The sequence below is a fragment of the Natrialba sp. SSL1 genome (assembly GCF_001861355.1).
Taxonomy (GTDB): domain Archaea; phylum Halobacteriota; class Halobacteria; order Halobacteriales; family Natrialbaceae; genus Natrialba.
This window is the reverse complement of the sequence record NZ_MASN01000030.1, coordinates 282076-393279: the sequence shown is the minus strand read 5'-3', so window position 1 is coordinate 393279 and position 111204 is coordinate 282076. Positions and strand designations below refer to the sequence as shown.

Annotated in this window: 110 protein-coding genes, 5 tRNA genes and 1 pseudogene (2 of these 116 cut by a window edge); 61 read left to right on the top strand and 55 right to left on the bottom strand. The window is 62.2% G+C overall.

Annotated features, from left to right (window positions below):
- From BBD46_RS09970 to BBD46_RS09960, 3 genes are all read right to left on the bottom strand, one after another.
- On the bottom strand, window positions 1-1301 hold the 5' portion of the coding sequence (locus tag BBD46_RS09970) for a Mur ligase family protein (RefSeq protein ID WP_071401544.1). The gene continues 43 nt to the left of window position 1, outside the view; only the first 1301 of its 1344 coding nucleotides appear in the window; the start codon lies at window positions 1299-1301; its stop codon lies off the left edge, out of view.
- A 117-nt stretch (window positions 1302-1418) separates the two neighbouring features.
- A complete protein-coding gene (locus BBD46_RS09965) occupies window positions 1419-2591 on the bottom strand; it encodes a poly-gamma-glutamate biosynthesis protein PgsC/CapC (protein WP_071401543.1) in 1173 nt (390 codons plus the stop codon).
- A 404-nt stretch (window positions 2592-2995) separates the two neighbouring features.
- Window positions 2996-3406, bottom strand: a complete 411-nt coding sequence (locus tag BBD46_RS09960) for a CopG family ribbon-helix-helix protein (protein ID WP_071401542.1) — start codon at window positions 3404-3406, stop codon at window positions 2996-2998.
- 110 nt (window positions 3407-3516) lie between these two features.
- Between BBD46_RS09960 and BBD46_RS09955 the strand changes: the two genes are divergently transcribed.
- Together BBD46_RS09955 and BBD46_RS09950 are read left to right on the top strand one after the other, a co-directional pair.
- Window positions 3517-4719 (top strand): GTP-binding protein, encoded by a 1203-nt coding sequence (locus tag BBD46_RS09955; RefSeq protein WP_071401541.1) that lies wholly within the window; start codon window positions 3517-3519, stop codon window positions 4717-4719.
- Between the two features lie 5 nt (window positions 4720-4724).
- Window positions 4725-6020: a CobW family GTP-binding protein gene (locus BBD46_RS09950; protein WP_071401540.1), complete on the top strand. Its 1296-nt coding sequence runs from the start codon at window positions 4725-4727 to the stop codon at window positions 6018-6020.
- Between the two features lie 65 nt (window positions 6021-6085).
- On the opposite strand, the gene BBD46_RS09945 is transcribed toward BBD46_RS09950, so the two are convergent.
- A complete protein-coding gene (locus BBD46_RS09945) occupies window positions 6086-7672 on the bottom strand; it encodes a DUF6498-containing protein (protein WP_071401539.1) in 1587 nt (528 codons plus the stop codon).
- A gap of 197 nt (window positions 7673-7869) precedes the next feature.
- Between BBD46_RS09945 and BBD46_RS09940 the strand changes: the two genes are divergently transcribed.
- The 6 genes from BBD46_RS09940 (at window position 7870) to BBD46_RS09915 (ending at window position 12184) form a co-directional block, all read left to right on the top strand.
- The gene (locus BBD46_RS09940; RefSeq protein ID WP_071401538.1) at window positions 7870-8442 is read left to right on the top strand and encodes a MogA/MoaB family molybdenum cofactor biosynthesis protein; all 573 of its coding nucleotides are present in this window, start codon (window positions 7870-7872) and stop codon (window positions 8440-8442) included.
- A 97-nt stretch (window positions 8443-8539) separates the two neighbouring features.
- A complete protein-coding gene (locus tag BBD46_RS09935) occupies window positions 8540-9178 on the top strand; it encodes a hypothetical protein (protein WP_071401537.1) in 639 nt (212 codons plus the stop codon).
- A gap of 132 nt (window positions 9179-9310) precedes the next feature.
- Window positions 9311-10240, top strand: coding sequence for a replication factor A (locus BBD46_RS09930; RefSeq protein ID WP_071401536.1), 930 nt, complete (start codon window positions 9311-9313; stop codon window positions 10238-10240).
- Window positions 10241-10242: 2 nt separating this feature from the next.
- Window positions 10243-10875: an RPA family protein gene (locus BBD46_RS09925; RefSeq protein WP_071401535.1), complete on the top strand. Its 633-nt coding sequence runs from the start codon at window positions 10243-10245 to the stop codon at window positions 10873-10875.
- Window positions 10876-11074: 199 nt separating this feature from the next.
- Window positions 11075-11593, top strand: a complete 519-nt coding sequence (locus BBD46_RS09920) for a VOC family protein (protein ID WP_071401534.1) — start codon at window positions 11075-11077, stop codon at window positions 11591-11593.
- Window positions 11594-11731: 138 nt separating this feature from the next.
- On the top strand, window positions 11732-12184 hold the full coding sequence (locus tag BBD46_RS09915) for a CopG family transcriptional regulator (protein ID WP_071401533.1): 453 nt from the start codon (window positions 11732-11734) through the stop codon (window positions 12182-12184).
- A 64-nt stretch (window positions 12185-12248) separates the two neighbouring features.
- Here BBD46_RS09915 and BBD46_RS09910 read toward each other — a convergent pair whose 3' ends face one another.
- Together BBD46_RS09910 and BBD46_RS09905 are read right to left on the bottom strand one after the other, a co-directional pair.
- Window positions 12249-13214, bottom strand: coding sequence for a TIGR03885 family FMN-dependent LLM class oxidoreductase (locus BBD46_RS09910; protein ID WP_071401532.1), 966 nt, complete (start codon window positions 13212-13214; stop codon window positions 12249-12251).
- Between the two features lie 262 nt (window positions 13215-13476).
- On the bottom strand, window positions 13477-13932 hold the full coding sequence (locus BBD46_RS09905) for a DUF5814 domain-containing protein (protein WP_071401531.1): 456 nt from the start codon (window positions 13930-13932) through the stop codon (window positions 13477-13479).
- A 171-nt stretch (window positions 13933-14103) separates the two neighbouring features.
- Between BBD46_RS09905 and BBD46_RS09900 the strand changes: the two genes are divergently transcribed.
- The 4 genes from BBD46_RS09900 (at window position 14104) to BBD46_RS09885 (ending at window position 16911) form a co-directional block, all read left to right on the top strand.
- Window positions 14104-14175 (top strand) — tRNA-His (locus tag BBD46_RS09900).
- A gap of 351 nt (window positions 14176-14526) precedes the next feature.
- Window positions 14527-15108: a carboxymuconolactone decarboxylase family protein gene (locus BBD46_RS09895; RefSeq protein WP_071401530.1), complete on the top strand. Its 582-nt coding sequence runs from the start codon at window positions 14527-14529 to the stop codon at window positions 15106-15108.
- A gap of 131 nt (window positions 15109-15239) precedes the next feature.
- A complete protein-coding gene (locus tag BBD46_RS09890; protein WP_071401529.1) occupies window positions 15240-16499 on the top strand; it encodes an ABC transporter substrate-binding protein in 1260 nt (419 codons plus the stop codon).
- Window position 16500: 1 nt separating this feature from the next.
- On the top strand, window positions 16501-16911 hold the full coding sequence (locus BBD46_RS09885) for a hypothetical protein (protein WP_071401528.1): 411 nt from the start codon (window positions 16501-16503) through the stop codon (window positions 16909-16911).
- Window positions 16912-17040: 129 nt separating this feature from the next.
- Here BBD46_RS09885 and BBD46_RS09880 read toward each other — a convergent pair whose 3' ends face one another.
- From BBD46_RS09880 to BBD46_RS09855, 6 genes are all read right to left on the bottom strand, one after another.
- On the bottom strand, window positions 17041-18027 hold the full coding sequence (locus BBD46_RS09880; RefSeq protein WP_071401527.1) for a carbohydrate ABC transporter permease: 987 nt from the start codon (window positions 18025-18027) through the stop codon (window positions 17041-17043).
- 5 nt (window positions 18028-18032) lie between these two features.
- Window positions 18033-18992, bottom strand: a complete 960-nt coding sequence (locus BBD46_RS09875) for a carbohydrate ABC transporter permease (RefSeq protein ID WP_071401526.1) — start codon at window positions 18990-18992, stop codon at window positions 18033-18035.
- 21 nt (window positions 18993-19013) lie between these two features.
- Window positions 19014-20147, bottom strand: a complete 1134-nt coding sequence (locus tag BBD46_RS09870) for an ABC transporter ATP-binding protein (protein ID WP_071401525.1) — start codon at window positions 20145-20147, stop codon at window positions 19014-19016.
- Between the two features lie 204 nt (window positions 20148-20351).
- Window positions 20352-20543, bottom strand: a complete 192-nt coding sequence (locus BBD46_RS09865; protein WP_071401524.1) for a hypothetical protein — start codon at window positions 20541-20543, stop codon at window positions 20352-20354.
- Window positions 20544-20618: 75 nt separating this feature from the next.
- A complete protein-coding gene (locus BBD46_RS09860) occupies window positions 20619-21362 on the bottom strand; it encodes a hypothetical protein (protein ID WP_253184539.1) in 744 nt (247 codons plus the stop codon).
- A 339-nt stretch (window positions 21363-21701) separates the two neighbouring features.
- Window positions 21702-21775 (bottom strand) — tRNA-Phe (locus BBD46_RS09855).
- 224 nt (window positions 21776-21999) lie between these two features.
- Here BBD46_RS09855 and BBD46_RS09850 point away from each other — a divergent pair.
- Complete coding sequence (locus tag BBD46_RS09850; RefSeq protein ID WP_071401523.1) at window positions 22000-22446, top strand: DUF7344 domain-containing protein; 447 nt, start codon at window positions 22000-22002, stop codon at window positions 22444-22446.
- Between the two features lie 297 nt (window positions 22447-22743).
- On the opposite strand, the gene BBD46_RS09845 is transcribed toward BBD46_RS09850, so the two are convergent.
- A tRNA-Val gene (locus BBD46_RS09845) sits at window positions 22744-22817 on the bottom strand.
- A 60-nt stretch (window positions 22818-22877) separates the two neighbouring features.
- On the opposite strand from BBD46_RS09845, the gene BBD46_RS09840 reads away from it, so the two are divergent.
- A complete protein-coding gene (locus BBD46_RS09840) occupies window positions 22878-23369 on the top strand; it encodes a DUF192 domain-containing protein (protein WP_071401522.1) in 492 nt (163 codons plus the stop codon).
- 75 nt (window positions 23370-23444) lie between these two features.
- Window positions 23445-25457, top strand: coding sequence for an ABC transporter ATP-binding protein (locus BBD46_RS09835; RefSeq protein WP_071401521.1), 2013 nt, complete (start codon window positions 23445-23447; stop codon window positions 25455-25457).
- Window positions 25458-25507: 50 nt separating this feature from the next.
- Here the strand turns inward: BBD46_RS09835 and BBD46_RS09830 are convergent, their stop codons facing one another.
- Window positions 25508-25852: a DUF5789 family protein gene (locus BBD46_RS09830; RefSeq protein WP_071401520.1), complete on the bottom strand. Its 345-nt coding sequence runs from the start codon at window positions 25850-25852 to the stop codon at window positions 25508-25510.
- 159 nt (window positions 25853-26011) lie between these two features.
- Here BBD46_RS09830 and BBD46_RS09825 point away from each other — a divergent pair, with 159 nt between their 5' ends.
- Window positions 26012-26749: a creatininase family protein gene (locus tag BBD46_RS09825; RefSeq protein ID WP_071401519.1), complete on the top strand. Its 738-nt coding sequence runs from the start codon at window positions 26012-26014 to the stop codon at window positions 26747-26749.
- Between the two features lie 83 nt (window positions 26750-26832).
- Here BBD46_RS09825 and BBD46_RS09820 read toward each other — a convergent pair whose 3' ends face one another.
- Both BBD46_RS09820 and BBD46_RS09815 read right to left on the bottom strand, forming a co-directional pair.
- Window positions 26833-27309, bottom strand: a complete 477-nt coding sequence (locus BBD46_RS09820; RefSeq protein WP_071401518.1) for a DUF5790 family protein — start codon at window positions 27307-27309, stop codon at window positions 26833-26835.
- Between the two features lie 254 nt (window positions 27310-27563).
- Entirely contained in the window at window positions 27564-27992 is a 429-nt protein-coding gene (locus BBD46_RS09815) for a dihydroneopterin aldolase family protein (protein WP_071401517.1), read from the bottom strand.
- Window positions 27993-28127: 135 nt separating this feature from the next.
- Between BBD46_RS09815 and azf the strand changes: the two genes are divergently transcribed.
- Entirely contained in the window at window positions 28128-28871 is a 744-nt protein-coding gene (azf, locus tag BBD46_RS09810) for an NAD-dependent glucose-6-phosphate dehydrogenase Azf (protein ID WP_071401516.1), read from the top strand.
- Between the two features lie 81 nt (window positions 28872-28952).
- Here azf and BBD46_RS09805 read toward each other — a convergent pair whose 3' ends face one another.
- The 3 genes from BBD46_RS09805 to BBD46_RS09795 form a co-directional block, all read right to left on the bottom strand.
- The gene (locus BBD46_RS09805) at window positions 28953-29567 is read right to left on the bottom strand and encodes a DUF309 domain-containing protein (RefSeq protein ID WP_071401515.1); all 615 of its coding nucleotides are present in this window, start codon (window positions 29565-29567) and stop codon (window positions 28953-28955) included.
- A gap of 410 nt (window positions 29568-29977) precedes the next feature.
- Window positions 29978-31072, bottom strand: coding sequence for an aminopeptidase (locus tag BBD46_RS09800; RefSeq protein WP_071401618.1), 1095 nt, complete (start codon window positions 31070-31072; stop codon window positions 29978-29980).
- A gap of 92 nt (window positions 31073-31164) precedes the next feature.
- On the bottom strand, window positions 31165-31950 hold the full coding sequence (locus BBD46_RS09795) for a queuosine precursor transporter (protein ID WP_071401514.1): 786 nt from the start codon (window positions 31948-31950) through the stop codon (window positions 31165-31167).
- 489 nt (window positions 31951-32439) lie between these two features.
- Between BBD46_RS09795 and BBD46_RS09790 the strand changes: the two genes are divergently transcribed.
- From BBD46_RS09790 to BBD46_RS09780, 3 genes are all read left to right on the top strand, one after another.
- On the top strand, window positions 32440-32715 hold the full coding sequence (locus BBD46_RS09790; RefSeq protein ID WP_006653673.1) for a PadR family transcriptional regulator: 276 nt from the start codon (window positions 32440-32442) through the stop codon (window positions 32713-32715).
- A 713-nt stretch (window positions 32716-33428) separates the two neighbouring features.
- A complete protein-coding gene (locus tag BBD46_RS09785; protein WP_071401513.1) occupies window positions 33429-34142 on the top strand; it encodes a potassium channel family protein in 714 nt (237 codons plus the stop codon).
- Window positions 34142-34372: an Lrp/AsnC family transcriptional regulator gene (locus tag BBD46_RS09780; protein WP_071401512.1), complete on the top strand. Its 231-nt coding sequence runs from the start codon at window positions 34142-34144 to the stop codon at window positions 34370-34372. The genes BBD46_RS09785 and BBD46_RS09780 overlap by 1 nt, the downstream gene beginning before the upstream one ends.
- A 117-nt stretch (window positions 34373-34489) precedes the next feature.
- Here BBD46_RS09780 and BBD46_RS09775 read toward each other — a convergent pair whose 3' ends face one another.
- On the bottom strand, window positions 34490-35098 hold the full coding sequence (locus tag BBD46_RS09775) for a DUF5813 family protein (protein ID WP_071401511.1): 609 nt from the start codon (window positions 35096-35098) through the stop codon (window positions 34490-34492).
- Window positions 35099-35404: 306 nt separating this feature from the next.
- On the opposite strand from BBD46_RS09775, the gene BBD46_RS09770 reads away from it, so the two are divergent.
- A complete protein-coding gene (locus BBD46_RS09770) occupies window positions 35405-35596 on the top strand; it encodes a hypothetical protein (RefSeq protein WP_071401510.1) in 192 nt (63 codons plus the stop codon).
- 117 nt (window positions 35597-35713) lie between these two features.
- On the opposite strand, the gene BBD46_RS09765 is transcribed toward BBD46_RS09770, so the two are convergent.
- Together BBD46_RS09765 and BBD46_RS09760 are read right to left on the bottom strand one after the other, a co-directional pair.
- Window positions 35714-36106, bottom strand: a complete 393-nt coding sequence (locus BBD46_RS09765) for a DUF7522 family protein (RefSeq protein WP_071401509.1) — start codon at window positions 36104-36106, stop codon at window positions 35714-35716.
- A 99-nt stretch (window positions 36107-36205) separates the two neighbouring features.
- Window positions 36206-37492: an O-acetylhomoserine aminocarboxypropyltransferase/cysteine synthase family protein gene (locus BBD46_RS09760; protein WP_071401508.1), complete on the bottom strand. Its 1287-nt coding sequence runs from the start codon at window positions 37490-37492 to the stop codon at window positions 36206-36208.
- A gap of 206 nt (window positions 37493-37698) precedes the next feature.
- Between BBD46_RS09760 and BBD46_RS09755 the strand changes: the two genes are divergently transcribed.
- Window positions 37699-38469: an amphi-Trp domain-containing protein gene (locus BBD46_RS09755; protein ID WP_253184538.1), complete on the top strand. Its 771-nt coding sequence runs from the start codon at window positions 37699-37701 to the stop codon at window positions 38467-38469.
- A 37-nt stretch (window positions 38470-38506) separates the two neighbouring features.
- On the opposite strand, the gene gpmI is transcribed toward BBD46_RS09755, so the two are convergent.
- Window positions 38507-40030, bottom strand: a complete 1524-nt coding sequence (gpmI, locus tag BBD46_RS09750; RefSeq protein ID WP_071401506.1) for a 2,3-bisphosphoglycerate-independent phosphoglycerate mutase — start codon at window positions 40028-40030, stop codon at window positions 38507-38509.
- 117 nt (window positions 40031-40147) lie between these two features.
- A complete protein-coding gene (locus BBD46_RS09745) occupies window positions 40148-40396 on the bottom strand; it encodes a hypothetical protein (protein ID WP_171908187.1) in 249 nt (82 codons plus the stop codon).
- 188 nt (window positions 40397-40584) lie between these two features.
- Here BBD46_RS09745 and BBD46_RS09740 point away from each other — a divergent pair, with 188 nt between their 5' ends.
- On the top strand, window positions 40585-41859 hold the full coding sequence (locus BBD46_RS09740) for a DNA double-strand break repair nuclease NurA (RefSeq protein ID WP_071401504.1): 1275 nt from the start codon (window positions 40585-40587) through the stop codon (window positions 41857-41859).
- 53 nt (window positions 41860-41912) lie between these two features.
- Window positions 41913-42458 (top strand): hypothetical protein, encoded by a 546-nt coding sequence (locus BBD46_RS09735; RefSeq protein ID WP_253184537.1) that lies wholly within the window; start codon window positions 41913-41915, stop codon window positions 42456-42458.
- Window positions 42459-42556: 98 nt separating this feature from the next.
- Here BBD46_RS09735 and BBD46_RS09730 read toward each other — a convergent pair whose 3' ends face one another.
- Window positions 42557-43204 (bottom strand): hypothetical protein, encoded by a 648-nt coding sequence (locus BBD46_RS09730; protein ID WP_071401503.1) that lies wholly within the window; start codon window positions 43202-43204, stop codon window positions 42557-42559.
- On the bottom strand, window positions 43201-44052 hold the full coding sequence (locus BBD46_RS09725) for an NAD-dependent epimerase/dehydratase family protein (protein WP_071401502.1): 852 nt from the start codon (window positions 44050-44052) through the stop codon (window positions 43201-43203). Before BBD46_RS09725 ends, BBD46_RS09730 begins: the two co-directional genes overlap by 4 nt.
- A 279-nt stretch (window positions 44053-44331) precedes the next feature.
- Here BBD46_RS09725 and BBD46_RS09720 point away from each other — a divergent pair, with 279 nt between their 5' ends.
- Both BBD46_RS09720 and BBD46_RS09715 read left to right on the top strand, forming a co-directional pair.
- A complete protein-coding gene (locus BBD46_RS09720) occupies window positions 44332-46593 on the top strand; it encodes a bifunctional metallophosphatase/5'-nucleotidase (RefSeq protein WP_071401501.1) in 2262 nt (753 codons plus the stop codon).
- Between the two features lie 102 nt (window positions 46594-46695).
- Complete coding sequence (locus BBD46_RS09715) at window positions 46696-47616, top strand: hypothetical protein (RefSeq protein ID WP_071401500.1); 921 nt, start codon at window positions 46696-46698, stop codon at window positions 47614-47616.
- 141 nt (window positions 47617-47757) lie between these two features.
- Here the strand turns inward: BBD46_RS09715 and BBD46_RS09710 are convergent, their stop codons facing one another.
- The gene (locus BBD46_RS09710; RefSeq protein ID WP_071401499.1) at window positions 47758-48102 is read right to left on the bottom strand and encodes a DUF7113 family protein; all 345 of its coding nucleotides are present in this window, start codon (window positions 48100-48102) and stop codon (window positions 47758-47760) included.
- A 523-nt stretch (window positions 48103-48625) separates the two neighbouring features.
- Between BBD46_RS09710 and BBD46_RS09705 the strand changes: the two genes are divergently transcribed.
- From BBD46_RS09705 to BBD46_RS09695, 3 genes are all read left to right on the top strand, one after another.
- A complete protein-coding gene (locus BBD46_RS09705) occupies window positions 48626-49285 on the top strand; it encodes a DUF7344 domain-containing protein (protein WP_071401498.1) in 660 nt (219 codons plus the stop codon).
- A 260-nt stretch (window positions 49286-49545) separates the two neighbouring features.
- Window positions 49546-50382 (top strand): hypothetical protein, encoded by an 837-nt coding sequence (locus BBD46_RS09700; RefSeq protein ID WP_253184536.1) that lies wholly within the window; start codon window positions 49546-49548, stop codon window positions 50380-50382.
- A gap of 61 nt (window positions 50383-50443) precedes the next feature.
- Window positions 50444-52384, top strand: a complete 1941-nt coding sequence (locus tag BBD46_RS09695; RefSeq protein WP_071401497.1) for an ATP-binding protein — start codon at window positions 50444-50446, stop codon at window positions 52382-52384.
- Window position 52385: 1 nt separating this feature from the next.
- Here BBD46_RS09695 and BBD46_RS09690 read toward each other — a convergent pair whose 3' ends face one another.
- Window positions 52386-53069, bottom strand: a complete 684-nt coding sequence (locus tag BBD46_RS09690) for an alpha/beta hydrolase (protein ID WP_071401496.1) — start codon at window positions 53067-53069, stop codon at window positions 52386-52388.
- Between the two features lie 119 nt (window positions 53070-53188).
- Here BBD46_RS09690 and BBD46_RS09685 point away from each other — a divergent pair, with 119 nt between their 5' ends.
- Window positions 53189-54082, top strand: a complete 894-nt coding sequence (locus tag BBD46_RS09685) for a PspA/IM30 family protein (protein ID WP_071401495.1) — start codon at window positions 53189-53191, stop codon at window positions 54080-54082.
- A 33-nt stretch (window positions 54083-54115) separates the two neighbouring features.
- Here BBD46_RS09685 and BBD46_RS09680 read toward each other — a convergent pair whose 3' ends face one another.
- On the bottom strand, window positions 54116-54679 hold the full coding sequence (locus BBD46_RS09680) for an FxLYD domain-containing protein (protein ID WP_216094823.1): 564 nt from the start codon (window positions 54677-54679) through the stop codon (window positions 54116-54118).
- A gap of 354 nt (window positions 54680-55033) precedes the next feature.
- Between BBD46_RS09680 and BBD46_RS09675 the strand changes: the two genes are divergently transcribed.
- The 4 genes from BBD46_RS09675 to BBD46_RS09660 all read left to right on the top strand — a co-directional run bounded on the left by BBD46_RS09675 (window position 55034) and on the right by BBD46_RS09660 (window position 58838).
- On the top strand, window positions 55034-56089 hold the full coding sequence (locus tag BBD46_RS09675) for a hypothetical protein (protein ID WP_071401494.1): 1056 nt from the start codon (window positions 55034-55036) through the stop codon (window positions 56087-56089).
- Window positions 56090-56197: 108 nt separating this feature from the next.
- Window positions 56198-56764, top strand: coding sequence for an HPP family protein (locus BBD46_RS09670; protein WP_071401493.1), 567 nt, complete (start codon window positions 56198-56200; stop codon window positions 56762-56764).
- Between the two features lie 101 nt (window positions 56765-56865).
- A complete protein-coding gene (locus BBD46_RS09665) occupies window positions 56866-57921 on the top strand; it encodes a hypothetical protein (protein WP_071401492.1) in 1056 nt (351 codons plus the stop codon).
- A gap of 137 nt (window positions 57922-58058) precedes the next feature.
- A complete protein-coding gene (locus BBD46_RS09660) occupies window positions 58059-58838 on the top strand; it encodes an SDR family NAD(P)-dependent oxidoreductase (protein WP_071401491.1) in 780 nt (259 codons plus the stop codon).
- A 53-nt stretch (window positions 58839-58891) separates the two neighbouring features.
- Here the strand turns inward: BBD46_RS09660 and BBD46_RS09655 are convergent, their stop codons facing one another.
- From BBD46_RS09655 to BBD46_RS09645, 3 genes are all read right to left on the bottom strand, one after another.
- On the bottom strand, window positions 58892-59371 hold the full coding sequence (locus tag BBD46_RS09655) for a hypothetical protein (RefSeq protein WP_071401490.1): 480 nt from the start codon (window positions 59369-59371) through the stop codon (window positions 58892-58894).
- 136 nt (window positions 59372-59507) lie between these two features.
- The gene (locus tag BBD46_RS09650; protein ID WP_253184535.1) at window positions 59508-60005 is read right to left on the bottom strand and encodes a hypothetical protein; all 498 of its coding nucleotides are present in this window, start codon (window positions 60003-60005) and stop codon (window positions 59508-59510) included.
- 264 nt (window positions 60006-60269) lie between these two features.
- The gene (locus BBD46_RS09645) at window positions 60270-60614 is read right to left on the bottom strand and encodes a cupin domain-containing protein (protein ID WP_071401489.1); all 345 of its coding nucleotides are present in this window, start codon (window positions 60612-60614) and stop codon (window positions 60270-60272) included.
- 351 nt (window positions 60615-60965) lie between these two features.
- On the opposite strand from BBD46_RS09645, the gene BBD46_RS09640 reads away from it, so the two are divergent.
- On the top strand, window positions 60966-61427 hold the full coding sequence (locus BBD46_RS09640) for an AAA family ATPase (RefSeq protein ID WP_071401488.1): 462 nt from the start codon (window positions 60966-60968) through the stop codon (window positions 61425-61427).
- 51 nt (window positions 61428-61478) lie between these two features.
- Here BBD46_RS09640 and BBD46_RS09635 read toward each other — a convergent pair whose 3' ends face one another.
- From BBD46_RS09635 to BBD46_RS09615, 5 genes are all read right to left on the bottom strand, one after another.
- Entirely contained in the window at window positions 61479-62546 is a 1068-nt protein-coding gene (locus BBD46_RS09635) for a hypothetical protein (protein WP_071401487.1), read from the bottom strand.
- Window positions 62547-62671: 125 nt separating this feature from the next.
- Window positions 62672-63712 carry a dipeptide epimerase gene (locus BBD46_RS09630; protein WP_071401486.1) on the bottom strand — a complete coding sequence of 347 codons (1041 nt, stop codon included), beginning with the start codon at window positions 63710-63712 and terminating at the stop codon, window positions 62672-62674.
- Complete coding sequence (locus tag BBD46_RS09625; protein ID WP_071401485.1) at window positions 63709-64734, bottom strand: DUF1611 domain-containing protein; 1026 nt, start codon at window positions 64732-64734, stop codon at window positions 63709-63711. Before BBD46_RS09625 ends, BBD46_RS09630 begins: the two co-directional genes overlap by 4 nt.
- 108 nt (window positions 64735-64842) lie before the next feature.
- Entirely contained in the window at window positions 64843-65904 is a 1062-nt protein-coding gene (locus BBD46_RS09620; RefSeq protein ID WP_071401484.1) for a Vms1/Ankzf1 family peptidyl-tRNA hydrolase, read from the bottom strand.
- A gap of 35 nt (window positions 65905-65939) precedes the next feature.
- Window positions 65940-66356: a DUF5802 family protein gene (locus BBD46_RS09615; RefSeq protein ID WP_071401483.1), complete on the bottom strand. Its 417-nt coding sequence runs from the start codon at window positions 66354-66356 to the stop codon at window positions 65940-65942.
- Window positions 66357-66651: 295 nt separating this feature from the next.
- Here BBD46_RS09615 and BBD46_RS09610 point away from each other — a divergent pair, with 295 nt between their 5' ends.
- Both BBD46_RS09610 and BBD46_RS09605 read left to right on the top strand, forming a co-directional pair.
- Window positions 66652-67779 (top strand): hypothetical protein, encoded by a 1128-nt coding sequence (locus BBD46_RS09610; RefSeq protein ID WP_071401482.1) that lies wholly within the window; start codon window positions 66652-66654, stop codon window positions 67777-67779.
- A gap of 296 nt (window positions 67780-68075) precedes the next feature.
- Window positions 68076-68735, top strand: a complete 660-nt coding sequence (locus tag BBD46_RS09605) for an ArsR/SmtB family transcription factor (protein WP_071401481.1) — start codon at window positions 68076-68078, stop codon at window positions 68733-68735.
- Between the two features lie 32 nt (window positions 68736-68767).
- Here BBD46_RS09605 and BBD46_RS09600 read toward each other — a convergent pair whose 3' ends face one another.
- Both BBD46_RS09600 and BBD46_RS09595 read right to left on the bottom strand, forming a co-directional pair.
- Window positions 68768-69082, bottom strand: coding sequence for a nucleoside triphosphate pyrophosphohydrolase (locus BBD46_RS09600; protein ID WP_071401480.1), 315 nt, complete (start codon window positions 69080-69082; stop codon window positions 68768-68770).
- A gap of 44 nt (window positions 69083-69126) precedes the next feature.
- Window positions 69127-69792: a hypothetical protein gene (locus BBD46_RS09595; protein WP_071401613.1), complete on the bottom strand. Its 666-nt coding sequence runs from the start codon at window positions 69790-69792 to the stop codon at window positions 69127-69129.
- 169 nt (window positions 69793-69961) lie between these two features.
- On the opposite strand from BBD46_RS09595, the gene BBD46_RS09590 reads away from it, so the two are divergent.
- The 3 genes from BBD46_RS09590 (at window position 69962) to BBD46_RS09580 (ending at window position 72508) form a co-directional block, all read left to right on the top strand.
- Window positions 69962-70186 carry a hypothetical protein gene (locus BBD46_RS09590; RefSeq protein WP_071401479.1) on the top strand — a complete coding sequence of 75 codons (225 nt, stop codon included), beginning with the start codon at window positions 69962-69964 and terminating at the stop codon, window positions 70184-70186.
- Between the two features lie 73 nt (window positions 70187-70259).
- Complete coding sequence (gatD, locus tag BBD46_RS09585) at window positions 70260-71540, top strand: Glu-tRNA(Gln) amidotransferase subunit GatD (RefSeq protein WP_071401478.1); 1281 nt, start codon at window positions 70260-70262, stop codon at window positions 71538-71540.
- 5 nt (window positions 71541-71545) lie between these two features.
- Window positions 71546-72508, top strand: coding sequence for a GNAT family N-acetyltransferase (locus BBD46_RS09580; protein WP_071401612.1), 963 nt, complete (start codon window positions 71546-71548; stop codon window positions 72506-72508).
- Here the strand turns inward: BBD46_RS09580 and BBD46_RS09575 are convergent, their stop codons facing one another.
- The gene (locus tag BBD46_RS09575; protein ID WP_071401477.1) at window positions 72509-72793 is read right to left on the bottom strand and encodes a ubiquitin-like small modifier protein 1; all 285 of its coding nucleotides are present in this window, start codon (window positions 72791-72793) and stop codon (window positions 72509-72511) included.
- 175 nt (window positions 72794-72968) lie between these two features.
- On the opposite strand from BBD46_RS09575, the gene BBD46_RS09570 reads away from it, so the two are divergent.
- From BBD46_RS09570 to BBD46_RS09560, 3 genes are all read left to right on the top strand, one after another.
- On the top strand, window positions 72969-74150 hold the full coding sequence (locus tag BBD46_RS09570) for an NAD-binding protein (RefSeq protein ID WP_071401476.1): 1182 nt from the start codon (window positions 72969-72971) through the stop codon (window positions 74148-74150).
- A 109-nt stretch (window positions 74151-74259) separates the two neighbouring features.
- The gene (locus BBD46_RS09565) at window positions 74260-75303 is read left to right on the top strand and encodes an ABC transporter ATP-binding protein (RefSeq protein WP_071401475.1); all 1044 of its coding nucleotides are present in this window, start codon (window positions 74260-74262) and stop codon (window positions 75301-75303) included.
- On the top strand, window positions 75300-76139 hold the full coding sequence (locus BBD46_RS09560; RefSeq protein WP_071401474.1) for an ABC transporter permease subunit: 840 nt from the start codon (window positions 75300-75302) through the stop codon (window positions 76137-76139). Before BBD46_RS09565 ends, BBD46_RS09560 begins: the two co-directional genes overlap by 4 nt.
- Before the next feature lie 49 nt (window positions 76140-76188).
- Here BBD46_RS09560 and deoC read toward each other — a convergent pair whose 3' ends face one another.
- Window positions 76189-76890, bottom strand: a complete 702-nt coding sequence (gene deoC, locus BBD46_RS09555) for a deoxyribose-phosphate aldolase (protein ID WP_084777719.1) — start codon at window positions 76888-76890, stop codon at window positions 76189-76191.
- Between the two features lie 71 nt (window positions 76891-76961).
- Here deoC and BBD46_RS09550 point away from each other — a divergent pair, with 71 nt between their 5' ends.
- The 5 genes from BBD46_RS09550 (at window position 76962) to BBD46_RS09530 (ending at window position 81253) form a co-directional block, all read left to right on the top strand.
- The gene (locus BBD46_RS09550; RefSeq protein ID WP_071401473.1) at window positions 76962-78011 is read left to right on the top strand and encodes a ribose 1,5-bisphosphate isomerase; all 1050 of its coding nucleotides are present in this window, start codon (window positions 76962-76964) and stop codon (window positions 78009-78011) included.
- Between the two features lie 67 nt (window positions 78012-78078).
- Complete coding sequence (locus tag BBD46_RS09545; RefSeq protein ID WP_006653721.1) at window positions 78079-78900, top strand: DUF63 family protein; 822 nt, start codon at window positions 78079-78081, stop codon at window positions 78898-78900.
- Window positions 78901-78932: 32 nt separating this feature from the next.
- Window positions 78933-79895 carry a carbohydrate kinase family protein gene (locus BBD46_RS09540; RefSeq protein ID WP_071401472.1) on the top strand — a complete coding sequence of 321 codons (963 nt, stop codon included), beginning with the start codon at window positions 78933-78935 and terminating at the stop codon, window positions 79893-79895.
- 140 nt (window positions 79896-80035) lie between these two features.
- Window positions 80036-80335, top strand: a complete 300-nt coding sequence (locus tag BBD46_RS09535; RefSeq protein WP_071401471.1) for a HalOD1 output domain-containing protein — start codon at window positions 80036-80038, stop codon at window positions 80333-80335.
- Between the two features lie 189 nt (window positions 80336-80524).
- Window positions 80525-81253, top strand: a complete 729-nt coding sequence (locus BBD46_RS09530; RefSeq protein WP_071401470.1) for a nucleoside phosphorylase — start codon at window positions 80525-80527, stop codon at window positions 81251-81253.
- 26 nt (window positions 81254-81279) lie between these two features.
- Here BBD46_RS09530 and BBD46_RS09525 read toward each other — a convergent pair whose 3' ends face one another.
- Window positions 81280-82404, bottom strand: a complete 1125-nt coding sequence (locus tag BBD46_RS09525; RefSeq protein ID WP_253184534.1) for a hypothetical protein — start codon at window positions 82402-82404, stop codon at window positions 81280-81282.
- A 131-nt stretch (window positions 82405-82535) separates the two neighbouring features.
- On the opposite strand from BBD46_RS09525, the gene BBD46_RS09520 reads away from it, so the two are divergent.
- Window positions 82536-83357, top strand: a complete 822-nt coding sequence (locus BBD46_RS09520; RefSeq protein WP_071401468.1) for an amphi-Trp domain-containing protein — start codon at window positions 82536-82538, stop codon at window positions 83355-83357.
- 119 nt (window positions 83358-83476) lie between these two features.
- On the opposite strand, the gene BBD46_RS09515 is transcribed toward BBD46_RS09520, so the two are convergent.
- Window positions 83477-84403 (bottom strand): DUF5518 domain-containing protein, encoded by a 927-nt coding sequence (locus tag BBD46_RS09515; RefSeq protein ID WP_071401467.1) that lies wholly within the window; start codon window positions 84401-84403, stop codon window positions 83477-83479.
- A 273-nt stretch (window positions 84404-84676) separates the two neighbouring features.
- Here BBD46_RS09515 and BBD46_RS09510 point away from each other — a divergent pair, with 273 nt between their 5' ends.
- Complete coding sequence (locus BBD46_RS09510) at window positions 84677-85696, top strand: AI-2E family transporter (RefSeq protein ID WP_071401466.1); 1020 nt, start codon at window positions 84677-84679, stop codon at window positions 85694-85696.
- Window positions 85697-85794: 98 nt separating this feature from the next.
- Entirely contained in the window at window positions 85795-86817 is a 1023-nt protein-coding gene (locus BBD46_RS09505; protein WP_071401465.1) for an AAA family ATPase, read from the top strand.
- On the opposite strand, the gene BBD46_RS09500 is transcribed toward BBD46_RS09505, so the two are convergent.
- From BBD46_RS09500 to BBD46_RS09480, 5 genes are read right to left on the bottom strand one after another with little or no spacing between them, the layout of a single operon-like run.
- Window positions 86806-88209 carry a hypothetical protein gene (locus BBD46_RS09500; RefSeq protein ID WP_071401464.1) on the bottom strand — a complete coding sequence of 468 codons (1404 nt, stop codon included), beginning with the start codon at window positions 88207-88209 and terminating at the stop codon, window positions 86806-86808. The genes BBD46_RS09505 and BBD46_RS09500 overlap by 12 nt on opposite strands.
- Window positions 88206-89768, bottom strand: a complete 1563-nt coding sequence (locus BBD46_RS09495) for a DUF58 domain-containing protein (RefSeq protein ID WP_071401463.1) — start codon at window positions 89766-89768, stop codon at window positions 88206-88208. Before BBD46_RS09495 ends, BBD46_RS09500 begins: the two co-directional genes overlap by 4 nt.
- Window positions 89765-90496, bottom strand: a complete 732-nt coding sequence (locus tag BBD46_RS09490) for a DUF7269 family protein (RefSeq protein WP_071401462.1) — start codon at window positions 90494-90496, stop codon at window positions 89765-89767. Before BBD46_RS09490 ends, BBD46_RS09495 begins: the two co-directional genes overlap by 4 nt.
- On the bottom strand, window positions 90493-92274 hold the full coding sequence (locus BBD46_RS09485; RefSeq protein ID WP_071401610.1) for a DUF4129 domain-containing protein: 1782 nt from the start codon (window positions 92272-92274) through the stop codon (window positions 90493-90495). The genes BBD46_RS09490 and BBD46_RS09485 overlap by 4 nt, the downstream gene beginning before the upstream one ends.
- Window positions 92271-93404, bottom strand: coding sequence for a M48 family metallopeptidase (locus BBD46_RS09480; protein ID WP_071401461.1), 1134 nt, complete (start codon window positions 93402-93404; stop codon window positions 92271-92273). Before BBD46_RS09480 ends, BBD46_RS09485 begins: the two co-directional genes overlap by 4 nt.
- A gap of 138 nt (window positions 93405-93542) precedes the next feature.
- Between BBD46_RS09480 and BBD46_RS09475 the strand changes: the two genes are divergently transcribed.
- Both BBD46_RS09475 and BBD46_RS09470 read left to right on the top strand, forming a co-directional pair.
- Window positions 93543-94796 carry a tRNA (N(6)-L-threonylcarbamoyladenosine(37)-C(2))-methylthiotransferase gene (locus BBD46_RS09475; RefSeq protein ID WP_071401460.1) on the top strand — a complete coding sequence of 418 codons (1254 nt, stop codon included), beginning with the start codon at window positions 93543-93545 and terminating at the stop codon, window positions 94794-94796.
- A gap of 353 nt (window positions 94797-95149) precedes the next feature.
- On the top strand, window positions 95150-96118 hold the full coding sequence (locus tag BBD46_RS09470) for a tyrosine-type recombinase/integrase (protein WP_071401459.1): 969 nt from the start codon (window positions 95150-95152) through the stop codon (window positions 96116-96118).
- A gap of 486 nt (window positions 96119-96604) precedes the next feature.
- Here the strand turns inward: BBD46_RS09470 and BBD46_RS23520 are convergent.
- Together BBD46_RS23520 and BBD46_RS22630 are read right to left on the bottom strand one after the other, a co-directional pair.
- Window positions 96605-96999, bottom strand: a pseudogene (locus BBD46_RS23520) (PIN domain-containing protein); the annotation flags it as partial.
- Window positions 97000-97068: 69 nt separating this feature from the next.
- Window positions 97069-97239, bottom strand: a complete 171-nt coding sequence (locus tag BBD46_RS22630; RefSeq protein ID WP_171908182.1) for a hypothetical protein — start codon at window positions 97237-97239, stop codon at window positions 97069-97071.
- 277 nt (window positions 97240-97516) lie between these two features.
- Here BBD46_RS22630 and BBD46_RS09460 point away from each other — a divergent pair, with 277 nt between their 5' ends.
- The 5 genes from BBD46_RS09460 to BBD46_RS09440 all read left to right on the top strand — a co-directional run bounded on the left by BBD46_RS09460 (window position 97517) and on the right by BBD46_RS09440 (window position 103011).
- Window positions 97517-98224, top strand: a complete 708-nt coding sequence (locus BBD46_RS09460; RefSeq protein WP_071401609.1) for a DUF305 domain-containing protein — start codon at window positions 97517-97519, stop codon at window positions 98222-98224.
- A gap of 195 nt (window positions 98225-98419) precedes the next feature.
- Window positions 98420-100687 carry a heavy metal translocating P-type ATPase gene (locus BBD46_RS09455; RefSeq protein ID WP_071401458.1) on the top strand — a complete coding sequence of 756 codons (2268 nt, stop codon included), beginning with the start codon at window positions 98420-98422 and terminating at the stop codon, window positions 100685-100687.
- A 99-nt stretch (window positions 100688-100786) separates the two neighbouring features.
- Window positions 100787-101272 carry a hypothetical protein gene (locus tag BBD46_RS09450; protein ID WP_071401457.1) on the top strand — a complete coding sequence of 162 codons (486 nt, stop codon included), beginning with the start codon at window positions 100787-100789 and terminating at the stop codon, window positions 101270-101272.
- 59 nt (window positions 101273-101331) lie between these two features.
- Complete coding sequence (locus BBD46_RS09445; RefSeq protein ID WP_071401456.1) at window positions 101332-101598, top strand: hypothetical protein; 267 nt, start codon at window positions 101332-101334, stop codon at window positions 101596-101598.
- A gap of 69 nt (window positions 101599-101667) precedes the next feature.
- On the top strand, window positions 101668-103011 hold the full coding sequence (locus BBD46_RS09440; RefSeq protein ID WP_171908181.1) for a potassium channel family protein: 1344 nt from the start codon (window positions 101668-101670) through the stop codon (window positions 103009-103011).
- A 135-nt stretch (window positions 103012-103146) separates the two neighbouring features.
- On the opposite strand, the gene BBD46_RS09435 is transcribed toward BBD46_RS09440, so the two are convergent.
- A complete protein-coding gene (locus tag BBD46_RS09435) occupies window positions 103147-104514 on the bottom strand; it encodes a permease (RefSeq protein WP_071401454.1) in 1368 nt (455 codons plus the stop codon).
- A gap of 211 nt (window positions 104515-104725) precedes the next feature.
- Here BBD46_RS09435 and BBD46_RS09430 point away from each other — a divergent pair, with 211 nt between their 5' ends.
- Complete coding sequence (locus BBD46_RS09430; RefSeq protein WP_071401453.1) at window positions 104726-105082, top strand: SHOCT domain-containing protein; 357 nt, start codon at window positions 104726-104728, stop codon at window positions 105080-105082.
- Between the two features lie 221 nt (window positions 105083-105303).
- Here BBD46_RS09430 and BBD46_RS09425 read toward each other — a convergent pair.
- Window positions 105304-105409: transfer RNA gene (locus tag BBD46_RS09425), tRNA-Ile, on the bottom strand.
- Window positions 105410-105604: 195 nt separating this feature from the next.
- Between BBD46_RS09425 and BBD46_RS09420 the strand changes: the two genes are divergently transcribed.
- Window positions 105605-105916 carry a DUF7091 family protein gene (locus BBD46_RS09420; protein WP_006653737.1) on the top strand — a complete coding sequence of 104 codons (312 nt, stop codon included), beginning with the start codon at window positions 105605-105607 and terminating at the stop codon, window positions 105914-105916.
- Window positions 105917-105950: 34 nt separating this feature from the next.
- Here BBD46_RS09420 and BBD46_RS09415 read toward each other — a convergent pair whose 3' ends face one another.
- Window positions 105951-107027, bottom strand: a complete 1077-nt coding sequence (locus tag BBD46_RS09415) for a glutamate-cysteine ligase family protein (RefSeq protein ID WP_071401452.1) — start codon at window positions 107025-107027, stop codon at window positions 105951-105953.
- A 201-nt stretch (window positions 107028-107228) separates the two neighbouring features.
- On the opposite strand from BBD46_RS09415, the gene BBD46_RS09410 reads away from it, so the two are divergent.
- Window positions 107229-108728 carry an amidase family protein gene (locus tag BBD46_RS09410; protein ID WP_071401451.1) on the top strand — a complete coding sequence of 500 codons (1500 nt, stop codon included), beginning with the start codon at window positions 107229-107231 and terminating at the stop codon, window positions 108726-108728.
- A 1151-nt stretch (window positions 108729-109879) separates the two neighbouring features.
- Here the strand turns inward: BBD46_RS09410 and BBD46_RS09405 are convergent.
- Window positions 109880-109951: transfer RNA gene (locus tag BBD46_RS09405), tRNA-Thr, on the bottom strand.
- A gap of 334 nt (window positions 109952-110285) precedes the next feature.
- Window positions 110286-111204 carry the 3' portion of a DUF7114 family protein gene (locus tag BBD46_RS09400; RefSeq protein WP_071401450.1) on the bottom strand. The gene runs 17 nt beyond the window's last position, so the window shows 919 of its 936 coding nt (coding positions 18-936); the start codon falls outside the window, past its right edge; its stop codon occupies window positions 110286-110288.

Here is a 111204-nt window from a genome sequence, read left to right as displayed (position 1 = left end):
GACTGTGTGTCTTCCCGACCGTCGGCGGTCATCGCGGCGTCTGCTGGCGCGTTCGACTGTTGATCGCGTTCGCGCTCGCACCTGGCAGTGCCGTCGCTCGCAGCCTCACGTTCGGACTCGGACTCGAGTTCGCGCTCGCACACGGCCGCCGGATCGGTTGCGTGGCGCTCAATCTCGTCGTCGAGATCGCGCATGAACTCGGCGACGGTATTCCCCATCACCAGCACCGGCCAGTCCTCTTCGAGCATCTCGTTGAGGACATCGATCGCAGCCTCAGTCTGCTCGTCGTGACAGATTACGGGAAACGACGCCTTTGCTGCGAACAGGTCCGTGTGGCTGCCCGCAACACGGGCCTGCTCGAGTGCATCCTGCTGGAATAGTTCCTCGAGATACTCGTGGAACGACGCCGTCCGGGCGCGACGGTCGCGGCGCAGGTAGACGAACGGCTGAATCTGTTCGCCGTCCTCGACCAGCGACTGTCGGACCATTTCGGTACTCTCGACGTCGTTGACGTCGGCCGCGTTGTAGATGCGGCCGCCGAGGGCGTGCACCCAGTCGACGGCGAGGGCGTCGAGCATCGACGCTCGACGCTCGTCGGACATGGTCGGTTCGCCGATCGTCTCGAGGACGCAGTCGATGGCGTAGACGCACTCGGCTCCCGGGACGTGCTGGTGGCAGTCGGGAACGTCGACGTGCGTCACGGTCGCGCCGATCTCCTGTAGTTCACGCTCTAGGTACGAGCGAAGCTCCGGGTCTTGCTCACCGTTTACCACGTGGGTGCCGGGTGGCGCAGCCCGCGCGAACGCTCGGGCGATCGTCTCGCGACTCTTGCCGAGCGTGTCGCGGTGATCCTGCCGGATGTTCGTGATGACGAGGACATCGGGTTGGCCGAACGCCTCGTTCATCATTCGCGTCGTGTAGTCCGTGATCCCCTGATTCTCGAGGACCAACGCCTCGGCGTCGGCGTACTTGCGAAGCTCGCGGACGTTCTCGTAGAGCGTGACGCGCTCGCCGCGATCGATAGCGTTTTCGTCCCCGTCGTACAGCGACAGGGGATGGTTACCCGTGACTTTCGCGTAGGCGTCGTACTCGCGGGCCCGAAGGACGTCGTACAGTCGCTCGGTGGTACCCGATTTGCCGCGGGTTCCCGAGACGACGATCTTGACGTCGATGTCCGCGAGTCTGCGACGGTGTTCGAGACCGCGGGTGAACGGCGACAGGAGGTGCCGTCCAGCCCGCATAAGCGGTCCAGAGAGGGTCGTGATCGATTGCCGGAGTGCTGTGAGGGGTGGGTTTGACATAGTCTGGTTGAGACGACGTGTCAGAGTGGGAACGCTGTCGGTGTGTCACCATACAACGTGTTAGGCGGTGGTGCGTGGGGTGCCATTCGTGTTTAGAGGGGACTCTCAATCGCGTGCTCAGGTGTGTCTACTCCGGAACATCGACTGCTGGACTCGGTCCGGTGAACGGAGCCACTCGAGACGGAGCGCCGTGAGGCCACCAGCAACGATGGCAACGACGAGCACGCTCATCTGGAGCGGAACGTGTGTCACGAGCAGCCCGTTCGGGCCAGGAGCGACCGTTGTCCGGAGGGCGATGGCGAAGATCGCGAACGCGCCTGCGGAGAGCCGGATCGATGTCCATCGGTGTTTCTGGGGCATTCGATGCAGGTTGTATGCACCGATGCCGATCAGGATCGCTGTGAAGAACACGTGCATCGCGGAGTCGACCGGGGCCACCATCGCCACGGGGACTGCACCCAGAAGCGAGATGACGAGTCCGGTTGAGAGCAACACGCGTCCGTACAGCAACGTTGTCCGGTGGACGAGCGTCAGCAGGGCGTAGACGATGGCGATGCCGCCGATGTACAGCGGAACGATCGCAGCCGACTGGAGCGCGAACAGTGCGAGTAACGGGAGTGCAATGATCCCGTTGAGCCTGATTCCCCAGCGGCCGTATGCACCCTCCGAAACGAGCATCCCACAGAGCAACACGGCCAGGATGAGGCCGAACGACGCGTCGATGAAGAGGTTGGGATCGGTGGTGATCTCAGCCCCTCGTGCGACGGCGATGTCAGATTCCGATGCGTAGAGCAACGGTGGTGTGAGTTCTCGAACGGTAGGTGTCAGCGTGATATTCACGAGACTGACACCGAGTGCGACGAGCCCGATGAGTGCGCCACCGCTTACCAGCACGTCCTCGCGTCGTCGCTCGGAATCGAGCTGGTGGTAGTTGTACGCGGCGACACCCGGAAGGATACTCCCGACGAAGGTAAACGACGAGAGCGCCAGCCCGGGAACGCCGACAGCGGCGAGCCCTCCGAAGACGGCGAGCGGCACGGCCATACTGATCGCCACGCTCGCGAGGAGCAACTGACGACCGAACAGCAGTGTCCGCTGTTGGAGCACCGTGAGTCCGACGTACGCAGCAGCAGTACCGAGTACGAACACTGGGAGTGCGAGGAAGTCATACAGTACGTACACTGCGAACAGCGGTACGACGAGGACGCCGGACAACCGGAGTCCGTACGACTGTACGAGGCCGATACCCAGGAGCAATCCGAGCACGGTAAGGGTGACAGCAATGATCATTGTGTCCTCGTTCTGGCACGGGCCGTTCGGAGGTGATCGCTGTCACCATCACGGTGCACGGATAACTGCTGGACCGACGAAAACGACTGGCGTCGGTCTCCTCGACTCGGTTCACCTGCAGCCGCAGCTATCGGACCGCTGCACGGTGCTGGAGGGCTCATATTTCCACCTACAACGAGGATGGTTGATAAAGATTTTTTACTAGTATTTAACTATTCTGGCCGTTGTTTGAGATATTCTTCTTATCAGTCTTCCAGTGGTACAAAGAGAATGTTTCTATTGGAAATCGCTAGAGAGTATCCTCATAAAAATGGGATTCTAGTGGACAAATAGTCAACGTCACGGTTTTTAGTTGGCCTTCTAATAGCAATTCTGGGAGAGCATTGCCGGTCTGGCACACTTGGTCATACTCCAGTCGTCTCTAGCGGTACCAGCGAATATTCCACCGCCTGAACGCCATCGATCGCTCGGAGTTTCCCAACGACTGTGGCTAGTTCGTCGCAGTCGGTCTCGAGTACCAGTACGTCGAGACAGGAGTCGCCAACGTAGCTGTGGGTGATCGAAGCGATACTGCCCTCGTATTCGTGACGAAGCGCCGTTAGCTGTCGCTCGATAGGCTGGGTTTCGAAATCGGAGAAGACGCTGACGGTTCCCGCGAGTTGCTGGTTCGCCAGACGGTCGTCTTCAAATTCGGTGAGCAGGACTCGCGATCCCTCGCGGACGACTTCGCTTCGACCCGTATATCCGTGGCGCTCGGCGAGGGTATCGAGTCGATCGATCAGTTCTGCGGGCATGGAAACGCTGATAACGGGCATTCGTGGTTGTGAATGTCACCACAGCAGATATTAGGATTTGTCATCCAATAAGCTAGCAGTACGTAATAACTAGAATTAACAACACTGGGGATCTTATTCACAATCGACGCATGACCGACGACCCTATTCCCGTGACCGTCCTCAGTGGCAGCCTCGGTGCGGGAAAAACGACCGTCTTGAATCACGTACTGACCGCAGATCACGGCCTCGATGTTGCCGTCGTCGTCAACGACATGGGAGAGGTAAACGTCGACGCCGAGCACGTCACCCAGCAGTCCGACCTCGGCGGCGAAGAGGAGGTCATCGAGTTGTCCAACGGCTGCATCTGCTGTCGCCTGCGAGGTGACATGCTGGATGAAGTCGGCCGACTCGCTGAGCGGCGCGAATTCGACTACCTGCTGGTCGAATCGTCCGGTATCTCCGAGCCGGTTCCGATCGCCCAGACGTTCGCGATGGGCTTCGAGGATGCCGAATTCGATCCGACCGGCACCTACGAACTGGACACGATGGTGACGGTGGTCAACGCCCACAGCTTCTGGGAGTCGTTCGACTCCGGCACTGCTCTCACGGATCAAGAACTCGAGGGCCAGTCCGGTCGCGTCCCCGAGGAAGTCCTACTCGACCAGATCGAATTCTGTGACGTGCTGTTAGTGAACAAGTGCGACCTCGTCCCCGACGACGCGCTTGCAGAGATCGAGTCAGTCCTCGAGCGGCTCCAACCGCGTGCGGAGATCATCCGCACGGAGTTCGGGAACATCGAGCCGGACGAAATTCTGGGAACCGGTACATTCGATTTCCAGCGCGCCCAGAACTCGGCGGGCTGGAAACACGAGCTCCAACACGATCACCACCACGACCCACAGGAGGAACACGGGGTCACCTCCTTCGTCTACGAGCGCCGACGGCCGTTCCACCCCGAACGCATCGCCGCATTGTTGTCGGACATGCCGGACGAAATCATCCGCGCCAAGGGGTTCCTCTGGAGTGCGGGCCGCGAAGACGTCTCGATGGGCGTCGACAAAGCCGGCACCTCCGTCCGTGCCGGCCCCGCTGGCACGTGGCTCGCAAACCTTCCTCAGGCCGAACGCGAGCAGTACTTCGCCGCCCGCCCCGGGCTGAAAGACGACTGGCACGAGGAGTACGGCGACCGAATGACTCGACTGGTCTTCATCGCACGCGAGTTCGACGAAGACGGGCTGATCGACCGACTCGACGACTGCGTGCTCACCGATGCGGAGATGGACGACAACTGGTCGCGCTATTCCGATCCGTTCAAACCGGAAGACCGACGTGAGCTTGCGCTCTCCCGGTAACCAGCATGTCTGTTCCGGTCACCGTCCTCAGCGGCGAACTCGGCGCGGGAAAGACGACGTTGCTTTCGGGGCTACTCGAGTCGGCCGAGCGCGATGTCGCAGTGTTGGTCAACGACGTCGGCGCGGTCAACGTCGACGCCGATCTCGTGGAGGCTCGCACCGATCTCGCGACCGGCGAGGAAGTCGTCGCACTCGAGAACGGCTGTATCTGCTGTAGCCTCGGCGGCGAACTCTCGCGGGCGGTGATCCAGCTCTGGAAGGAACACGAGTTCGACCATCTCGTCGTCGAGGCCTCTGGCGTCGGCGAACCCGAGCCAATCGCGCGCCAGTTCGTCCGCGGCCCTGCTGGGGGGCCGTACGACCTCTTTGCTGTCGTCACCGTTGTCGACGCGCGGCGATTTCACGATCGATTCGCCGACGCCGATTCCGACGATGTTCCCGTCGTTCAGGGACCGGATGACTCCGGAACGCGTCCGCTCGCAGATCTCGTTCTGGCGCAGGTCGAGTTCTGTGACCTGCTGGTCGTCAACAAGTGCGACCTCGTTTCCGACGCCGAACGCGAGCGCGTCGTCGCCGTTCTCGAGACGCTTCAGCCGCGCGCCGAGGTCGTGACGACCGAACACGGGGTAATCGATCCCGCCGAGATACTGGCTGTCGAGCGATTCGACCTCGAGGCGGTGACCGACGCGGCGGGCTGGAAGCGGGTGATCGAAGCGGATGAGCGCGGTGACGATCACGCCCACGGCGAGGCGGACCACGATCACCCCGAACACAACGAGTACAACGAGCACCACGAGCACTCTGAACGCAACGGGCACCACGAGCACGACCACGCCCACACCCACCCGCCCGAACGCTACGGCATCACCGTCGACACCTACCACCGCCGCCGGCCGCTCCATCCCGAACGGTTCGCCGCCTTCCTCGCTGATCTCCCCGACGGCCTCGTGCGCGCGAAGGGACTGTGCTGGATCGCCGGACGTGACAAACAGGCCATCACGATGAGCTACGCCGGCAGCGAGACCGCACTCGAGGTAACGGGTCGCTGGATCGCCAGCTTCTCCGCGGATCGCCAGGAGACGTACCGTCAGGGCCAGCCCGACCTCCCGTGGGACGAGGAGTGGGGCGACCGCGAGACACGACTCGCGCTGATCGGTCGCAACGTCGACCTGGACGCCCTCGAGGAACGCCTCGACGAGTGCCTGCTCACCGACGCGGAGCTGGACGATGACTGGCTCGAGTACGAGAACGACACGCCGACAGGCATGGGCGAGACCACGGTGATTTCGATCGAGCCGTAGGATCGAGTGTAGGGTTCGGTCCGAGCGCTCTCCGAACACGAGACTCTCAGTGGTCAACGTGAGTGCTACTCTGGACCCGGACCTGGATCTGGATCCGGATCTGGGTACGCCTGCCGCCAGAGTCCGTGCAGAACGAGCGCAATAAACGGCAGCCCGAAGATGACGTACGGGAGCGCGGCAAGCAACGGCCAGGGACCAACGACGACCGCGACAGCACCGACGAGGAGTCCACCGAGCGGGGCAACCGCAATCGCTGCAATCCGTCGATCGATCGGTTGTAACTCGAGTCCCGCCCCGCGAATCGGGAGGTCGAGCGCCTCGGCGAACGCGTCGGCGTCCACGACCGGACCGATCTCTCGTGTCGCCTCGTCGTCGCCCCATCCCATCTGCGCCTCGAGTGTTCGGGTGTCGTACACGCGATCTGGATACCGGTCGGTGACGAGACTCACGTCGCGGATCTCGTGCAATGGAATTTCCCACTGAGGTTCTTCGACCCACGTATCGTACGCGACGAGGTGGTCGTCGTACCGATGGTACTCGAGTGGCGCGTGCGAGAGGATGTGCTCGAGCGTTTTGACGGTCAGATAGCCGGCGAGCGCAGCGAGCGCGAGGAAACTGATGCCGATCGTTAGCGCGACTGCGAAGCCGCCGCTGGCGGTGCCGCCCAGCACGGCGAGGGTGATGAACCACGCGACGATGACGATGCCGGTGTAGAACGGTGCCGGCTTCACCAGCGTGTGGAGGATGCCGGTGAGAACCACTGTGGGCGTATGTGTTGAAACGCGAGTATCCGGTTCGCCGTCGGGTACAGAAAGGGGTTCGAGTCTCGCTCCGTTCTCACCGATTTCATTGGCGGTGGTTTCGCCTGTCTCGACTGCCCCGCCTGTCTCGCCGGTCTCGCCAGTTTCGTCGGACTCGTCCTCGCCGTCCGGACCGGATAGCCAGCCCGTGAGTCGGCCACCACCGCCGTTGGTCGCGCGAAACGCCGACCAGTCGACGAGCAACTTGACGGCGACGAACGCGGCGAGGACAATCGCACCGCTGGCCTCCGCCACGATGAAGAGGACGAAAATCAGGAAGAACGCCTGCCGTGCAGGGGTTTCGATGACGGCGTACGGCGAGGTCTCCTCGTAGCGTCCGCCGCGGAGATAGTCGCGCCAGGTTTCGATGAGTTGCCCGCTGATCAGCGCGACGACGCTGAGCCAGACCTCGGGCCGCGCGAGGGCCTCGTCGATGGCGACCTCAGACAGCAGCGCCACGATGAAGAGGGTCGACCAGACGGTCGCGAACAGCACCCCTCCAATGAACGGCACGTTCCGCGGATACACCGGCGGCAGCCAGGACACCAGTCGCACGCTCCCGCGCTTTCGTGCCAGATCCGTGTTGCCGATATTGACGACACTCGAGTCCCCGCTACTCTCGTTCTCGTCGTCCGTCTCTAGCTCCTCGATGTTCGGTGGCTTCCCCGCGAACAGCGCTTTCCCCGCGGCGAGTGGAAACGCGAGCAGCACCTCGAGCGCATAGATGACGACCAGCGTCGCGGGATCCCAGCCGAACTCGAGAACGCCGACGAGCGGCACCAGATTCGCGAGCAGGATTGGGGCGAAGGCTGCAGCGGGTGGGTGCCTACCCGTGGCGTCTCGGGGAGCCATTCACGTGACAGGTTGCTCGAGTGGTAGTAAAACGTTCCGGACGGGCGTACTGACCTGTGTACTCGCAGAGATCGACGAGTCTCGCGGTGCTTGATTCGGTTTGATGGCGTCGGCAATCACTCACAGCGGGCATCACTTGCGCCGACTGCCACTCGGGCTGACCATCGCTTATGCCGATGCAGTGTAGAGGGATACGTATGGCAACCGACCGAGACGATCGGCGCAGCACCGACGACCACGGACACGACGTTATCGATCCTCTCTACGTCGGGATCGTAACGGTCTCGAGTTCGCGCGCGCAGGCCGACGACGCTGGGTCCGAACCCGACGACCCCGGCGGTGACACCATCCAGGAGTGCTTCGAAGCCGAGGGTCACGAGGTACAAGAACGGCTGCTCGTCCGAGACGACTATTCGTCGATCCGGACCGCTGTTCGCGGCCTCGTTGCGCGACGCGATATCGACGTCGTCGTCACGACCGGCGGGACGGGCGTCACCACCGACGATGTGTCACCCGAGGCGACATCCTCGCTGTTCGAGCGGGACCTCCCGGGATTTGGCGAGCGCTTTCGCGCGCTTTCGTGGGAGGAGATCGGCACGCGGACGATTGCCTCGCGTGCGACCGCTGGCATCGCCGTCGACACACCGGTGTTCTGCATTCCGGGAAGCACCGGCGCGTGTCAGACTGCGTGCGAACAGCTGATCGTCCCCGAGTCGCCCCACCTTGCGGGGCTGGCGACACGTCACCAGGCCGCCGGCGAAACTCAGTAGTGCACCATCTCGCTCGTGAGTGGGCGCTGTAAGACCGCCCTCGTGCTCGTGCGACCGACACCGTTGAGTACTCCCTCTCGCTAGTGCGAGCCAACCGATGCCCGACTGTGACTACTGCGACGCATCGTTCGACGACGAGGAGTCCTACCTGGCCCACCTCAGTCGCGACCATGTCGACGAACTCGGGCGCATCGACCGTCGGCGCGTCGCCACAGCAGGTGAACTTGAGTCCCCCTCGCAGTCACAGTCGGGACCGGGTGGCAGAGATCCGATCATCGTCTACGGACTTGCGCTCTCGTTCGTCCTGCTCGTAATCGGCTCGGCCGGCTACATCGTCGCCTCTGGGCTGAGCGAGAGCGGCGAGGTCCACGAACACGGTGAGATCACCGTCAGCGTCGACGGCGAGGCGATCGATTTCGAACAGTCCCAGTACTACTACGAGGAACTCGGCGGGACGTTCCACTTCCACCCGAACGACGGCAACGTCTGGCATATGCACCCCGAACGGGTCACGTTCGGCGAGGCGATGTCAGACATCGAGATGCCGATCACCGACTCTACGATCAGCATCCACGGCACGACCTACGACGACAGCGATGACGGGACGAGCGTCGAACTGACGATCAACCGCGCTCCCGCAGCTTCCGACCAGGAACTTACCGAGGGCGATCACATCCGTGTCGTCGTCGAAACCGACGAGAGCGACGGGTTGCCGGATGCTGCAACCGAGTCCTAGCCCGCATTCACGCAGCGTTCTCTGCGCGCAGTCAACGACTGTTCACTTTCACTCCGGTAACCGCACTTTAAATATGATCGGGCGCGAATGGGCGTATGCCTCCCAGTGAAACCTAAGAGGAGGCGTGACACCATGAGCGACGTACGACAGCACGCGGACGACATCCACGACCAGTTTTCGGACCACCTCGACGTGAGCGTCGAGGACGTCGAAGAGCGCCTGGCCACGCTCGTCGACGAATACAAAGTACCAATGGACGAGGCGCGCCGGAGCGTCACCAACCACTACCTAGAGGAGGCCGGCCTCGACCGCGAGGACCTCTCGAGTGGCTCGAGCGAGGCGGTGAACGTCGAAGACGTCGACGAACCCGAGGAGTGGGTCGACCTCACGGCGAAAGTTATCGAACTCTGGGACCCACGAAGCGACGCCGTCGCCCAGGTCGGCCTGCTCGGCGACCCGACGGGAACGATCAAGTTCACCAAGTGGGCTAAATCAGAGCTTCCCGCACTCGAGGAGGGCGGCGTTTACTCCCTCGAGAACGTCGTGACCGACGAGTACCAGGGTCGGTACTCGGTCAAACTCAACAGCACGACGATCATCGAGGAACTCGACGAGGAACTCGAGGTCGGCGACGACACGAGCGAGATCGAAGGTGCGCTCGTCGATATGCAAAGCGGCAGCGGCCTCATCAAGCGCTGCCCGAAGGAGGACTGCACCAGAGTACTCCAGAACGGGCGCTGTAACGAACACGGCGAGGTCGAAGGCGAATTCGACCTCCGAATCAAGGCCGTCGTCGACGACGGGCTGGACGCCCACGAAGTAATCTTCGACAAGGAGGCGACGGAGGAGCTGACCGGGCTCTCACTCGAGGAGGCCAAGGACATGGCGATGGACGCACTCGACACGACCGTCGTCGCCGACGAAATCGCGGACGACATCGTCGGCACCTACTACCGCATCGAGGGGCCGACGTTCGGCCGCTACGTGCTCGCAGACGATGTCTCCGAACTCGACGGACCCGCCGATGCTGAACAGCTGCTGATCAAAGCGAGGTCGATGTAACCATGAGCCAGGCAGAACTCACCCGCGAAGTCGCCCGCCGCGTCTTCGCCTCGGAATTCAACGATTCGACGTACACGTTCAAAGAAAGCGACGACGAGCGCGCGCCGAACTTCGCCCTGCTCCCGACGGGTGACCGCGCGAACCGCGCGTTCATCGTCGGCACGCTGACTGAGACCGAGGATGTCGGCGAGGACAGCGAGTACTGGCGCGGCCGCGTCGTCGACCCGACGGGGACGTTCTTCGTCTACGCCGGGCAGTACCAGCCCGAAGCGGCCTCGATCCTGCGCGAGACCGAGCCGCCAGCGTACGTCTCGGTCGTCGGCAAGCCCCGGACCTACGAGACCGAAGATGGTTCCGTCAACGTCTCCGTTCGACCCGAATCGATCGCAGTTGTCGACGCCGCGACCCGCGACCGCTGGGTCGTCGAAACCGCAGAACGCACGCTCGACCGCATCGAGGCCTTCGAGGAGTGGGAAGCCGAACAGGAGGCCCCCGAGAGCGCGTCGACTGCGCCGACGAACGAGTACGCCCAGATGGCCCGCGAGCAGTACGACTCGCCGGTCGTCAACTACCGCAACGACGTGATCCAGGCACTCGAGCAACTCGAGGAGCAAGAGGCTGACGCGACGGCGTAACCGTCGGCACCGATTCGATTTTTGTCTGTCCGATGCCGACAGTGATAGCGTACCTGCACCGATACCCGTAGTCGCGTCGCTGCGACGCCACACCGCCGCGCCGCTGCACGGCCGCCCCGCCACCGCTCGTCGGACCCTTTCTTTCCCACTGCCCGCCGCCAGCCCCATTATTACCCGTTCGGGCGGCGTACACGAACCCATGCCCGAGCCGAACGAGTCCACGTCCGAGTCGAGCGACACCAGAACCGAACCGAACACAGACCGCACCGACGACCGTCCGCAACTCGTCGGCATCAACCACGTCGCTCTCGAGGTCGGCGACATCGAGAATGCACTCGAGTTCTACGAGTCGCTGTTCGCGTTCGAACTCCGGGGGCGGTCGGAGACCGCAGCGTTTCTCGACATGGGCGATCAGTTCATCGCGCTATCGGAGACCGCCAACGCGGCGGCGACCGGGGACGAGAAACGCCACTTCGGCCTCGTCGTCGACGACCTCGACGCTGCCGAACGCCGACTCGACGACCAGGGCGTTGACCGTCTGGACGTGCCGGGGCTCGAGTTCCGAGATCCGTGGGGGAACCGCGTCCAGTTGGTCGAGTACGGCGAGATCCAGTTCACGAAAGCCGAGCACGTACGGGAGGGGATGGGACTCGAACTCGAGAAGTCGGCGGACGCGATCGCCGAACTGGCCGAGAAGGGGCTGGCACCGGAGTCGTAAGCGCCCGAGCATCCGAGCGTGCGACGCCGGGCGACACCGGGCGACGCCAGGCGATGAGCTGGACGTTCGAACCGAATTCGATCTTCTCGTCTGACGAACCGTTAAGTGGAATGCCCGGTGAGTAACTGACGAGTACGAATGGGCAACAAGAACAAGACGATCTCGTTTCGCGTCAACGAGGACGCGTTCGACGCGCTTCAGGACATCGCCGAGGAGCGCGACATCTCGCTGTCCGCGGTGTTTCGCGACTACGTCGACCAGCTCGTCGAGCACGACGGGCAGGTCGCGGTCGTTCCCGAGCGCGAACTCGAGATCAGATCGGCCGAGGGTGCTGGTAGCAGCGATGGCGACGACGCGGACCTCTCGTTCCCGCCGACCGTCGAGGTCCCGAAGAGTTTCATCCGCGAACACGAGCGACTCGAACTCGAGACGGACCATCTTCGCGAGCAACTCGACGAGTACAAAGCCTACGTCACGCAGCTCCAGGATCGACTCGAGGACGAGGAAGACGAGGTGCTGTTGCTCGACGATCTCGACGATTTTGACGAGATCGACGGCGCTGATGTGGACGACTCCTACCAGTTGCGGTAGACAGTCAACGGATGCGGGTTTGAGAGCCAGGGGCCATCAACTAGCCGTCAGCCGCTATTACATCCTAGTCGAACGCCGGCAGCACGTCCTCGCCGAACGCTTCGATGAACTCCTCCTGATTCGTGTTGACGTTGTGGAGGTAGACCCGATCGACGTCGAGTTCGAGGTCCTGTTCGATCCACTCGCGATGCTCCTCTAGGTCCGCAGAGACACGGACGTTCGCTTCCACCTCTTCTTCACCAATCTGCGCCCCGAGTTCGTCGTAGTCCTCTGGCGTCCGAAGCTCCTGTGTGACCGTCCCCGGAATACACTGATTTCGCCACTGCTCGACCGCGCCCTCGAGTGCAGCCTCCTCGTCGCTCGCGTAGGAGTGTTGAGCCTTGAGGTACACTGGCTTCTCCGGAGCGTGCTCGCGGAAGGCCTCGACGCGAGCCGCGTCGTCTTCGTGATTCGGCGTCGCGATGGTGATCATGCCGTCGGCCCACTCGGCCAGCCACTCGGCGGTCTCCTCGGACAGCGCCGCTCCGATCAGCGGCGGCGGCGTCTCCGGGCGGGAGTAGAGCGTCGCCCGCTCGACATCGACGCGCCCGTGGTGGGTCACCTCCTCGCCGTCCCAGAGTCGCCGCATGACTGTCGCACACTCCTCGAGACGCGCGTTTCGTTCTTCCTTGATTGGCCAGTCTGCGCCCGTAATGCCCTCGTTGAGCAGCTGCCCGCTGCCGACCGCGAGCCAGAACCGCTCGGGGTACATCTCGCGCAGTGTCGCCGCTCCCTGCGCGATGATCGCCGGATGGTAGCGGTAGCCGGGCGCGTTGACCGTCCCGAACGTCAGGTCTGTCGCCTCCAGCGCCGACCCGAGCCACGACCAGACAAGCCCCGACTCGCCCTGCTGCTCGCTCCAGGGATGGAAGTGATCCGAGGCGAGCGCGTGCTCGAAGCCCTGCTCGTCTGCGAGTTGGGCGTACTCGAGTACCTCGCTCGGGGCGAACTGTTCGTGGGAGGCGTGGTAGCCGAGGACGTTGGCTGTCATTGCTGGTCACCTTTGGGTGGGGTGGGTCGTGTTCGGTTGTTCTGTGGAACGCGACGGCTGGTATGGGTGGACCAGCGCCGGCGCGATGGCTGCCGGGAGAGCCGTCCTCGGAGTGAAAGCTGTGGCGACAACACGGTGGTGTCGTCTACGGATGGCTACTTAGTTTCTCGACGCGCAGGTGCATGAAGAGCGGGTGCGCAGTTGTGTGCGCGGTTATATCGATAGACGCTCGCTCCCCCAGACGGATCGCTGTGCGAGCGAGCTACCGTGCGAGATCCTGCTTTGACTGCCGAATCTCGTCGCGCTTCTCGTCTGCGCCCTCGACTCGCGCCAGACTCTCAGCAGCCTCGAGCGTCCGCACGCCGCTGTCGAGAAAGGAGAGTACGTCGCCCGAGTAGGCATACACCATGTAGTCGTCACTCATCACGTCAACGATCGCATCGGGGCCGAGCCCCTGCGCTCGTAACTCGAGTAGGTACTCGGTGAACTTCCGCTCGGGACAGCCACAGTAGGGGTTGTTGTCGCAGTCGCAGTCGAGGAAGTCCTCCGTGAAGTCGAGCACCCGATCCCGAGTTGCGTCGTCGAGCTTCTCGAGTCCCGCGCCCTGAAAGAGCATGTCGAGGGTGGCACCCTTGAACGCGCCTTTGGGGATGTTCGTCTCGAGCTGGGAGCTCAGTTGCCGGTGGTTCTTGACGTAGATCTTGTCGGTGATGGCCACGCGTTGGCGGACGTACGATAGCGTGGCCGAAAAACGTCTCGGTCGGCGATTCAGGTTCCGATCGGAACGTGACTGCGAGCGGCCGACAATCGCGGTATCTGCTACCACGATCACGTACGCGAGTCGTAACGTATTTCAGGTTAACCGGACCTACATACGTCTGCAAGCGTGTCCGGGTTGGGGTAGTGGTTATCCTTCAGCCTTGTGGAGGCTGAGACGCGGGTTCGATTCTCGCACCCGGACTTTCTGACGACGACTTCATGGAGGAGTCGAAAGTCCGACCGAGATCGAACCAGACGAGTCGCGCGCAGCGCCAGCGAGCACGTCTCGGCGTGGTTCGATTCTCGCACCCGGTCGTTCTTCGGCGTTGTCGCGAACGGAGTGAGCAACTACTCGGCGCAGCAAGCTGATCCGATGAACAAACTCGTGAGCCGACGGCATCCTCGGAGACTCGAACAACGGAAGACGTGGCCCACAAATGTAGCGAGTGGGACCGTCTTCAGGTAGCTTGATTCTCGCACCCAATCGTTTTCACAGTGAACACGTCACAGCAGCATCACTGACCTATTTTTACTCACCGACGAACGTGCGCATATGCCACGGATTCCACCCGTCGACCCCGAGGAGTTCCCGGCCGACAAACGCGACCTGCTCGACACGCTGTCCGATAAAGACGTTCCACCCGAAGAGCGCGGCCACTCACTCGAGGGCGGCACGCTCAACGTCTACCGAACTATGGGTCAGGACCCCGCCCTACTGGAGCAGTTCCGCGCCTACGGCTCCGCGGTCTGGCGCGAAAGCGGCCTCTCACCCCACGAACGCGAGTTCGTGATTCTCGCGACGGCCTACTACGCCGACTCGGCCTACGAGTGGCACCAGCACGTCCGCGTCGCACTCGACGAGGGGATGGACCCCGAGCAGATTCTCGCCGTGTCCCGCGAGGAGCAGGATCGACTCGAGTACAACCACGCAGCAATCGTCGACTACGTCGCGGCGTTCGTCACGGGTGCGGTCGACGACGCGACGCACGATCGACTGGCCGAGTGCTACGACGACGAGACAATTTTGGGAATCGGGATGCTCTCGGGGTGCTATCTCGGCCTCGCGCGATTGCTGGATGCGCTTTCGGTCGAGTGCGAAGCGCCGTTCGTCGGGTGGGATCTCGAGAACTGCTGAGGAAGGTTTGGTTCGTTTCGAATCTTGTTGCAATGCGACCGGATCAGTCTCCCTGCCAGACTGGTCGCCTTCCTGTACTTACACCAACATGTGGAAAACCATTATGATACCGATCGGTCATAGGACACTCCATGGGAGACGATACCATGAACGTCGACCGTCGCGGTGTACTCCGTGGCGTCGGCGGCGGGGCGATCGCACTGGCGGGACTGGGCGGCGCTGGCGGCGTCAGCGCGCAGGAGGCGGTGACGGTCACGGCCGTCTGGACTGACGACGAGGAGGAAGACTTCCTCGCCGTGGTCGACTACGTGGAGGGAGAGACCGGCGTCGATATCTCGTACGCGCCGCGAGACACCGAAACGCTCCTGACGGAGACGCTGATGGACTACGAGGCCGGCATCGCGACCGCCGACATCGTCGTGTTGCCGACCGAGGGGCGAGTGAGACGGGACGGCCAGGCGGGCCACCTCGAACCGGTGGGTGACCTGTGGGACGAAGACGAGTACTCGACCGAGCACGCGGTTGTCGAGGCGAACGGTGAGGTCTACGCCGCTCCGTTCGGAATGGACCTCAAGCCGGGCTTCTGGTACCGCCAGTCGTTCTTCGAGGAACACGGACTCGAGGAGCCCGAGGATTACGACGCCTTCCTCGACCTCCTCGACGAAATCGACGGCATTGAGGGCGTCGAGGCACCGCTCGCGTCCGGGAACGGCGATGGCTGGCCGCTCAGCGATGTCACGGAGGCGTTCATCCTTCGGCAGGACGACGGTGCCCAGCTCCAGCAGGATCTTATCGAGGGCGACGCCGAGTTCACCGATGATCGCGTCGTGACGGCCTTCGAGGAACTGCAGGAACTCTTGCAGGCTGGCTACTTCAGCGAAGTGCGAGACTTCGGTATCCAGTACGAGTTCTTCTGGGAGAACGAGACGCCCCTGTACTTCATGGGGTCGTGGACGCCGACGTTCGGCCCGATCGAGGATCCAGAAGACCTCGAGTACTTCATGCTTCCCGGCACCGACGCGATGGTGACCAGCATCAACTGGTTCACCATCCCTGCGTATACGGACGCGACCGACGCGGCCAGAACCGCCGTCGAGGGTATCATCTCCCCCGACGGACAGGAGGTCTGGACCGAACGCGGTGGCTTCGTTCCGTCCTCGCTCGAGGTGCCGGCGGACGCCTTCGATGTCGGCATCATGCAGGAGCTGTCCGAACACGCGGACGAAGTCGATCTCGTCCCCGACCTCGACGACGCGGTCGGCGATCCGTTCCAGGCCGAGTTCTGGTCGCAGCTCCTCGGCCTCTGGGCCGAACCGGACCAAGACGTCACCGGCATCGTCGAGTCGCTTGACGGGTCCCTGCAAGAAACCGTGCAGGAGGACGGCCCATAGCGTGTCGAGACTCGAGACCGACGGCGGTACCGACACTGATACGACCACCACAGGCACCGACGCCGAGGGGAACACCAGCAGCGGGACCTCCCTCGGTCTCGAAAGCGGACCGAACAGCAAGGCCGGACGCGACACTCGCAACGGCGGGGTACTCGAGTCCCTCCGAATCGTCGGCCAGGAGGTCCGGCGCAGTAGTGCCAACGCCGTTGCGGTCGACCTGCTGTACGTGTTCACGATTGGCTTTTTTGCGAGTCTCGCGATTCGCGGGTTCTGGCCGGCGCTGATTGCGGCCTTCCCGATCGCGGTGTTGCTCGGGTTCGCCTGGCTCTCCTCGCGGCTGTTTTTCCTGACGAACGTGCTTGCAATCATCGCGGCAATCGCAGCGACGAGGATGGGATTGTTGCCGCTGTGAGGTGCTGAACGGACTTTTTGTGGAGTTGTGAAGTGGCAGAGTGAGTTCTGCGCCGGTTGGCGAAGTGTGGATTAGTCCTGTGTCGGTTGGTAAGATATGAATTAGTTCTGCGCCGGAGAGGTGTGAGGGTCAGTCAGCAACCGCAGCAACCATTCCTCGCTTGTAGTACCGCTCCAGCAGCAAGAACAGGATCACCGGCACGGCCATCGTCATGATCGAGCCGGCGGCGATCATCCCCCACTCGACCTGCACGCGTCCGGTCATCAGCGGGAGCACCTGCGGCGCGAGGTAGAGTTCCGGCGAGCGCATGAACACCAGCGGGAAGAAGAAGGCGTTCCAGACCCAAGTGAACTGAATCACCGCTACCGAAACGAGCGCGGGCGTCGACAGTGGCAGGATGATCGTCCGGAAAATTTGGTACCGCGAGGCTCCGTCGATCCGCGCGGCCTCCTCGAGTTCCTCCGGAATCCCGAGCAAATAGTTTCGCAAGAAGAGGACGACCCAGCCCAGTCCCCAGCCGATGTGGATCAGGATCAGCCCCATGTAGGTGTCGAACAGCCCGAACTCGTGCAGTGCATTGTAGTTCCCCATCGCGACGAGTTCCGGCGGCGCGGCCATCACGAGCAGTATCAGGAAGAAGAGCGTCGTCTTCAAGGGGAACTCGAATCTGGCGAACGGGTAGGCCGCCATCACGCCGAGGAGCATCACGATGAGCACTGCCGGAATCGTGACGATGAACGTGTTTCGCAGCGCCCGGCCCATCGGCGCGGTGCTGTAGTCCCACGCCTGGTAGTAGTTCTCGAGCGTGAACGTCATCCCCTCGACGTGCCACCAGCCGCCGATGATCTCCGAGAGGGGCCGGAACGAGGCCATGAACAGGCCGATGAACGGCACGATCCAGAGGACTGCGATGGTGATCGAGACGAGATACGTGAGCGCGCGCCTACTTGTGGGGATCGTCTCGCTGAGCCGAGTCCGCCAGTCGAGATCGGCCTCCGGAGCCGTCTCGGGTATCTCTTCGGTTCGCAGGTATTGGCCGCGCTCGCGCTTGCGGTCGCTCGTCGTGTCTGCTCCCGCATCGATGCCGGTCGGATTGAGTGGGTCGTCGTCTGTCATTGGGATCACCGCATGCGAGCGATATAGAGCGCGAGTGGGGCGACGATGAACAGCTGGAGCAGTGCGACGACCATCGCCATCCCGTAGTCGATCTGTGGCCGGAACGCGGCTCGATACACCTCGATACCCAGCACGGAGTAGGCGTGGTTGGGACCGCCCGCAGCGCCGCCAGCCGCGTAGACGATGTCGAACATTCGCATCACCCAGATGATGCCCATGATGACGACGACGGCGGTCACCGGCTTGACCAGCGGCCAGATGATGTCCCAGAACCGTCGCCACGCGCCGGCACCGTCGACCTTGGCCGATTCGATCAGCGATGGGTCGATAGCGGACAGCGCCGAGCTGTACAGGAGCATACTGAAACCGGTGTGGACCCAGATGCCGCCTGCGATAAGCGCGTAGATCGCCACCTGCGGCGACTGGGTCCAGTTGCGGACCAGGTGTCCCTGGCCGATCACCCGCAGGAACTCGTTGAAGATGCCGGCCTGCGGGTCGTAGACGAACATGAGCACCAGACCGATGACGATCGGTGGAACGGTGAAGCCCGCAAAGACCATCGACCGCAGGATACGCCGCCCCTTCAGATCGGCGAACAACAGCGCGAGCGCCAGCCCGAGGAACGTACTCGCCGGGACGTGCAGGACCACCCAGAGGAGGTTGTGCGTGAGCGCCCCCATTGGATACTGGAACTCCCGCATGTTCGACCAGTTGACGATAAGCGGGTCGGTGAGCGACCGAACCCAGTTGTCGATGCCGACGAAGTGCTCCATCGTGAAGGTGTCCCAGGAGTAGAAGCTCCCGATCGCCGAGTAGACGATCGGCCCGACGGAGAAGATCGTAAAGAGCGTCAGCCCGGGAATCAGAAAGACTGCGATGGCGATCGCTTTGTCTCGGTCGACGGCCAGTCCGTCTGCCCGATCGGTGTCTGCGGTGACCGCGTCGAAGTGGTCTCGGAGGCTCATAGCTCGGGTTCCTGTGTTCCGTTAGCCGACCAGCTCGCCGTTCTCGTCGTACAGGTAGGCGTCCTCGTCGTCGAACGTGAGGTAGACGCGCTCGTCGCGCGAGACGGTTCCGTCGGCCAGTTTCGCGTTCACGAGTTGGTCGTTGACTGTGACGTTGACGAGGACGTACTCGCCGAGCGGTTCGACGGTGTCGACCCGTCCTTCGATCACGTTGCCGGCTGTCGGCCGCGAGGTCGTGATGGTCAGGTCCTCCGGACGAACCCCCAGTGCGACCTCGCCCTGGACGTCGCCCGTCACCACGCTGGCAGTGTCACCGTTTCCCGGCGATGCCGGCCGCGCGACCTCGTCGTCGACTGTCTCGCCGCCCCGCAGTACATCGCCCAACTCGACGGCTCCCGCTTCGCCGAAATCGATCGACCCGTTCCGCCGCGTGCCCTCGAACAGGTTCATCGGCGGCGAGCCGATAAACCGGGCTACCCACGCCGTCCGCGGGCGCTCGTAGAGTTCCTGTGGCGGCGCAACCTGTTGAATCGTCCCACGGTTCATCACCACGACCCGATCGGCCATGCTCATCGCCTCCTCCTGATTGTGGGTCACGTAGACGGTCGTGATGTCCAGCTCGTTCTGGAGCCGTTTCAGTTCGACGCGCATCTCCTGGCGGAGTTTCGCATCGAGATTCGAGAGTGGTTCGTCGAGCAGAAACACCGATGGCTCCCTGATGATCGCCCGCGCGAGCGCCACCCGCTGGCGCTGTCCACCCGACAGCGCTGCCGGTTTCTTCCCGACCTGATCTTCGATGTGCAACAACGTGGTGACTTCCTCGACCTTTCGGTCGCGCTCGTCGGGCGGGACGCCCCGAACCCGCAGCGGGTACCCGATGTTCTCCGCGACCGTCATATGCGGATACAGCGCGTAGTTCTGAAACACCATCGCCACGTTGCGACTGCTCGGCGAACGCCCGTCAACCCGCTCGTCGTCGAAGTAGATCGCCCCCTCAGACGGCTGCTCGAGCCCCGCAATCAGCCGCAGCGCGGTCGTCTTCCCACAACCTGACGGGCCGAGAAACACCAGAAACTCGCCGTCGACTACCTCGAGCGTTAGCCGGTAGTTCGCGATGGTCTGCCCACCGTCGAAATACTTGCTAACATCATCCATGACAATTGATGTCATTAGGAGATACGTACGCGCGAGTCATCCATTAATCCCGAACCTACCAGCACGGGTGCTGATACGTCCGAAAATCGGAGTTTCACTGCGAGGTTAGCATGTGTGGATTGGTATCGGAGCTCCTGGTCTCCAAGATTGTGGCTTTATTCGCCCCACTTGCTGGCTCGAGCAGCCATCACCTCGGACCGGTCGCTACTCGAGACACGCGGTTCCGTCATGCCGCGTCAGAATCGATGGCACCTCGTCAGGCCCGACCCACACCTGCACGCTGATACATCCGTCACCGTGTTTATCTGCAATATTGCTCTCGCGGGCCGTCTCGCCGATCGCAGTTCGGACGACAAACTTGCCAGGCTCCGTCGGCAGGTCCACGTCTACTTCCATGCCACCCGTCAGACCCCCCTCCGCCGCATCGATTTCGTGTATCGCCTCCCGAATTTGAACCTCTTGTGCCCTGGTTCATTGGGTCACGGTCACCGTTCCAATCGAATTAGTGTCACCCCCCTTCGAGGAACTGTCGACGGTGATTCTGCTAGCCAGTTCGTGCTCACCCGGTTCCTCGAAGGTGTAACTGAACTCGTACTCCGGTCCGCTGGCATGTTGACAGTCTGGTCTGCCGTCAACCACTCCGTTACGAGTTTCTACCGCTTCGCCGTTGACCAGGAGTGCGGCAGTGAATGACGTCTCAGCACCGTACGTCGCAATGCTGAATTCCACCGTGACGTCCTCGCCGACTGATACTGTCTCAGGCTCGAACTCAGGCCCCCAAATAGCCAGGTTTGGTGAGTCCAGATAGTGCGAAACGGTAAGTTGCTCCGAGGCAAGAATCTCCTCACCCGGGCCACGAATCCGTACACGTTTGTCGCCTTGACTGGGAACCGTCCGTACTTGTTCTGGTCCCTCGCCGAAACCGACCGACCACCCACCCTTGTTGGTCTCGACGGTAACTTCCTCGATGATTTCGTCCTCGTCGACGATTTCGAGGAGTAGTTCCGTGTTGCAGTCCCCTGCTTGGCCCTCTACACTCCCTGTCCTCGTTGTGGCGCCACCACACAGGGGTTCCACGGATACAGACGCTCGGGTAATCTCAACAGCATCGCACGCCTGAGATTGTGACGAGTTCGATGACGTGTTTGAGAGACAGCCAGCAGAAAGCAGTGGGGCCGAACCTGCAAACGCCGTTATGAAGGCGCGCCTTTTCATTAAAAAATGAAAATGTGGGTGGGAAATAAGCTTTTTGCTAATACCGTTCAGGGGCGTCAGCGCATCACGGCGGACGAAGTGAGCCGCGGTTTCACTCAACGCGACTGACGGGAGCGTCGAGGTAGTTGCAGTTGGTTTTTGTGACTAAGAAGTTCCCGCAGCGCGTGTAGTGAGCGAGAAAACCCGAAGAGTCAAAAGAGGTATGCGCCTCCCGGATTTGAACCTCGCCGAGACGGTCCTGCTCACTCACTCCGCTCGTTGCGCGGGCTGCGACTCGTCTGGCTCAAATCCGCTCGGATTGCATACTTGCGGCTCGCGGTGTTGCTCGCCGCAAAAGTATGCCGCCTCCCGGATTTGAACCGGGGACAGCTCGATCTTCAGTCGAGTGCTCTCCCAGTCTGAGCTAAGGCGGCTCGCACTCGTAGTTCAGGCCATGGTATAAAAAAGGATTTCGAATTGCATCCGGCCGTTACGTGCTTTTCCTGACAGTGTTCCTCTCACACAACAACCAACTGTAGGACACATAACCACCCGTAATGGCCAGGCTACGCCTCGAGAAATCTCAGTGTAACGGCCGTCTGTTGGATATACAGATATTCAAGACACGTTTTTCCGCACTCGACGGTAATATCGTGTTATGGGGGCACTTACCTCGAGCCAATCAGACTACGAACTCTCGGCGGATACTATCCTCGAGTTACTGGCCAACCGTCGGCGTCGGTACCTCCTGTATGCCCTTCGGGGACAGGACGGTCCGATCGAACTCTCGACACTCGCAGAGCAAGTCGCTGGCTGGGAACACGACGTCCCGCCCGAGGAGGTCGCAAAGAACGAATACAAGAGCGTCTACGTCTCGTCCGTCCAGTGTCACGTCCCGAAACTGGCGGACGCTGGCGTCGTCGACCACGACGAGGACAACCACACCGTCGTCCTCGCAGACAACTTCGAGCAACTCGAGCCATACCTTCGCATCGTCGTTAAAGACGAACCGGAGAACTCGACGCTCCACACGGCGCTCGAACGGGACGCCGGCGAGGGCTTCTTCAGGCAGATCAGAGAGAACGTCGCGCGGCTCAAGCAGTGACTACTCGCGATTGATCAGCGTCCTGGACCCTACCAGCCCCCGTTGACCTCCCGTGACGTACCGTTTTCTCGTCGTTCGTGGCGTGTGTACTCGAGTAACTACTGGCTGCAATTTCGTTTCTTTCTGTTACCCAGCGTGCTGTGAGCTATTGCTGGGTGAGTCTCAATGGAGTAGAGTTCGGGTGGGTTCGAACCACGCCCGAGAACCTGCGCCGAGGGCGCAGAACCTCGGTCTACTTCGAACCCGCCACTCGCGTCACAGTGCTGGCGCTCACGAATGTGTTCGCGCCAGCAATAGTGGGCTCGGGCGGGTTCGAACCACCGACCTCGGCCTTGTAAAGGCCGCGTCATAACCAGCTAGACCACGAGCCCGCATCCGGAACAAGACTCCCCGTCCGAATAACCTTTACTTTCTCGCGTCGCATCGTCGGTATGGTTCTTGAGCGGGTGTGGAAAAGCCTGCTTGCCGTCGCTGCACTCCTGCTCATCGCCGCGCTAGCCCTCCAGACCGGACTCGTCGCTGCCCCGTGGGCGGACGACACCAACACCCTCCACGTGCTCGACGAGAGCGGCGACCCCAAAGCGACCATCGAGGTCGAACTCGCGGACACGCCCATGGAGCGCTACACCGGTCTGAGCGATCACGACACCCTCGAGGACGGCGAGGGAATGCTGTTCATCCATGCAAGCGAAGGCGAACGAACCTACGTCATGCGCGACATGGACTTCGACATCGACATCATCTTCATCGATGCTGATCGCGAAATCACGTCGATCGAACACGCCCGCGCCCCCGAACCGGGCGAGGATGGCGAGGCACTCGAGTACACCGGCCATGGTGAGTGGGTGCTCGAAGTACCACGGGGCTACGCGAACCAGACTGGGATGGAACCGGGTGACGACGTCGAACTCGCCGAAGAGTGACCGTGAACCGATGTGGGCTGATGTGTTTCGATTCGTAGCAAACTCTTATTGCCAGTCGGCTCACAGGTGGGTGTAATGGCCGGCGTCGACTGGGACGAAGACGATCCGTTCGAGGAGCAACGCGAGCAGGCAGAGAGTCCGATGCGGCGGCTCATATTCGACTTTGGCCGTCCGTACTGGTTTTCGATGACCGTCGGACTCATTTCGAGCGTGTTTGCGCGTGCGCTGGATCTGTTACCAGCGCTGTTGCTCGCGGTTGCGATCGACTCGATCTTTGGCGAACAGGCGTTTCACGAGCAGGTCCCGTTATCCGTCCTGCCGGAGGCGTGGCTTCCGGCGAGCGAGACGGAACAGTTCGTGTTCGTCGTCGTCGTGGTCGCGGGGTCGTTCGTCCTCGGAGCGGTGTTTCACTGGCTGCGAAACTGGGGCTTTAACTCCTTCTCACAGGACGTCCAGCACGACGTTCGAACGGCGACGTACGACAAGATGCAGCGTCTCGATATGGAGTTCTTCTCGAACAAACAGACCGGTGAGATGATGTCGGTGCTCTCGAACGACGTCAACCAGCTCGAGCGGTTCCTCAACGAGGGGATGAACTCGGCGACCCGGCTAATCGTGATGGTGTTCGGGATCACCTTCCTGCTGTTCTGGCTCAACCCGCAACTGGCGCTCGTCTCGCTCGCACCCGTTCCGTTGATCGCCATCTTCACGTACATCTTCGTCCAGAAGATTCAACCGAAGTACGCCGCCGTCCGCTCCTCGGTCGGGAAGGTCAACTCCCGGCTCGAGAACAACCTCGGTGGTATCAACGTGATCAAGTCCTCGAACACCGAGGAGTACGAGTCCGATCGCGTCAACGACGTATCGCGCAAGTACTACAACACCAACTGGGACGCTATTTGGCTACGAATCAAGTTCTTCCCCGGCTTGCAGGTAATTTCGGGAATCGGCTTCGTCTTGACGTTCCTGGTCGGTGGCTACTGGGTACTTATGGGCACTGCACCGGGGCCGTTCACGGGTACCCTCGAGACCGGTGTCTTCGTCGCGTTCATCATGTACACCCAGCAACTCGTCTGGCCGATGGCCCAGTTCGGACAGGTCATCAACATGTACCAGCGCGCGGAGGCCTCGAGCGAACGAATCTTCGGCCTGATGGACGAACAGGGCCGTATCGAGCGTGACGAGGACGCCAACGAGATCGAGGTCCGAGACGGTCGAGTCGAGTACGACCACGTCAGTTTCAGTTACGAGGACGAACTGCAGGATTCCGGTGACGATGACGTCGACGTTGACGGTGTCGGTGACGGTGACGGCGACGACCAAACCCCATACGAGGACCTGATCATCGACGACGTAAGCTTCGACGTCGACGGCGGGGAGACGGTCGCACTCGTCGGGCCGACGGGGGCCGGCAAGTCGACCGTCCTCAAACTCCTCCTCCGGCTCTACGACGTCAACGAGGGGGCGATCCGCATCGACGGACAGGACGTCCGCGACGTTTCCCTGGCCAGCCTCCGCCAGTCGATGGGTTACGTCGGCCAGGACTCGTTCCTCTTCTACGGCACCGTCGAGGAGAACATCACATACGGCACCTTCGGCGCGGACCGCGAGGAGATCGTCGAGGCCGCCAAGGCCGCCGAGGCCCACGAGTTCATCCAGAACCTCCCCGAGGGGTACGACACGATGGTTGGCGAGCGTGGCGTCAAACTCTCCGGCGGCCAGCGCCAGCGCGTCGCCATCGCCCGCGCGGTCCTCAAGGATCCGGACATCCTCATCCTGGACGAGGCAACCAGCGACGTCGACACGGAGACCGAGATGCTCATCCAGCGTTCGATCGACGACCTGACCGAGGATCGAACCACCTTCGCTATCGCCCACCGCCTCTCGACGATCAAGGACGCCGATCAGATCCTCGTCCTCGAGGACGGCCGAATCGTCGAACGTGGTACACACGCCGAACTCCTGCAGAACGAAGGCCTCTATTCGCACCTCTGGGGCGTTCAGGCCGGCGAGATCGACGAACTCCCACAGGAGTTTATCGAACGCGCCCAGCGTCGCCACGCGCGCACAGAAATTAGCGACGACTAATTCGGCGATAACTAACTCCGCGACTAACTCAGCGACAACTCATTTCGCCCTCAGAACGACTCCTGCTCGCGCTGGCCTTCTTGATCCGGCGCACCCTCATCCTGCCGGTCCTCGCCCGCCGCGGGCGGCGTTCGGTCGCTGTAGTTCTTCCGCCCGATCGCCTCGTCGCCAACCATATTCATAATCGCCTGTTCGACCTCTCCGTAGTCCCGGTACTCATCCTCGTTCAGCGGCCCGATGATCTCCTCGAGTGTCGCTGTTTCCTCGCCCATCTCGAGTTCCGTGTCCCCATACTTCTCGAGTAGCTCGTCCTGGCTGATCGGGTACGACACCGACTCGAGTTCGTCGCCGAGGTCGCCCAGTTCGACGCCGAGTTCGCGGCTATCGTCGGTCATAGTGGCCTTTCGCCGATTGGTCGGAAACCGGTTGACCTTGCGTTCGCCACGGTGGCGTATACGTGATCTTTCCGGTCCTCGAACGGCGTGTCACGCGTCACGCACCACAGGTCACGAGTCACCGACGGTTTCATGTCCGAACGCCGAGCCTATGCTGCTATGGATCTCGCCAGCGCCACCTGGACCGATGTGGGGGAACTCGAGGCCGACCTCGCGGTCGTCCCGGTCGGCAGCACGGAACAGCACGGCCCGCACGCGCCGCTTGGTACCGACGTGCTCACGGCCAAAGCGGTCGCCGACGCCGGCCTCGAGCGCACCGACCGCAACGTGCTCCGAACGCCAGCGATTCCGATCGGTGTTGCCGAAGAACACCGCCAGTTCCCCGGCACGATGTGGGTCTCGCCGGACACGTTCCGCAGCTACGTCCGCGAATCAGTTCAGAGTCTAGCCCACCACGGCGTCGAGCGCGTCGTCCTCGTCAACGGCCACGGCGGCAACGTCAACGCCCTCCGGGAGGTCGGCGCGCGACTCACCCGCGACGGCGACGCCTACACGGTTCCGTTCACCTGGTTCAACGCAGTCGGTGAGCACTCCGCCGATATGGGTCACGGCGGGCCACTCGAGACGGCCCTCCTTCGACACATCGAACCCGAACTGGTCCGCGACGACCGCATCGAAGAAGCGCGCGACGGCGCTGCCGATAGCTGGGGTGAGTGGACGAGTTACGTGAATCTGGCCTACGATTCCGCACAATTTAGCGAAAACGGTGTCGTCGGGGATCCAGCCGAGGGCGACGAGGAACGAGGCGAGGAGCTACTCGAGTTGGCGGCCGAGTCGTTGGCGCGGTTGCTGGATGCGGTTGCGGAGCGGGATGTGTCGGTGCCCGATAGCCGGTAGTTGTCGTCTGTAGCGTGTAGCGTGCAGCTGGTAGCAGGTAGCGAGTAGCTGTAGCCGGTGTCGCGAACGGACCTGAAACGACGTTATTCTTCGTCGTCTTCGTCTTCGCCTTCGTCGCCGTCATCAGCCGCCTCCGCTTCTTCGGCCTCGTCTTCGTCAGCTGCATCTGGACCGGCGTCCTCGAGTGCCCCGCGTAGCGCCGGAATCGTCGCGGTGAGATCGCCGACCTGCTCGCCGGCCTCGCTGATATCGGTGATGGTCTCCTCAAGGTCGGCAATCTCTGCTTCGAGGTCGTCAGCGTCGTCGAAGGCGTCGGCGCGCTGGCCCATGGTGAACCACTTCTTCGCGTCGCGAAGGTGGTCCTCGGCGTCGCCGGCGTCGAGCGCGGAGTTGAGTGCGTTGAGCACGCCGAGGACGTTATCTGCGTCGGCCTCCCAGACGTCGTCCGAGTCGGGGAGGGCGTCCCAGGCGTCCGCGAGCGAGGATTCGACGTCCTCGCGCATTTCGTTGGCCGCTTCGCCGAAGAGTTCCTCGTCGTCGCCGAGTGTCGCTTGGCTCATGTCACCACGTTCACGGTCACCGAGGTTAAAAGGTCGCCCGAAAGTGAAAGTGAAAATGGCCGGGAGCGAATCGGTACTGTCCGAACGGCGCGTGGGTTTCGAAAGGAAGGTCGTTTGTGCGCTGTGCGGTCCGTTTGTCTCTTCCCTTGCACCGTCTCTCCCCGTCTGCTGCCTCTCCACTCTCGTTGTCTCTTCCCGTCTCACTGCCTCTCCATCTCTCCGTCCCTCACGCCCCCTCCCGTCTCACCACCCCCTCAGTCGCCCGCGTCGCGGCCACTCACGGAAACCACCTTCATCAGCGGATAGCCGTCCTCCATCGCCATCTGTGTGACGACCTCGTGGCCCTCGTAGTCGACGACGATCTCGACTTCGAGGAACCGTCCGGTCAGCTCGGTGTAGTCGGCCGCCGACCCAGCGAGTTCGGAGTCGAGTGCGTCGGTACGCACGTCGACAGTCACGTCGACGCAGTGGGGCTGGTTCTCGATGGAGTCTTCCATCGCGCGGGCGAGACTCGGCGCGCTGTCGGGTGAGACGGGTGTGCCGGCGAACTGGTGGTAGAGCGTGCCGAACTTGATGCCGGCTTCGAAGCAGGCGGTTTCGGCGGTTGTCGGGGCTGTCGTAGCTGTCGATGCTGTTGCCGTTTCCGAGTCGGCTGACTCGGGCTCGTCGTCGCTCTCGCTCATAGTCACAGGTTCGCGGGCGCGATGGAAGGCCGTTCCGCTCCGGCGTTCCACCCATCTGGTCGCGGTGTGACACTGACGTGCGCCCCGGTCCAGAACCGCATGGTTCTTATCGACGCTTTCCCTCACACCGAACGAATGGCACAGTCGGTCCTGCTTACCGGGGCTGCGGGGCGCGTCGGAACGGCGATCCTCGCCGACCTCGCGGACGAACACGAGTGGCGGCTGATGGATCGCGACCCGATGACGGAGGACCATCCGGGCGAGTTCGTCGTCGCGGATATCACCGACGAGGAAACCGTCCGCGACGCGATGGAAGGGATCGACGTGGTGATCCACCTCGCGGGCGACCCGCGTCCGGAAGCGCCCTGGGATAGCGTCCTGACGAACAACATCGACGGCACGCAGACGATTTTCGAGGCCGCAGTCGACGCCGACGTTGAGAAGGTCGTCTTCGCCTCCTCAAATCACGCCGTCGGCGCGTACGAAACCGACGAACGCACCCCCGAGATGTACCGCGCGCACGACGACTACCTGCTCGACGGGACGGAACTCCCGCGACCGGGGAACCTTTACGGCGTCTCCAAGGCCGCCGGCGAGTCCCTCGGGCGGTACTACCACGACGAATACGGCCTCTCCGTCGCCTGCGTTCGGATCGGCAACCTCACGAAGGACCATCCGCCGATCGACTACGAGCGCGGCCAGGCGATGTGGCTCTCCTACCGCGACTGCGCACACCTGTTCGACCGCTGCATCCGCGCGGAGTACGAGTTCGAAATCGTCTACGGTATCTCCGACAACGACCGCAAGTACTACTCGATCGACCGCGCGAAAGCGTCGCTCGGCTACGAACCGCAGGACAACTCCGCACAGCACGACTGATCAGAGTCGCGTTCGTTGTGTCTCCGGAGTTCTCCATTTGCTCCGCTCTTCTCTCAACTCTTCCCCGCTCTTCGCGCACCCTCAGAACAGCCCCTCCACATCCGACTCCTTCGCTTGTCGACGCTCGACGTGTCCAGCCAACCGCTGAGCGACGATTCCGCGGTGAGCATCTTCGCGGACGAAATCGAACAGTAGCGAGATGAACACGCTATCGTCCTCGCCCGCCGCCAGATCGCGCTCGGCGTACTCGAGTGCCTGCTCGATTGGACCCACCTCGTAGCCGAGTTCGTCGGCAAGCACGAGCGCGGCGATCGCCGTCGCGTCGAAGCCGAGATCCTCGCGTGTCGGCACGTCGCCTTCGTGTTCGATGCGGGCGGGTGGACGCCGTTCGACGAGTTCGGGGTCAGCGGCGAGCGCGGCGAGGAACGAGCGCAGCGGTGGGAGCCGAACGTCGCGATAGCTGTCCGGGAGATCGGCGAGGTACTCGAGTGCACTGTCAGCTAGCCCAATCGCGCCCTCCCAGTTTCGGGTGTGGGCGTGGTGAACGGCGGCGGTGGCCTGGATGAGGCCGTGGAGGAGGTGTTCGTCGTCGGTGCTGGATTCGAGGTCGAGCCAGTGGTCTTCCCAGGCGTCGTGGGCGGCGTGGTAGAAGCCGTCGTTGTAGATGGCGATGCCGGCCCGGAGGTGGTCGCGCATAGGTGGGTGTCTGCTGGTCAGTATTCGGGGGAGAGTGGAGAGGGTGTCGGTGGCTGGTTCTCACGAGGGCGGTATGGTGCTGTCTAGTCGAACGCACTGGTGGCGTCAGGAACTGAAAGTGCCGGATATCTACCGCCTCCGGCGGGGCGGGCAGACAACTGTCGAAACGGAGAGTGCGGCCAAACCATGACGGAAACTGGACGCCGGGATGCACTCTCTGACCGGTTACTCGCCGCCACCGGTGAGGCGGTACTCGATCCGAGCACGGAATCGCATATTATTATGCGCGCAGTTCCGACTGTTTAGGTTCCCGTTGTGCCGGGCGAAATTGTTCTATGGCCGCCCTAAGCAAAGTACCGGCCCTGATCCCGTCGCCTCACTACGTTCGCCCGTGAATTCCCCCACTCGCCCTACTCGTCCTCCCAGTTCCAGCGGAACTGTCCGTCGCGTTGGACGACCTCGCCATCGATTTCGAGCCGCGACGCTTCGCTCACGTCGGTGATCATGTCGACGTGAACCGCTGAATCGTTGCCCGTCTCACCCTCCGGCAGGCAGGCGTCGTAGGCTCGCCCGAGCGCCAGGTGGATCGTATCGCCCATCTTCTCGTCGAAGAGAATGTTGTCCGTATAGCGGTCGATGCCGCGGTTCATCCCGATTCCGAGTTCTCCCAGACGACGCGCACCCTCGTCCGCGTCGAGGATATCACCGATAACGTCTGCACCCTGGTCAGCGTCGTAGTCGACGACTGCGCCATCCTCGAACTCGAGTCGGACGTTCCGAACGGCCTCTCCCCGGAGCGTCATCGGCACGTCGAAGGTGACTTCGCCCTCGGTGGCGGCGGGCGCGGTGAAGACCTCGCCGCTCGGGAGGTTATGCGAGTCGTAGGCGACCGAGGCGGCGCTGTTGACTGCGGTTCGGCCCTCGATAGTCATCGTGAGGTCGGTTCCTTCGGAGACGAGTCGGACTTCGGAGCCCTCATCCAGAAGCTCCTTCATGTTCGCCATCTCGTCGGCCAGTGATTCCCAGTCGCGCAGGATAGCGTCGTAGGCGAACTCCTGGTACTCCTCGTAGGCCATGTTGGCCTGCTGGGCGAGCGAGCGGTTCGGGTGCACAGTCGACACCCAGCGCGTGTCGTAGCGCGCCTCGCGGATCTCGTCGCGAGCCTGGCGGTGTGCAGTGCGGGTCTCGCCGGGGACGTCGGCCGTTGCGCTCGTATTCCGTCCGCCGCGAATCGAGAGGTAGACGTCCGTTTCTTCCATAAGCGCGCGCTCGTGGCTCGGATTCTCGTCGAACTCGTCGTCGTGAGCTCGGAGGTATGCGCGTGTGACCTCGCCGGAACTGTAGGTTGCGAGGAGGTTCGCGCCACGCTCGCCGAGTTTCTCGGCGACGGCGACGGCGAGTTCGTGGGCGTCGGGACCGACGGAGAGAACGACGTTGTCGCCGGCCTCGACGCGTGCGCTCCAGTCCACCAGTACGTCCGCGTGCTCGCGAATGCGTTCGTCCATACCGGCACGTGTGAGTGGTTCCATAAAGTCGTCACCGTTTGGCTCCACACGTACCGCCGAGTCGAGAGTTCTGGATCCACTCAGGGCGACGCTTACACCGCTGCAGAGCCGTTGCGCGAGCGGACGAACGAGACGATCGCGTAGACCACGGGCGTGTCGAGAACCGCAATCGCGAGCTTCAGCAGGTACTGGCCGATGATCAGGCCGATGACGCCCTCGAAGCCGGGGTAGAAGCCGACGCCGAGGGTCAGCGGCGCAATCGCGAACGCGATCGAGACGAAGATCACCGTGTCGATCGCCTGGCTGCTCGCCGTCGAGGCGATGTTTCGCAGCCAGAGCTTTTCGCGGCCGGTCCGATCCCTGATCCAGTGGAAGACGAACACGTCCCAGTTCTGGCTGACGAGGTACGCGAGCAGACTCCCGATGACGATGTTCGTCGACGCGCCGAGCACACTTTCGAACTCGCTCGCGACTGCCGGATCCTGTGCCGGGGCAGCGATCGTCGACCAGACGAGCACGAGCACCACGAAGTTCAGTGCGAAGCCAACGTTGACGACGACCTGTGCTGCCCGTCGACCGTACAGTTCGGCGTAGCAGTCACTCGCCAGGAAGGTCAACGCGTACGCGAGCGCTGCACCCGGCAACACGAGCTCCGCACCCGTGACCGGCAGCGCGAACGGCAGCGAGAACTCGAGTACCTTCGCGGCTGTCACCTGGGCGGTGACGAGTGCGGCGACGAAGAGGCCGATGAGTGAGACTTGTGGGATAGACGGTGTCGGTGTTGGTGCCGATGGTGCTGTTGGTGGCGTTGACGCTGATCCCGGGCGTTGCTCTCGTGCCGATGTCGCTGCATCGTCGGATCCCTGCTGGTGGTCCATACCCGCGGTCTCTCTGGCGAGTGCCCCTAAACGATGCTATTTGTACGGCTCGTCGCTGGTCGCGGTGACGGCGGTTGCAGCAGTGGCAGTGGTAGAAGTAGCGGTGGCAGCAGTAGCGGTAGGGGATGTGGCGGTGGCAGCAGTGGTGGTAACACTGGTGACAGCCGCGGCAGACTTTCCTGTGACCAGTTATCCCCCGATGGGACCGGAGTGAGCGCGTCAGTTTCCGATTGGGGTGAACCTACGCACCCGCTAATGAAGACATTCGATATCGAAGCCGTTCGGTACTGCCGCCGAGACCGGCTGTCTGTCGTCATCTCGGCACGTTATCCGAACATCATCGGGCAGTTCTCTGCACAGATCGATTCTGTATTGCAACTCGAGTAGTGACCGAAAACGCACGTTAGATTGCCTGAAACTCCGGTCTATTGCCTGATACGCCGTAGATAACAAATAGTCGCTGTCGTGGTGTGAGCGTATGGGTGAAACATGGACGATCTGACCGGGTTCCAGCGGGACCTCCTGTACGTCATTGCAGGAGCGGACCAGCCCTCCGGCCAAGACGTAAAGGACGAGATCGAGACCTACTACAGCGCCGAGATCAACCACGGACGGCTGTACCCAAATCTCGACACGCTCGTAAACAAGGAACTCGTCGAGAAGGGAGAGCTCGATCGACGAACGAACTACTACGCGATCAGTGACGAGGGACGGCAGGTGATCGATGATCGGCGGGAGTGGGAACGCCAGTACGTCGATACCTGACTGCCGAGTGCGTTCAGATCGCTCCGTTCTCCGCTGCAGCCCGTGGCCGCTGTCGATAGGTCGTAGCGATTGGTGAATTCCACCGGTATGGGCGATTTCCGCCCAAAATGTGGCAGTGTGTTGCCGTCGTACAACGCCAGTGAAACTCGGTCAATAGCGCGTCGGTCGGAGTTCCATACTCATCAGTGCAGTCGCTTTGGGCAGGTGTGGTCCGGGAGGGAACCAGCCGTCCCGTGTCGAACGGGCCTATTGGGTCTCTCGCAACTCCCGACACCTATAGTAGCAACTGCAAGTCACTGCACACCTGATCGACAGACGGCTCGGCGATCAGCGTGTAACTAGTTGCAGTTGTTACTATAATTTCCGTTGTTGCTATCGATGCGACGGTGTCGGCCGATATTGGAGCCACCGTGGTCGGCCGGAGTGTTTCTGAGTCACAGCGTAGCAAACAGGGGGAGTTGCCCGAACCGGTGGCTCTCGAACAGACAGTCGGCAGCAGGAGCCGCATAACGTCCGGGTGGCCGGTAGGTGGTGGCGGTGGTAAATTGTTGCCGACCCGGACAGTTGCCTGTTCCGGGTGTGGGGTCATTAAACCAACTGTCTTGTGTTCGCTGTTTGTTCTATCACGATCGACGATGCGTCTCGGTTCGACGATCCATGTGATGTGATACTGTGGGGCAACCTTATTGGCGGGTGCGACCGTATCCCCTGCCATGCGGTTCGTGATTATCGGCGCTGGCCGAGTCGGCCTTCGGACGGCGCGCGTCCTGCGCGAGGAAGACCACGACGTGACGATCATCGAGCGCGACGAGGCGATGATCCGACGCGCTCGCACACAGTCGTTCACCGTTATCGACGGCGACGGCTCCCGCGAAGCGGTTCTCGAGGAAGCCGGCGTCGCGGACGCCGACGCACTCGGTGCGCTGACCGGCGACCTGAACGTCAACTTCACCGCCTGCATGATCGCCAAACACCACGGCTGTCGGACGGTCATGCGAATCGACGAAGCCTATCGCGAGGGTATCTACCGCAAGTACGCGGAGGAAGTCGACGAGGTGATCTATCCCGAACGTCTCGGCGCGATCGGCGCGAAGAACGCCCTCCTGGGTGGCACAATCCGCGCAATCGCGGACATCGCCCAGCATCTCCAGATCGTCGAACTGACGATCACTGACGAGGCACCCGTTAACGGCTACAGCATCAGCGAACTGCAACTGCCCGGCGATGCAACCGTCCTCGCGTTCGGCAAGGAAGAACAGCCACTCGAGATCCCCTCCGAGGACGAGTCGCTCGCGGTCGGCGATCGACTCGTCGTGCTCGCCGATTTCGACGTGTTGAGCGAGGTCAGGCAGTTGCTGGTCGGTGAGCGATCGAGCGAGGCTGCGACGGCGATCGACGCGGATACGACGACTGGAGGACTCAACTAATGGTCACAGCATTCGTCATGATCAAAGCGAACACCGGTGAAGCGGATCGACTTCGAACTGATATTACGGGAATCAACGGCGTCGAGTCGGCGCACATCGTCGCCGGTGACGTCGACCTCATCGCCAAGGCGAGCGTCGAGACGCCCGCTGCGGTCAAGGAGATTGCAGCGACGCAGATCCAGGGAATCGACGGCGTCGAGGATACGCAGACGTATATCGCGATGGACTAATCGACACACCCGAATACGTCGGAGAGCACTATTCCGCCGGTGCACCATTCCACCGGCGCACCATTCCACCGGTGTCTGCTCGCCACCTTCTCGTTGCACTGCCAGTTCGTCTGCCGCTCACAGCGGAGCGCCGCCGTTCCCCTGGCCGTGGTCGTCTGGTCCCTGTTCCGGTCCGGACGCCCCATCGGCCGCCTGCTGACCGCGACTCTGTGCACTCTCTAGCAGCGTCGCCGCCGGCCCCGCGTACTCGTAGCCAGGAATAATTCCCTGGGCGTAGGTTCCCTCGACGTACTCGATCAACGCCTTCGCATCCGCGACGCCGTTGGCCGCGTCCCACGCGGTGAACTCGAGTTCAACCGTCACTGTCTCGTCGTGTCGCTCGACCCGTGGCTCCTCGTGGGTGTCCGTCTGTGCGACGGTGAAGGCGTCTGCGAGTCGCCGCTCGAGCGTTTCGAACCAGCCGTCTTCGACGACGGGGGCGACGGTTTCGTCCGCGACGGCGGCGTTGAGGGTTGGAACTGTGACCTCGACGGAGAGCCGGCCGTCACGCGGCTCTGGCGCGTCGATTGCACTCACGCGCGCGTCGAACACGGTAGTCGTCAGTTCGTACTGTTCGGGGGCCTCAGTGGCCTCGGTGGCCTCAGTGACCCCAGTGGTCGGCTCGGCTGGATCGAACGCATCGTGGGCCGCGAGTTCGCGGCCGATCGCGTCGGGAAGGGACGTCATGTTCGTACAGCAAGCAAGGGTCGTCGGCGAAAAGGGTGTTGCGTTCGTGGGACAACAGTCCGCTGTCGTCCGTGGCTGGTGTCCCCGTGGTCGCCCCGTCTGGTCGCCGGGGATCGCGCACTGACCGTCGTACTCGAGTGCAACTGTCTGGAGAACGGAATTGTTACTCGTCCCGAGTGTCGCTCGTAGGGAACTGTTACAGGTCACAACCGCACGCAGGCGTGGCACCGTTTCATGATCGTAGTCACCTCTTTCCAGTGGAAACGACGTGCATTACTACAACCGATCCCGACGTGTTTCGTTGGCATGGATCTCGATAGACACGCTGCTGAACGTCGTCGCTTTGCGCGTCTCCTCGGAACTGATGGCGATCTCGGCTCTGGCCTCCCGATCGGTGCCGTTTCGGACCAGCGACCGTCTCCGGCCCGCGATGACGACGCGTCATCCCGGTCGCGCGCGCCAGATGACGACGCCGATAGCGAACCGGGCACTAGCTAAGACGAACAGCCTCCTTTTGTCGTTCGTTTGTATTTCGATACCGGGCGCTCGTGAGGTGTCGCTGGGAGACTGAACTGTGTTCGTTCGGCAGCTGCTCTTGGGCCCTTCCGCTCTTGCTCACACCGCGTCGTCGATGTCGCCGAGAACCGTATCGAGTGCCGTTGCGACTTCCTCGAAATCCTTCAGCGTGAGGCCGTCGGTCGTGATAATGACGCCCTTGCTCTCGGTGGTGACTCGGAGGAGGAAGCCGTTGTCGAAGACGCGGATGGTGTAGTTGTACTGGCCGAGTTCGGACCGCTCGTAGGCGGTCTGGACGGTCTTGAAGCCGCGCCACTCGTGGCCGATGAACGTCGAGAGGTCGGCGTCGCGCTCGAGGTCCTCGCGGAGATAGAGCTGTTCGTAGTCGTCGCGGGTGAAGTAGGTGACCGATCGAAGGCTGTCGCCGATCGCGGTACGGCAGGTGGTCACGATCCGATCCGCTGTTGCTGCAGTGAGAAGCCCGGTTGCCATATCGGAGTGTCGGACGCCGACACCTTAATCGCGTGGGCACAGTTCGGCGAGTGAACACGCTGTGTCCGAATAGCGATCGTACGGCCCGGAACGACCTCGTCAGGCCTGCTCGATCGCCTGCTCCAGATCCGCGATGATGTCGTCGACGTCCTCAATGCCGACCGAAATGCGCACCAGGTCGTCGGTCGTCCCGCTCGCCAGTTTCTCCTCCTCGGTCAACTGTTGATGAGTCGTGCTCGCCGGATGGATGATCAGCGACTTCGCGTCGCCGACGTTTGCCAGCAGGCTGAACAGCTCGACCTCGTTGCAAACCGTCTCCGCGGCGTCGTAGCCCCCTTCGAGGCCGAAGGTTATCATGCCACCGTAGCCGTCCTCGAGGTACTCCGTCGCGTTCTCGTGGGTCTCGTGGCTCTCGAGTCCAGGGTAGTTCACCCAGGAGACATCGGCGTGGTCCTCGAGGTACTCCGCGACGGCCATCGCGTTCTCCGAGTGTTTTGCCATTCGCAGCGGAAGGGACTCGAGTTTCTGCAGCGTGACCCAGGCGTCGAACGGCGACTGCTGGTTGCCAAGGTCGCGCAGCCCGCGGGTACGGGCGGCAATGGCGAATGCCTGCTCGCCAAACGTCTCGAAGAAGTTGATGCCGTGGTAGGCCGGATTCGGCTCGGCCAGTTCGGAATAGTCGCCCTCGTCCCAGGGGAACGAGCCGCCGTCGACGAGGATGCCGCCGACCGTCGATCCCGCGCCGTGAATCCACTTCGTCGTCGAGTTCCAGACGAGGTCCGCGCCGTGCTCGAGTGGCCGGCACAGGTAGGGTGTCGCGAAGGTGTTGTCCACGAACAGCGGGACGTCGTGTTCGTGCGCGATATCGGCAATCCGCTCGATGTCAGGCGTGACGAGCGCAGGGTTGCCGATCGTTTCGAGGTGGACGAACGCGGTGTCGTCGTCGATCGCCTCGGCGTAGGCGTCGTAGTCGAGCGTGTCGACGAACTTCGTCTCGATACCGCGCTTTGCGACGGTGTGGGTGAGGTAGGTGTAGGTGCCGCCGTACAGCGACGATGCAGAGACGATGTTGTCGCCCACGTCCGCGAGGATGAACGTCGCGAGGTCGAACGCGGCCATTCCCGACGAGGTCGCGAGCGCGCCGACGCCGCCCTCGAGTTCGGCGATGCGCTCCTCTAGCATCGCGTTCGTCGGGTTCATGATCCGCGAGTAGATGTTGCCGAACTCCTCTAAGCCGAACAGGGCCGCGGCGTGGTCCGTGTCCTCGAATTCGTAGGAGGTCGTCTGGTACAGTGGCGGGGCGCGCGCCCCTGTCGTCGGATCCGATTCCTGGCCGGCGTGAATGCTGCTCGTCGCGAACCGCCGTTCGTTGGTGTCGTCTCCCATAGGAGAACCTCACAGCGAACAGACGTAAAGCTGGGAGTAGCTGCAATATCGGTCGAGACAGATGACACTCGACGTTCGACAGTCGGTACCCGGCACCCGACACCCAACCGGAAACTCACACGCAGTACTCGAGTCCCCTTTCGTCGCCATCGAGACCGCCAGCGCGGCGCACAGTTTCAAGTGCGCGGTCGCGAATGAACTGGCCGATGACCGACGACGGGTTGACCGACGGGGATGTCCGAGCCGACGGCGATACTGCTAATACCGGTGACGGTGACCGTGGCTGCGACGGTGACCGCGGTCGTGGCCGTGGCCGCGATGATGAGAGTGACTCCGACTCGCCGGCACTGCGGTCTGCTATCAGTGACGAACTCGATGTCCCCGACTGTCCGCCGGATCCCGACGAGACGGCTCACGTCCTTCCCGACGAGAAACTCGCCTATCCCGAGTTCGCGTTCGACGACGGTGAGATGGCGGCAGACGGGAGCTTCGATCTCGAGCAGTCACTCGACCGCGACGAACTGGGTGACTGGCTCGCCGACCTCGCTGCTGGCCTCGAAAGCCACGATGTCGCGGTCTCGACGACCGACGAAATTGCTATCTTCGGTGTCGGAAGCGGCGGCGCTTCGATTTCGTTCGAACCCGACGACACCGAGACTGGCACTGATACCGAGACCGGCACTGGCACCGATACCAGTACCCACACGGGAACCCTCGAGGTAACGTTCTCACTGAACGCGAAACTGATGACGCTCTCGGACGACCCCGACGAACGCCGCGCGGGCGCTCGCGCTGGCGAGGGGTTCATCCCACTCGAGATGCTCACGTCCGACGCAGCGCCGTCGTCGTTTCGGTGTTACAACTGGATCGACGATCCACTCGGTGACTCGACCGCGGATCCGACCACCAACTCGAGTACCGATCCAGCGAGTAACTCGACTGCCGACCCGACCACCGACTCGGATGACGATTCCTGATGCGCTCGAACTAGTCGCAGGAAACTCGTCTCAGTACCTACTCGAGTAGCGACTCGCCGGTCATCTCCGGCGGCTGGTCGATCCCAATTAACCCGAGCATCGTCGGCGCGATGTCGGCGAGGGTGCCGCCCTCGCGGACGGTTCGACCGCCGTCCGTCCCGTCGCTCGCGAGGTAGACCAGTGGCACTTCGTTGTACGTGTGTGCGGTGTGGGGCTCGGCTTCGGTTCCCATATCGTCGGCGTTACCGTGGTCCGCCGTGATGAGCACGTCAGCGCCGGCGGACTCGAGTGCGTCCGTGAGCCGACCCAGTTGTTCGTCGACGGCTTCGACGGCCTCAATCGCGGCCTCGTAGTCGCCGGTGTGGCCGACCATGTCGGGGTTGGCGTAGTTGAGAACGAGTACGTCCGGATCGTCGCTTTCGATGACTTCGATTGCGGTGTCCGTCACCTCGGGTGCGCTCATCTCCGGCTGCAAGTCATAGGTCGGCACGTCCGGGCTCTCGACGATTTCGCGGATCTCGCCGTCGAACTCGACCTCGCGGCCGCCGTTCAGGAAGTAGGTGACGTGGGCGTACTTCTCGGATTCCGCGATCCGAAGCTGCGTGTTGCCCGCGTCTGCGAGCACCTCGCCGAGCACGTTTTCGGGCTGGTTCGGCGGGTAGGCGATCGGGAGGTCGAACGTCTTGTCGTACTGGGTTAGCATGACGACCTCGGCGTCTGGCGGGCTGGTTTCGAACTCGTCCGCCCAGTCTTCGGGGCGGATATCCGCGAGCATGCGGGTGAGTTGGCGCGCGCGGTCCGAGCGGAAGTTGAACCAGACGACGGAATCGCCGTCTGCCAGTGCTGGCTGGTCAGCAACGAGGGTCGGCTCGACGAACTCGTCCGTCTCACCGCGGTCGTAGGACTCCTCGACTGCCGCTACTGCGGAGTCGACTTCATACTCTGCCCGCCGGTCGACGATCGCATCGTACGCCCGCTTCGTTCGCTCCCAGTTCTGGTCGCGGTCCATCGCGTAGTACCGTCCCGAAACCGTCGCGACGTGACCCGTCCCGTGTTCAGCGACGACGGACTCGAGTTCGCGCAGATACTCGCGGCCGCCGGTCGGCGAGGTGTCCCGACCGTCGGTGATCGCGTGCGTGATCGCCTCGACCTCGCGGTCTGCTGCGAGTTCGATGAGCGCGTGGAGGTGCTCCTGGTCTGCGTGCACGCCGCCGTCACTGACGAGACCGACGAAGTGGACGCGGCCACCATTCTTGCGCGCGTTCTCGAAAGCGGTGTTGATCGCGTCGTTCTCCCGGAAGGAGCCGTCCGCGATGGAGTCAGCAATGCGGGTGTACTCCTGGTAGACGACGCGACCGGCCCCGATGTTCAGGTGGCCGACCTCGCTGTTGCCCATCTGTCCGTCCGGCAGGCCGACGCGGCGGCCGGCGACCTCGAGTTCGCCGGTCGCGCCGGTTGCTGCGAGCCGATCGAACGTCGGCGTGTTGGCGGCGGCGACGGCATCCCGTCCGTCGTCGGTGCCGAGTCCCCAGCCGTCGAGTACGATCAACGCGGCGTCCATGTGTACGTGTTGGCGATATTCGGCCTGGGGTAACTAGCTGTCGCTGTTGGCGATCGATGCAGCTCTGAAGGAGACGGGAGAGAGCTGAGAAACTGACGAGAAACAAACAGGTGGTTTTCAGTACTCCGAGTCGTGGTCGAACGTCGCCCCACAGTCGCCGCAGATGGTGCTCTTTCCGGGTTTACACCGCTGGGCGAACACCGCACCGCAGTCGTCGCAGATCATGTAGAGTCGATGCGCCGGGTCGACGCCGGCTTCGAATTCGAGTCGGATCCAGGCGTCCGGATTCTCGTCTTCGTAGAGCGTCACGCTTCCGTTCGTCTGCCGCCAGTTGACCGCGTGTTCCTCGCGCTCGCCTGTCTCCATACCTCGGTGTGACATCGGGACAGTGACATCCATGCGACTACCTCATATAATTTTTCTGATGATAATTTACCCGGCATCAAGTTAACAGGTTCCGTGTATATCGGGGCGCAACCGGTGGCCAGGTAGTACCGCCGTCCTCACGGGCACCGACCATTGGCTTTTTGCGCTCACGGCGGGAGCCAACGGGCATGACACTCGATCCGGTTCACTTCGACGGCATCGCGCAACTCGCCAGACGGATCGACCACGGCGCTGACGAACGCGATCGCCGCGAGTTCGCCGAAACCGTCTGGGAGTCGTTCCTCGACCCTCTCCACCACGACGGGCGGACGGTACTCGAGCCGGTCGATGAACAGGCTCGCCGGCTGGTCGACTGCGAGGATGTCGCCCTGCAGGACCGCCAGTTCCCGACCGTCCACGGCCTCGACGCGGGGACGATCAATCCGACGACGTTCAAGAACGGCCTCGTCATCGACATCGCGCAGGCGGCGATGAGCACGACGCCGAGCGACCTCGACCTCCACCGCTCGCGGACCACGGTGATGACGGTCCACTCGAACGACGAGACGATGACCGTCGACGAGGAGTGGGGCAAGTTCGACGAGGGCTACAGCCGCAGCCGCGCCGTGAAGATCCCACCATTGCCCCGCTTCGCCGAGGGCGTCGTCCACGCGCTCGCGCTCTACCTCGCCGAGAGCAAGCACGCACTCGCCTACGCCGAGGACGTGTCGGACCTGCTCGTCTTAGACGGCCCGCTCTATCCGCGCGGGCTGCTGCGCTGGGCTGACCAGCACCCCGACCTCGCCGACTTCCTGCTCGAAGACCCGCGACCGACGACGGTACTCGAGAACTACGTCCGACTCGTCGAGTCGTTCGTCGACCGCGGCGTCCCCCTGATCGGCTTCGTCAAGAACCCCGCGACGCGGGTTATCACGCGCACGCTGAAGCGCAATCGGGACGTGGACGTCAGCGTTCCCTGGGCCGACGACAGCGCGCTGTTCACCCGGCTCCTCGAGCGCGGCGAGTTCGTCGACGACATCGAGGGCACCCGCTGGGAACGGGACACGGACGCGCTCACGTACACGAACTGGTTCCGTTCGCGCGGCGGCGTCGACCGGCCGCTGTCGATCGAGGGCGACGCACTCGGCGTCGAGCGCCGCCTCGACCGCGAGCAGTACGAGGTCACCTTCTTCGTCGTCTACGACCCGCGCGAGGACCTCATCTTCCGCGTCGAGGCTCCCTACGCGTTCACTCGCGATCCGGAGACTCGCGAGCGCCTCACGATGCAGGTTTTGCAAGACGTGGCGGTTTCCCACGGCCCACCGACCATCGTCGAGAAGGCCGACGAGCTCGCCCGGATCAGCGCGACGGAGAAGCGCTCGCTTCGAGAGACACTCGAGTCCCAGTTCGAGACGTCACAGCGCCGGACGTACGACGACCATCGGTGGGAGGGGGATTTCTGACGCGAAAAGTGACAAATAAAAATTTTTATGGCTTAACTTAGATATTATCTGGTATGCCCTCCCGTCGCACTGTTCTCCGCTGTAGTCTTGGAACTGCCTTCGCAAGCACGGTTGCTGGTTGTTCGGCCGTAACCGAGACGAGCGAACCCGAGAGCAGGTCGTATACTGAACCGGCCGACTACCCGGTGCTAATCGACTCATTGACGGACGAGCGTCGGCCGGTTGATGCCTACGTGTTTCTGAACGATGCACTGGTTGCTGACGAACGCGAACGTGACCACGAGGTATTTCGATGGGACGAGCTCACCGAGGTCACCACAGCACGACTGCAAGAGAGTATCGATAGCGGAGAGGATCTGCTGGTAGTGCAAACGCGAGTATCGTTTGATCCGGACGCAACGACTGGGCTACCTATCGTTGTCGAGTTCGAGGACGATCACACTGCAGTCCGGCCCCGGTACGACGAAGCCGGTCGCTCGGAGTGGCAGGGGCCGGAGAGTTGGGAGACAGAGACTGGCTCTGTCATGATTCGTAGCTATGAGTCGATTCCCGAGGACGCGGCCGAGCGAGTGCGGGTGTCGTTCGATATCCGCCAATAGTGTCGTTCTGTGTTGCTGTCTATACTGTACTATCGTCTCCGGACACAGTCGTAACAATCACCAATATATAGTTTGACACACAGTAGAATCCGACTCCGTCACTCCTCGTCGAAGCTCTTCAGCAGGTCCGATACGGTCTCTTTGTATTTCGGGACGATGTGCCGTCGGTAGACGATCAGAAGCGAGACGGTCACGACTGTTCCCGCTCCCAGACCGAGGTGCGTCTGGTCAACGAGGACGCCACCGCTCGCGATCAGCACGCCCGTCACGGTCGCGTAGACGATGACGAGGACGTCCGGAATATCGACACCCTTGTCGATGCGAAAGTCCGTGATATCGTCGGTGCGTCTGTGACTGGCCGGGAGTTCGAAGTCGTTCTTTGCGATGAGTTCGGTCGTCAGGAAGAAATCGAGAAACGGAACCCGGAGCAGATAGACGATGAAAAAGCCGAGTACGGACATGACGACACCGAAGAACGCAGCGCCGAGTTTGGCTTCGATCGGGATACTCGAGCCGAGCACCGTGAACACGGCGGTAATGATGAGCGCCCAGATGCGCGTGTACGCCCACATTTCTTCTTCGACGTGTCGAACGTGATTCCAGTACTGGTCGTAGACGATTTCAGCCGGCCGGCGCTGTTCGTAGGCGACGTTCGCCCATCGGTCTGCACCGGTCGTGGCCGCAGTTCCTTCGCGATCGATTTTCGATCGGGCGGTCTCCGACGGCGCTGATTCGTCCGATTTCATGCTGGTGGCGCCGTCCAGTCGTCGGCGCTATCGAGCGGCTCGTAGCCGATCGCGTCGCGAGCGTGCTCGATATCGAACCATCGCCGTGCGTTGTCACTCACACCGTAGAACGTGTCGTATCCCGGCTCAGTCGAGCGAAGACAGCAGTCAACCAGTTGCGCGAGATCGCGACGCGAGTGCCACATCGCGTTCTGCCGAGCGACGCGGCGGCGGTACGCCTCGCTGTCGCGCTCCCACTGTCCCTCGTCGACACCTCGTTCCGCGGGACCGTAGGGGTGGTCGTACGCCGGCGGGTGCACGCTACAGATCCGAAGCGCGTGCAGGTAGTTGATCGGCCCCTCGCGTTCGACGTAATACCGACCCAGCCCCTCGCCGAAAAGCTTCGAGCAGCCGTAATCCGAATCCGGCCGCACCGGATCCGTGTGATCGAGTCGGAAATCGACATCGTCACCGTACAACTCTGGCGCGTACTCGCGTTCGTACATCCCCATCACGTGGTTCGTCGACGCGAAAACCACTCGCTCGACGCCCGCCTCGTGGGCCGCCCGATACACGTTGTGCGTGCCGATGATGTTGCTCTCGAGTACGTCCTCCCACGGATCGTCGACGCGAGGTGCCGCCGCGAGATGCACGACGGCGTCCTGCCCGTCGAACGCCGGCCGAATCGAATCGTAGTCCGCAACGTCGGCGACGACGACATCGCTCTCGGTATCGATTTCTGCGTCGCTCTCGAGTGCAGGGTCGGGTTTCGCGTCTAAATCGAGAGAGGTGAACGTATGCTCGGAGCCGATGTGTTCGATGACTGCAGTTCCGACGCGCCCGAACGCCCCCGTGAGTAACACCCGCATCGTCTCCGTGGTACGCAGCGTGAACGTATCAAACTATTTGCCGATGTGTCGGCTGGGTATTCGCGGATGGGCGCGTAATCTGGCTCCGTACGATGGGGTGGCGTGCCCCGTACAATGGGGTCTCCCGTTCGGAATGGAAAACCGGGTAGCCGGGAGATAGAGACTGGCGCTGCCGTTGGTATCGCGTCTGAATCCAGTTCCAACGGCTACCGTACTATGGTTTGACATACATAGTGGAAATTGTAAACGTATTTGTGTCTGTTCTCACCGTTTGTTGGCATGGCTCGGGATTCCGGGATGCGGGAGAGCGATAGTACGCAGGACGACCACGCTGGCAACACAGCTAGCCGCCGACGGTTCCTCGGCACGACCGCCGGTATTTCCGCCGGTGCGTTGCTGCCGGCGGCCGCGACCGGCGCGGCCGAGACTGGCACCGGCGTCGGGGCCGCGGCCGACGCCGACGACACCGTCACGCTCGTCCACGACACACACTTCCACGGGCGCTTCTTCGACGCCGAGGAGGACGAACTGAACCTCGCGCGCTACTATACGGTGGTTGAGGACGTGCTGGCGGACCACGACCACTCGCTGTTCGTCGGCAACGGCGACGACCTCGCGCCGTCCATGCTCGGACTCGAGTACGAGGGCGAGCACATGATCGAGGCGATGAACGAAATGGATGTCGACGTCGTCGGCGTCGGCAACCACGAGTACGACTTCGGGGCCGAGGTCGCGACCGAGCGCTTCGAGGAGAGCGAGTTCCCGTGGGTCGTCGCGAACCTGCTCGACGAGAACGGCGACGCCGTTCCCGGCACCGAGCGCTGGAAGACGTTCGAGGCGGGTGACCTGACGGTGGGCATCTTCGGCCTCGTTTCGCGCAACTTCCACTCGCTGACGGACTACCCACAGGAGTGGCAGGTGCTCGACTACGTCGAAGGCTCCCAGGAGGCGGTTGACGCGCTCCGCGAGGAGGGTGCCGACGTGGTCGTGCTCGCCTCGCACGTTTCAACCGGGATTCACTACACGCTCGCTGAGGCCGTCGAGGGTCTCGACGCCATCGTCGGTTCGCACTCCGGCGTCGTCTTCGACGAACCCGATATCGTCGGCGACACGGTCATCAGCGAGTTCGGCGACGAGTTCGACCACGTCGGTGCGATCACGCTCGACGCCGACGGCGAACTGGTTGACTGGGAGCGGACTGACCTCCTGCTGCCCGAGTGGGACCCCCTCCCGGTCGTCGAGGAGTACGACGAAATCTCCGTCCGCTACACCGACGAGGTCGAGGAAGACGAGACGATCGCCGACATCGCCGAGTCGTGGTCGGCCGAACTCGAGGCCGAACTCGGACAGACGGCCTTCGAGAGCGAGGTCGAACTCGACGCGACGTTCGACAACTACGCGGTCGAGACCAACTGGGGGAACTTGATGACCGACACGATGCGCTCGGTCGGTGAGATCGGCGATATCGAGGTCGACATCGCCGCCCAGAACGCGGGCGGTATCCGCGGCGACTCGACCCACGGTCCCGGCGAGATTCCCGGCACCGCCGTGATGGACATCCTCCCGTTCCCGAACGAGATCGAGGTCGTCGAAATCACGGGCGAGCAGGTCCGCGACTACCTCGAATCCGAAGTCCGTTCGCACCCGGACGACCAGTTCGGTGCCCAGCCCGCGATCCAGGTCTCGGGCGTCTCCTACGAGTGGTCCGGCCACGCCGACGAGGTCTGGGTCGACAACGTCTTCGTTGGCGGCGAACCGATTGACGACGAGGCGACCTACTATCTCGCGCACAACGACTACTCGATCGGCAACTCGGACATCCTCTCCGAAGGCGAGCTCGTACTCGAGTCCGGCCAGTTCCAGGGGCCGTATATTCTGGACCAACTCGAGGAGAAAGACACCGTCGCCCCGGAACGCGAGAACCGGATGCTTCGGGTGGACGAGGAAGTTGCTGCGGCGACTGTCGCCCACGACGAGGAGACGATCACGCTGACGATCGACGTGCCGTCCGGTGCGGCCGAGATCGCCGAGGAGTCGTTCCGTGCGGTCATCCGGACGGGTGACGACCTTGCGGCGACGGGTGCGAGTGCCGATGGCGAGACGGTCGACGTGACGTTCGATGCGGACGAGTTGGCCGCCCTCGCAGAACAGGTCGACGAGCCGGTGCTTCGCCTGTTCGGCGAGTACGAACCGGATCAGGACGCCTGGGACTACGAGTTCGAGGTGCCGACCTCGGACGGCTACGACCGGTTCAAGCTCAAGTCGGATGTGAGCGCGAGCGCGGTGCTCGGCGAGGAGTCGGACGGTGACGAGTCAGCGGATGAGGGAGCGGATGCGGACGGCGACGCGGAGACGGACGATGACACCGATACCGATGTGGGTGCAGACGGCGACGATGCCGACCCAGACGACGGACTGCCAGGCTTCGGTCCGCTCGCTGCACTCGGTGGCGGCGCTGCGGGAACGTATCTTTACGCGCGCCAGCAATCCGGCGACGACACGGCGTCGGAGTCGGTGCGCGACGACGACCGCAACGCGTAATCAACTGACGTGATTCACCGCCGTTGACCGTTTACGAACGGTTCAAGCGGTTCACCGCGCTCGCTGCAGTGAGACACGCAATACGTACCCAGCTATCTGCCTATGACACGCACTGGATCCGGTCCCACGAAGACCGACGGGAACACAGCCGCCCGCAGTACATCGCTCGCCGTCGCCAGCGTCGGCGTACTCGCCGCGCTCCTCGTCCTCGCCGCGATCGGAACGCCCATCGCGGGAACAGCCCTCGTCGGCCCCGCCGCGGCCGGCGATCAGTACGCGACCCTCACGCCGACGCCGTACACCGTCGACGCCGAACCCGGCGAGGAGTTCACCGTCGATGTCCTCCTCTACACCGAGGGCGGCCACGACGGCGAAGGCGTCAGTGAGGTCGCACTCGCCGCGCAGTATCATCCCGAGCTACTCGAGATCACCGAGATCGAACGCGGACCGTGGCTCGAGCAAGGCGAGGAGGCAACGATCGAGACCGACCAGGTGCTCGCTCACGACGATGGCACCGCCATTTTCGAGCAGTGGCGCGAGCCGGCTGGCGACGGGGCGACGGGCCACGGCGAACTCGTCACGGTGACCGGCGAGGTCGCCGACGACGCACCCGACGTGGAGACGGAAATTTCGTTCGCCGAGACGAGGATCAACCTGCTCCGCGACTGGCCGCTGCCAATTGACGCACAGGGTATCGAGGTGACGGTCGGTGACGGCAGTAACGGTGCTGGCGACGAGCAGGACGCCGTCGAGCCGTTCGATCACCCGGATCTTGCGGATATCGACCGCGAGTCTCTGGATACTGGTACCAGCGATGGCGACGGCGCTGGTGACGGTAACGGCGATGCTGACGACGGGAGCACTGCTGTCACCGAGAGCGACGAACAGGCGGCTACTGACGACGCCGAAACTGACTCCGTCCCCGGCTTCACTGCGCTTCTTTCCGGGGCGGTCCTCGGGGGCGGCTCGCTCGCTCTGGCCCGCCGTTTCCGTCGCTCGAGGCACAATCGCGGTCAGCAGTAGAAGCCTAAGCAGTCGCCGTTCGGCCGGTTGTGAGTGCCCTGTCCTGTTCGGTGTATTAGCGTTGCTCCGAAGGGGATTCAGTTCCACTACAGAACCGCTCCAGAGCCGCTACAGAACCGCTCCAAATTAGCTTCAGAGACGCTACAGATCAGTCTCCAACTCCGCCTTCTCCACTTCGAACTCGACGCTTGCCGGATCGACCCCGATCCGTGCGAACTGCGTCCGAACGTGTTCCTTGGCCGCGTCGACCGCCTGCTCGCGCGTATCGAACCCGCGCGGCATCGGCGACTCGAAGGCGAGGTTGACTTCACGGCCGTCGACCAACTGGCTCGAACCGCCGCTGTCGACCTCGTAGAACTCGTCACAGACCCAGACGTACGCGGCGGCCTCGTTCGGCGCACCCTTGAACGTCGGGGCCTGCTCGCCCCGTTCGTACAGCGTCCCCGTCAGCTCGGTCCCACCTGCACGACCGCGTACCATGAGCATACGTTCACTACGGGTCCCCAACGCAAAAGCTTCCTGCACGGTTTCGCGGGCAGAGACAACGTCTGTCACGGTGTCTTCCGATCGAGTATCGGTTCATCTCAACCGCTCCTGTTCGGCCGCGCTGGTTGATGTTGATTCCTCGTCGCGTTCGCTGGAGCTGTCGAGCGCTCGCTACGCTCGCTTCACTTGTCGCACCTGCCGTGCTCGCTCACTTGCATCACTTGCTGTACTCGCCGCACTCGAGTACAGACTGTTTATCCGTCTCAACTATCGTATTGAACCTGGTAATCATCGACTACGATGAGCGTAGCGTTATTTCGCGAGTCAGGTCACCCCACTCGTACTGGTCTGATGAGTTGACAATCAGTCAGTTATGACTGTATATCGAGAATATACGTCCGATCCCTGGGCCGAATTCCGACAGCTGTTCCGGTAATGAGCGTATTCGGCGAGTAATATCATATGTGGTGCCCAAATCGTTTTGGAAATGTGCTTATCCCCCTTGCAGCGGTTGTTTCAGGTGATGAGTTCCGACGTTCACTTCGGCGGTACTGGGGAGCCGGATCCGTTAGCCGACGTGCCACCTGAGCGGTACGACGTGCTCCGACACCCGCGCAGTGTCCGTATTCTCTCGCTACTCACAGACGCACGTGACTACACGCACACGCTGTCGGAACTAACCACCGCTCTCGTCGAGCGGTCCGGTGCGGATGTCTCGACCGGCCAGCGCCGCCACGAGATTCGCATCGACCTCGTCCACCACCACCTACCGCGTCTCGACGCACACGGCCTCGTCGACTGGTCGCCAGCCGATGGCGAGCGCGACACGGACGCCACCGACGGCACCGTCACCCTCATCGAGGAGCCACCCATCTCGCCGGATATCCTCTCACTGCTCGTAGAGACTGGGTCGGGCACCGAAGCACTCCTCCTCGACCGCCTCGTCCACCCCGTCCGCCTGGGGCTACTCGAGTACATCGAGAACGCAGACGAGTCGCTGTCGGTGGACGACCTGGCGACGGCGCTCGCGACGACGCTGTCGGTCGGTCCGACCGATGCCTACGAGGCGACGATCGAACTGCACCACAACCACCTGCCGGCGCTTGCCGAGATCGGTGCGATCGACTACGATCGTGAGGCAGGGCAGGTGTCGCCCGCGGACGCGTCGACGGATGTACTCTGAGTCGGACGTTCGAGACGGCGTGTTCGGTTGCGTTGGCTCCGGGTTCTGTCGCTGTTGGGCCGGCACCGGCAGCGGAGTTCGGGTGTGCAGGGGACGATTGTCCCGGTCTGTACTGGTGAGCGCCCAGCCGTGAAACTGTAGCGACACCAACCGCGCCCTGCTGTACGTACTGTCTGCCCGTTACGACCAGTTGCCAGTCGTCCGTCGACCAACTCCGACCGTCGGGGATCATATGTCGACGGAGCACGAACACTTACCGCATGTCCGGGTCCAATTCACCGGTTCCCCACCGTTCGCGGCTGTTTTCACTCCTCTCTCGATTCGCCAGCACCCGGCCGAATCGATCCACGGTCTCCGTCTATCTCGTCAGTTCGCTCCTGCTCGGTGCATTCCTTCTCGGCATCATCACTGCCGTCGGCCCCGCTGCCGGCGCTGATCAGGTTGCGATCCTCTCAACTGACGAGGATGATCTTTCCCTCGAGCCCGGTGAGTCCACCACAATCGACGTCGACCTCTACGCGGAAGGCGGCCACGGCGACGACGGCGTCGTCGCACTCGAGTTCGTCGCGGCGTACGACCCGGACGGACTCGAGATCACCGACATCGAGCGCGGCCCGTGGCTCGAACAGGGTACTGAGACGACCGTCCACGCCGAAGGGACACTGGCCCACGACGAGGGAACGGCACTCCTCGAGCAGTGGCGCGATCCGGTCGCCGGCGGCGCAACCGGTCTGGACACCGTTGCGACGGTGACCGTCACGGCCCACCCGGACGCCCCTGCCGGCGAGACGGCACTCGAGTTCGGCGACACAGCTGTCGAACTGGAGAGCGAGTGGCCGGTCCCCGTCGTGGATGGGCCGACGACGGTTGTGATCGAGGACGACGAGGCAGCGAGCGGGGAGAGCCAGTCCGCGGACGCGGCCGACACCGGCACCACTGATGCGGGTGGCTCCGAACGCGGTCCCGTTTCGGCTGTGATGACGGCAGTGTCGGAGGGGAACGGTTCGCTCCTCGCAACTGCGCTCGTCGGTCTCTCCCTCGGGGTTCTCTGTGCCCTCGTGGTCGTCGTTGCCCGGCACACGGGCCGGATATCGTAGCTGATTGAACACTCTGGCCAGGAGGGAAACGCGTTTTAGGAACCAGTCAGATGAGTTGTGTATGACTGATCTGGGTGACTTTGGTGATTTCGACGCCGATGCCGATGCCGATGCCGGTGACGCCGACACCGACGGCAACGGCAGCGGTACCGGCAACGCGGCGGACGCCACATCACCGTCCGAGCCGAGCGGCACCAACCCTGCCAACACGTCGCCAAGCACACACTCGAGTTCGACCGGGTCCGGGTCCAACTCTGACGCTGACCCCCCCTCGGACGCCGACACTGACACGTTCGAAACGACAGCCGTCGAACCGAGCGGCGACGATGTCGGCATCGGCGCACTCTGTGTCTCCCAGGGGCTACGAATCGCCGAGGACAGCGACGACACCGAGTTGCGGGCCTACGTCACCCGCGGCAACCGCTCGTCGGTCCGCATCGGCAGCTATCTGCTCGCGCCGTACCCAGGTGGCGCCGGTGAAACCCTGTTCTGTCGCATCACCGGACTCGAGTACGCCCAGCAGTATCACGCCGACGACGCGACGGAGATTCACGCGCGCCGTGCGATGCGCTCGGACGGTATCGAGGAGGCCGATTACAAGTTCGTCGCGAACCTCGAGCCGGTCGCTATCCTCTACGACGACGATGGCGAACTCAAGCGCCGGATGACGGACCGCGTTCCCAAGCCCCAGACGGTGATCCGCGAGGCAGACGACACCGAGGCGATCAAGACCGGGCTGAAGATGCCCGACGACGGCGTCTTCCTCGGCCACCTCTCGGTCGGCGGCGAGAAGGTTCGAACCGCCGCCTCACCACCCACCATCGACTACCGGCTAAAGGACGACTACGACGCGGGCGACCCGCTCGTCTTCCGCCACACGCTCGTCGCGGGCGGGACGGGGTCGGGGAAGACCCACGGCGCGAAGAACGTCCTCCGGCAGTATCTCGCGGAGGAGCGCCGATACCCCATGGAAGACGGCCGCGAGGTCGGCCCCGCCGTCGTCCAGTTCGACCCGCAGGACGAGTACGCCCAGATGCACGACGACAACCCCGACATGGACGACGAGTTCGCCCGCCGACTCGAGCGTGAGGGCGTCGCCTACGGTGGGGTCGACGATACGACGGCGTTCGTCCCCAAGATAGGATCGTCGTCCTACGCCGCGGGCCACCACCGCGCGGAACAGGTCGAGTTCACGATCCCGTTCTCGATGGTCCACGAGAATCCGTGGCTGGTCGCGAGCAGCGGGCTGAACGACAACCAGTACGGCGCGCTCGTCAGCGTGCTCCTGCCGCGCTTCCGCGAGCAGTACGGCAACGACGCGACCTACGACGAGTTCACGCGCTTCCTCGACGATCCCGCCCTGCGCGAGGAGCTAGACGAGTCGGGTCGCGTCCACGAGGCCACCTTCGACGCCGTCCGCCGGCGTGTGCTCGGCTTCGGGCACGTCTTCGATCAGGACGCACGACCGATCACTGATCTGGTCCACGAGTTCGTCCGCCCCGGCGGACTGACCGTGGTGCCGACCTACCACATCAACGATACGCGGGCGACGGAGACGATCGTGCTCGCGCTCTCCTCGCTGCTGATCGACCAGAAGCTCTCGAACGACCCGACCTACGACCGGATCAAGGAGACGCCGCTCGTTCTCGGCATGGACGAGGCGCACAACTTCCTCACCGACGCGGACTCGGTGCAGGCCGGGAAGGTCATCACAAAGTTCACCGAGGCCGCAAAACAGGGCCGCAAGGAGCGACTCGGCTTGTTCTTGATCACGCAGGACCCGCAGGACATCCACGACGCAGTATTCAAACAGATCAACACGACTATCGTGCTCAACCTGGGCGACGAGGACGCGATCAAGAGCGTAAATATTCCGAGCAACCTCGAGTCGAAGGTGCCCTACATGGAGAAAGGACAGATGGTTGTCTACTCGCCGGACAACTCCGAACCCGTCGAGCTGATCGGGCTCTCGACGTGTTTGACACGACACGGCCGGGACTGATTTACTCCGTGCGAAGCGCCGACTCGAGAAACGGCACCACAGTCTCGGCGACAGTGTCCGTCTGGCCGACGAAGAAGTGATCCGCAGGGAGGGTGACGACCTCGATTCCGTCCCTGTCTTCGGCTTCGTTTTCATCACCAGCCTCATCCTCACCAGCTAGCTCCTGTGCCCGCTCAACCACCGGCTCCCACTCTGCCGTCGTATCTCGCTCACCGACAACAATTCTGACTGGGCAGGAGACGGACTCGAGTGCCGCCGTGGAATCCAGGTCGGGTGCGAGTGTCGCGGTCGGTGCGAGTGCGGCGATAGCCACAACTCGTGGGTCGTCCGCGCCGTCGAGGCTGGCCGGTGCGAGCAGGCTGAGACTCGCGCCGAAACTGAAGCCGAAGACGCCGACGCGCTCGTAGCGGTCGGCGGCCCAGCGGATGGCGTTTCGCACGTCCTCGCGCTCGCCGTAGCCCTCGTCCCACGCGCCGTAGTCGAATCGGAGGCAGGCGATGCCGTTCTCCTGCAGGCGCTCTGCGACGGCGACGAGTCGGCTGTCGCTTCGCGAGCCGCCGTGTTGGGGATGGGGTGGACAGGCGACGACGATCGAATTCCTACTCCCGTTCGCCCCCTCCGCTGGCTCCGTGAGCGTCCCGCGTACGTCTCGGGCGCCGGGCACGAGCACGTCACTGTCGGTCATACCCAGTCGTTCGCGTCGGCGCCTAATCAAATCGGCGAGAGACGACGCACCGACCGGAATTTCGTCTCAGTCTGTCGTTGATGTGATGTTTTTAAGGGTGACGAGCGTTACGTAGGAGTATGGGCATCCTCTCTCGGACCTCCTACGTCATCCGGTCGAAGATCAACTCCCTGCTCAACCGGGCTGAGGACCCGACGCAGACGCTTGATTACTCGTACGAGCAGATGCGCGACCAGCTTCAGGAGGTCAAACGCGGCATTGCCGATCTCACCACCCAGAAGAAACGCCTCGAGATGCAAAAGCGGCGTCTCGAGGAGAACGTCGAGAAACACAACGAACAGGCACGAACCGCGGTCCAGCAGGACCGCGAGGATCTGGCTCGACGCGCACTCGAGAAGAAGAAAACGAAGATGAACCAGATCGAGGATCTGGAGCGCCAGATTTCGGAGCTGCAGAACCAGCAAGACAGCCTGATCGACCAGAAGGACGAACTCCAGACCCGAATCGAGGAGTTCCGCACCAAAAAGGAGACGATGAAAGCGCGCTACGAGGCCGCCGAAGCGAGTTCCACTGTCTCGGAAGCGATGACTGCGACCGGCGAGGAGTTCGAAGACGTCGGCCGGGCCATCGAGCGCGCCGAAGAGCAGACCGAGGACATGGAGGCCCGTGCGGCCGCCCTCGACGAACTCCACGAAACCGGTGCGTTCGACGACGTCATGTCCGACAAGGACCAGATCGACCGCGAACTCGAGGACCTCTCGACGGGCAGCGGTGTCGAGGCCGAACTCGAGACGCTCAAATCCGATATGGGGAAGGGTGAGACCGCCGCGGATGCTGGGGCAGCCGAGGCGGACATCGAAACGGAAACTGACGTCGAGACCGAGACAGAGGCAGAAGCGGCCGCCGAACCCAGCGGTGATGTCGACCTCGACGAGTCAGACCTCGACACCGATGTCGACGACTCCGAAATCGAATCCGAACTCGCGGAACTGCAGGACGAAGAGAACTCGTAACGACTCACACTCCATTCTGTTCGCAAGCGACGCCTACGTCGGCGTCCCGATAACCGCAATATCGTAGGAGGCGATATCCTCGGGTGACTCGAGTAGAATCACTTCGAACGCCCACTCGCCGCCCTGATCGAGGTCGCCGGTGGTGTCGAGGTAGCGCCCGATCTGTTCGCCCTCGTCGTTGTAGACGCGGACGCGTACCTCGACGAGTTCGACCCGTCCGTCGGTGTTTTCGACGGTTCCCTGGACGGTCGAGCCGCGGAAGTCGTCCTCGAAGGCGAACTCGTGGTCGACGATGGCGAGTCGTTCGAGCGGGGTCACGCCTTCCTGACTCTCGAGTTCGGCGAGCGCTTCGGCGGTTGCCATTTCCTCGACGGAGCGCTCTTCGGCATCGTCGGGGACATCGACGGTTCCGTCCTCGTACGTCGGGCCGGTTTCGACGCCGATACCGAGGCCGGCGTCGGTACAGCCGGCGAGGACTGCGGGGATACCGACGCCGAGTGCGGTAAGCAGGTGTCGTCGTGTCGGTGTTCGGTTTTCACGACCACGATCATGACCACAATCACGACCACGATAACTGGGTGTGTTTGGCGGCGTCATCTCGGCCACCGCCGATAGACTACCAGTCGTTCTCTCTGGACGGATAGGGGCATCGCTGGTGAGAGCGACACTGCCGACGCATTTTAGTGTAGGCCCTGAACCGTCAGCCTGGTTGTGTTCGCGGTGGCTCTCACTTTCTGGCTTTCTGGCTTTCTGGCTTTCTTGCTTTCTTGTTCTCTGACTTTCTGGCTTTCTCGCACTCTCGTACTCGTGTGCTCTCACGCTCTCACACTCTCGCTCCCTCACCGGTCGTCCCTGACTCTCCGGCCCACACAGCCGACTCGAGCGCTCACGATTCGTGCGAGCAGGCTATGCAACGCAGGCGCTTATTGTCACATCGGTGGAACGCCACCTATGGCGGCTCCGGAGGCAGACGAGACGCTCGAGTCGTATGGCACGGATATGGGCCAGCGAACGAACTCACTGACTCGGGTTCGGGAGTGGCTGCTAGTCGACGGCGACCGGTTGCTCGTCGCAGCACTCATCTCGCTCAGTGTCTTCGTCTTCTTCTTGCTCCTGAACGAACTCGGACTGATTTCGTTCGTCAACGACGATTCGATCACCCGCCTGGCCGGCGGCATGATCGCCGGGACGTTCTCGCTCGTCACCCTCGTCGTCTCGATCAACCAGCTCATCCTCTCACAGGAGTTCGCGTCCGCCGGTGACGCTCGTAACCAACTCGAGAGCGTCCTCTCGTTTCGGACGGACGTCTCCGACACCGCTGGCGCACCAGCACCACCGGCATCACCGGCAGCCTTCCTCGAGTTGCTCGCTGAGTCGATCTACTCGAGTGCGTCGACACTCTCCGAATCGGCTGCGGGCCACGAGAACGAGGATCTCGAAACATTGATCGGGCAGTTCACGCAGTCGGTGTTCGAGAGCAGCGACCGTCTCGACGATACACTCGAACACTCGGAGCTCGACGCGTTTACCGCGCTGTCGGCGGCGATCGGCTACAACGCGCCGTGGCAGCTGTACGTCGCCCGCCAGCTTCGAAATCGCTACGAGGACGAGCTCTCGGACGAGTCTATCGGTGCGCTCGACGACTTGATCGACGACCTGACGCTGTTTGCGACTGCCCGCGAGCACTTCAAGACGACGTACCTCCAGCGCGAACTGACGCGCTTCTCGCAGTTGACGATCTATACGGGCGTGCCGGCGATCCTGGCGGCGATGCTCATCGGCTTCATCTACGCGGACTTCGGTGGCGCGAGTATGACTATCGCCTATCTGCCGTACGTCGTCAGCGCGCTCATCGCGGTCGTGGTCGCGCCGCTGGCCCTGCTCGCGGCGTACATTCTCCGGACCGCGTCCGTTACGCGCCGCACCGCATCAGTCGGGCCGATGATGCCCCAGAAAGAGCCAGATAGCGGCCCGTTTTCCACCTCGGGAAGCGAGGAACTCGAGTAGTGGCCGTGTGCTGTGGATCCCCGCGAGTTCGCCGACGGATCGATCACCCGCGTTCGGCGGTCGTTCCGGCCTGACACTTATACCCTCGGTCGTGTTCACCAACAGTCGATGGGCTTTTGGAACAAGGTCCGTGCCAGCACGGAAGAGACGATCAACGTTCGAGACGACTTGAGCGCTGGTACGAACGTCACCCTTCACTTTCTCTTTCTCGGCGGGCTCGCCTGGGCGTCCGGGCAACCGTTTCTCTTTCCGAGTCTCGGGCCGTCTGCGTACCTCCTCGCAACCGGCGAAAAAGACCGTGCAGAAGGCCCCTACCATGTTATTGGTGGCCACGCCGTCGCGGCTATCTGTGGGCTCATCGCGTACGTCCTCTTCGCCGACGGCATCGTCGTCGTCGACGCCTTCGAACAGGGCGAACCCTTCTCGAGTGAGGTTGGCAGGCTCGTCATCAGCGGTATCGTCGCGATGCTGCTCACGACGGTCGGTATGCTCTGGTCGAACACGAACCATCCCGCAGCCTGTGCGACGACGCTTATCGTCGCACTGGGGCTCATGTCGACGCTTCTCGAGGGGGCGATCATTGTCGTCGCGGTCGCGCTGCTCGTCGTCTTTCACAATACCATCGTCGACCGTGTGCAGGATTTCTACGGTGTCAAACCCGAGGATCCGAGGTAGGGCTTGAGTAGCTGCCGATATGGATACTTTCGGGCGGCGTGCGCCCGACGACTTCCTGCCAACGGTTTTTGTCACTCGACGTGGTGGATCCGCTACAGTCGATGAGCAACGCGAATTCGGGTGCGGCAGACGACGGGTCGGCGAGTGGGCCGGCGGACACAGAAAGCACTGAACGACTCGGTGGCCTGAAACTATGGCTCTTACTCCGGGTCAACCGACTTACGCTCACCGCGGGCATTCTCGGTGCTGTCTTCGTGATCCTGATCGTCACGAGTCAAATCGGCCTGACGCCGCTGCGCGAGATTGTGGCCAACCAGGACGGCATCGAGTTCCTCTTCTCCTCGTTCATCGGCGCGATCATCACCGGCACCTCGATCGTCGTCACGATCAACCAGCTCGTTCTCTCCCAGGAACTCGGTGCAGTCGGGAGCCAGCGCAGCCGGATGCAGGAGTCCGTCGACTTTCGACAGGACACTGAGGACACGATCAGCGAGGACATCAGTCCCCCAGAGCCGGCCGGCTTCCTCTTCGAACTCGTCGACGGTGTGCAGGAGCGAGCGGACGAACTCGAGTCCGCCGTCGAAGACGAGCGTGACGAGGAGCTACGGGAAGCGATCAACGACTATACCGGAGACGTTCGTGAGAACGCGGATCACGTCAAAGACGACCTCGAAGAGGCCCAGTTCGGCACGTTCGAGGTGATCTGGGGTGCGCTCAGGTACAACTACTCGCGGAAGATTTACGACGCACGCAAGATCCGCGTCGACCACCGGGACTCACTCTCTGAGGAAGCGAGCGAAAAACTCGACGAGATGATCGAGACGCTCAAACTGTTCGGGCCGGCTCGTGAGCACTTCAAAACGCTCTACTTCCAGTGGGAACTGATCAACCTCTCGCGGGGACTGCTTTATATCGCGGTGCCTGCACTAACGGTGATGGCGATTATGATCATGTACATCGACGCGAGCGCGCTCCCGGGAACCACGCTTGGCGTCGACAACCTCGTCTGGCTCACCAGCGCGGGCTTCGTGATCGGCATTTCGCCGTTCGTACTGTTTATCGCGTACATTCTTCGAATTGCGACGATCGCAAAGCGGACGCTCGCGATGGGGCCGTTCATTCTCCGAGAGTCCGAGCGGGAAGAGGATCTTGGCTGAGTTGCGTTGGTGCCCCCATTGCAACGTTCGTTTGTGTTTGACATCTTCAATCTTTCAACCCTTCAACCCGCCAACGGGCGACTATTGCCGACTGGTCACAAGGCACATGTACAGCTGCCGTCTTGTGAGCAGTAGTCATGGACATCCACGGCGAAACAGCGTTCGTTACCGGTGGGAGCGTCGGTATCGGTCGACAGATCAGCCTCGCACTCGCGAGTCACGGTGTTACGGTCGTCGTCGCAGATCTCGAGGAATCGGCCCGGCAAGAGACGGTTGCCGAGATCGAGGCTGCCGGCGGGTCGGCGATCGACACACACCTCGACCTCACCGATCCTGAGAGCATCACCGACGCAATCGAGACGGCCAGAGATCACGTCGGCAAGCTCGACATCCTCGTCAACAACGCCGGGATCGCGGGACCGACGGCTCCGATCGAGGACGTCTCCCTCGAGGAGTGGGACGAGACGCTGTCAGTCAACCTCCGTGGGCCGTTCCTCTGTACGAAGGCAGTACTCGACGGGATGAAGGACCGCGAGTACGGCCGTATCATCAACATCTCCTCGGCGTCTGGCAAACGGGTGGTTCCCGAACGGAGTCCGTATACGAGTTCGAAAGCGGGCATTCTTGGTCTCACGCGGACGACGGCAGCGGAGGGCGGGCCACACGGTGTCACGGCGAACGCGATCTGTCCGGGGTCAGTCGAGGGGCCGCGGATCGAGGCCGTCATCGACGAGGAAGCGGCCACCTCCGAGAAATCACGCGAAGAAATTGTCGCCGAGAAAGAGGGGAAGACGCTCACCCACTCGTTCGTCACGCCGGACGATGTCGCACAGACCGTTTCCTATCTCTGCTCGGACGCCGCGGATCGGGTTACGGGCCAGGCGCTCAACGTTTCCGGTGGAAAAGTGACGTATTGAGTGCTTTCGTGCCTGATATATAGATACTGGCACCGACACCAACGCCGACACCGTCACTCACCACTCGTCTCTTCCGTGAGAAGATCGGGTATCTGATGCAGAGACGTGGTTGTGCCGCCTCGTTCGATCACCGTCAACTGCTCACCATTGACTGTCACCCGAAATGATAGCTGCAGCGTCTCCGTTGGCACCTCAGCCGTCCCGAGGACGCGTTCGGGTTGGCACGTTTCGGCGTCGCTCAACTCCCCACTGAGGTCGACTGTATACTCCTGTTCACTCGACGTAGTAGCAACAACCTCTTCGACAGACCCACACACTCGCATGTCGAACGTCACAGTATACGCACCCTCTGTCCGAGTGATGAGTATCCAGCCGGGCTCACCCGCGTCGGTTTCCGGTGGACGTGTCACGGAATACCCAACTGAAATCTCCGAAGTCTCGGCGTCTCGGTCAAGCGGGTTCTGACACCCAGCGACCGCAGCGAGTCCAACACTGCTGGTCGCGAGAAACCGACGGCGAGAAACCCGGTTCATATCTACATGCAATTGTGGTGGGGAATAAACATGGTGGTCGCCGACGAACGCTGTTCGCACGCGCCGTTGCCATCCCTGAATCAACAGCACACCGTGATGGTTCCTGTCATCGCTGGTGGTTGCGTATGAGACGTTGTTAGCGATACCCCTCGATAGCAACAGCGATGTCGCCTGGAACCCTCCATTTCTCGTCTGTGACCCGCACCAGAAGTGAGTGTGTCGTTAAATCGTCGTGATCGGGGAGCAACGGATTGTCAACAGTGATCTGTAGGTCCAGCCCGTCGTCCGTTCGCCCGACCGACTGTAACTCGAGTGCAGCGTCCGATCGCATGCCGTTTTGAACGACGATGAGAAACGCTTCCTCGAAAGTAGTGGCGGCTACGAAGTCGGTAGCGGACTCGATAGCTCGTATTTCGGTTCTCGCGGCCGCTTCGGTTTCGATCACGGTGTGGCGTTCTTCTCTCGCAGCGAGGACTTGCCGTTCGTCGGACTCGAGTACGTTCCGACTGAGCGACAGCGTGTCGACAGTCATCCCGTCGGGAACTGTCGGGTAGCGAAGTCGATTCCAGCCGACGTAGCCACCGATAGTCCCGAGCCCGGCCCCGCTGAGGGCGAGATACGTTCGGCGGTCCATACTGACGCAATCGTGAAACGGGCGTATAGCTCTCCTTCTAACTACAACGGCGGTTTGACCTGTCTCTGTCGCCGCCTTCATTCGTGTCTTCGCACTGTCTCGGCATCCGGCTCATCCGGTTACGAGGTGAGACCTCGCTGTCGATCCTCTAGTACCGTCGAGGACGAATGGGATGCTCGATACGCACTACTCGGTACCCGATACCCGATGCTCGATACGCACTACTCGGTACCCGATACGCAATCGCCGCCAGCTGTCACTCACCTACAGCGGTGCGCCGACCAACACCAGCTTCGCTCGCTCGTCGCCACGATTGTGCAACTGGCGACTCTCTTCCGGATCGAGTCGAATGGCCTCGTCGGAATCGAGTGTCACCGTCTCCTCGCGGTCGGTTAGATCGACGTCGATCTCGCCCTCGACGACGTAGTAGATCTCCTCCTGGTCCGTCTGAGTCTCGTCGTGTTCTTTCCCCTTGCCGTCGGGCTCGAGTTCGAGAATCGAGAGCCCGAGTTCCTCGGTTCCTAGTTCGTCCTTGAGGAACCACATACCGCCGAACTCTTCGGGAACGACCGACTCTGGATCAGTTTTTGCTGCAGTATCGTAGCCCATGGCTATCTCTCCGTCTGCGATTCCTAAATTGGTGTGGATACCCGGTATGGGTCGCCTGTTTCGGCCCGTTTTTCGCATCGATCCGATTCCGTTCGTGCTATCCGCTCCATCGTTGGTCTCTGGCGCTTGCCAGCGACTGTTCGTCGCTTTCGGTGCCAACACCAATACCGACAGCAGCATCGGAAACAGCAGCATTGATGCCGACACCACCACTGACCAGATCAGTACCCGCACCCATACCCAAACCCACGCCAACACCAATACAGATCCAGACGAACCCAAACCCAAACCCAACCCACGCCAACATCAACACCAACCTATACCCTCACCCCCTACACCCACCCGACAGCCGTGATCGTCGTCATCTGCGGGCCGCCAGGTGCCGGAAAAACGAGTATCGCTACCCGGCTTCACCAGACGCTGGTACTCGAGTACCCCGCCCACACACTCTCCCTCTTTCATTCGGATGACTACTCGCGACGCACGTACGAGCGGCTCTACGAGGCGGTTCGCGAGACCGAAAGCAACGAGATTGCGATCGTCGACGGGACGTTCTACCGGCGGCGCTGGCAGACGCGGTTTCGGTCGCTGCCGGATATTCAGGTTCGATTCGTCTACGTAACAGCGACCCTCGAGACGTGTCTGGCGCGCAACCGTGCCCGCGCTGAAGCGGACCGAATCGACGAGCAGGGAGTACATGTGGTGTATCGCGAGTTCAGCGAGCCGGCTGCGGACGTGCGACTCGAGACGGACGACTGTTCGGTGTCGGAGGCGGTCGAGCGCGTGGCTGCTGCGGTCCGCTCGTGGGTGTAAGGGACGTGTGCGTGTTTACGTGGTCACCGGTGAAAACGGCACATCGGTGCTCTATGGCAGGAATCGGTCCAGCAATGGCAGTTCGATTTCGTGCGGGAGGTGGGCGGGACGCTCCTGTTCCGGGAGAGCGTCCCAGCCGAGGTCGTCCGTGCCGGGGTCGGCGTCGGTTTCGAAGCCGGCTTCGGCGACGGGCGGCTGTTCGCGGTACTCGGCTGGCGGGGCGTCGTGTGCGTAGACGCCCTCGGGGTGGTCGATCGTCCAGACGTGCATCATACAGGGTGTGCGACAGGGGAGGGTCTTCTCGCCGTCGGTGAACTCGGTTTCGTAGGCCTGCTGGTAGAACCACCACGCGAAGCGACCGGGGAGTCCGGCGTGGTAGTGCCAGGGTGAGCAGCGGGTGTCGGTTTCGTCTCCGTGATCGTGTTCGTGTTCGTCGTGCCCGTGATCGCCGTGTCCGTGCTCATCATCGCCGTGCTCGTGTTCGTGTCCATCCCCGTCTTCATTCCCGTGGCTGTGACTGTCCCCCTCCCCGTTTCCGTCCCCGTGATGTGCTCCGTGGTCGTCGTCCTCGCTCTCGTCATCCCGACCATCACCGCCTTCGTCGTATACCATCGGCGGCTCGACCGCCTCACCGTCGCGCGTCGCGATGAACATGACCCCGATGGAGCGCCAGGAGCTGTTGTCGACGAGAACGGATTCCGGTCGCTCCGGGTGCAGAACCTCGTCGTCGCCGATGAACTCCGGGTTGAGCCAGTGGGACCAGCCGTCCTCGTCGGCCACGTCGAGGGTATCGAAGTACGGTTTGAACCCCGCGTCGAGCAACGCACCCGCGTCCGGGTACTCGGTCTCAAGGGTCTGCTGGACTGCGTCTCGAAGCTCGATCGTCACGGGATGGTCGTCGGCACAGCCCTCCATACTCGCTCCCTCGCAGTGACCCATACTCGGCCTGATCGTCGCGTCGGGGCAGCGCTCGAACGCCGCGTGGGCCTCGCCAGCGCCGTTCGCACCGTCTGCGCTCACCACCCCTGAACCGAAAACCGGGAGTGAAGCGGCGCTCCCGGATGCTTGCAGTACTGTCCGCCGAGAGACGTACTCCCCTTTCTGGTCGTCCTCACTCATGCCAGCATCACCACAGCAACTGGCGTTGTAAACCATGTTGGCGGTCAGCGAGACCGTCTTTTCTATCGAAAGCGCGTGTCAGCAGAAATGGCTACACCACGGCGTTCGTCGACGTAGTGAGTCGACTACTCGAGTCGGGCGCCAGTTCCTGGCACGTCGAGTGCGGCGAGATCGATGGTGCCGTTCGGCATCGGAACGCCGTCGTAGGGGTCCTCTTCGAGTAGCAGCGAGCCGTCGAGGTCGGCGTAGTCGAGCATCGGCGCGAGGTGGCAGGCCGCCGCGATGGAGGCGTTCGACTCGTTCATACAGCCACACATCACCTGCATGCCGTGGGCGCGGGCGGTGTGGATGATGCGCTTTGCTTCCTGCAGGCCGCCACACTTCATCAGTTTCAGGTTCGCGATGTCGTACCGACCTGCGATCTGGGGCACGTCGTCGACCGTGATGCAGGACTCGTCGGCCGCGATCGGCAGCGCGGCGTTCTCGTAGACGAAGCGCTGACCCTCGACGTTCTCCGCGGGGATCGGCTGCTCGACGAACTCCAGGTCGAACTCGGCGAGGCGTTCGATCTTCGAGACGGCTTCGCGAGGCGTCCAGGCCTCGTTGGCGTCGACGTAGAGGCGCGCGTCCGGCGCGACCTCGCGAAGCGTCCGAATAATTTCGATATCACGGTCGGTGCCGAGTTTGACCTTCAGGGTACCGTAGCCGCGTTCGACGGCGGTTTCGGTCTTCTCGCGCATCGTCTCCGTGTCGTCGATTCCGATGGTGTAGGAGCTCTGGATCGTCTCTTCGGCATCGAGTCCCCAGTACCGGTACAGCGGCTCGTCGTGGCGTTTCGCGACGAGGTCGTGCAGCGCGATGCTGACCGCACAGCGGGCCGACGGATTGCGCTCGACGGTTTCGCGCAGCCGACGTTCGATACGTGCGAGCTGCTGTGGATCGTTTTCGTCCTCGACGACCGCAAGCAGGTCCGGCAGGAGCGCCTCGACCGTATCGAGCGTCTCGCCGTAGTGTTCGGACGGCCCCGCGCCGCCGATACCGACGTTGCCCTCGTCGTCCTCGATGTGGACCGTGACGGTCTCCGTCTCGGTCTTCGTCCCGCGGGAAATGGTGAACGGGTACTCGAGTGGCAGCGTGCGCCGCTGGAAGCTCGTCTCGAGGTTCATAGCAGCACCTCAAGGACCTCGTCGGTATCCTGACGGATGACGTCGACGGCGGGTGCGCCGAGGTCGTCGGCGTACTCCTCGACGGCCTCGCGGGCTGCCTCGTCGTCGTCGAGGTCGGCCGTGTTGAGCGCGCCGGCGACGATTTCGGTCTCTGTTTCGGAGACGGGCGCAGCGAGGTCCTCGTAGAGGTCGACGTAGGTCTGGATCGGTGGGAGCGAAACCGATTCGTAGCCGTGGATGGCTTCGCGGCCAACCTCGTCACAGAGGACGAGTTTGTCCGGCATCGCGCCGTGGAGAATGCCGCAGGTGACCGCCGAGTAGGCCGGGTGGACGATGCTGCCCTGACCCTCGACGAAGAGGTAATCGTGTTCGTCGCCCTTCTCGAGGATCATCTCCTCGACCGCGCCGGCGGTGAAGTCCGAGATGACGCGGTCGATCGGGTTCCCCCAGCCCTCGATCATGATGCCGGTCTGGCCAGTTGGGATGATGGCCGCGTCGTAACCGGCGTCGCGAGCGTCGCGGGCGAGTTCCATCGAGACGGTCATCTTGCCGACCGCACAGTCGGTGCCGACGGTGAGGATGACCTCCGCGTCGACCTCGTCCGCGATGCCCTGGCTCACGGTCAGGTCTTCGGGTGGTTTGCGCACGTCCTGCAGTTCACAGCCGTGCTCGTCCGCCAGTCGACTGAATTCGTCGTCCTCCGAGAGGAAGTGGTGCAGTCCCGAGACGACGTCGTAGCCGGACTCGAGTGCGGCCGTAATGTCGTCGCGCCAGCTTTCCTCGAGACCGCCACCGATGGGGGCGATACCGATGATGAGAGCGTCGAGGTCATCGTCCGCGAGGGCGTCCATGCTTTCGACGATCGGGGCGTCCTGGACGTCAGGAACGTAGTCGTTTACCCGGTCGCCAGCCGTGTCGCGGTCGAGGACCGCGGCCACGTCGTAGTCGGCGTACCGGAGGATGCCAAGCGCCGTCTTGGCCCGTCCGGGGAACTGTTCGTGTGCGAGAATTGCGACGCGCATACCGACGAATGCACTGGGGGGTACTTAACGATGGAGTTCGCAGCAGGCGATGACTGTTTCTTCCCACGGCTTTCCCACGAGTTGTCGATTTCCCAATTCGCTCAGCCGTTACAACACAGACAGTTCAGTCGTCCAGAACGAGCCGTATGCGTCCTCGAGTGCATCCTTCGGATCGCCGGTCGCGTCGACGGCTGCGGTTGCATCCGGCGCAAAGTCCGATTCGTCGGCCAACGTCTCGATGACGCCGCGCTGGCCCGTCAGGAAGAGCCGTGCGTCGGGTTCGTCTGCGAGGACGTCCGTGAGTGCGTCACGGCAATCGTCGAGGTGGTCGTCGATCTGGCCGTCACGAATCCGTTCGAAACGGGCCTGCGAGAAGCCGCCCTTGGAGTGACTGCCCTTCACGTCGCTCTCGAATCCGCGGTAGGCGATGCGGTCGTCGCCGTCGTAGACTCCGACCGCGAACAGATCGGTTCTGACGAGGGCGAGCACCGAGTGTCCCCTCGGCAGGAACCACTCGCGCTCGAGTACGAAGCGGTCTCGCCAGCCGGATTCGAAGTCACTGGCGGTGGTTGCGCTAGTGCCGGCGCTGGCGTTGCTGGTACTGTTGCTATTGCCAGTCCCACTCCGCTCCCCATCGCCCGAACCGAACTCGGCCGGCAACACCGGCGGCTCGAGTACCACCGAAACGAGCCCCGCGTCGTCGACACAGAGCAGACACGGCGCGGCCTCGTCCACGAGCACGGTTCGCTCGCCGAGCACAGCCGCGAGATCGCTGTCGAACTGCGGACTATGGCGCTCGCGTTGCCCCGTCGACCGCAGATCGTCCTCATCCGACACCACTGCCGTCAACGCCCCCTCAGGCTCCGTGCGAACCGACTCGAGTCGATCCAGCACCTCCTCGAGTCGTCCGCCGCGAAGCGTTTCCTGGCGGGTGTACTCGAGTCCCGTCGTCGCCGCGTCGTCGTCCTCCAGGCGCTCGAGTTCGCCCTCGAGTTGCGCGATGCGGTCTTCGAGCCGGTTGACCTCCGCTTCGGCCTCCTGTCTGGCCGTCGCGGCGTCGGCTCGGCGCTCGGATTCGGCTTCGTAGCGCGCTTCCAGATTGTCACGCTCCTCCTCGAGTTCGTCGATGCGCTCCTTTAGCGACGCGCGGCCGAGCAACTCGTCGAGCATCTGACCGAACAGGTGATCCGAGAGTACTTCTAAATCTAGGTTCCGGCACCCGGGAAGTCGTCCTCGAGACTCGAGTCGGTGCCGCTACGATGCTGGCTCCCGTTCGCTTGCCTCAGTCCCGGGAAGAACGACAGCAACTGCGTGGCACATTCACGGCGTGCGAGAAGCACCTCCCGAAGCGAAGGCGGGTTTCTGATCTCGGTGTCTGTGAGTACGGATTCTGGGAGGGCGAGCGTGTCCGTCGGGACGGCAGCGTCGCCGTGGACGGGGAAGTGCTGGGTTTCGAGTTTCATCACGAGCGGTGTATCGAGCGGTTCGACGCCGTCACCGGTTGCGTACACCGCTTCGTTGATCCGCTCGTGCTGGTCGCTGTGCATGAGCGCGCGGTCCCCGTCGGTCGGGGTCACGTACAGTCGCCCGAGGTAGTAGTTCCGCGAGAAGGCCTCGAACATGACACTAGTACCCATGGTCCGAAGTGACATAACTATTGGCAGACAGGCTTATCCCGGTCCGCTATCAGAGGCCTTTCACGTCCACCAACCGTCACATGGGGTACTGTTTCACGTTTCACATCGGTTTCAGTCGCTGATTTCGCCTTGTTCTTGCCGAAGATGCGGGTTTCAGAACTCGACGCGAATAGCCGGTGAACCGTTCAGAACGTGGTGTATCGATCACCGTTGGTGATTGAACGGTTCGAACGAAGGTTCGACTTTTTAGGACGTTCCGAGAAAGCAGCTAGCGAACACGATGAGTACTACTCAGGTCGTCGGCTTCGTCCTTCTTGCCGTCATCGGACTGACGATCGCTCCCGTTGCGGGCGCGGCTGTCGTCCCTGCGACGCCCGACGAGATGGGGGACACGGACGAACAGACATACGCCGTCTCGGCGCTGTTTGCGAGCGAGACAAGCGAGACAAGCGAGACGAGTGAGACGAACGAGACAAGCGAGACGAGTGATACCGACGGATCGGAGTCCGGATCGGAGACGAACGCGAACGCAAACTCGAGTCCAAACACGACCGTTGCCGACTTCATGCAGTCGACATCCGCGGAGGCTGAACACGCGGTTGACGACGGGTTGTTCGACGCGACGTACGAGACGGCCGACAACGATTCGAAATCACGGCTCGTCGATGAACGCGCGACATCGTTCGACACTCGTCTCGCCGAACTCGAGGCCGAACGCGAGGAATTGCGTGAGCGACAGGACGAACTCTCCTCGGCCGCGTACCAGGCACGACTGACGCGGTTGACTGTCGAAATCGCCTCGCTGAACGACTCGATCGAGCGAACGAAGCCGAAAGGCGTCGCGGTCGGTCACGACCCAACGCGGTTCGAAACCCTTCAGGAGAACGCCTCGCAACTCACTGGCCCGGAGGTTGCGACGACTGCACGGGGGCTTCCTGGCTTCGAGGACCATCCTGGCGTTGGTGGCGGTCCACCGGCACACGCGGGCCCAGATAGCGGTGCCGAACAGCAAGACACTGGCAGTTCGCCCGGAAACCAGGGAGCTGGCGCTGGTTCCGGACCCGATCCTGATCAGGACCAGCGGCCTGGTCAGGGTTCAGATCAGGGCCAGGGACAGGGACAGGATCAGAACCAGGGGAACGGTGCTAACGAAACGTCTGAATCTGGCCCTGACCAGCCCGATCAACGCGCTGGACAGGGGAACGGACAGGACGCCAATCACGCGAACGAATCGAGTCAGAACGTCTCCCAGGATTCGGAGACCGCCCCTGGCCAGTCGGATGAGCACTCGAGTTCATCGGGCGATTCCGGGACCGATATGACCGATCGCGGCGGCGACTCGACGGCCGAGAACGGCAACCAAGCGCCGAACACGTCCTCGTCCGCGGGGTCGACAGAACGCGGGTAGTCGTTAGCCGGGAGAAATCGAAGTCGGCTCATCGTACTGCGTGACTGTTGCTGGATTGCGTGTCGGAACTGATACAGGCACGACACAGACACAAACGTGGATACAGCTATCGACGCGGACACAGACACAAACGCGGAAATGCAGATATCGACGTGAACACAGACACTGGCACGGACGCAGACACAGACACCTCCCCAATTTCATCACCGTTGCTCGGGAGTCCCCGTGTGTGAGCACGTCACGCCTCCTCCCCCGAGCAGACACGCTTTTCAGCGGTGATACCATACCCTCCACCGATGGACTCCGCCGCTTTGTTGGATCTACTGGGAAACGAGAATCGGAGGCGTATCCTCCGTCTTCTCGCTCGCAAACCCTGCTATGTGACTGAAATCTCCGAATACATTGGCGTTAGTCCCAAGGCAGTCATCGAACACCTCCGCAAACTCGAGGAGGCCGGCCTGATCGAGAGCCACGTCGACGACCAGCGCCGGAAGTACTTCCACATCGCTCGCAACGTCCGCCTCGAGGTCACCGTCTCCCCTTACGGCTTCGCCAGCAAGAGCGCCTACCCGACCAACAACAGTTTCGATATCTCTACCTGTCGGCACCTCTCCCTCGATGTCGCCTGCGACGAACTCGACGAACTCGACGAACTGCTGGGTGCACTCGAGGACCTGGAGCGACTCGAGAACGAACTGTCGCTGGCCCAGCGCTGGGTGCAGAGTCAGCTGTACGACGTTCTCGACCAGATTTCGGAAACCGTCGGTGCTGGCCCGGAAAGTCGGATTTACGCCGACCTGCTGGCGACAATTCGGACGGAGCCGAAGTCGGTTGGCGAACTGGGTCGAGAACTCGATGCGCCGCGAGAGGTCATCGCGGAGCTGTTAGAGTCAATGGCAGACGAGGGGGTCGTTCAGCGAACGGAGCGCGGCTGGGAGTTGACGACGAACGGGTAGCTCCCGTCCGGTTATTTTGTCACGCCCTCGAATCAGTCCGTCACGCGCTCGAGAATCTGTCGCTCGTCGAATCGGCCCCGTTCGTCGGCTTTTCGCTCTCTCCGATCGTGCAGTTCCTGTTCGGAGACGCCCTCGAACTTCCGTATCGCGTGGAGCACTTCGAGTACGTCGGCCAATTCGTCCACGTCCCGATCAGCGACGTACTCCTCGACCTCTTCGCGCAATTTTTTGCAGAGGTACGTTTCGTACTCCGCATCGCTGGCAGTTCGTGTGACTGGCGTCTCTCCGTTTTCCAAAATCATCTCCGGAATATTGTCTCGAACGAGTTTGTCGTACTCATGGGGCATGTGGTACTATCCAAAACCTGACGCAGGAGTATACGAGTGGCGACTTAGGGAACGTCTCGAACCAATCCGTCGCGAAGGTCGCGACCGAAGTAGTAGCCGGCGACGGAGGCGACGAACCCGATCGCCGCACCGATTCCGAGCAGCGTCAGGCCGGAGCCGAGTGCGAAGTAGACCGGGTCCAGCGTCGTCACCATCCCGGCGGTGATTCCAGCGCCCGTTAGCTCCAGATACCGCCGTTTCGACGTAATGACGCCGATCAGGAAGGCAGTGGCGAAGATACCGATGAGCTGTCCGGCGATGGGGATCACCGCGCCGCCAGCGAACAGGCCGACCGCAAGGGTTAGCACGAGCGCGAGAAACGCCTTCGGAGAGAAGTACTCTTCGAGGGAGCGCCCGCCCGTGAGTTTGCCGAGGCGAGAGCCACCTGCGTCGGCCGCCGTCCGCTCGCGTGCTTCGGGTTCCGGTTCCGGACCGGTACCAAACCTCGAGAGGTCGTCCATTCCTGCATCGGCGGCGGTGCTCGACGTGGCGTCTCTGGTGGCAGCCTGACTGGGCTCTCCGGGGCCACTAGCACCAGCACCAGTACCAGTACCACCATCGCCAGCACCACCCGTCTCCGAAAGCAACTGCTCCGTTTCTGAGAGGAGGTCGTCGGTCGAGCGGGGGTCGCCGTCTCGCTGCTCGGTCACCTCGTCCGAGCGGTCGTTCATATACGAACGCTGGGTCGCCGGCACCATGGTCTTTTCCCTGTCCTGTCACCTTTCGTGACCGGGTCACTCCCCGTCCGTGTTTGGGTACTCGAGTACCCCTGCCAGAGACGGATGCAGTTCCGCTTTCAGTTTCTTGCCGTGACCGTCGTCACCGACACGGACGACGTTTATGACCAACGGGCTGGTAGAGGGGAGTGTGAACGTCGATCTGGTCGCCTTCGGAATTATCGCCATCGCGATCGGGCTGGGGGCACTCTCTGCTGCCCGCCACTTCTACCCCCGACTCGAGTTGTCCGAGGACGCGCTGGCAACGGTTCGGCTGCTGACGGCGATGATTGCGGGCGTTCTCTTGCTCGCCGGGCTGGGACTCGTCGTTATCGGCGTCGCCGGCTAGCGATCGGGTGTGGAGTCGGCTGCCGTTGGGCGGAAAGCGTGCCTTCAAGTCCGCCGACGCGCAACCCGTTCGTATGAATCCAGGCGATCACGTTCGCGTCGACCGCGCGGATCGCACGTACGAAGGCGTGTTGCTTCCCTCCAGCACGGACGAGCAGCTCGTGGTGAAACTCGAAGGTGGATACAACGTCGGTGTCGACCGAGACGGGGCCGACATTTCGGTTCTTGCGGAAGATGTGTACGAGATCGACGGCGACGCTGCTGACGACGCCGACGCTGACGCCGCAGAAGACGCTGCCGACGACGCCAGCGACGAAGTCGAGTTCGACGACGACCTGCCGACCATCTCGCTGATCTCGACCGGCGGCACCATCGCCTCGACAGTCGACTACCGGACTGGCGCGGTGACCGCTCAGTTCGACGCCGAGGACGTGCTGCGTGCCGTTCCCGACCTAGCCGGCCGCGCGAACTACCGCGGGCGCGTCGTCGCGAACATCCTCTCCGAGAATATGGAGCCGCCGATCTGGCAAGACCTCGCTCAGGCGGTCCACGAGGAAATCGAGAACGGCGCGGATGGCGTCGTCGTCATGCACGGCACCGACACGATGCAGTACTCCGCCTCGGCGCTCTCCTTCATGCTCGAGACGCCGGTCCCGATCGTCTTCACCGGCAGCCAGCGCTCGGCCGACCGACCCTCTTCGGACAACGTGATGAACGCCGTCTCAGCCGTCGAAGCCGCAAAGAGCGACTGCGCGGAGGTCCTCGTCTGTATGCACGGTTCCGAGTCGGACGACAGCTGCGCGCTCCACCGCGGCACCCGCGTCCGAAAGAACCACACCTCCCGCCGCGACGCCTTCGAAACCATCGGTGCAGAGCCACTCGGCACCGTCGATTACGACAGTGAAACCGTCAGCTTCCGCCGCGACTACCAGCAACGCGGCGAGGTCGACCTCGAACTCTCGGCTGCACTCGAGTCCGACGTGGAACTGCTGAAGTTTACGCCGGGAATGGATCCGGCCTTCCTCGACGTGGTCGAGGGTGCCGACGGGCTGGTCATCGAGGGAACTGGACTCGGACACGTCCACACGGACCTGATCCCGCGAATCGAGGAACTGGTCGCAGACGGTACGACTGTCGTTATGACCAGCCAGTGTCTCGAGGGTCGAGTCTGTGACCGTGTCTACGATACGGGTCGGGACCTCCTCGACGCCGGTGTCATCGAGGCTGGCGACACTCTCCCAGGGACGGCAAAGGTGAAGCTGATGTGGGCGCTCGCGAACGAGGACTCCGTCACAGAGACGATGCAGACCTCGATCGCCGGCGAACTGCAGGAGCGGTCGGTTCCCTGGGAGTGATCGCGATGTCAGTAGGTATTCACATCCGGCGAGCGACGCACGACGATTATGAGGGCGTCAAGGCCTTCACCGAGAAGATCTGGACGGACCGCGGCGGCGACTACATCCCGAAGGTCTACCACGATTGGCTCGAGGACGAGGACGACGATCACAAGAAGACGTTCCTCGCCGACGCCGGCGACGACGTCGCAGGGATCGTCCAGGCCGTGATGGTCTCGCCAGACGAGGCCTGGTTCCAGGGAATGCGGGTCAATCCCGACTACCAGCGTCAGGGCCTGAGCGGGCGGCTCAACGACGCCTGTTTCGAGTGGGCGCGCGAGCAGGGCGCAACCGTCGGCCGCGTGATGGTGTTCTCGTGGAACGCAGCGTCGCTCGGTGCAGCGCGAAAGAGTGGTCTCGAACCAGCGACCGAGTTCCGGTTTGCACATCCGAAACCCAACCCCGACGCCTCGGGTCCTGACACGGTGACGAACGACCCCAGTGCCGCCTGGCGGTACTGGACCAACAGTGACGCTCGCGAACACCTGAACGGGCTCGGCTACGCGCCGGAGGAGACGTGGTCCATGCGCGAACTCACGCGACAGGATTTCCTGGAGTTCGCGTCCGATTCAGGCGGCGAGAACGGGAGGACCGACGCGAACGATGCGATCAACGCGAACGACGACACCGAGGTCTTCGCCGTCGAACGCGACGGTCGATACGTCGGTGCCTCCTACCGACTCCGAACCTACGAGCGCGAGAACGACGACGGTGAGGATGAAACCTGGGCCGAGTACGGCGTCGGTGCCTGGGAGGACGTCGACGCAACTCGATCGCTGTTCGCCGCCCTCAGCCGCGACGCCGCTGCTCTCGGCGCTGATCGGACGCGAGTACTGATCCCGGAGACGGCCGCCGTCGTCAGCGACGCCTCCTACGCGGGTGCGACGATTTCCGAGGAGCCGGACTTTGTCCTCAGCGGCGCGCTCTAGTTAGCCGCCGCTGACCGGCGGGAATAACGCAAGTTCGTCGCCCTCCTCGAGTACCGTATCGAGTCCCTCCTCTTCGACGAGCACGTTCGTCCCGTTTCGCATGACGTTGATCTGCGATCGCAGGTCGCCGTCGTCGGTGAGGACGCGGTCGCCGACGGCGGGTCGGTCCGCGGTCAGTTCGGAGAGCGCGTCGTCGACGGTGTCACCGGCCGATGCGTCGACGGTGACCTGTTTGTCCCCGGCGCGTTCGGCGAGGTCTGCGAACAGTTTCCACTCCGTTGGCATAGGTGGCGATATCGGTGCCGAAGGCAAGTAGCTACCGCTCCGAGGTGTGCAGTAGCGCTGCCCTGTTGATCGAGGTGTTCTGTTGGTCGAGGTGTTCTCTTGCGTAACGGTTGCCCGACGGACCGTGACGGACGGAGACGCTTAACTACACCCAGGCTGGAACGGTGTGTATAGAATGGTCGGCGAACGGGTGACCGAACGGTTGCCGGAGAACTGGCGCTGGATCGTGACGACGCGCGCAGCCGTTGGCCTTGCATTGCTCGTCGCACTGCTGTCGGTTGCGACCGGTATCCTCAGAATTGACCAGGCGGCCGCCGACTTCGGCCCGCTCGCGCCACACGTTCCCGTCGCCGTGCAGAACGCGGTCGGCTTCACCGGAGCACTCACTGGCTTTCTCATGCTTGGGAGCGTACTTGCACTCAGACGCGGACTGCGGGCCGGCTGGTGGGCAACACTGCTCCTCTTGCCACTGACGGCTGTGCAGGGGCTCCTCCAGGCGAGTTCGTACTCGCTTCCGCTCGTCGTGCTCTCGGTCGTCTCAATGCCGACGCTGTTGTTGACGCGTCGGCGGTTCGACCGCTCGCTCTCGCTGACGACGACACAACTTGCTGCGGGCGGCGCGCTCGTCGGCGTGCAGGCCTACGGCACCTTTGGCGCGTACGCGCTTCGCGAGGACTTCGACGGCATCGAACACCTGCTCGACGCCTTCTACTTCACCCTGATCACGTCGAGCACCGTCGGCTACGGCGACATCGGCCCGACAACCGAAATCGCACAGCTGTTTACCATGTCCGTCGTCGTCCTCGGCGTCGCCAGCTTCGGTATCGCCATCGGGGCGCTCGTCGGCCCCGCAATCCAGGCCCGAATCTCAAAGACACTCGGAATTATGACCGATTCAGAACTCGAACTCCTCGAGAACCACGTACTCGTCCTCGGCTACGGGGACCTGACCGAACCGATCGTCACCGAACTCGCCGACGCCGACGAGCAGTTCCTCGTCGTCACCAGAGATGAAACGGCTGCGAGCGAGCTGTCAGAGCGTGATATCCGGGTTCTCTCCGGAAACCCGAGCGACGAGGGGCCACTCGAACGGGCGAAGATCAAGAGCGCACGCACCGTGCTCGTCGCGACGAACAACGACGCCGAGGACGCGCTGGCGGTTCTCACCGCCCGCGAACTCCGCCCGGACGTTCGCATCGTCACTGCCGCGACCGACCGCGAGAACACGGCGAAACTCGAGCGCGCCGGCGCCGACGACGTCATCAGCCTCGCCGAACTCGGCGGCCACCTGCTCGTCCGGTCGGCGCTCGGATCCGACGAGTCGCCTGTGGTTTCGCGGCTACTCGAGTCCGAGTAGCTCCAATAACTGCGTGCTGACGTGCTGACCCGGTGGGTCGCCGTTCCATACCTCTCTTTCTTTCAGACTCATTCGAAAATATATTGTCACTATAGCGGCGAGCACCAGTATGGTCCCCATCGAAGTCTCCGGGTTGCGAAAGGCGTATCCAGGCGGCGTCCTCGCCGTCGACGACCTCTCCTTTAGCGTCGACGAGGGCGAGATATTCGGCTTTCTCGGCCCGAACGGAGCCGGGAAGTCGACGACGATCAACATCCTCCTCGGCTACGTTTCGCCGACCGCCGGCAGCGCAACGGTGCTCGGCCAGGACGTTAGCGGCGAGTTCGCGCCGACCCGCGAACGAATCGGCGTCCTCCCCGACGGCTACAGCCTCTACGACAGACTAACCGCTCGCGAGCATCTCGAGTGGGTCATCCGAACGAAAGACGCAGCCGACGATCCCGACGCTATCCTCGAACGGGTCGGCATCGTCGATGCAGCAGACCGCCGTGCCGGCGGCTTCTCGAAGGGCATGTGCCAGCGACTCGCCTTCGGGATGGCGCTCGTCGGCGACCCGGACCTCCTCGTACTCGACGAGCCGTCGTCCGGTCTCGATCCGACCGGCGTTCAAGAACTGCGGGCGACGATTCAGGACCTCGCCGCCGACGGGACGACCGTCTTCTTCTCGAGTCACGTCCTCTCCGAGGTCGAAGCCGTCTGCGACCGCGTCGCCATCATGTCCGGGGGACGGCTGGTCGCGCTCGACGACATCGAGACGCTCCGCGACGACCTGGAGCAATCGTCTCGAATTCGGCTGGCACTCGAGTCAGTGCCGGAGTCGATCACCGCTGAACTGTCCCAACTACCTGTCGTCGAGGCGGTTGTACTCGAGGGGGCGGAACTCCGTGTCGACTGCCACGATGCAGCTGCGAAGGTGGACGTGGTCAGGCACGTCGACGAGCGGGCGACGGTCGCGGATATCGTCTCTGAGCCGGCCTCGATGGAGGAGTTGTTCAATCAGTATACGGGAGATGTGCCTGTCGGGGGCGGTAGTGGTGGTGGCGGCGGTGGGAGTGGTGGAAGTGATGAGAGTGGTCGCTGTGGGAGTAGTGACGCTACTGACGACGACGGAACTGCCGATGGTCGTCAGTCGTCCACGGAGGTGTCCGTATGAGTGCGCTCGACGTTGCTCGGAAGGACTTTCTGGACGCCCGTCGGTCGAAAATCGTCTGGCTTGCCGTTACCATCTACGCTGGTTTTGTCGGATTCTTCATGTTCATACAGAGAAGCCAGGTACGGTTTCACGACACTGCCCGCGAGGGTGTCGTTTCGGTTCTGGCCGGCGTCGCTACGATTGGCTCGCTCCTGATTCCCGTCGTCGCGCTGGTCGTGGCCTACCTCGCCATCGCCGGCGAGCGAGAGACCGGCAGTATCGCGTTCCTGCTCGGGCTGCCGAACACGCGCCGGGATGTCGTCGTGGGCAAGTTCGTGAGCCGAAGTGCGGTGATGGTACTGGGTGTTATTTTCGCCTCGCTCGTCGTCGCTGCCTCACTGCTCGCGCTGTATCCGGTCTTTCCGGTCGGAACGTATCTCGTCGCGATGGGAGTGATGGCACTCTACGCTGTCATCTACGTCGCCATCGCGATCGGTATCTCTGCGTCGGTCGCCAGTAAGGCCCGTGCAGCGGCCGCCGGCTTTGGTGTGTACGTCACACTCAACGTGTTCACACTGTTCGTCTCGGCTGGGTATCTGGTACGGCGGCTCCACGTAGACGTATTCGGCTTCGCCGAAGCGCCCATGCTGTACCGTTTTGTCTCGCAACTCCTCCCCAGCGAAGCGCTCTTTCAGATTACACGAACGATTGACGTTGACATCGCGGCGGGTAGTCTCCCGCCAGCCGACGCGCCGTTCTACGTCCAGCCGGAGTTTGCACCCGTGGTTCTCTGTGCGTGGATCGTCGCACCGCTCGCCGTTGGATACATGCGATTCAAATCCGCAGATTTGAGCTAATTCCCTCGGCACTGTTCGCCCTTCTCGTTCTCCGTTTCGTTGCCTCCCTTCACTCCGTCTCCGCCGTCGGCGCACCCGACAGAATCTCGACCCCACTCGAGGCCCCGATTCGCTCGGCCCCGGCCTCGACCATGGCCATCGCCTCGTCGTAGCTGCCGACGCCGCCGCTTGCCTTGACTGGCAGGTACTCGCTCATCAGTTGGACGTCCTCGATCGTCGCCCCACCGCTCACGGTTTCACCGTTCGCTCGTTGATCCTCCGGATCAACGCTCGCGAATCCGGTCGAGGTTTTCACCATCGCCGCGTCTGCAGCCACGGCGGCCTCGCAGGCTCGGTGTTTCTCCTCCTCGGTGAGGAGTGCGGTTTCGATGATGACCTTGACCGGAATCGGAACCGCGGCGACGAGTTCGGCCAGTTCGGCCCGGACCACGTCGTCCTCGCCGGCTTTCAGCCGACCGACGTTGATGACGACGTCGAGTTCGTCCGCGCCGGCTTTCCAGGCGTCGACGCCCTCGCGGCGCTTGATCTCGTGGGTCTGCTGGCCGTGTGGGAAGCCGATGACCGTCGCAATGGTCACGTCCTCGTGGGCTGCAGCGGCGTCCTCGACCGCGTAGGGCGGAATACAGGCGTTCATGCCGTGTTCGGCTGCCTCCTCCAGGACGGCGGCTACGTCGGCGGTCGTCGTCTCGGGACCGAGGACGGTGTGATCGATCAGCGGCGCGAGTTCGTCGCGATCCAGTTCGGGAGCCATAGCGGACCGACTCGTCGAACGATCAAAAACCCGCCCGATTACTTTTGGCCGGTGGCGTGTAACGGTATGACATGGACTCGGACCCGGACCCCGACCCCAACCACCCCGTCGTCGACCCGGCCGTCACAAGTACGGCCGACGACATCGCAGCGATGCGGATTCGCGGCGCTGCAACGATCGCAGACGCTGCCGCGGCGGCGCTCGCGACGCAGGCCGAACGTTCTGAGGCACCCGACTCGGCGGCCTTCGAGCGCGACCTCCGCGCCGGCGCACGCGAACTCTACGAGACCCGTCCGACCGCCGTCAGCCTGCCGAACGCCCTCCGATACGTCCTCCGCGGGATGGAGGGCGAGACCGTCGCTGCCCTCCGCGCGTCGACCATCGAGCGCGCCGACACGTTTCGCACGGAACTCGAGCAGGCCCAGTCCACACTCGGCGAAATCGGCGCGAACCGACTCCGCGACGGCGACGTCGTGCTGACCCACTGCCACTCGACGGATGCCCTGGCGTGTATCGAGGCTGCACTCGAGTCCGGCAAACAGATCGAAGCGATAGTCAAGGAGACACGTCCCAGAAAGCAGGGCCATATTACGGCGCGCCAGTTGCGCGAACTGGGTGTTCCGGTGACGCTGATCGTGGACAACGCGGCGCGGCGATATCTGGATGAGGCGGATCACGTGCTGGTCGGAGCCGACAGCATCGCGGCGGACGGGAGCGTGATCAACAAGATCGGAACGAGCGGGCTGGCGGTGAACGCACGCGAACGCGGTGTACCGGTGATGGTGGCGGCTCAGACGATCAAGTTGCATCCGGACACGATGACGGGGCATACGGTTGCGATCGAGATGCGCGACGAGCGAGAGGTGCTTTCGGCGGCGGATCGAGCGGAGATCGAGCCCTCCACTGAGATGCCCCGATCGGCTGCCGGAAACGGGACCGACGACGAAGCCAGTAGCGAGAACGAGAACCGGCTAACCGTCGAAAACCCCGCGTTCGACGTGACGCCGCCGCGATACATCGACGCCATCGTCACCGAACGCGGGCAGTTCCCACCCGAGAGTATCGTCACGCTGATGCGCGAGTTGTTCGGCGAGACGACGGCAGAACCCTGGGAGGAGTAGGTCCTGGCCGTCAGACGAATCGACACTGATCGGAAAGTGTTAGTTACTGGTGTCGACAGTAGGGGGTATGGTATTGCCTGAGGGTTTCGTCCTCCCGGCGTGGTACCTTCTCGTGCCACTTCTCGCCGTGCTCGGGGGTGTCGTTGCGCTGCTGTGGACGTTGGGGCCGCCAGTCACCGATCGGACGGTGCTTGCGTTCGCGCCGTGGATGCTGTTCGGGTCGACGTTGCACGTTCTCCACCGGACTGAGGCGTATCCCGACTCGATAGAAGTACTGTTCGCCGCGCCGAGTGTCTACCTGGTAACGGCGACGGTTGCAGGACTCGTCTGGGTGCTGTCGATTTTTCTCTACAGCGGCGGCCTGCAGCCGACGATCGAGCGGCCGCTCGGAACGGTCGGCACCGGATTCTTCGCCGTCTTCACGATGTTTCTGCTGTTCGAAAGCGTCGAACTCGGTACGTTCGAGCCGTTCTGGCCCGTGATTGCCGTCGTGATCTCCGGCGTCGTCACCGCGCTGGCCTGGCTCGTCCTCGGTCTCTGGTTCACTGACGTCGCAGCCGTCACGGGGGCGACGGGCGTGCTCGTCGTCTTCGGCCACGCGCTCGACGGCGTCTCGACCGCGATCGGTTACGACATTCTCGGTGCCGGCGAGGAAGTCCCGCTTTCGGAACTCATCCTCGACGCCGGCCACGCGCTGCCAACGGCCGAGTACATCGGCGGTGGCTGGCTGTTCATCGTCGTCAAAGTCGCGCTTGCGATGGTCGTTCTTGGTCTCTTCCGCGAGTACGTCGAGGAGGCACCGCGACAGGCGCGACTCGTGCTCGCGTTCATCGCCGCCGTCGGCCTCGGCCCGGGCGTACACAACGTGCTCCTGTTCGCAGTTGCCTAGACTTTTCTCATCCGCGGTCGTCGTTCCGATGAATGGTCAGGGTGCTCACTGCCGGTCACGTCAACTGGGACGTGACCCTTCGTGTCGATCGGCTTCCTGAAGCCGACTGTGAGTCCGCAATCCGCTCACAACACCGCTCCGGCGGGGGCAGCGCCGCGAACGTCGCCGCCGCACTCGCAAACCTTTCCCTCGAGACCGGGCTCATCGGCAGCGTCGGTGACGACGACAACGGCCTGCTCGCCAGTCGGGAACTCGAGTCCGCCGGGGTCTCACTCGACGGGCTCCGGGTCGTCGAGGGCGCGGACACCGCGGTCAAGTATCTGCTCGTCGACGACGAGGGCGAGGTCGCCGTCCTCGGGAACGATGGCGTCAACGAGGCCGTCACGCCCGCGGATCTCGACCGTGATCGGATTCGCAGCGCGGATCACGTCCACCTCACGAGTCAGCGACCCGAGACTGCCGGTGCAATCGCCCAGACGGCGAACGAAGCCGGCGTCAGCGTCAGCTTCGATCCAGGACGGCGACTCTGCGACCGCGACTACACCGACGCGCTCGCCGTCGCCGATATCGTCTTCGCGAACGATCAGGAGATCGCCAGCCTTCTCGAGGACGAGTACGTCGGCTCGGTGTTCGACGACCGGATCGTCGCCGTCAAGTACGGCGGCGACGGCGCGGAGGTCCACACGCCCGACGGCTCCTACGTCCACCCCGGATTCGACGTCGACACCGTCGACACGGCCGGCGCTGGTGACGCCTTCGCCGCAGGCTTCATCGCGACGCTGCTCGAGCAGTGTGCGGGCACGTCCCTCGGGTCCGAGGACGGAGCGGGTCAGTCGGAACCGTCAGCGCCCCCGGTATCGTCAATTTCGAGTGTCGATATCGAGCGGGCACTCGAGTTCGCAAACGCCTGCGGTGCGTTGACGGCGAGTGAAGAAGGGGCCCGTAGCGCGCCGTCGCTGTCGCGGGTGACGGACTTTCTCAGTACGAGATTCTGATCGCAAAATACGTCATACAAACGTCTGACGCCGATTACGGTGCCGTCGTGCGGTTCTCACCCCATGTTGTCTGACGGTAGCTATATGGGCGGCGCCGTTGGCCACCTGAATAGATAGTCACGGAGACGTGACGGAGAGACATGACAGATTACAGGCCACGCAACTCCCACGGATGCGAATTCGGTCGGCGCGTCCGGTACGACCGCACAGCATCGGAACCGCCGAGTATCGCCGTTGCAACGGCGCTGGCGCAGTACCGGGACGAGGACGTGACGGAGGCGAGTACCCGACTGTACGACTACGTCGACCCGGAAGCCCTCGATTCCCTCTTCGAGGCGACGAATATGGGACGCGAGCGGACCGTCGAGCAGGTGACGTTCCACGTCGGCGATGCCGTCGTTACGGTGCATCCCGACGAAGTACTCGTCGCCTCGAACTGACGGTCGTCGTCCGTCGTCCACAATCAACTCGGAAGCGTTCCGATCGCTTGCCGCCCGCAGCCGACTCGAATCTCATCTGATCGCTCGCCGCCCGCAATCGGCTCGAACTACCGCTGGTCGCTCGCATTTACGGCTCGCAGACGCCACATTCTCGAACCTTTTTTCTCGTCACCCGCGGAAGGCGACGGTATGGCAACGCAACCGCATCTGCTGGTCGACGAGGGAGACCTGACCGATATCGCACTGCTTCCGGGCGATCCGGGCCGTGTCGACCGCATCGCAGACCACTGTGACGAGGCCGAAACCGTCGCACAGAATCGTGAGTACAAGGTCGTCAACGCCACCTACGAGGGCCGAGAGCTGACGATCTGTTCGACCGGGATCGGCTGCCCGTCGGCGGCAATCGCGATCGAAGAGCTCGCGAACGTCGGCGTCGAGACGTTCGTCCGCGTCGGCACGACCGGTGCGCTCCAGTCCGGTATCGAAATCGGCGACATGGTCGTCGCCAGCGGCGCGGCGAAGAACGAAGGCACGTCGAAGCGCTACGAGGACGTCGAGTACCCGGCTGTCCCGTCGTACGACGTGCTCTCATCGCTCGTCGACGCCGCCGAAGCGAACGACGAGGACATCCACGTCGGTCCGATCGCCTCCGACGACGCCTACTACGCCGAAACCGACGAGGCAGTCGACGACTGGGAGGACGCCGGCCTGCTCTGCGTCGAGATGGAAGCCGCCGCAATCTTCACGCTCGCCCGCCGCAAGGGCCTTCGCGCTGGCGCAATCTGTACCGTCGACGGCAACCTCGTCGAAGGCACCCAGAAGGGAACCGACACTGAGGACGACGAACTGCCGGAGAAGGCAAAGAACAACGTCGCCCGCGCGATCGATATCGCACTCGAGTCGGCCACCGAACTGTAGCCGGTCGTCACGACGATTGTTTGGCGTTACTGTGCCGCGACCAGTTCAGTCGCGAGCGCCGTCGTCCGATCAGTGAGTCGCTCGGTCGTCGCGGACGCTTCCCGAAGCGTCTCGTTCATCGCCGAAAAGAGTCGCTCGAAGTCGACGGTCGTCGAATCGGCCGCCGACTGCTGCCACTCGCTCGTCTCCGCACTCGTCCGTCCACAGGTCGGACACGCCGTCGGTGTCACCGGAATCTCGTGCTCGGATAGACCACCGAAACAGCCGTGACACCGGCCCAGCCCCGCGGTTACCTGCTCGGCGAGCGAGACGAGTTTTCGAAGCGTTTCCTGTAACTCCGTTGCCGTCTCGAGAAACGCCGCGAGCGCGGGCGTCGGAGTACTGGGTCCGGTGTCGCCGGTTGCCGCTGGCGCATCGTACTCGAGTTCGTCCAGTCGCGCGAGTCGCTGGTCGACGCTGGCGATGGCGAGCAGGAGGGAGCGCCGGGTTGCGACGAACTCCTGTGCGGTTTCGGCGAGTGCGGTGGTCGGGTTCGACTGGTCGTTCTCGGTGTCTTCGGTGCCGTCGGTGTCTGTGCCGTCCTCGCCGTCTTTGGCATCTTCGCTGCCTCCGCTGTCAGTCTCGCTACTATCGTCGGCGTTGGAACCCGGTTCAGTCTCGCTGTTCGCTGCACCGGCGTCTGCGATCTTCGCCGGGAGCGTCGTCGTGAGTGAGGCAAACGAGGCGACGTCGGAGACGGTTTCTCCCTGTTGCTGGGTCGTCTCGCGGACGAGGGCGAACAGTTGCTCGCTCGTCGTCGTGGCTCCTGTGTCGGCGTCGGTCGGTACGTCGGTTTCTTGGAGTTGTTCGGCCCCCTCTAGTTCCTCGGTTATGGTCGCCTCTCCACCGTCGAGTATCGCTGCACACGAGTCGCAGACGGTCGCGAACGTGCTGCTATGTCCCGACTCGGCGGTTGCGTTGTCGTCGGTTCCGGTTCCCGCTGCTGCCACGTCGTTGACTGAAAGTACCCGCAGCGACGTGTCCTCGCCCGCTTGTCCACAGTGCTGACAGGTGTACTCGTCTCGGTCGAATACGACGGTCCGGTTCTGGTCCTGGTCCTGGTCCTGGTTCTGGATCTGATTTGCATCAACGCGGCGCTCGCGGGAAGTCACGAGCGAGCGAAGACAGCGCGCCGACAAAAACGCTCCGGCCTCTCCACGCTCGGGGTCCGGGTTCGGCGGCGATTTCCCGAACCCGGCACATCGCCGGCAACCGTTACGTCGATTACCGTCGTAGGACGTCTATGGACTCCGACGAGACACCTGCAGAGGCGTCCGACTCCGACCTCGGCCCCGACTCCGACTCGGACGACGCCAGCCCGGACGAGGTAGAGATCGAACACGAACACACCGTCGACCGCGACGCACTCGTCGCTCTCTTTCACGACCTCGCCGTCGCGATCGACAACGAGCGGCCGCTCCACCTCCTCGACGACGACCAGGCCGTCTCCGTGACGATCCCCTCGCGCGTCGACCTCGAAATCGAAATCGAACGCGAGTACGAGTCGGTTGCTGAAGATCAAGATCAAGATGAAGACGAAGATGGGGATGAAGATGAGGACGAGGACGCCAACACAGACACCGACACACCCACCGAAGCCGACGACACCGACAGCCGCCACACTGTCACCAACGAACTCGAGATCGAACTCGAGTGGGACGAGTCAGTCGACGACGTGAGTGTGCGGGTTGAATCACTGGAGACAGAAGAGGAGACAGAAGACGGGAAGGGAGAAGCAACTGAGCAGGAGCGAGAATCGGAATCGGAACCGGAACCGGCATCGGAGCCGGTCGTTCTCTCCCCGACTGCGGCTGCCGACTCACCCGACGACAGCGCGGCGACTGACGAGACTGGTTCAGAGTCGACAGCCGAACGCAGTCGAACGAGTCGCTTCGAAGTGTATCAGGATCGCGCCGACGAGTGGCGGTGGCGACTGGTGCACTGGAACGGAAATATCATCGCCGACAGCGGCGAGGGGTATACCTCTCGGGCGAACGCCGAGCGCGCGGTTCGTGGGGTTCGGCGGGCAGTTCCAACTGCGACGCTTGTCGAGACTGCCGAGTGAGCGGACGGGTCGAGACGGAAGTGACAAAACACGGAGAAAATGAAACGAACGGAAAAGGCCACGAAAGGACGGAATCGAACGGCCCAGAACGGAATCTGGTGGGGACGACCGACGAACCGTTACCCTGCCGGAGAGACGCTATTCGGTTGGTTCCCAGTGTATCGATGCCGGCAGACCAGATAGGTAACGGCGACGAGCCAGACCGCACCGATAAACGTGAAGATGGCGTAGCCGGGTGGGTACGAGACGCCCTGGGAGTATGCGACGGCGTAAACGACCGTGGCCGGCCCGGCCGCGCCAAGGACGTGCAGACGCCAGTCGGCCCATATAGCGGTTCTCGCCGTACCGAGCGTTCCGATATCCTTTGCGAGTGCGAGCAGGGTTCCCACCGATCCGAACGCCATCGCGAACATCGCGAGTACGACGACGGCGACTCCCGGTCCGGCTTCGGGGTTCACGACCAGCGTGTAGACGAGGGCCGGCGGGACGATCACACCGTAGGCAGCGACGAACAGCCACCCGCGTGAGCGCTGGACCGTGTGGCCGGAGTCGGTCTCCGTCGTCGACGCTGCCGCGTCGGCGTCCGACTGGTTTCCTCTCGGACCCGGTGCACCACCGTTCGCGAACCACTCGCCGAAAACCGCCGCAACTACTGTCAACACGACCGTCAGTCCGACACCGAGCAGTCCCAGAATCGGTGTGAGGACCGACGCAACGATTGCGATCTCGACCGACTCCGTGAGTATCGTCGTGTACGTCGTCCCGAGGTAGACAACCAGCACACCGACCGAACTCACGAGTCCGGTTCGAACGCCCGCCCGACGAGTTGGCGTTGGCCGGTCACTGTAGTAGTAGCCGACGACGAACCCGGACAGGAGGATCGGCGCTCCCGAAATCGATCCTCCGGCGGCCGTGGTCGGATCGTTCACCGTCCCCCAGGAGAGGCCGATGAGAAACGGAATCGCGAGCAACCCGACGAGCGTTGCCACTCGCAGTTGCTCGTCCGTGAGCCACTCGAGTACGCGCTGGTGAGGACCAGGACTCATTGGATTGGTGTCAGGTACTGAAGCGAGCGTCTTGTAGATGTCGCTGTTGATTGTGGGCCTGTCGTGGCTGTTCCGTGACCATGCTGTGGCGTGGCAGTACCATCGCCTATAGTAGCCACTGGAAGTCAGTGCACACCTGATCGCCGGACTGATCGGCGATCAGTGTGTAAACCGTTTCAGTTGTTACTATAGCACGAGTTACGACACGCTACGCGCTGCTCGCAGACCGATGCCGGGCCCGGTTTTATCCCGTCGCTCGTGGTCTGCACGTCCGTGAACATCAGCAAGGGCTATCTCCTGACGCTCGTGCTCATCTTCGCGTACCTCTCCTGGCAGTTGGTCGTCCCCTTCCTGCAGTACGTCCTGCTCGCGGTCCTCCTCGCGTTCCTCCTGTTTCCGCTCCAGCAACGGCTCGAATCGTACATTTCGCCGATGCTCTCCGCACTGGCGCTCGTTCTTCTCGCCATCGTCGGCTTCATCGTCCCGTTTCTCCTCGTCGCCGCCGTCATCGCGGACGACGCGGCGAACTTGCTGCAATCGCTCGACGCGGACACGCTGCAGGTGAGCGAACTCGAGTCCACCATCGAAGAGCAGACCGGGATGGAAGTGGACCTGCTCGCGACGGCCGCCGACTCCGCACAGGAGGTCGGCACCATGGTCCTCGAGCAGGCGACCGCCTGGTTCAGCGCGCTCACACACGCCCTCATCGGGCTCGGACTGGCCCTGTTCTTGCTCTACTACCTGCTCAAGAACGGCGACGACCTACTCGAGTGGATCCGCGAAATGACGCCGCTACCGATGGACGTGCAGGACGATCTCTACGGCGAGTTGAACGACGTGATGTGGGCGGTTCTCGTCGGCCACGTCTTGATCGCGATTATCGAGGGTGTGATTGCGGGGCTCGCCCTGTTCGTCGTGGGAATTCCGAACGCCGCGTTCTGGACGTTCATCATGGTGATTCTCTCGCTGGTGCCGTTGATCGGCGCGCCGCTGGTCTGGATCCCCGCCTCGATCTACCTCGTGGTGATCGGCGAGCCGCTGCTCGCGGCCGGGTTGGCGATCTACAGCGCGATCGTCGTCGGTGTCGCAGACGACTATCTGCGCCCGGTCGTCGTCGACCGCTACGCCGAGATTAGCCCGGCGGTGATCATTCTCGGCGTCCTTGGCGGTATCTACGCCTTTGGCATCATGGGACTGTTCTTCGGGCCGGTCGTCGTCGGTGCGCTGATCACCGTCCTCGAAGTGCTGGACGAGGATTACGACCGGCTCGAGGAAGAGCACGGGATGACGTGACGCCGTGATTGTAGACCGTGACTGGAGACGCCGTGAGTGTGTCTGTCTCCACCCGACCCAGCAGACGTGTCGGGAGGTATAAGTTTCCGGGCGCACCGATGCTCGGTATGACGCAGTCAGTCCCCGACGCCGCGACGACGGCCGACGCCGTTGTCGAGGAGATCCTCTCCGCCGTTGTCGCCGACCGCGCCGTGCTCGAAGACGTCGTCGCTGGTATCCTCGCCCGCGGCCACGTGCTCTTGGAAGACGTTCCGGGTACCGGAAAGACCCTCACCGCCCGTTCGTTCGCAACGGCACTCGGACTCGAGTTCTCCCGGATTCAGTTCACCCCGGATCTCATGCCAGCGGACGTCACCGGCTCGTACGTCTTCGAGGAGGAGACCGCGGATTTTCACTTCACACCGGGACCGATCTTTGCGAACGTGGTTCTCGCCGACGAAATCAATCGTGCGCCGCCGAAGACGCAGTCGGCGTTGCTCGAGGCGATGGAGGAAGGACAGGTGACGGTCGACGGCGAGACCCACGAGTTGCCGGACCCCTTCATCGTCATCGCGACGCAGAATCCCGTCGAGCAGGAGGGGACCTTCGAACTGCCGGAGGCCCAGCGCGACCGATTCATGATCAAGACCTCGCTCGGCTATCCCGACGCCAACGGGACGCGAGAACTGATCGACCGCCGTGCCGACCGTGACCGGCCGGATCCAACCGTCGAGTCGGTCGTCGACCGCGAGACCGTCCGCTCGCTCCAGCAGGTGCCCGAAACCGTCACCGTCGAGGGACCGCTCCGAGAGTACATCGGCAGCCTCTGTCGTGCGACGCGCACTGACGGGCGTGTCGACGTTGGTGTCTCTCCACGCGGCGTCCAGCGACTGTTCGAAGTGGGCCGCGCTCGCGCCGTGCTCGCCGGCCGCGAGTACGTCGTTCCCGACGACGTCAAGCGCATCGCCGGTCCCTCGTTGGCCCATCGACTCGTTCTCGATCCGGAGGCGAGCATGCAGGGCTTGAGCCGTCGTGCCGTCATCGACAGCGTCCTCGATACCGTCGAAGTTCCGGCCATGAAGGCGGACGCTGCTACGGAGACAGCGGTAGAATCGGGCGCAGAATCTCCCTCAACGCAGTAGGACGCGAGCGCCGACGACGAGCACACCGAAGCCGACGACGACGCCGATCGTCGCTGGCACGGACAGCGTTGGCCGGAACACCGTCGCGAGCCAGAAGCCACAGACGGCGGCGACGACGCCACCGCTCGCGACAGCGCCGCTCCAGCCGATTCGGACGAGTTGCGGCGTCGATAACGCACCGGCGGCTCCGATCTCTCGTGTGAGACTCCGGCCGTGGCGGCCCAGATCGTAACACATCAGCGCTGCAGCGATTACGACGAACGTCGGCAGTCCGGCCCAGACCGCAGCTAGTCCGGTCCCCGCTAGCTCCCGTTCGGCGAGCACGCCGAGAATGAGGCCGCTCGTCGCGAGCGTCGTGGCGACGATGTACGGCGACTTCGACAGCGCCCCGTTACCCAGCGCACCCACGTGCCAGACGACGACGCTTCCGATCGCCAACACGATCATCGTAACGGCGAACAACGCGCCGACCGTCTCGACTGCCGCCGATCCCCGCTGCATCCCAACCCCACCTGCGAGCAGAACGGTCAGTGTCGTGCCGATCGCGGTACCCACCACGATCGGAACGATCGCAGATGTCTCGCTCGCACCGTTCGTCCGGTTCCAAAACCGACGGACAACGCTGCCGAGTGCCGCGATGAACACGCTCGCGACCGTGAGCCCGAGGAAGACCCCGCGAACGAGGTCGCTGGCGAGTACCACCTCGACCAGCCAGTCGACTGGCGGCAGATACCAGCCGAGGACGATCAGCGCCGTCCCACCCACGAGCGTCGCGACTAGCAGCACGCCGATCGAACGCGCGATCCCGTATCGTATCACTTTCGCCTGGTCGCGCCGCCGTGCGGTTGTGAACATCGCGTCCGGAAGCGCCGCGACGGCGGCGACGCCCGCCAGCGCTGTCACGACGAGTGCGCTGAACAGCCCTCCCACTCCGTCGCCGGTTCGCCAGAGCAGGAACTCGAGTACAGCCTGCAGGCTCCCGAACTCCCGGACCGCAAAGCTGGCGAGTGCAGTGATGGCGGTGAGCACTGCGGCGAGGACCATCGCGACTGCAGCACGGTCTCGGGCAACGGCTGCGGACGATCCGAAGAGTGTTCCGCCGACGCCAGCCCCGAGGAGGACACCAATGACGGTGAGCGCGACGACAGCCCGCGTGGCCGGCTGGATGACGACTGCAGTGGTTACCAGCGTGAGCGCGGGCAACAGCGCTGCCGCGAGTGTAATCTGTCGGTGTGACCGTCCGAATCGGATCACCGTCGCGCTGAGTGCCAGTCCGCAGAGGACGGCGACGGCGACCGCGGGTACGACACTCGCCAGCGCGACCGTCGCCCCACCGGCGACGACCGCAATCGCGCGTGCGGTCGTCTGCGGGAGGCGCGTCCGCTCGTTCATCGGGACTGCACCTCCGTGAGTGCCTCCTGCAGAACGAGTCCGATCGGTCGCTCTAAGTCCCAGTCGATGACGCGAGCGCCGTTCGCCCGCGCCTTGGCGAGTCTGGCATCGCGATCGAGCGCCTCGAGACGGGCACCAGTGTCGCGGTTCGTCCCAGGTGAGTCACCAGCCTTGCTGTCCGCGGTTTCACTCCGTGTCCCTCGTGTCCTTCGCGTGCTCCCCACCACGTTGGGGCTCACAACTCGCACTTCATACCCCATCGTCCGCAGCCGCTTGACGACTGCAAGTGCGTCGTCGTCGACGAACGACGAGAAGAACACCACCTGCGCCTCACCGGGGAGCACCCGCGGCAAGCACTCGACCGGCGACCCGAACAGCGACTGTAGCCAGTCGCTCTCGCTCGTTTTTTGCGTTCGGACGTGCTGGAGATGCTCCGTAATCTGTCGGCGCGTCTCCGTTCCGCTCCCGGGCGAGACGCCGAACACTCGCCGAACGTGCAGCGTCACGAGGCCGGTGGGATAGCCCGCATCGAGCAGCGACTCGCTTGCTCGCTCTGCTGCGCTTGCCGATAACGCTGTCGCAGAGAGCGTCCGCACGGCCGCCGCGCGTCGCTGACTCGTCCGATCGTCGACGATACAGACGACCCGCGTTGACCGTTCCGCTCGGTACTCGACCGTCGCCAACTCCCGCGTCCGGCCGTACCGTCGCCAGTCGATCGACCGCGCCGGATCGCCCGCGGCGTACTCCCGAATCGAGTGGAACTCGATCCCACTCCCGCTCTCGGTCGTCGGTACGTCACCCGCGTACTCGTCGATCCCGCTCGTCACCGGCACGTCCTCGACCGTCGGCCAGCACCGCACTCGTGTGCCACCGGTAACCGACTCCGTTCGAGTCTCTGTGACCGTCCCCGTCAGGTCACGCGTCCGGACCGCTGCAGCGCCGAACTCGTGTTCGCCCCTGCGTAGCTCGACGTCGTACTTGAGTGTCGCCGTCGCGCCGGGCTCGAGTGTCGTCGCCAGCCGCGGCGTACCGTCGACGACGGGGAGGGCGTCGGGCACGCTGTCGACGACTCGGAGGTCGACGAGCGCTGTGTCGCTGGCGTTTTCGACGGTGGTTCGGACGGTGACGGTGTCGCCGGGACCGCCGGTGAGGGTCGTGTTCGTGTCGGCAGCGTCGCTCTCGGTGGCGACAGCGACGCCGCCGTCGGTACCGACCTGCGGCGCTGCGTGGCGCTCGCTCACTGCTTCGTAACCGACTCCGTTCGAGTCTGGTGCCGGTCGATCCGTCCCCGTCGGTGAGTCACCGCCGGCGTCGACACTGGTTGCCGTCTGGAACGTCCGATGCACCCGAACCGCGGACTCCTGTCGCGTCCGAAACACCGCCGCCGCAACGTAGCAAAGCGGAATCGTCGCCGCCGCGACGAGGATTTGCGCGCCCACGAGTAACCCCGTCCCCGCGAGTACGAGCGAGGCGAACAGCGCCCACTCACCCCGGTCGACCCGATGTCCTCGATCAGATTTGTGCTCGCTCCGTCCGCGTTCGCCGCTTCGCTCGCTCATCGGCTCACCTCCTCGGACGCGAGTTCGTCCGCCGTCGTGATCGCGGTCGCCGACCCGGACCGCTCGCTCGTCACAGCGCCGTTGTCGTACTCGACGGCTGTGATCGCCGATATCGTCCGATCGACTCGCTGGTAGTAGGCATCACCGGGGTCGACCGCATTTCGGACCTGCTCGGCGAGCGGAAGCGGTCGCTCAGTCGAAAGGAACGCCGCAGCGACCGGGTCGTCGGTCCACGTTCCATTTTCAACTCGTTCACGGGCCGTCTCGCGGTCGAGCCCGCGTCTCGTTCGCACGATCCGAATCGCGTTCTCGGTGAGTCGGGTTCGAATCTCGTAGGCCGAACTGGTGCCGTTGCAGCGATACTGGGCCATCGACGCGATTTCGAGGCTGTGCTCCGTGCTTCGGCCGACCGGTTCGAGGGGACCCGTCTCCCCCCGCTCGGGGGGCGGTCCGCGGTGGATCGGCTGGGGGGCGACGTAGCTCGTGTTCCACACCCACCAGAGCGTGAGCGCGAGTACACCCAGTCCGAACGCGGGAAACAACAGCGCGAGCGGATACAGAACCCCGACGAACTGCGAGCTGACTCCCGGCAGATACCCGCCGAATGTAATCACTGCAATCGTTCCCAGGCTGCCGACGCCGACGAGTCCGATCGCGAGCCAGTCCGTTTCGATCCCGCCCGCTCGCTCTCGCAGTCGCCGTACCGCACGCAGCGGACTCCGGCTCATTGGTTCGCCCCCTCCGATTCGTCGGCGTTGTCCGTCTCGTCGGCCTCCGTCGTGTCGGCGGACGCACCGGCACCAGCACCAGCACCGGCACCGGACGCGCCCGACGCAATGGTCTCGTCCGAATCCGACTCCACCACGTTCGCTGCCGCAGCGCGCGCACTCAGCACGCGATCCGCGGACGGCTCGCGATCACCGTACTCGAGTTCCCGGAAGACAGTCGCGAGTCGGCGCATGCTCACGCCGGGATACCCTCGGTCGAGTGCGTCGCGGGTGACCTCGCCTGGCGTCTGTGTTTCGCGGTCGTGCACTCCTACTCGGTCGAGGACGGTGTGCCAGATCGCGCGCACCTCGGAGCGAGGAGAGCGGGGCTCGAGTGGTACCTCGCTGTACAGGGAGCCGGTAGCGGCGGCTGACTCGGCGTCGGTGTGGTCGTCGGCAGTGCGATCGTCGTCGGTGTCGGTGTTGTTGTCGCGGCTGAGAATCGAGCCGAGGCGACGATTTCGCTCGGATGACCCGCCCCAGTCGAGCGACCAGACCGACGACAGTAGGCTGCCGACCGGCGGAGCGGACGGGAGCGACGGGACGAGACGTGGTAGTATGAGTCCGAGACGCGGACGCGAACGGAGCCGATTCAACGCGGACCCGATCCCTATCCTGGGCCAGGAGGGGTTTCGGAGGCCGTGAGAGAGCCTGCCAGCGACAGTTGCGAGATCGTCGAACACGCCGGCGAGGCCGACGAACAGAGCCGAAAGCTGCTGTCGGTTGTCCTTGTAGCCGGACGGCACGACGCGGACGTACGTCACGACCGCACCGAGAACGAAGCCGGGGACGATCACGACGAGGGTAGTCAGCCGGAGATAGAGGTCGTCGACGCTGGCTGTTGCGGTCTCTGCGCCGACCGTGCTGGTCACGGTCGCCTCGTCGTCGAACGGGAGGCGAACCCGTGCCGTCCCATCGGCACCGGTCGTCGCCGAGTCGCCCGAATCGACTGCGACGCTCGCATTGGGCACTCCGGTACCATCCGCCGAGACCTGAACCGGTGCCGGCATCCCGGGGAACAACAACGGCGAGGCGAACTCGACCGTCGGTTCCTGCACGTCGATCGTCCGCTCGCTGCTCACGGGGCCGCGTTCGACGCGCACCGTCGTCGGACCCGAAACATCCGGTAACGCCACGGTCGCCGTTCCGTTTTCGGCGGTCGTCCCGACCCGTTCGCCGTCGTGGTAGACCGTTCCGTTCGCGACCGGCGTCGTTCCGACAGCCGCCGCGATTTCGAGGTCTCGGTTCGGTGCCGCACCGGGCGCTGGTTCGATAGTTGCGTCCGTCTCGATGTCGACCGTTTTTGACTGGTTCGTTTCGACGACCTCGATCGTCATCTCCTCGGCGTATGGGACGGAAACGTCGACCTGACCGTTGTGGTCCGTCTCGCCGGCCTCCGTGCCGTCGACTTCGACCGTTCGATCGGTGATGTGGTCAGCATCACCGATCCGAACCGTGAGTTGACTTCCCGGTTCGGGCGCGCCGTCCAGTTCGATCGGCGCTGTGGGCCCATCGCCGTCTCTCTCATCGGACTCTGTGTCACCTCCCTCTGAGGTGTTGGTAACCATCTCTATCGGATCAGCGGACTCTGCGAGGGTGTCCCAGCTGCCCGTGGTCGTCACGTTCTCCTCGCTCCCCGGCGCATCGAGTCGGGGATCGGCTGCCGGGAGCGCGCTGGCGGCTGCGAGCAGGCAGACGAGACAGCCCGCGACGAACAGGAGTCGTCGGGCATCACTCACGCCTCTCCCACCCGCGTTCGTGTCCACTCCTCGTCGGCCGCGAGCGCGGCGAGCCGTTCGACACGTTCGTCGACCGGCGGATGTGTTCGTGTTTTACCCCCTGTCACATCGACCGACGACGGCGTCGCTCCGTCGAGCCACGCTCGAACTCGCTGTTCGCGATGGTCGTCGTCCGGCGCCGCCGAGAGTGGCGGCGGTGACGAACTCTCGCGGCCGTTCACGAGCTCCGAGGGAACGATACACAACGCACGGATTTTGCCCGTCCGGAGGTCCGTCGCGGGCGTCTCCGCCGCGTCCGTAAGGTCGATTAGCGCCGTCGCGAGGGCAAGCGGCTTGCCGGCGATTTCGGCTGCTGCAGCGTCGGCGGCGAACTCCCGGGTCTGGGAGAGCGTTCGCGTCGCCCAGTCGGCTACCCGCGGAAACAGCCAGAGAATCGGCGCGACGAACACCGACGTGAGCGCGACGAGCGGCAGGAACCACGTCAGCGCCGCCCGGTCTTGCTCCGAGAGGCTACCGGGATTCAACACCGCGCGCCGTGCAACCATCGAACTATGGTAGACCCGATCCGTAATCTCCAGAAACAACGTCGTGACCGTCATCAGCGTCACATCTCGGTTTGCGATGTGGCCGACCTCGTGTGCGAGGACGGACTCGAGTTCGGCTGCATCGAGACGGTCGATAAGTCCCGTCGTCACGACGATGGTTGCGTCGGTGAACCGGCCGATGGTGTAACAACTGGGGGTGTCGTCGTCGACGACGCGGAGCGTGGGTTCCGGGATGTCAGCGGTCATCGAGAGTCGGCGGACGATACGGTCCGCCGTGTGGTCGTCCGTCTCACCCGTCCCAGCCCCCCGGTCGCCGGTTTGTTGGCCGGCGTATGCGAGTACTCGCCGATAGCCGTAGTAGAGCTGGCCGGCGAGAAAGAGGCCGACGAGGAGGAGGGCAGTTGGCCACGAGACGGGAAACTGGAGTAGTGAGAGGGCGAGTCGGCCGTCGGAGAGGAGGACGAACGTGCCGCCGACGATCGCCGGGAGCAAGACGCCGTACGCCCACACGACTGCGAGGACGAAGAGGGCGTTCACCGCGACGAAGACGCCGAGGACGGCAGCGATCCGGAGGCGGAGGCGCATGGAGGGGATTTCCTGTAGGTTCGCAATGAATTACCAAAAATGTTGTGTGACGGTCATCTCCCGGCATGGAACCGGCGTGCACCGCGGCCGCGATCCGTCGGGCTTTTGGCCGCCCGGATCCGATACCGGTGTACGACGATGGCCCGGTATCACATCGAAACGTACGGCTGTACGTCCAATCGCGGGGAAAGTCGCGAGATCGAGCGACGGCTCCGCGATGCCGGCCACTACCGGGTCGACGGACCGGACGACGCCGACGTCGCCATTCTGAACACCTGCACCGTCGTCGAGAAGACCGAGCGCAACATGCTTCGCCGTGCCGAGGAGCTCTCTGCGGAGACGGCGGACCTCTTCATCACCGGCTGTATGGCCCTTGCGCAGGGCGAGGAGTTCGCCCAGGCCGACGTCGACGGTCAGGTGCTTCACTGGGACGAGGTCCCCGAGGCCGTCACCAACGGCGAGTGTCCGACGACGACCCCCGACGCCGAGCCGATTCTGGACGGCGTCGTCGGCATCCTCCCCATCGCTCGGGGCTGCATGTCCGACTGTTCGTACTGCATCACCAAGCGCGCGACCGGCAAGATCGACTCCCCCTCGATCGAGGAAAACGTCGAAAAGGCTCGCGCGCTCATCCACGCCGGCGCGAAGGAAATTCGCATTACCGGCCAGGACACCGGCGTCTACGGCTGGGACGAGGGCGAGCGCAAGCTCCACCGACTCCTCTCCGAAATCTGTGCCATCGACGGCGACTTCCGCGTCCGCGTCGGCATGGCCAATCCGAAGGGCGTCCACGGCATCCGCGAGGAACTGGCCGACGTGTTCGCCGCCAACGACGAACTCTACAACTTCCTGCACGCCCCCGTCCAGTCCGGCAGCGACGACGTCCTCGGCGACATGCGCCGCCAACACCAGGTGAGCGAGTATCTCGAGGTGATCGAGACGTTCGACGATGTACTCGAGTACTGGACGCTCTCGACGGACTTCATCGTGGGCTTCCCGACGGAGACGGACCACGACCACGAGCAGTCGATGGCGTTGCTGCGCGAGACGCGTCCAGAGAAGATCAACGTCACGCGGTTCTCGAAGCGGCCGGGTACTGACGCAGCGGAAATGAAGGGGCTCGGCGGGCAGATCAAGAAGGACCGCTCGAAGGAGATGAGCGCGGTAAAGCGCGATATCGTTGGCGAGGCCTACGGAGATATGGTCGGCGAGATCCGCGAGGACGTGCTGGTCGTCGAGGAGGGGACTGCGGACTCCGTGAAGTGTCGGGACGCCGCGTACCGCCAGCTCATCGTGCAGAACGCGAGCGAGTACGGACTCGAGCCCGGCGACTTCGTCGATCTCGAAGTGACGGCCCACGAGACGATGTACGCCTTCGGAACGCCGGTCTGACCCGGTTCGGTCTGGTTTCGTTCAAAATGGCAGTAACTCCTCTTCGTGAGTCACTACTGAACGCTGGTCTCGCTCTCCGTGCTGGCCGCTTTCTCCCCTCACGATGTTTTTTGTCTGTGTTCCGTGCTGAGAACCGTACTCGAGTTAGTGTGAGTGCACACTGTCGGTCTCGGTTACGGTGAGGAAGAGCGTCAGCCCTGACGGGGAACGTCCAGAATCTTCGAGAGTCTCAGCCAGCTGTTAGTGCGGGTGAGAAGCGCCTATGATGGTGTTTAGAACTCGCTGTCTTCGGCCTTCAGTGAGAGACAATGACGGAAAACCTCGAACCCCTCGCACCAGCGGAGGCCATGTAGATGTGTCTCGACGAACGACGTCACAAACTCGCGGACGCGACGATCCAATCACACCGCTATCGGCTCCAGCAGTTCGTCCAGTGGTGTGAACAGGATGGCATCGACAATCTCAACGAGTTCACAGGACGAGACATCCATCGTTTCCGCGTCAAACGCAGAAACGAAGACGAGCTCGCAACTGCCAGTATGAAAGGACAGCTGGCGACCCTGCGGATGTTCTTCCGATTCTGTGCGACGATCGATGCAGTCGAACCAGGGCTCGACGAAAAAATCATTCTCCCGACGACGACTGAAGACGATGCTCGCACCGAATTACTGAACCCAGATCGTGCCCAGCAGATCTTAGAATTTCTCAATCAATATCGCTACGCGCGCTTAGAACACGCGCTAATGGAGGTCCTCTGGCACACTGGACTTCGAATCGGCGCAGCGATTGGGCTTGATATTGAAGATTACAATAGCGACGAACAGTACCTGACGCTTGTCCACCGATCCGAGGAAGGTACCTCGCTCAAGAATGGACGGAAGAGCGAACGGCTCGTCGCACTGAGTGAGCCGGTCTGTGACGTGCTTGATGACTGGCTCTCGGTCAATCATCCTGGCGTCGCTGATCAGCACAACCGGGAGCCACTATTTGCGACGAAAATCGATCGGTTGAGCCGAACCCGTGGCCGAACGATAGTTTATCAGTACACGCGTCCGTGCGTATACACCGATAACTGTCCTCACGACAGAGAACCTGATGAGTGTGACGCGGTACCTACCGAGCGTTCACATGCGTGTCCTTCCTCGTTGAGCCCACACCCAATCCGACGTGGCGCGAGCACTCATTTTCTCAAATCTGACGTTCCCAAGAACGTCGTGAGCGATCGAATGGACGCCAGCGAAGCAGTTCTTGACCGCCACTATGATCAGCGATCAGAACGTGAAAAGTTACGGCAGCGACGGCAATACCTTCCTGACAATTAAGTGCATAAAATAAATTGGTTCAATGGCTATCCTACGATTTCACCAGTTTGCGATTCTGCTGATCGGTGTGGCGCTATTTGCAGTTGGCGTGTTTGGCCTTACAAGCAGCCTCTCAATACAGACGGTATTGATGCTACTGATCCTCGTTGCGGTGTCGTTGGTGTCGTTTTATTTGGAGCAAATTCCCGCGTCCTAATGCCGCCAGTGATCAGAACTATCCGTTATATGAAAATGCCTACCAAAGTTTTTGCGCTGAGCGGTTGCGAGCAAAGGGGGAAATCACGAGGCGCAAAGAAGTCGATGAAAAAGGTCGCTCACTCGCTTCGCTCGTTCGCGGTGCTGCGCTTTCCACTCTACCATAGTGTTACTGTCTTCGCCTGCATTGAACGGTTTGAACCAGGTCTGGTGGTGATCACTATTCATCTCTGCGTGAGCGGTCGTAATACTGAGAGACGGATCTGCCGAATTAGATCGTGTTAAATAGTTGATTACATCACTCGTCGAGTACGTATTGACTATGTTCTGCTCGTCGGAGTCAGAATCGTCGCTCCAGATGGCAGCATCGCTGGCAATCGCACACGCGGGGTACAGTACATCGTCAGGGTCGGTGTCACCGATTGCTGCTTCGGCTGTCTCGATAGCCGGATAGAAGTCGTCGGCAGGAACGATCTCAATGTACTGAAACAGGAGGTTGATGAACTGTACCACTCGATCTGGTTCCATTCCGGATTTCGCCACGATCAGGTCTTCGGAGTTCTCGACTTCGTCGTGGACAAACGCGGGCGTCAAGAGATCGGTTCGAGTGTAACGATGAGTTCCCGCGTTTTCGAATCAGCAATGAGTGCAGAGATGACGACGTTGGCGTCAATGACCAGCTTCATTCGTCGAGTCTACTCCGATTCTTCTTCGACGCGCTTGCGTCCACGTTCGTTGATCTTGTCGGCGATTTCCTAAACGTCGCGCTCGGTGAGTTCGCTCTCGCTGGTGAGTTCGTCCATCATTTCGAGCGCCTCGATCTTCGCTTGAATGGCCTGTCGTGTGACCTCGCTCCAGTTGATCTCCGGGTGGTTTTCCATTCGCGCTTTGAGGTCGTCGTCCACGTTGGCCGTGATACTGGGCATACAGAAATCTATTGACACACAGACTACTGTGTCCTCCGGTGTGCTCTGCTACGTTGCACACAGGAGTCTCATGTTACAAAGATCGATCCGTTAGCCAGTCGGGCTGGAGCCACTGTTCGAATTTTGTCCGAATTCAGGTACTGTAAACTCGAATTCCGGTGGTGCCATCGCTCACGGATAGTCGAGCACAACAAAAGGTTGCGTATTCCAGTCCGCATTTTACTAGATTGGTGGGTGGGATCATAGAACTATGGTGGATAACCCAACACGACGGCAGATGCTCTGTGCGACTGGTGCGGCGAGCACGGTCGGATTCGCAGGCTACGTAACCGCTGGAACACAGGACGACGAGAATGAGGACGAAGACACCGAATTCAACGCTGTGGACATCATGTTCGTGCGGATGATGATTCCGCACCATGAGGGAGCGATCCAGATGGCCGAACTCATCCCGGAGAGAACCGACCGGGAGGAATTGCTCGATCTCCGGACAGAGATCATCGAGGAGCAAGAAGCGGAGATCAATCTCATGTGTGAATTGCTCGACGATGCCGGCGTCGCCGGTTGTGACGAGGTGGGAAGCATGATGCCCCACGAGATGGGACAGATGATGCGCGGCGACGGGATGGGGAACGGGATGCACGACAATGATGAGATGCACGACGATGACATGGGTGACGGAATGCACGATGACGACGACTTGGGTGATGGAATGGGTCCCGACGAGATGGGGGAGATGATGCCACGTGAACACATGATGACCCACGACGACAGGCGGCAACTCCGTCGCGCCGAAAACGAGGAGTTCGATTGCCTGTTCGCCGAACACATGATCCACCATCACGAAGGAGCCGTCGTGATGTCCGAGTACGTTTTGGACGAAGGTGAATCCGAGCGCGTTGCCGATCTTGCGGATGATATTATCGACGCCCAGCAGGAAGAGATTGAACTGATGGAGGAGTGGCGAGACGACTGGGATTGTTGATTTACAACCCCCAACTTGGTCTCGTTCGGAGGTGCTTCTGGCCATTCAAGGAGGTAGCACCCCAATAATTAGGATTTTGTGCGACGAACAACAAGAACAGCGGCCGTTAATGAACCGTTCCGTTCGTTCCTCGCGGACTCTCTCCAGTGAAGGACCCGATGAATCTGGGGAACGGCTGCAAGGGAGGCACTACCCATGTCACAATACGATCCCGCGGACACGCCCGATTCGCATCGCGTCCATGAAGAGCAAACACGGGAGAAAAAGCCGACCGACCGTGATTGCCCGTGCTGTCGAGTCTGTGGACTGACCGCCGAGAGGGGTGACCGTTCTGAAAAGCCGCCGGCTCGACACAAATCTCGGGAGGAACAGCATGCGGAACACGCTCACGAGCCGTCTGACCACGCACACGAAGATCACGCTGATCACGACCACGAGGCACACGTCGATCACGCCGGTCACGAAGAGATGTTCAAGCAGCGCTTTTTCGTCTGCCTCGTACTCTCGCTTCCGGTACTATACTACAGCCCGATGCTTCAGGACTGGTTCGGCTACGCGGCCGTGACGTTCCCCGGCAGCGAGTTCGTCGGACCAGTTCTCGGTACGATCGTCTTCCTCTACGGTGGAGTTCCATTCCTTCGGATGGGCGCAGTAGAAGCACGGAACCGCGAACCGGGAATGATGTTGCTGATCTCGCTGGCGATTACCGTCGCCTTCGTCTACAGCGTCGCCGCGGTCGCGTTCGGAATCGGCGAGCCGTTCTTCTGGGAACTCGTCACGCTGGTCGTTATCTTCTTACTCGGCCACTGGATCGAGATGCGCAGCGTCCGGCGCGCTTCGGGCGCGCTCGATGAGTTAGCAGAGCTGATGCCGGACACAGCCGAACGGATCACCGAGGACGGTGAGGCCGAAGAAGTCCGCGTTGGCGACCTCACTGAAGACGACCTCGTGCTCGTGCGACCGGGTGCGAACGTTCCCGCCGATGGCGTCGTCGAGGAAGGTGAGTCGAACGTCACCGAGGCGATGATTACCGGCGAGTCCCGACCAGTCAAGAAGGAACCTGGCGACGAAGTGATCGGCGGGACGACTAACCGCGACGGCAGCCTTCGCGTTCGCGTCACCGCGACGGGAGAGAAAACGACGCTCTCGGGGATCATGCGTCTGGTCGAGGAGGCCCAGCAGAGCCGATCGCGGACGCAGGTGCTCGCCGATCGAGCCGCGGGCTGGCTGTTCTACGCGGCGATCGCCGTGGCGGCCGTCACGGCCGTTGCGTGGACCGTCGCCGCGGGCTTCGGGTTGGCGGTCGTCGAGCGGGTCGTCACCGTCCTCGTGATCGCCTGTCCACACGCGCTGGGACTCGCCGTTCCGCTGGTCGTTGCCATCAACACGACGATGGCAGCGCGCAACGGGATGCTCATCCGTGATCGGATCGCCATGGAGGAGGCACGCAACCTGGATACGATCGTCTTCGACAAGACAGGTACGCTCACGAAGGGTGAGCAGGGAGTCGTCGATGTCGCCACGACTGACGACTGGGATGAGGACGAACTGCTGGCAGTGATGGCTGCCGCTGAAGGCGACTCCGAACACATGATCGCAGAGGCGATCCGTGAGGAGGCCGATGAACGAGGGCTTTCCGTACCAAGTGTGCGCGAATTTGAAGCGTTCGAAGGCCGCGGGGTTCGCGCGACCATCGAAGTCGAAGCGGCGGCGACTCCCGGCGTGGACGGGGATAGCGTGCGAGACGGCGAGACGGTCCACGTCGGTGGACCCAACCTGCTACGCTACCTCGATGTTGAACCCGACCCCGATCTCAAAGCGTTCGCAGACGAAGCCGGTGAGCGGGGCCAGGGGGTTGTCTATCTGCTTCGAGACGGCGAGGCAGTGGGCGCGGTCGCGCTCGCGGACGTGATCCGAGACGAGAGTTTCGAGGCGATCGGCGCGCTCCATGAGATGGATGTCGAGGTTGCGATGCTCACCGGCGATACTGAAGACGTCGCTCGCGCTGTCTCCGAGGAACTCGACATCGACACGTACTTTGCTGAAGTCCTTCCCGAAGACAAGGACAAGAAGATTATCGAACTCCAAGACCAGGGGAAACTGGTAGCGATGGTTGGTGACGGGGTGAACGATGCGCCCGCGCTGACGCGTTCTGACGTCGGCATTGCGATCGGCTCGGGGACTGACGTTGCCGTGGAGTCCGCTGATGTCGTCCTCGTGGAGAACGATCCCCGTGACGTCGCACATCTCGTCCGTTTGAGTCGGAAGAGCTACCGGAAGATGCAGGAGAACCTCGTGTGGGCGGCCGGCTACAACGTATTTGCGCTGCCGCTCGCGGCTGGCGTGTTGGCTCCGATCGGCATTCTGCTTTCACCAGCTATCGGTGCCGTCCTGATGTCGGCGAGTACTGTTATCGTCGCAATCAACGCCCAACTCCTACGGCGGGCTGATCTCACAGTATGAGTTGGACTTCGATCAGTTGCTTACTGGCGAGGAAGACCGTTGAGAGACGGTGAGAGACGCTCACGAATTCAGTAGCCGGGATGGTTTAGTACTTCCACTATGCAGGCACGTATCACGACGGAACTGGATTGTACGCCAGAACGAGCGTGGGTTGAAGTGCTCCGACCCGAGTTGTTGCTGTTCGTCTCGTGGCCGCTGATGACGTTCACTCCGCTCGATCCAGAGTCGTTTCCAACGATCTGGAACGATGGGCGATACCTGGTTTCGTTACGTGCGCTTGGAATCCTTCCGCTCGGAAAACAGTGGATAGACGTCTCCAAGCCGACGGTCAAGACGACTCCCGGAGAGCAGCGATACCAAATTCGAGACGACGGTGAGGGAATGCTCGTATCTCAGTGGGATCACACCATTACAATCGCCGAGACCGAAGAAGGTCACACGCAGTACATCGATGAAATAACGGTGGACGCCGGAATACTCACCCTGTTCGTCTGGGTGTACGCGAACGTGTTTTATCGATACCGGCAATTTCGACTACGGCTCCTCGTTAACCGAGGGTTCGAGTCGTTCCGATCCTCGTTCTGATCGGTGGTCGCAAGGGATAATGATGATGTTGAAAGCATTGCTGACAGAATAGATGGAATATGGGAGAGAAATATAAAATCGAGCTGTTACCAGATTCGAAGACGTGCTACCGGTATCTTCAGGCCGGATTCAGCATCATCGTCCTGACCTTCCTCGTCGGACTGCTGGCGCTCGCGGTTCCGAACCTGATTCCGATATACGATGTAATGGTGATGCCCGCGCTATTCGTCGGACTCGGTTTGCTCTTGTACAGCGTCGGGACGCACCTGCACATTATGCACTTAAATATGCTTGAAATGAGGGAGGAAGACGGAAGTCACAAATAACACTCGTGTAACGGCTAATCCCTATGAACGACTCAAATTCGTCGAGAAGACGAGAGTAGAGGCATGCGCATGAAACTCAGCCAGTGGTCATTGAAGATGACACGTCGGCTCCGGAAGTTGAGTATCGGACAACGCATCGCACTGTACGTCGTCATCGTGGCCGTAATCGTGAGCGTCTACACAGCCGCTTACTGGTACGGAATGGCCGCGTACGAGGATCGAAATCTGTCTCTCGGTGGTGCCCTCCAGACTGTCGTCCAGTCGTTGACGACGACAGGATACGGGCAAGACGCACCGTGGGAGACGGCAATCATGAACCTGTTTACGATAGTGATGCAGTTTACCGGCATTCTGCTTCTATTTCTTCTGCTCCCACTGATCATCGTCCCTTGGTTTCGAGAGTTGATTCAGCAAAGACGGTTTGACGAAATTGAGCCGCTCGAAGATCACATCGTCATATCAGGACACACTCCACACGTCCACGCTTTTCTAACACAGATCGAGTCCCATGACCATCCACATCCGTACGTGATTATCGAACCCGACGCTGATCGAGCGGCAACCCTTCACGACCTCGGCCACATGGTATACCACGGCGACCCTGAATCAGAGTCCAATCTCCGAAACGCCTCAGTTGAAAGTGCCCAGGCTGCGATCGTGGCAGGTGACGACCAAATGACAGTAAATGTCGCGCTTGCGATCCGCGACGTAGCCCCGACGGTTCCCATAACCGCAACGCTCGCCGACGAGATGCACCGGCCGTATCTCCGCTCGGCTGGAGTCGATCGCATTGTGCAACCACAACGGGTCATCGGACAATCGCTTGCCACACGATATCCGATAACGACTGGAGAAACGTCAGACCGGATCGTTATCCTCGGTCATGGAACGGTGGGAGAAACAGTTCGATCTGCACTAGAAACGTGGGGGTCGGATCCAACTGTCGTGGATACCGATGAAGGCGACCACGTCGACATCGTCGGTGATGCAACTGAGAAAGACACATTGCTAGATGCGGGCGTAGAGAACTCCGACGCCGTTATCGTTTCACTCCCTGAGGATCGACAGGCGGTATATTCGACGTTGCTTATTCGAGATCTCAACGCTACTGCTGAAATTTTTGTTAGAGTAGCGGAGAGTGACGCTCTTAGTCGGGTTGACCGAGCCGGTGCTGATTACGTCCTTGAACTCCCAGATATTACCGGCCGGATGCTCGCTGCTACTGTGCTTGCCGAACCGATTCACGGCGGTGAAAACGTCCTGATTACACGCGTGAACGGCTCAGAGGTTAATCCCTGTTCGGTGGAACCCACTCGTGTCATCGGCATCGCCCGGGAAGACGAGCTATATCTCGATCCAGACTCGGAATTTGAGTTGCGAGAAGGCGATATTCTCATCTACCACGAAAAATAGTCTTTCACATCTGATGTCTTCAGATGTATTTTTCAGACAGTAGGAATCTCCAAGACATACCCTGATTCCGGATCGGCGATTGTTTCCGGGAGACGGTGATGCTCTAGGGCTGAAATCGATGGTGTTCTGGTCTAGTTAGAGATATGACTCTGGAGATTGCAAAAATTGTTCTCGTGAGTTGTCGCTCTCGAAGTAGTAGATCGACTCGTCATATACGGTACAGTAATCGGCGTTCTTTACCGTGAGTTCTGCCCCCGTAACTGGATCTTCGACGTCTTGATCACCGGGTGCTGCTTTGCGACCTCGAAGGACCAGACCGACGAATCCGAGTCCGATGAGAATGAAGAGTACATTCATGATGAAAATCGGATCCACACCGAACACCGTAATACCGGCACCGGGGTCAGCAACTGCTGCCTCTGGTATCAGATCGAGCGTTGCGAACAGGTAGTACACCGTGAATCCGGCCGTCGCCATCGATATGTATAGGATGAGGGTCAGTCGATTGCCGATTTTCGACCCAAATATTTGTCGGTAGATGTGGATGAGCTGTGGGACGATCAGATCTGCGTAAATATACGCGATGACACCAGCGAAGAGGAATCCTGACCCCCACAGTACCGCTGCGAGCGGGATGTTACCCATTGACCCGACGAACGCTACGAGCGATACCAGCGGTCCGACCGCACTACTGTAGAGCACTTCCGTGAAACCCTCACCACCTGCTCCAAAGAAGGCCGCCCACGCCCAATCAGGAATTACTGTCGCAGCAAACCCAGCGATGAAAAATCCTGCTAAGAGGGGCTTTCCGAGCATCTTAACGTCCCTTCGGGTTTGATTCGCGGCTTCCACCCAGCCGTTCAGCGACGAGATTTTCTCCCTCCAAGACGTCGTGTGCGTGTCTGGATTCTGTTCGAAGAGCGATTTACATTGGCCCGAACAGAAGTGGACGGTTTCGTTTTTAAATTCAACAGCGAGGGCATTCTCACGGTTCATCCGCATCTTGCAAACGGGATCAGTGACGACGGGTTGCTCCTCTCTCACGAGACGGTCTCTCACTTCGGCGGCCTTATCGTACGGAATCAGGAAATGCGTGAGTATCACCGCAGTTACAATCATGATCGGCGCACCGACTGCTTGTGCGAGTGCGAACTCCCAACCGAGGAGCGCCCAAATGAGGAACGTGAGTGCGATCACAAAATTTGTCGAGGCAATTAAAAAGGCGACAGCAGGAATGATGTGCGCACCTTTCTTGAAGAGGGTTTTTGTCGCTGCGATATCCCCGAACGAACAAGATGTCGAAGCAAATCCGAACGCCGATGCGTAGAAAATCGATCTTGGACTCCCATCGCCCATGTAATTGACCATCCCTTCCTTGGAGACAAACGCCTGTATCGCCCCGGATAGCATGAACCCGAATAGAAGGGCCCACAGCGACTGCCAGAGGAAGTAACCAGTCGTCCAGAGTGCGTCCCCCACGGTCGAGAGGATGGATGAAATCATGCTTTAGACCCTCCTTGGCTAATAGACATGTCTATCGAACTTATTGATATTGGCTCAACATTCAGTTGCAATCTCTTTCGTTTCACTTGCGTCAGTCCCTCAAGAACCATTTCAGTGGCAATAGACCTCCTTGTCATCTGAATCAAACCACATGTTCCCACGACATGGAATTTGCGGTGAATAAAAAACGTCCGAGGCTGTACTAGTCGATATGGCAACTGAATACTCTCTCGTTCGGACCATCGTGATCGTCGTCGCTGCAATCGTACTCGTCCCCATCCTAATGATGGCACTCATGATGCCGATGATGGGCCTATGGGGTGGGGGACATATGTGGAATGGCGGGGTGTGGGACGGGACGGGAGCCGCGTGGATGTGGCTACTCATGTCGCTGGTACCATTACTTATCCTTCTTGGTGTAGGGTATCTTCTGTACAGTGTGATCCGCCAGCCCAGCACGCAACAGCAAGATACTGCGATTGAGGAACTGCGGGCTACCTATGCCCGAGGCGACATTTCGGATGAAGAGTTCGAGGAACGCCGCGAGCGACTCCAAAGCAAGGTGTAGTCTCTACACAAACAAGCAGCTCAGAAGCCTCATTGATTCTTGAAAGCGGATCCAGTTTCTCTGGATCGAAGTCAGTAAATCATACACGCGTCACCGTCCCGAATTCGGCTAGCTCAGAACCCGCACATTTTGGATGGTCCCGTCAGATCGAAGTGTTCTATAATCGAATAAGCACCGTTTTTGTCCCCCTGAGTTCCTCTTACGCCAATTCTTCTGAGCAATGGGCCCTGACGGATTCGAACCATCGACCACTCGGTATCCCACACAACCGAACAGAGCCGGTCGTGTTATGAGCCGAGCGCTCTAACCAGACTGAGCTAAGGGCCCCGTCTACGCGGAAGAAAACGGGGATTGTAGTTAACCCTTACTCTCCGACTTCCGTGACGGCATCGTCTGGCCACACATCGAGCCGATTGTGCACTCTGTTCTCTACCGAACTCGAGTACACCCTTCCACAGTCCACGTAGTTATGAGCAGCGACGGGCCTATGTGGCAGGCGGCCGAACGAGAACCAGTACTAGTATGTCGGATGAGCGTCGGCTCGAGCGGTTCCTTCGGTCGAAATTGCAAGAGGCGGGCGAGCAGTACGAACAGTTTCGGGAGTCGACGGATCGACAGCTCGAGGAGGCACAGCAGGCGTACGAAGTGGCGAAAAATGCACGACAGCTCCCCTCGGACGATGAGGGGCGCGTGAAACTGGTCTGCCGGCGGTATGCAGAGCGGCGAGCGGCGATGCTCGACGAGGAGTATCGACCGGCGTGTTACGAGGCGGGACATCCGGACTGTGAGGGTTGTGCGGAGGACGTTCGCGAGGGGCGCATCGAGACGTGGTGAGCGGGCCGTGTTGCTGTCCCGTTGTCGCGCTCGGTTACACGCTCGCCCGTAGCTGTTCGACGTCGCGCTCGAGTCGGGTTGCGTACTCGAGTCGGAGGTCACGTGCCTTTGTGAGCGAGATGGAACTGTCCGTATCGAACTCCGCTGTCAACGGCTCGTAGCGATCCGGCTGGAATCCCAGTCGGTCGAGGTAGTCGACGACTGCCGGCGAGTCGAGGCCGTCGATCATCGCGGCGTCGACGTACTCCTGCAGTGAGTCGAACGTGGGGAGTACGATCTCGTCTGCGTCACGCTTTGCGGTTTCGCCGCCAATGGTGACGTTTGCGTGGTGGAGGTCCTCCATGATCGAGTCGACGTCCGCAACGAGTTGCAAGAGCTGACTCGGCAGCGTCGCGTCTGGTGAGCGCCACTCGACGGTCGGCATCTCATCACGGAGTCGGACTGGCGACCAGACGGCGTTGTCGGCCGTGAAGTGGTCCGTAATCTGTGCCTCGTCGATCCCCGTCGCCGCCGCTCGTTCGGTGAACTCCTCCAGGCAGTCTTCGAGTCGGCGGTGCCACTCGGCGACGGTCTCGACGTAGTTCCAGAGCTGGCCGTGATTCGGCAGGTCTGCGTAACACCGCTTGCGGTAGATGTACGCGCGAGCGCTGCTCGCCACGTACTCGCCCTGAAAGTACGGCGACGAGTTACAGAGTGCAAGCGCCGGGTCGAGCGCGATGAGCGTGTTGAGCTGGTCGGTGACGTTTCGCTTCTCGAAGTGGAGATGCGTTCCAGCGCAGTGTTTTGCGTAGTTGAAGTCCGTTCCAAGTAGTTTGCGCTGGATCTGGCCGCGTTCGTCGGCTCGGAGTTCGATCGATTCGCTGTTGAGCGGTGTCCCGAGCGGGACGAGCGATTTATCGAGTTCGGCTGCCCGGTCGAGCACCTCGCACAACTGTTCGATGAACGTCCGTCGAAGTTCGGCAATCGTTTCACACGGTGGGGTCTTCAATTCGAAGAGACAGTCGACGAACTCCGTCTCGGTGAATTCGGAGATATCGACCAGTTCACCGGGCGCTGTGAGCGCTCCATCGCTATCGACGACCCAGTACTCGACCTCGATACTCTTTTGCATTAGCTGTCGCAGAGCGGTGGGTGTGACAGAGAGTCAGCGGGCTGGCACTCGAGTTGCACTGTCGTTCGATCGGCGTTCGTGCGGGTACTGTTGTGGGGTGGTATGTTCAACGGATGAATGTGTACGGCTGGAAGCCGCGAATCCCCGTTGCTTGCGCGTGCCACCTGCACGCACAGGGGCCAAACGGCCAACTATTCGGGTATGCCCCTACGACCGCCGACGAAAGCCATCTTCGACGAGCTCGGCGACGAACTGTTTCTCGACCTGACTAACGAGGAACTCGAGTCCTTCGTCGAGTTAGCCAACGAGAAACGCGACGCCTACGAGACAGTGATGCGCTACGAGCCGACGCCGCGACTCGGCGGGGCAGAGCGGCGCGAGCGAAGCGGCGGGACGCGGGTGCCGCCCGAGGAGAACCCGCACAACGCCTGGGTGAGCGCGTGTTACGTCGGCGGCGACGACGGCGGTGACCTGGGCGACTGGGAGATCGCCATTAAGGACAACGTCTGCGTCGCCGGCGTCGAGATGACCTGTGGCTCGCAGGTCGTCGCAGGCTACGTGCCGAACCGCGACGCGACGATCGTGACGCGACTTCTCGAGGCCGGTGCGGACATCGTCGGGAAAACGAACATGGACGACATGGCGATGACATCGACCGGTCACAGCGCGTTCGGCCCGATTACGAACCCGCACGACGAAGCCTACCTGGCGGGTGGCTCGAGCGGCGGAAGCGCCGTCGCCGTCGCTCGCGGCGAGGTCGACGCCGCAATCGGCTCCGATCAGGGCGGCAGCGTCCGCGTCCCGGCAGCCTTCTGTGGCATCGTCGGTCACAAGCCGACGTACGGACTCGTACCCTACACGGGCTGTATCGGCATCGAGCACGCGATCGACCACCCGGGCCCGATGGGACCTGATGTGGAGACCGTCGCCAGAACGCTCACCGTCATCGCCGGCAGCAACGAACGCGACCTCCGCTCGCACGCCCCCGTGCCGACCGAACGGTACGAGGACGCCCTCGACGGAGACGTCTCCGATCTCACGATCGGTGTCCTCGAGGAGGGGTTCGATATCGACGGCGCGAACGAAGCGGTACTCGAGACGGTCCGCGATTCGATCGACGACCTCGAAGCGGCGGGGGCGACGATCGAAGACGTTTCCGTTCCGATGCATTCGGACGCGAAGGATATCCACGACGTCTGTACGTCGGAAGGGCTGCTCGACGCCATGCTCGGCGAGGGGCTGGGCCACGGCTGGAAGGCGTGGTACAGTCGGTCCTGGATCGAGAGCTTCGGCAAGGCGCGTCGCGCACAGAGCAACGACCTCCCCGCACGGCTCAAACTCCTGTTACTCATGGGCGCGTACACGAACAGCGAGTACCACTCGCGGTACTACGCCCAGGGAATGAATCTCGTCGTCGAACTCACCGAACGATACGACTCGGTACTCGAAACCGTCGACCTGCTCGCGATGCCGACAGCGGTTACAAAACCGCCGGAACACGACCCTGATCGCGATCAGTACGACCGCCTGCACGAATCTTCCCTGATCCACAACGCAACGCCGTTCAACCGCACCGGCCATCCGGGCGTTAGCGTTCCCGCCGGATCCGTCGACGGCCTGCCCACCGGACTCATGCTCGTCGGCCAGCGATTCGACGACGCGACGGTGTTGAACGCAGCGAGTGTACTCGAGTCCGGGTGAGAACCGGATGCTGGTCGGAGACTGTCTCCAGGGTACTCGAGCAGCAACCGCAACTAGCACACCTCGTGGCTGATCCACCCCTCAGCCGAAACGATCTCGGGGATTGGTGGACGTATTTCGATTAGTAGGCTAATCTCCAAACGATATTATTAAAATATACGACATACTTACATAGAATCGTTCGAATGGGTACGTGCAGAGGAACACATCCACCAACTGTCGTTACCATCGAACGACCAGTCTGTCCAGGGGACTCCTCTGCACTGCCACCGCTACAGTCAGGGCACGGTCAGAGCGGGTACTCACCCACTGTATCCGCTTGCAGTCCGTAACCGGTTTCCACCACCGGTTTCAGAGGCACACCGCTTTTGCTGGCTACGCCACACCGCTGCTGAATGGGACGGCCTCCGATTTTGGCAGCTTGATCGCTGTCGCTACGAGCCTGTCCAATTCTGTGTCGTCGCGACAAGTATTCTCTTTTCGTTGCAGTGGTTGCACTGGTGCAGGCCGAACACGGTCGCCAGCAGGACGGTGAGCGTCCTGCCAGCAACTCGGTGCGTGTGCCCAGTCCCAGAGACGAGCACAGGCCCGCTCATCCGAATGTGGATGGCGTGTCTCCGTTTGAAGACGTCGGAACGGCGAGGAACCTCATTCGTCGGGTGTTCGTTGTGGCAACGACAATCCGTGATGGCTTCCTCGCCAGTGCATCGGTTCGTACACACGTCCATTAACTTGTTGGCCGATTGAATAATAGCGCCCGGCTACGGGCATTGGAACGTTCTAAGACAATAGCCGCTGGTGTGGGAAACATGGTACAACAAAAAATATTTGAATGGGATCATGTCCTAGAACATCCTGTATATTTATATTGATTGCATTGATACCCTCTCACGGGAGACAACAATCCATTGGCGACCGTCCCTCAGTGACACGGTCTCCTCTCCCAGTAGATTGTCTCCCGTGCACCCATCACGACGGTGGTGGCGTGCTCACCCCACCACTCCCCACCAAGCCAAAACCGGCTGCACCCACACCGGTTTTTGCTGTCGTTCTTCGTGGTCCTGTAGAACTCACTTTCTACCAGTCATCAGCAGCGTGGCTAACTGGTGTAATGGGATTCTCCACTACTAGAACGCTACTGAAAAATTCGAAGCCTAGGCCGGGATTTGAACCCGGGCTCTCGTCCTTACCAAGGACGCGCTTTACCGCTAAGCTACCCAGGCGCGCATTTAGATTGAGTAGTGCCATGGGTTATATCCCTTTCCATCTACGGCAGCCGTGTCAGGCGATTTCACGTCACTAGTCGATACGATTTCGCTGCCCCGACTGCATCATGCACGGAGAATACAGAGACTCCTGCCGATCCAGGCACGACTAGGTTCTGGTGACACCTGTTAAGCGACAGTCCAGACTGGGAACCAACTGGATGGACCCGGACGAATCGGACTGGAAAATCTGAGGGTCGGTTTCGTTCCGTTCTGGCTCGTTCAATCGGTGCCAGGTCAGCGTGAGTCGGTCAGTTGTGGACCGTCCGAGTCCGTTTCACGTAATCCCGTCTCAGGGGTCCGTCGCTGGCGTGATATGCTCGGTGGGGCACTCTTCGGGTGAGTGGTCGGTTGCCGTCGGGTCGAGTGTGAACTGACACGTTTCGACGGGTGGGAACGCTGGTGGCGCGGTCGTCGTGAGTCTGGCGGCGAGCGTGTCAACACGCTCGAGCACCTGCGGTGACGAGGTTTCGTCGACGGCAGCGGCACCGGTTCGAACGGCGAGTTCAATGATGTCACGCTCGAGGTTGGTGTCGAGCGTCGTTGGTGATGGGGGGTGAGCGGTGGTGTTCGGCTCGACATCAGTACCGGTCCCGCCGTCCGTATCGATGTCGCCAGTGTCTGCCTCGAGTTCACAGGCGACGTTCGCTTCGCTGACCGGCGTTCCGCCGTCTGATGCGGCGGCTGGCGACCGTGTGGCGAGTTCGCTACGCCTGGTCTGGTCGTGTCCGAACGCCTGAACGGTTTGGACGGCCTTTTCGGCGGCGTCAGTGTGTGCGAGGAGATAGAAGCCGCGAGCGACGAGAATGTCCGCGGCGAGAATCGCGAGATCGGAAGTTTCTGGGTCCATACCGTCCGAGACCTCGCCTTCCGTTGCTGTTATCGGCTGTTCCCAGGGTTCCTCGTGAGCGAGCGTTCGCGTGAGCCGAAGTCCCTCGTAAATCAGTTGGACACCGGCAGCGTGTGTGTGCAGGGCCTCGGAGTCGACACCGCCGGGTGTCTCGGTAGCCCCAGCAGTGTCCGTCGTGTCTGCGGTGTCGGTGGTCCCAGTAGTGCGCTCATCGGCGTCACCAGCCGGCGCGTGAATCGTCGCACTCTCGATCGTCAGTGCTCCCGGTACCATCGACGCCTCGTCGAGAACGGCGTCGACGAGCCCGGACAATCGCGGCGGTTCGACGTCCGCGACAGCATCGGAGGCGGCACGCCGACAG

Excerpts from the sequence above, each read along its gene's own strand:
- BBD46_RS09515 (WP_071401467.1), bottom strand. The coding sequence starts at position 84,403 with ATGAGTCCTGGTCCTCACCAGCGCGTACTCGAGTGGCTCACGGACGAG.
- BBD46_RS09785 (WP_071401513.1), top strand. The coding sequence starts at position 33,429 with ATGCGGTTCGTGATTATCGGCGCTGGCCGAGTCGGCCTTCGGACGGCG.
- BBD46_RS09765 (WP_071401509.1), bottom strand. The coding sequence starts at position 36,106 with ATGGCAACCGGGCTTCTCACTGCAGCAACAGCGGATCGGATCGTGACC.
- BBD46_RS09755 (WP_253184538.1), top strand. The coding sequence starts at position 37,699 with ATGACCGACGACGGGTTGACCGACGGGGATGTCCGAGCCGACGGCGAT.
- BBD46_RS09545 (WP_006653721.1), top strand. The coding sequence starts at position 78,079 with ATGGTATTGCCTGAGGGTTTCGTCCTCCCGGCGTGGTACCTTCTCGTG.
- BBD46_RS09735 (WP_253184537.1), top strand. The coding sequence starts at position 41,913 with ATGCCCTCCCGTCGCACTGTTCTCCGCTGTAGTCTTGGAACTGCCTTC.
- BBD46_RS09440 (WP_171908181.1), top strand. The coding sequence starts at position 101,668 with ATGAAACTCAGCCAGTGGTCATTGAAGATGACACGTCGGCTCCGGAAG.
- BBD46_RS09475 (WP_071401460.1), top strand. The coding sequence starts at position 93,543 with ATGGCCCGGTATCACATCGAAACGTACGGCTGTACGTCCAATCGCGGG.
- BBD46_RS09805 (WP_071401515.1), bottom strand. The coding sequence starts at position 29,567 with ATGCGCGACCACCTCCGGGCCGGCATCGCCATCTACAACGACGGCTTC.
- BBD46_RS09500 (WP_071401464.1), bottom strand. The coding sequence starts at position 88,209 with ATGAACGAGCGGACGCGCCTCCCGCAGACGACCGCACGCGCGATTGCG.
- BBD46_RS09950 (WP_071401540.1), top strand. The coding sequence starts at position 4,725 with ATGTCTGTTCCGGTCACCGTCCTCAGCGGCGAACTCGGCGCGGGAAAG.
- deoC (WP_084777719.1), bottom strand. The coding sequence starts at position 76,890 with ATGGCTCCCGAACTGGATCGCGACGAACTCGCGCCGCTGATCGATCAC.
- BBD46_RS09650 (WP_253184535.1), bottom strand. The coding sequence starts at position 60,005 with ATGGACCGCCGAACGTATCTCGCCCTCAGCGGGGCCGGGCTCGGGACT.
- BBD46_RS09820 (WP_071401518.1), bottom strand. The coding sequence starts at position 27,309 with ATGAGCCAAGCGACACTCGGCGACGACGAGGAACTCTTCGGCGAAGCG.
- BBD46_RS09775 (WP_071401511.1), bottom strand. The coding sequence starts at position 35,098 with ATGACGTCCCTTCCCGACGCGATCGGCCGCGAACTCGCGGCCCACGAT.
- BBD46_RS09955 (WP_071401541.1), top strand. The coding sequence starts at position 3,517 with ATGACCGACGACCCTATTCCCGTGACCGTCCTCAGTGGCAGCCTCGGT.
- BBD46_RS09935 (WP_071401537.1), top strand. The coding sequence starts at position 8,540 with ATGCCCGACTGTGACTACTGCGACGCATCGTTCGACGACGAGGAGTCC.
- BBD46_RS09690 (WP_071401496.1), bottom strand. The coding sequence starts at position 53,069 with ATGACCGACAGTGACGTGCTCGTGCCCGGCGCCCGAGACGTACGCGGG.
- BBD46_RS09605 (WP_071401481.1), top strand. The coding sequence starts at position 68,076 with ATGGACTCCGCCGCTTTGTTGGATCTACTGGGAAACGAGAATCGGAGG.
- BBD46_RS09420 (WP_006653737.1), top strand. The coding sequence starts at position 105,605 with ATGTCGGATGAGCGTCGGCTCGAGCGGTTCCTTCGGTCGAAATTGCAA.
- BBD46_RS09550 (WP_071401473.1), top strand. The coding sequence starts at position 76,962 with ATGGACTCGGACCCGGACCCCGACCCCAACCACCCCGTCGTCGACCCG.
- BBD46_RS09770 (WP_071401510.1), top strand. The coding sequence starts at position 35,405 with ATGGATCTCGATAGACACGCTGCTGAACGTCGTCGCTTTGCGCGTCTC.
- gatD (WP_071401478.1), top strand. The coding sequence starts at position 70,260 with ATGAATCCAGGCGATCACGTTCGCGTCGACCGCGCGGATCGCACGTAC.
- BBD46_RS09760 (WP_071401508.1), bottom strand. The coding sequence starts at position 37,492 with ATGGGAGACGACACCAACGAACGGCGGTTCGCGACGAGCAGCATTCAC.
- BBD46_RS09480 (WP_071401461.1), bottom strand. The coding sequence starts at position 93,404 with ATGCGCCTCCGCCTCCGGATCGCTGCCGTCCTCGGCGTCTTCGTCGCG.
- BBD46_RS09575 (WP_071401477.1), bottom strand. The coding sequence starts at position 72,793 with ATGCCAACGGAGTGGAAACTGTTCGCAGACCTCGCCGAACGCGCCGGG.
- BBD46_RS09730 (WP_071401503.1), bottom strand. The coding sequence starts at position 43,204 with ATGAAATCGGACGAATCAGCGCCGTCGGAGACCGCCCGATCGAAAATC.
- BBD46_RS09610 (WP_071401482.1), top strand. The coding sequence starts at position 66,652 with ATGAGTACTACTCAGGTCGTCGGCTTCGTCCTTCTTGCCGTCATCGGA.
- BBD46_RS09565 (WP_071401475.1), top strand. The coding sequence starts at position 74,260 with ATGGTCCCCATCGAAGTCTCCGGGTTGCGAAAGGCGTATCCAGGCGGC.
- BBD46_RS09725 (WP_071401502.1), bottom strand. The coding sequence starts at position 44,052 with ATGCGGGTGTTACTCACGGGGGCGTTCGGGCGCGTCGGAACTGCAGTC.
- BBD46_RS09540 (WP_071401472.1), top strand. The coding sequence starts at position 78,933 with ATGGTCAGGGTGCTCACTGCCGGTCACGTCAACTGGGACGTGACCCTT.
- BBD46_RS09865 (WP_071401524.1), bottom strand. The coding sequence starts at position 20,543 with ATGGAAGTAGACGTGGACCTGCCGACGGAGCCTGGCAAGTTTGTCGTC.
- BBD46_RS09625 (WP_071401485.1), bottom strand. The coding sequence starts at position 64,734 with ATGCGCGTCGCAATTCTCGCACACGAACAGTTCCCCGGACGGGCCAAG.
- BBD46_RS09695 (WP_071401497.1), top strand. The coding sequence starts at position 50,444 with ATGACTGATCTGGGTGACTTTGGTGATTTCGACGCCGATGCCGATGCC.
- BBD46_RS09780 (WP_071401512.1), top strand. The coding sequence starts at position 34,142 with ATGGTCACAGCATTCGTCATGATCAAAGCGAACACCGGTGAAGCGGAT.
- BBD46_RS09600 (WP_071401480.1), bottom strand. The coding sequence starts at position 69,082 with ATGCCCCATGAGTACGACAAACTCGTTCGAGACAATATTCCGGAGATG.
- BBD46_RS09615 (WP_071401483.1), bottom strand. The coding sequence starts at position 66,356 with ATGTTCGAGGCCTTCTCGCGGAACTACTACCTCGGGCGACTGTACGTG.
- BBD46_RS09800 (WP_071401618.1), bottom strand. The coding sequence starts at position 31,072 with ATGGACGAACGCATTCGCGAGCACGCGGACGTACTGGTGGACTGGAGC.
- BBD46_RS09700 (WP_253184536.1), top strand. The coding sequence starts at position 49,546 with ATGTCCGGGTCCAATTCACCGGTTCCCCACCGTTCGCGGCTGTTTTCA.
- BBD46_RS09870 (WP_071401525.1), bottom strand. The coding sequence starts at position 20,147 with ATGGATGATGTTAGCAAGTATTTCGACGGTGGGCAGACCATCGCGAAC.
- BBD46_RS09660 (WP_071401491.1), top strand. The coding sequence starts at position 58,059 with ATGGACATCCACGGCGAAACAGCGTTCGTTACCGGTGGGAGCGTCGGT.
- BBD46_RS09645 (WP_071401489.1), bottom strand. The coding sequence starts at position 60,614 with ATGGGCTACGATACTGCAGCAAAAACTGATCCAGAGTCGGTCGTTCCC.
- BBD46_RS09790 (WP_006653673.1), top strand. The coding sequence starts at position 32,440 with ATGGACGATCTGACCGGGTTCCAGCGGGACCTCCTGTACGTCATTGCA.
- BBD46_RS09430 (WP_071401453.1), top strand. The coding sequence starts at position 104,726 with ATGGCAACTGAATACTCTCTCGTTCGGACCATCGTGATCGTCGTCGCT.
- BBD46_RS09710 (WP_071401499.1), bottom strand. The coding sequence starts at position 48,102 with ATGCTCATGGTACGCGGTCGTGCAGGTGGGACCGAGCTGACGGGGACG.
- BBD46_RS09670 (WP_071401493.1), top strand. The coding sequence starts at position 56,198 with ATGGGCTTTTGGAACAAGGTCCGTGCCAGCACGGAAGAGACGATCAAC.
- BBD46_RS09860 (WP_253184539.1), bottom strand. The coding sequence starts at position 21,362 with ATGAAAAGGCGCGCCTTCATAACGGCGTTTGCAGGTTCGGCCCCACTG.
- BBD46_RS09580 (WP_071401612.1), top strand. The coding sequence starts at position 71,546 with ATGTCAGTAGGTATTCACATCCGGCGAGCGACGCACGACGATTATGAG.
- BBD46_RS09965 (WP_071401543.1), bottom strand. The coding sequence starts at position 2,591 with ATGATCATTGCTGTCACCCTTACCGTGCTCGGATTGCTCCTGGGTATC.
- BBD46_RS09890 (WP_071401529.1), top strand. The coding sequence starts at position 15,240 with ATGGGAGACGATACCATGAACGTCGACCGTCGCGGTGTACTCCGTGGC.
- BBD46_RS09685 (WP_071401495.1), top strand. The coding sequence starts at position 53,189 with ATGGGCATCCTCTCTCGGACCTCCTACGTCATCCGGTCGAAGATCAAC.
- BBD46_RS09745 (WP_171908187.1), bottom strand. The coding sequence starts at position 40,396 with ATGGAGACAGGCGAGCGCGAGGAACACGCGGTCAACTGGCGGCAGACG.
- BBD46_RS09470 (WP_071401459.1), top strand. The coding sequence starts at position 95,150 with ATGTGTCTCGACGAACGACGTCACAAACTCGCGGACGCGACGATCCAA.
- BBD46_RS09815 (WP_071401517.1), bottom strand. The coding sequence starts at position 27,992 with ATGAGCGAGAGCGACGACGAGCCCGAGTCAGCCGACTCGGAAACGGCA.
- BBD46_RS09925 (WP_071401535.1), top strand. The coding sequence starts at position 10,243 with ATGAGCCAGGCAGAACTCACCCGCGAAGTCGCCCGCCGCGTCTTCGCC.
- BBD46_RS09915 (WP_071401533.1), top strand. The coding sequence starts at position 11,732 with ATGGGCAACAAGAACAAGACGATCTCGTTTCGCGTCAACGAGGACGCG.
- BBD46_RS09910 (WP_071401532.1), bottom strand. The coding sequence starts at position 13,214 with ATGACAGCCAACGTCCTCGGCTACCACGCCTCCCACGAACAGTTCGCC.
- BBD46_RS09675 (WP_071401494.1), top strand. The coding sequence starts at position 55,034 with ATGGCGGCTCCGGAGGCAGACGAGACGCTCGAGTCGTATGGCACGGAT.
- BBD46_RS09920 (WP_071401534.1), top strand. The coding sequence starts at position 11,075 with ATGCCCGAGCCGAACGAGTCCACGTCCGAGTCGAGCGACACCAGAACC.
- BBD46_RS09895 (WP_071401530.1), top strand. The coding sequence starts at position 14,527 with ATGCCACGGATTCCACCCGTCGACCCCGAGGAGTTCCCGGCCGACAAA.
- BBD46_RS09415 (WP_071401452.1), bottom strand. The coding sequence starts at position 107,027 with ATGCAAAAGAGTATCGAGGTCGAGTACTGGGTCGTCGATAGCGATGGA.
- BBD46_RS09630 (WP_071401486.1), bottom strand. The coding sequence starts at position 63,712 with ATGAACCTCGAGACGAGCTTCCAGCGGCGCACGCTGCCACTCGAGTAC.
- BBD46_RS09945 (WP_071401539.1), bottom strand. The coding sequence starts at position 7,672 with ATGGCTCCCCGAGACGCCACGGGTAGGCACCCACCCGCTGCAGCCTTC.
- BBD46_RS09520 (WP_071401468.1), top strand. The coding sequence starts at position 82,536 with ATGGACTCCGACGAGACACCTGCAGAGGCGTCCGACTCCGACCTCGGC.
- BBD46_RS09620 (WP_071401484.1), bottom strand. The coding sequence starts at position 65,904 with ATGCTCGACGAGTTGCTCGGCCGCGCGTCGCTAAAGGAGCGCATCGAC.
- BBD46_RS09460 (WP_071401609.1), top strand. The coding sequence starts at position 97,517 with ATGCTCTGTGCGACTGGTGCGGCGAGCACGGTCGGATTCGCAGGCTAC.
- BBD46_RS09410 (WP_071401451.1), top strand. The coding sequence starts at position 107,229 with ATGCCCCTACGACCGCCGACGAAAGCCATCTTCGACGAGCTCGGCGAC.
- BBD46_RS09635 (WP_071401487.1), bottom strand. The coding sequence starts at position 62,546 with ATGAGTGAGGACGACCAGAAAGGGGAGTACGTCTCTCGGCGGACAGTA.
- BBD46_RS09875 (WP_071401526.1), bottom strand. The coding sequence starts at position 18,992 with ATGAGCCTCCGAGACCACTTCGACGCGGTCACCGCAGACACCGATCGG.
- BBD46_RS09740 (WP_071401504.1), top strand. The coding sequence starts at position 40,585 with ATGACACTCGATCCGGTTCACTTCGACGGCATCGCGCAACTCGCCAGA.
- BBD46_RS09720 (WP_071401501.1), top strand. The coding sequence starts at position 44,332 with ATGGCTCGGGATTCCGGGATGCGGGAGAGCGATAGTACGCAGGACGAC.
- BBD46_RS09825 (WP_071401519.1), top strand. The coding sequence starts at position 26,012 with ATGGATCTCGCCAGCGCCACCTGGACCGATGTGGGGGAACTCGAGGCC.
- BBD46_RS09835 (WP_071401521.1), top strand. The coding sequence starts at position 23,445 with ATGGCCGGCGTCGACTGGGACGAAGACGATCCGTTCGAGGAGCAACGC.
- BBD46_RS09715 (WP_071401500.1), top strand. The coding sequence starts at position 46,696 with ATGACACGCACTGGATCCGGTCCCACGAAGACCGACGGGAACACAGCC.
- BBD46_RS09880 (WP_071401527.1), bottom strand. The coding sequence starts at position 18,027 with ATGACAGACGACGACCCACTCAATCCGACCGGCATCGATGCGGGAGCA.
- BBD46_RS09535 (WP_071401471.1), top strand. The coding sequence starts at position 80,036 with ATGACAGATTACAGGCCACGCAACTCCCACGGATGCGAATTCGGTCGG.
- BBD46_RS09505 (WP_071401465.1), top strand. The coding sequence starts at position 85,795 with ATGCTCGGTATGACGCAGTCAGTCCCCGACGCCGCGACGACGGCCGAC.
- BBD46_RS09960 (WP_071401542.1), bottom strand. The coding sequence starts at position 3,406 with ATGCCCGTTATCAGCGTTTCCATGCCCGCAGAACTGATCGATCGACTC.
- BBD46_RS09560 (WP_071401474.1), top strand. The coding sequence starts at position 75,300 with ATGAGTGCGCTCGACGTTGCTCGGAAGGACTTTCTGGACGCCCGTCGG.
- BBD46_RS09830 (WP_071401520.1), bottom strand. The coding sequence starts at position 25,852 with ATGACCGACGATAGCCGCGAACTCGGCGTCGAACTGGGCGACCTCGGC.
- BBD46_RS09450 (WP_071401457.1), top strand. The coding sequence starts at position 100,787 with ATGCAGGCACGTATCACGACGGAACTGGATTGTACGCCAGAACGAGCG.
- BBD46_RS09570 (WP_071401476.1), top strand. The coding sequence starts at position 72,969 with ATGGTCGGCGAACGGGTGACCGAACGGTTGCCGGAGAACTGGCGCTGG.
- BBD46_RS09590 (WP_071401479.1), top strand. The coding sequence starts at position 69,962 with ATGACCAACGGGCTGGTAGAGGGGAGTGTGAACGTCGATCTGGTCGCC.
- BBD46_RS09795 (WP_071401514.1), bottom strand. The coding sequence starts at position 31,950 with ATGGACCACCAGCAGGGATCCGACGATGCAGCGACATCGGCACGAGAG.
- gpmI (WP_071401506.1), bottom strand. The coding sequence starts at position 40,030 with ATGGACGCCGCGTTGATCGTACTCGACGGCTGGGGACTCGGCACCGAC.
- BBD46_RS09445 (WP_071401456.1), top strand. The coding sequence starts at position 101,332 with ATGGGAGAGAAATATAAAATCGAGCTGTTACCAGATTCGAAGACGTGC.
- BBD46_RS09940 (WP_071401538.1), top strand. The coding sequence starts at position 7,870 with ATGGCAACCGACCGAGACGATCGGCGCAGCACCGACGACCACGGACAC.
- BBD46_RS09490 (WP_071401462.1), bottom strand. The coding sequence starts at position 90,496 with ATGAGCCGGAGTCCGCTGCGTGCGGTACGGCGACTGCGAGAGCGAGCG.
- BBD46_RS09705 (WP_071401498.1), top strand. The coding sequence starts at position 48,626 with ATGAGTTCCGACGTTCACTTCGGCGGTACTGGGGAGCCGGATCCGTTA.
- BBD46_RS09595 (WP_071401613.1), bottom strand. The coding sequence starts at position 69,792 with ATGAACGACCGCTCGGACGAGGTGACCGAGCAGCGAGACGGCGACCCC.
- BBD46_RS22630 (WP_171908182.1), bottom strand. The coding sequence starts at position 97,239 with ATGCCCAGTATCACGGCCAACGTGGACGACGACCTCAAAGCGCGAATG.
- BBD46_RS09850 (WP_071401523.1), top strand. The coding sequence starts at position 22,000 with ATGGGGGCACTTACCTCGAGCCAATCAGACTACGAACTCTCGGCGGAT.
- BBD46_RS09930 (WP_071401536.1), top strand. The coding sequence starts at position 9,311 with ATGAGCGACGTACGACAGCACGCGGACGACATCCACGACCAGTTTTCG.
- azf (WP_071401516.1), top strand. The coding sequence starts at position 28,128 with ATGGCACAGTCGGTCCTGCTTACCGGGGCTGCGGGGCGCGTCGGAACG.
- BBD46_RS09665 (WP_071401492.1), top strand. The coding sequence starts at position 56,866 with ATGAGCAACGCGAATTCGGGTGCGGCAGACGACGGGTCGGCGAGTGGG.
- BBD46_RS09530 (WP_071401470.1), top strand. The coding sequence starts at position 80,525 with ATGGCAACGCAACCGCATCTGCTGGTCGACGAGGGAGACCTGACCGAT.
- BBD46_RS09455 (WP_071401458.1), top strand. The coding sequence starts at position 98,420 with ATGTCACAATACGATCCCGCGGACACGCCCGATTCGCATCGCGTCCAT.
- BBD46_RS09840 (WP_071401522.1), top strand. The coding sequence starts at position 22,878 with ATGGTTCTTGAGCGGGTGTGGAAAAGCCTGCTTGCCGTCGCTGCACTC.
- BBD46_RS09435 (WP_071401454.1), bottom strand. The coding sequence starts at position 104,514 with ATGATTTCATCCATCCTCTCGACCGTGGGGGACGCACTCTGGACGACT.
- BBD46_RS09680 (WP_216094823.1), bottom strand. The coding sequence starts at position 54,679 with ATGACGCCGCCAAACACACCCAGTTATCGTGGTCGTGATTGTGGTCAT.
- BBD46_RS09495 (WP_071401463.1), bottom strand. The coding sequence starts at position 89,768 with ATGAGCGAGCGAAGCGGCGAACGCGGACGGAGCGAGCACAAATCTGAT.
- BBD46_RS09655 (WP_071401490.1), bottom strand. The coding sequence starts at position 59,371 with ATGAACCGGGTTTCTCGCCGTCGGTTTCTCGCGACCAGCAGTGTTGGA.